This window comes from Streptomyces sp. CB01373 (genome assembly GCF_002803075.1).
Taxonomy (GTDB): domain Bacteria; phylum Actinomycetota; class Actinomycetes; order Streptomycetales; family Streptomycetaceae; genus Streptomyces.
Genome location: NZ_NNBK01000006.1, coordinates 115,344 through 230,686, shown reverse-complemented (window position 1 = coordinate 230,686; position 115,343 = coordinate 115,344). Strand labels below are relative to the sequence as shown.

Here is a 115,343-nt window from a genome sequence, read left to right as displayed (position 1 = left end):
TGCTGGTGATGTGCCGGACGGGCCGACAGCGCCGTCAAGATCGCACGGACCGGAGAAGGAATTAGTAGGACAAGCCGATAAAAAGCCCACTTCACTCGACGAGGTGATTTGCTGCCCCGTTTGAGCAGACAGTCTAGGCATGGGCTTTACGCGGCATTACGATTGCTTTACCAATCTTTGAATCCGCCGTTCCCGCTGAATCCCTTTGATTCAGCCGCCAGTTCCGCGCCCGCGCCATCCCGAGGAGACGGTGAACATGCCGGCCTGCGCCCCCGACGACACCGCGAAGTCCGCCCGCACCGAGCGTGCCCACCCGCCCCACAGCCCGCCCCGGCGCCGACGTCGCCTCCGCCTCGCGGGCGCCGACGTGTCGGCCTCCGTCGCGGTTTTCCTGATCGCTCTGCCCCTCTCCCTCGGTATCGCCCTGGCCACCGGCGCTCCGCTGCGGGCCGGCCTCGTGGCCGCCGCCGTGGGCGGACTCGTCGCCGGACGGCTCGGCGGCTCACCGCTCCAGGTCAGCGGCCCCGCCGCCGGACTCACCGTCGTGACCGCCGATCTGATTCACCGTTATGGATGGCGTACGACCTGCGCGGTCACCGTTCTCGCCGGTCTCACTCAACTCGCCCTCGGCTGCCTGCGCGTGGCCCGCGGCGCGCTCGCCGTCAGCCCCGCCGTCGTGCACGGCATGCTCGCCGGGATCGGGGTGACCATCGCCGTCGCCCAGGTACACATCGCCCTCGGCGGCAGCCCGCAGAGCTCCGTGATCGACAACCTCCGCGCCATACCCGCCCAGTTGACCGCTCTCGACCCGGCGGCCCTCGCGGTGAGCGCGCTCACCCTGGCGGTGCTGCTGTCCTGGCCACGCCTGCCCGGCCGACCGGGCCGCCTGCTGGGCAGGGTGCCGGCCGCGCTCGTCGCCGTCGCCGCGGCCACCGCCGTCGCCTCCATCACCGGGCTGGTGCTGCCCAGGGTCGATCTGCCGTCCTGGCACAGTCACGCCCTGGCCGGACTGCCCCAGGGGCCGGTGCTCGGGCTCGTCGCCGCGGTGCTCGGCACCACGCTGGTATGCAGCGTGCAGTCGCTGCTCGGCGCAGTCGCCGTGGACAAGCTGGTCGCGGGCCGCGCGGGACCGGCCCCCCGGGCCGGCCGCTCGGACCTGGACCGGGAACTGCTCGGCCAGGGCGCCGCCAACGTCGTCTCCGGCGCGCTCGGTGGCCTGCCGGTCGCCGGGGTGGCCGTGCGGAGTACGGCGAATGTGCGCGCGGGTGCCGTGAGCCGGAACTCCACGATGCTGCACGGCCTTCTCGTGGTGATCGCCGCGCTGCTGATGGTCCCGGTGCTGGAGTTCGTCCCGCTCGCCTCGCTCGCCGCCCTGGTGATGGCTGTCGGCCTCCAGATGGTGTCCCCGCACCACATCCGCACGGTGACCCGCCACCGGGAGGCCCCGGTGTACGCCGCCACCGCTCTCGGCGTGGTGGTCCTCGGCATTCTGCAGGGCGTGGCTCTCGGCATCGCCGTAGCCGTCGCCATCGCCCTGCGCCGCCTCGCCCGCACCCGCATCACGCACGAAGAGCGGAAAGGAGTCCATCACCTGGAGGTACGAGGGCAGTTGACGTTCCTCGCGGTGCCCCAGCTCAGCCGGGCCCTGCATCTCGTGCCCCCGGGAACCACCGTGGTCGTCCGGCTGGACGGCTCGTTCATGGATCACGCGGCGTACGAGTCACTGCGGGACTGGCAGCGGACGCACACCGCTCAAGGCGGCTCGGTCGAGCTCAGCGGCTGTCGTCACCCGGAATCCTTCACCCGGACCGACGTGACACAGACGCCGCAGGCTGGGGTACCTTCCCTTGCGGTCGGTGACAATCAGAGCGCGCTGAGCAAGAAAGGAGTCCAGGAGTGAACCTCCGGGGACCGTCGCGCGTGACCCGTGAATGAGCGGGTGTCAGGATAAGAGGGGTTGACCGACACCCTGGGGCCCTCGGAGAATCGGGCGCATTAATTGGTCTAAACCACTGGGACGGTGTGCGACGATGGCAGACAACGAGCGTTCTTCACTCTCCAACCTCCTGAAGGAGGAGCGACGTTTCGCGCCGCCCGCCGACCTGGCCGCGAACGCCAACGTCACGTCGGACGCGTACGAGCAGGCCGAGGCCGGCCGGCTCGGCTTCTGGGCGGAGCAGGCCCGCCGGCTGACCTGGGCCGTGGAGCCGACCGAGACGCTCGACTGGTCGAACCCTCCGTTCGCCAAGTGGTTCAAGGACGGCACGCTCAACGTGGCGTACAACTGCGTCGACCGGCATGTCGAGGCCGGACACGGCGACCGGGTCGCGATCCACTTCGAGGGTGAGCCCGGCGACCACCGCGCCATCACCTACGCCGAGCTCAAGGACGAGGTCTCCAAGGCCGCGAACGCCCTGCTCGAACTGGGCGTCCGAAAGGGCGACCGGGTCGCGATCTACATGCCGATGATCCCGGAGACCGCGGTCGCGATGCTGGCCTGCGCCAGGATCGGTGCCACGCACTCGGTGGTCTTCGGCGGCTTCTCCGCGGACGCGCTCGCCACCCGCATCAAGGACGCCGACGCCCGGGTCGTGATCACCGCCGACGGCGGTTACCGCCGCGGCAAGCCGTCCGCGCTCAAGCCGGCCGTCGACGAGGCGGTCGGGCGCGTGGACAACGTCGACCACGTGCTCGTGGTCCGCCGCACCGGCCAGGAGGTCGCCTGGACCGAGGGCCGGGACCTGTGGTGGCACGAGATCGTCGACCGCCAGCCGGCCGAGCACACCCCGGAGGCGTTCGATGCGGAGCACCCGCTGTTCATCCTGTACACCTCGGGCACCACGGGGAAGCCGAAGGGCATCCTGCACACCTCCGGCGGCTACCTCACGCAGGTCGCGTACACGCACTGGGCGGTCTTCGACCTCAAGCCGGAGACCGACGTGTTCTGGTGCACCGCCGACGTCGGCTGGGTCACCGGCCACTCGTACATCGTGTACGGACCGCTGGCCAACGGCGCGACGCAGGTCATGTACGAGGGCACGCCGGACACCCCGCACCAGGGCCGCTTCTGGGAGGTCGTGCAGAAGTACGGCGTGACGATCCTCTACACGGCACCGACCGCGATCCGTACGTTCATGAAGTGGGGCGACGACATCCCCGCGAAGTTCGACCTGTCCTCCCTGCGCATCCTCGGATCGGTCGGTGAGCCGATCAACCCGGAGGCGTGGATCTGGTACCGCAAGAACATCGGCGGCGACCGCACCCCGGTCGTCGACACCTGGTGGCAGACGGAGACCGGCGGCATCATGATCTCCCCGCTGCCGGGGGTGACCGACGCCAAGCCCGGCTCGGCCCAGCGGCCGCTGCCCGGCATCTCCGCCACCGTGGTGGACGACGAGGCGAACGAGGTGCCCGACGGCGGCGGTGGCTACCTGGTGCTCACCGAGCCGTGGCCGTCGATGCTGCGCACCATCTGGGGCGACGACCAGCGGTTCATCGACACCTACTGGTCGCGGTTCGAGGGCAGGTACTTCGCCGGTGACGGCGCCAAGAAGGACGACGACGGCGACATCTGGCTGCTCGGCCGCGTGGACGACGTGATGCTCGTGTCCGGACACAACATCTCCACCACCGAGGTCGAGTCCGCCCTCGTCTCCCACCCGTCGGTCGCCGAGGCGGCCGTGGTCGGCGCGACGGACGAGACCACCGGACAGGCGATCGTCGCCTTCGTGATCCTGCGCGGCGCGGTCACGGAGACCGAGAACCTGGTCGGCGAGCTGCGCGACCACGTCGGTTCGACCCTCGGCCCGATCGCCAAGCCCAAGCGGATCCTGCCGGTGGCGGAGCTGCCCAAGACCCGCTCCGGGAAGATCATGCGGCGCCTGCTGCGTGACGTGGCGGAGAACCGGCAGCTCGGAGATGTCACGACGCTGACCGACTCCACCGTCATGGACTTCATCCAGGCCAAGCTCCCCACGTCGTCCAGCGAGGACTGAGCGGGGACCGCCCGGAATCCGGGCGAGGACTGAGTACGGCGTCAAGGGGCACTCGGCGCGACAAGCGCCCGGTGCCCCTTCCGCACCGGCGAAAGGAACGCCGGCCCCGCTCGGCCCCGCCTTGGGTATGGTGGGCGGGACAACACAACGGAACAAACCCTCAGGTGCGCCGGGAAGTCTGGTCGGCATGTGATTCGCCATGCCCACCGACCGGAGGCTCCCGTGACCGCGCCCCGCACCGACACCCCCGCACGCAAGTTCCTCGGCCGCCTGTCCCTGCCCGAGCGGAACTTCGTGGCGGACGCGCTGCGCACCGAGACCGTCGGTGGTGTGATCCTCCTGCTCGCCGCGGTCGCCGCCCTGCTCTGGGCGAACATCCCCGCCCTGCGCGGCAGCTACGAGAGCGTCGGGCACTTCCACCTGGGCCCCGCCTCCCTCGGCCTGAACCTCTCCGTGGAGCACTGGGCCGCCGACGGACTGCTCGCCGTGTTCTTCTTCGTCGCCGGGATCGAGCTCAAGCGCGAACTGGTGGCCGGGGACCTGAAAGACGCCAAGGCCGCGATCCTGCCGGTGATCGCCGCGCTGTGCGGCATGGCGGTACCGGCCGTCGTCTACGTCCTGACCAACCTCGGCTCGGGCGGCTCGCTCGGCGGCTGGGCGGTGCCGACCGCGACGGACATCGCGTTCGCGCTCGCCGTGCTCGCGGTCATCGGCACCTCGCTGCCCAGCGCCCTGCGCGCCTTCCTGCTGACGCTCGCGGTCGTCGACGACCTGTTCGCGATCCTGGTCATCGCCGTCTTCTTCACCGGCCACCTGAACTTCGCCGCGCTGGGCGGGGCGGCGGCCGGACTCGTCGTCTTCTGGCTGCTGCTGCGCAAGGGCGTGCGCGGCTGGTACGTGTACGTGCCGCTCGGCCTGGTCATCTGGGCGCTGATGTACAACAGCGGCGTGCACGCCACCATTGCGGGCGTCGCGATGGGCCTGATGCTGCGCTGTGCCCCCCACGAGAACGAGAAGGCCTCCCCCGGCGAGCGCATCGAACACCTCGTGCGGCCCCTCTCGGCGGGCCTGGCGGTGCCGCTGTTCGCCCTGTTCAGCGCGGGCGTCTCCCTCTCGGGCGGGGCGCTGGCCAACGTGTTCACCCGGCCCGAGACACTCGGCGTCGTCCTCGGACTGATCGTCGGCAAGACCGTCGGCATCTTCGGCGGGACCTGGCTCACCGCCCGTTTCACCAGGGCGTCGCTCAGCGAGGACCTCGCCTGGGCCGACCTGTTCGCCGTGGCCACGCTCGCCGGGATCGGCTTCACCGTCTCCCTACTCATCGGCGAACTCGCCTTCACCGGCGACGCGGCGCTCACCGACGAGGTCAAGGCCTCCGTCCTCACCGGCTCCCTCATCGCGGCGATCCTGGCCACCGTTCTGCTGAAGATGCGCAACGCCCGGTACCGGAAGCTGTGCGAGTCCGAGGAGCGGGACGAGGACCTCGACGGCATCCCGGACGTCTACGAGCAGGACGACCCCGCCTACCACCTGCGCATGGCCGAGATGCACGAGCGGAAGGCCGCCGAGCACCGCCGGCTCGCCGAGGCGAAAACGGCCGAAGGGAGCGGGGGGCTTGCCGAAGTGCCGGGCGGGGCAGGCGAGGAGGACGGCGGTCCGGCATGATCTGACGGGACGGTACAAATGACAGGAGCGTTCCCAGTCGGGCAGAAGTCAGGCAGCGGCAGCAGCCGGACGAAGACCGAGGGAACAGAGTCCGCAGTCAGGCAGGAGAGGAAGACCGCGATGAGCGCACCCGACGGCAGCCCGGTCGGCGCCGAACGCAGCATCGGCCAGCTGTTCGCCTCGGCGACCACCGAGATGTCGGCGCTGGTGCACGACGAGATCGCACTGGCCAAGGCCCAGCTTCGGCAGGACTTCAAGCGCGGCGCGACCAGCGGCGGGGCGTTCAGCGTGGCCGGTGCGCTGCTGCTGTTCTCCCTGCCGATGCTCAACTTCGCGCTGGCGTACGGCGTTCGCACCTGGACCAACTGGAACCTCGCCCTCTGCTTCCTGGTGTCCTTCGGGGCCAATTGCCTGATCGCCCTCGTACTGGTGCTGATCGGCGTGCTCATGGCGAAGAAGGCGAAGAAGAGCCAGGGTCCGCAGAAGGTCGCCGCGTCCATGAAGGCGACGGCCGGAGTGCTCCAGAACGCCAAGCCGCACCCGCGTCCGGAGCCGGCCGCCCTGGAGGACCGCTCCCCCGCGGCCATCGAGGCTGTGGCACGCTCGACCTCATGACGGAGCCCGCCACCCCTTCGGCGCAATCGACGCCGGTCGTCCGGATCGGCCTGCCCGGCGGCAGGAAGGTGACGCACCGGGACGTCGCGGCCAACGGCGCCCGCTTCCACATCGCCGAGCTGGGCGACGGACCGCTGGTCCTGCTGCTGCACGGCTTCCCGCAGTTCTGGTGGACCTGGCGGCATCAGCTGGTCGCGCTCGCCGACGCCGGTTTCCGGGCCGTCGCGATGGACCTGCGCGGCGTGGGCGGCAGCGACCGTACGCCCCGCGGTTACGACCCGGCCAACCTCGCCCTGGACATCACCGGCGTGGTCCGCTCGCTCGGCGAACCGGACGCCGCGCTGGTCGGCCACGACCTCGGCGGCTATCTGGCGTGGACGGCGGCCGCGATGCGCCCCAAGCTGGTGCGGCGGCTCGCGGTGGCCTCGATGCCGCACCCCAGGCGCTGGCGTTCGGCGATGCTCGGGGACATGCGGCAGACCGCGGCGAGTTCCTACATCTGGGGGTTCCAGCGGCCCTGGATCCCCGAGCGGCAGCTCACCGCGGACAACGGCGCCCTGGTGGCCCGGCTCGTACGGGACTGGTCGGGGCCGCGGCTGCCGGACGACGAGGCGGTGGAGACGTACCGCCGCGCCATGTGCATCCCCTCGACGGCACATTGCTCCGTCGAGCCGTACCGCTGGCTGGTGCGCTCCCTGGCACGGCCCGACGGCATCCAGTTCTACCGCCGGATGAGGCGGCCGGTGCGCGTTCCGACACTGCATCTGCACGGCTCCCTCGACCCCGTCCAGCGCACGCGCAGCGCGGCCGGCTCGGGCGAGTACGTCGAAGCCCCCTACCGCTGGCGCCTCTTCGACGGCCTCGGCCACTTCCCGCACGAAGAGGACCCGGTGGCGTTCTCGACGGAGCTGGTCAACTGGCTGAAAGACCCCGAACCGGATCGGTGACCCGGCCGATGCGCCCGGTATCCGAACGTGAACAACTGTCCTGCGAACTGCCAATTGCCCGGCGCATAGGCCAATTGGGGAGTCCGCGGGCGGTTATCGACCATGGGGCGGGGGCAGACGTCCCGGTATGGGCTGGACGCACGACTACAACGACGTAGCACGCACCCGCCGTTCGGTGAACGGTCCCAACTCCCACCAGCGCGGCACTCCGCAGCTGACGGACACGGATCCAAGGGTGGGCATTCCGCGCATCCTGCGCCGCCGAGCGCGCTGGGTCTCCGTGCGCCTGCGTCACAGCCGCAGCTGACCCGGCACCGGCCGGGCGGGTCTACAGCGCGCAGTCGTCGCTGCCCACCTGCTGGTCCGCGGTACGACCCCGCGCGATGTCCTGCTGGATCTCGTCGATCGTGAGCGCGTAGCCGGTGTCGGCGTCGTCGAGGGACTTGGCGAACACCACCCCGTACACCTTGCCGTCGGTCGTGAGCAGCGGGCCGCCGGAGTTGCCCTGGCGCACGGTCGTGTACAGCGAGTAGACGTCCCGGCGCACAGTGCCGCGGTGGTAGATGTCCGGGCCGCTGGCCGTGATGCGGCCGCGCACCCGCGCGGCCCGGACGTCGTACGACCCGTTCTCCGGGAAGCCGGCGACGATCGCGCCGTCGCCGCTGTGCGCGTCCGTGCCGGTGAACTTCAGGGCCGGCGCCTTCAGGTCCGGCACGTCGAGCACGGCGATGTCGCGGTGCCAGTCGTACAGGACGACGGTGGCGTCGTACTTCCGCCCCTCGCCGCCTATCTGCACGGTGGGTTCGTCGACCCCGCCCACGACGTGCGCGTTGGTCATGACGCGGCGGTTGCCGAAGACGAAGCCGCTGCCCTCCAGCACCTTGCCGCAACTGCGCGCGGTGCCCATGACCTTGACGACGGACTGCTTGGCGCGCAGGGCGACGACGCTGTTCGCCAGCGCCGGATCCGGGGGCTGCACGTCGGTGATGGGCTCGTTGGCGAACGGGCTGAAGACCTGCGGGAAGCCGTTCTGCGCGAGGACGGAGGTGAAGTCCGCGAACCAGGTGTCGGCCTGCGCGGGCAGCACCTCGGAGACTCCGAGCAGCACCCGGGAGTTGCGCACCTCCTTGCCCAGCGTCGGTATCGTCGTGCCGCCGAGGGCCGAGCCGATCAGCCAGGCGACCAGCAGCATGGCGACGACGTTGACCAGGGCGCCGCCGGTCGCGTCCAGGGCACGGGCCGGTGACCAGGTGATGTACACGCGCAGCTTGCTGCCGAGGTGGGTGGTCAGGGCCTGGCCGATCGAGGCGCAGACGATCACGACGATGACCGCGACGACGGCCGCGGTGGTGCTGACCGGCGTGTTGTCCGTCATCGCGTCCCAGATCACCGGGAGCGTGTAGACGGCGAGGAGACCGCCGCCCAGGAAGCCGATCACCGACAGGATGCCGACGACGAATCCCTGGCGATAGCCCACGACCGCGAACCACGCGGCGGCGATCAGCAGCAGGATGTCCAGCACGTTCACCGCGTCGAGCCTCGCCTCATCATGTTCCCATCACCCCAGGCCGGCCGGTGTCTTCCTGGAGTTCCGCCCCCGGGAGCACCGCAGCGGTGCCCACCCTGTCACGACCCCCAGTCGAGCGGGACCTGCTTGTCGCGGTCCCAGGGCAGCTCCCAGCCCGCGTAGTGGAGCACGCGGTCGATGATCCCGGCGGTGAAGCCCCACACAAGGGCCGATTCGACCAGGAATGCCGGACCTCGGTGGCCGCTGGGATGGACGGTCGTGGCCCGGTTGTCGGGGTTCGTGAGATCCGCCACGGGCACGGTGAACACGCGTGCGGTCTCCGCAGGGTCGACGACGCCCACCGGGCTGGGCTCGCGCCACCAGCCGAGCACGGGCGTGACCACGAAGCCGCTGACCGGGATGTACAGCCGGGGCAGCGCGCCGAACAGCTGGACCCCGCCCGGTTCGAGCCCGGTCTCCTCCTCGGCCTCGCGCAGTGCGGCCCGCAGCGGGCCCTCGCCCTGCGGGTCGCCGTCCTCGGGGTCGAGCGCCCCGCCGGGGAACGACGGCTGGCCGGCGTGCGAGCGCAGCGAGCTCGCCCGCTCCATGAGCAGCAGTTCGGGTCCGCGCTCGGCCTCGCCGAAGAGGATCAGGACGGCGGACTGGCGCCCGGCGCCGTCCTTCGGCGGCAGGAAGCGGCTCAGCTGGACCGGCCGGACCGTCTCGGCCACACGTGCGACCGGCTCGAGCCAGCCGGGCAGCCCTTCCGTGCTGAGCGCCACCGAGCCGCCCTGCGTCCCGCTCGCCTCACTGGCCCGCGTCATCGCCACCCCCGTTCCCCTCGCCGCCCTGCCCGCCGTCCAGCAGTACCCCTCGGGGTGCTGCCGTGTCGCGCGCCCGAGCTCCTCGGCATCCCGCCGTGTCCAACGCCCGACGGCACCGAGATCGTTCCGCCGCTGTCATCCGGCCCCCAGCGGCGGTGCCGGCCGGCCGCCCGCGTCCAGGTAGGACTGCGGCGGCTTGAGGCGCTGGCCGGGGAAGCCGCCCTTCTCGTACTTCAGCAGCTTCTTCGCCTTCTCCGGGTCCGTCTCGCCCTCGCCGTAGGCCGGGCAGAGCGGGGCGATCGGGCAGGCGCCGCACGCGGGCTTGCGGGCGTGGCAGATGCGGCGGCCGTGGAAGATCACGTGGTGCGAGAGCATCGTCCAGTCGCTCTTGGGGAAGAGCGCGGCGACGGCGGCCTCGATCTTGTCGGGCTCGGTCTCCTCGGTCCACTGCCAGCGCCGCACCAGCCGCTGGAAGTGCGTGTCCACGGTCAGGCCGGGCCGGCCGAAGGCGTTGCCGAGGACCACGAAGGCGGTCTTGCGGCCGACGCCGGGAAGCTTGACGAGGTCCTCGAGCCGCCCCGGGACCTCGCCGCCGAACTCCTCCGCCAGCGCCTTGGACAGGCCTATCACCGACTTGGTCTTGGCCCGGAAGAAGCCGGTGGGCCGGAGGATCTCCTCGACCTCCTCGGGGTTCGCGGCGGCGAGGTCCTCGGGGGTGGGGTACCTGGCGAACAGCCCGGGCGTGGTCTGGTTGACCCGCAGGTCCGTGGTCTGGGCCGACAGGACCGTGGCGACCAGCAGCTGGAAGGGGTTCTCGAAGTCCAGCTCCGGGTGGGCGTAGGGGTACACCTCGGCGAGCTCGCGGTTGATACGGCGGGCCCGGCGGACCAGGGCCGTACGCGACTCGTTCTTCGGCGGCTTCGAGGCGAGCGTCTTCGCCGGCGCGGCCTTCTGGACGGCGGCGGTGGCCTTCTTCGGCGCGACCGTCACCTTCTTCGGTGCCACGGCCTTCCTGACGGGGGCCGCGCTCCTGGCGGAGGGCGCCTTCTTCCCAGCCGCGCCCTTCTTCACCGGTGCCCTTTTCGCCGCTTTTGCCATGTTCGTTCCATCGTCGGACTCTTGTTCGCCCACAGCGGAATCCTCACGTACAACCACCCGCCCAGCCCCCTCGGCCTGCGCTCTCACCGGCGATTTGGACACCCGGCCAGCCTAAAGCCCAGCACCGACATCCGCTCCGGACCCCCGAGATCGGCCCCCGATTGGCCCCCTGCCGCGTAAGCGTGCACACCTGTGCGGCATCCTTGTGACAGATCACACTGTTTGGACCGTCCGGCAAAATGGGGAACACGGACCCCTGGCACACGGGGGAGCAAGATCCTCTGAGCAGGTCGACAAGGAGAGAACTCGTGGACGACGTTCTGCGGCGCAATCCGCTCTTCGCGGCGCTCGACGACGAGCAGGCCGCGGAGCTTCGCGCCTCCATGACGGAGGTGACACTCGCACGAGGCGACTCGTTGTTCCACGAGGGCGACCCGGGTGACCGGCTCTACGTGGTCACCGAGGGCAAGGTCAAGCTGCACCGCACGTCCCCGGACGGCCGCGAGAACATGCTGGCCGTCGTCGGTCCCGGCGAGCTCATCGGCGAGCTGTCGCTGTTCGACCCGGGCCCGCGCACCGCGACGGCGACCGCGCTGACCGAGGTCAAGATGCTCGCCCTCGGCCACGGCGACCTCCAGCCCTGGCTGAACGTGCGGCCCGAGGTGGCGGGCGCCCTGCTGCGCGCCGTCGCCCGGCGCCTGCGCAAGACCAACGACCAGATGTCGGACCTGGTCTTCTCCGATGTTCCGGGCCGTGTCGCCCGCGCCCTGCTGGACCTCTCCCGCCGCTTCGGCGTGCAGTCCGAGGAGGGCATCCACGTGGTGCACGACCTCACCCAGGAGGAGCTGGCCCAGCTGGTCGGCGCCTCCCGTGAGACCGTGAACAAGGCCCTGGCCGACTTCGCCCAGCGCGGCTGGCTCCGCCTGGAGGCCCGCGCGGTGATCCTGCTCGACGTGGAGCGCCTCGCGAAGCGCTCGCGCTGACCCGTTCCCGCGGTCCTCGAGGGCCCCGTCCCGGCCGGGACGGGGCCTTTGCCGTCGGCAGCGGTACGGGGCTCGTCGCCGGCCGTCAGATGAGACCGTGCCCCCGCAGGTACTCCAGCTGGGCGCGCACCGACAGCTCGGCAGCCGGCCACAGGGAGCGGTCCACGTCGGCGTACACGTGGGAGACGACCTGGGACGGGGTCCGGTGACCGGCCTCGACGGCCGTCTCGACCTGGGCGAGCCGGTGGGCCCGGTGGGCGAGGTAGAACTCGACGGCGCCCTGGGCGTCCTCCAGGACGGGCCCGTGGCCGGGCAGGACCGTGTGGACGCCGTCGTCGACCGTGAGTGACCTGAGCCGCCGCAGCGAGTCCAGGTAGTCACCGAGACGGCCGTCGGGGTGCGCGACGACGGTCGTGCCGCGGCCCAGGATCGTGTCGCCGGTGAGCACGGCGCGGTCGGCCGGCAGGTGGAAGCAGAGGGAGTCGGCGGTGTGGCCCGGGGTCGGTACGACCCGCAGCTCCAGCCCGCCCACCTTGATCACGTCCCCCGCGCCCAGCCCCTCGTCGCCCAGCCGCAGGGCCGGGTCGAGCGCACGCACGCGCGTACGGGTCAGCTCGGCGAAGCGGGCGGCGCCCTCGGCGTGGTCGGGATGGCCATGCGTCAGCAGGGTCAGCGCGATCCGCTTGCCCGCTTCCTCGGCGGTGGCGGCCACCTGGGCCAGATGGCCCTCGTCCAGCGGCCCCGGGTCGATCACGACGGCCAGGTCGGAGTCCGGCTCCGAGACGATCCAGGTGTTGGTGCCGTCCAGGGTCATGGGGGACGCGTTCGGCGCGAGGACGTTGACGGCCCGCGCGGTGGCGGGCCCGGCCAGTGCACCGCCCCGGGGCTGTCCGGGCAGCGCTGCTGCGTCCGTCATGCGAGGAGGCCTTCCTGGACGTCGGTCCGACGGGAGCGGCGGCTCACGCGCGCGCCGTGCCGCTCGGGACGTGCTGGGTGAACTCGTCGTGCCCCGGCCAGGTCAGGACCACCTCGCCGTCCACCAGGCGGGCCTGCGCGAGCACGGGGGTCAGATCGCGGGACCGTGCGGCGGCGAGCGCCTCGGCGGGGCTGCCGCAGGGCATCAGCTGGCGCAGGGTGGCGATGGTGGGCGGCATCATCAGCAGCTCGCCCCGGTCGTACGCGGCCGCCGCCTCCACGGGCCTGATCCACACCGTGCGGTCGGCCTCCGTGGAGGCGTTCCGGGTGCGCTGGCCCTCGGGGAGCGCGGCCACGAAGAACCAGGTGTCGTAGCGACGGGGCTCGAACTCGGGGGTGATCCAGCGGGTCCAGGCGCCCAGCAGGTCCGAGCGCAGGACCAGGCCCCGGCGGTCCAGGAACTCCGCGAACGACAGCTCACGGGCGACCAGGGCGGCGCGGTCGGCCTCCCAGTCGGCCCCCGTGGTGTCGCCGACGACACTGTCCGCGCCGGGCCCGGCGAGCAGGACGCCGGCCTCCTCGTACGTTTCGCGGACGGCCGCGCAGACGATCGCCTGGGCCTCCTTCTCGTCGACGCCGAGGCGATCGGCCCACCACGCGCGCGAGGGCCCCGCCCAGCGGACGTGGTGGTCGTCGTCACGGGGGTCGACGCCACCGCCCGGGTACGCGTACGCGCCTCCGGCGAAGGCCATGGAGGCGCGTCTGCGCAGCATGTGCACCGCGGGGCCGGGCCCGGTCTCCTTCAGGAGCATGACGGTGGCCGCGCGCTTCGGCGTCACCGGTGTGAGGGTGCCGTCCGCGAGCGCGCGGATACGGTCCGGCCAGTCCGGGGGAAACCACTGCCCATTCGCCATGGGCGGAGGCTATCCCCTGGTGAGCGAATGTTCGAGAGGTGGCCGAGGTCAGAGCCGGTTCCGGGCTCCGCCTACGGCTCCAGCTCGACCTGGATCTCCACCTCCACGGGCGCGTCCAGCGGCAGCACCGCGACGCCGACCGCGCTGCGCGCGTGCACGCCCTTCTCCCCGAGGACCTCGGCCAGCAGCTCGCTGGCGCCGTTGACGACCCCGGGCTGGCCGGTGAAGTCCGCCGCCGAGGCGACGAAGCCCACGACCTTCACCACGCGTGCGACACGGTCCAGGTCGCCCGCGACGGACTTGACGGCCGCAAGGGCGTTGAGCGCGCAGGTGCGCGCCAGGTCCTTGGCCTCCTCCGGGGTGACCTCCAGGCCCACCTTGCCGGTGACCGGGAGCTTGCCCTCCACCATCGGCAGCTGTCCCGCGGTGTAGACGTACACGCCGGACCGCACGGCCGGCTGGTACGCGGCCAGCGGCGGCACGACCTCCGGCAGCCTCAGGCCCAGCTCCGCCAGCCTCGCCTCGACCGCGCTCATGCCTGCTTCTCCCGCTTCAGGTAGGCCACCAGCTGCTCGGGGTTCGGTCCGGGCACGACCTGGACGAGCTCCCAGCCGTCCTCGCCCCAGGTGTCCAGAATCTGCTTCGTGGCATGGACGAGCAGCGGCACGGTTGCGTATTCCCACTTGGTCATGGGGCCGACTGTATCCGCTGCCTCCGGCGGCCCACGCGGCCGACCACGGCGCGGTTGTCCACAGCCTCCCGCGTGACCCGAGCGCGAACTGGTTAGTCTCGAATACGTGAGCAGGCTCCAGGTCGTCAGCGGCAAGGGCGGGACCGGAAAGACGACGGTCGCCGCCGCCCTCGCGCTGGCCCTGGCCACGGAGGGGAAGCGGACGCTCCTCGTCGAGGTCGAGGGCCGGCAGGGCATCGCACAGCTCTTCGAAACGGAGGCGCTGCCCTACGAGGAACGGAAGATCGCAGTCGCTCCCGGGGGCGGGGAGGTGTACGCGCTGGCCATTGACCCCGAACTGGCCCTGCTGGACTACCTCCAGATGTTCTACAAGCTGGGCGGTGCCGGCCGGGCCCTGAAGAAGCTGGGCGCCATCGACTTCGCCACCACCGTCGCGCCCGGACTCAGAGACGTCCTGCTGACCGGCAAGGCGTGCGAGGCGGTACGGCGCAAGGACCGCGACGGCCGGTTCGTCTACGACTACGTGATCATGGACGCGCCGCCCACCGGGCGCATCACCCGCTTCCTCAACGTCAACGACGAGGTGGCGGGCCTGGCGAAGATCGGCCCGATACACAATCAGGCCCAGGCGGTGATGCGGGTGCTGAAGTCGCCCGAGACGGCCGTGCACCTGGTGGCGCTGCTGGAGGAGATGCCGGTCCAGGAGACCGTCGACGGCATCGCCGAACTGCGGGCCGCCCGGCTGCCGGTGGGACGCATCATCGTGAACATGGTGCGCCCGCAGATGCTGGACGCGGACGACCTGGAACTCGTACGGACCGCCTCACGCACCGCGCTCGCCCGGTCGCTGTCCTCCGCCGGGCTCGGCGGGGCGCGGCGCGGCCAGAACGCCGAGCGGCTGGTGGGCCCGCTGCTGGAGCAGGCCGAGGAGTACGCCGAGCGTTACACGCTGGAGGAGGAGCAGCGGTCCGTGCTGAGCGAGCTGGGTCTGCCCCTGCACGAACTGCCGCTGCTCGCCGAGGGCATGGACCTGGCGGGCCTGTACGAACTGGCGACCGAGCTGCGGAAGCAGGGGATGTCATGAGCCCGGACCCGGCACCCGAGCGGGAGGCCGCGCGCACCTCCGCCCACGCGTACGACGGCGCCCGCCGTCTGGCACCCACGCGTGTGCTGGAAATCGACCCGCTGCTCGACGACCCGGGGACGCGCATCGTGGTGTGCTGCGGCTCGGGCGGGGTCGGCAAGACCACCACCGCGGCGGCCCTCGGCCTGCGCGCCGCCGAACGCGGCCGCAAGGTGGTCGTCCTGACCATCGACCCGGCCCGCCGGCTCGCCCAGTCCATGGGCATCGACTCCCTGGACAACGTCCCGCGCCGGGTGAAGGGCACCGAGGGCGAGGGCGAGCTGCACGCCATGATGCTCGACATGAAGCGCACCTTCGACGAGGTCGTCGAGGCGCACGCGGATTCCGAGCGGGCGGCCGCGATCCTGGCCAACCCCTTCTACCAGTCGCTCTCCGCGGGCTTCGCCGGCACGCAGGAGTACATGGCGATGGAGAAGCTGGGCCAGCTGCGGGCCCGGGACGAGTGGGACCTCATCGTCGTCGACACCCCGCCCTCCCGCTCCGCCCTGGACTTCCTGGACGCGCCCAAGCGGCTCGGCTCCTTCCTCGACGGCCGGCTGATCCGGCTGCTGACCGCCCCGGCGAAGCTGGGCGGGCGCGCGGGGATGAAGTTCCTGAACGTCGGGATGTCGATGATGACCGGCACGCTCGGCAAGCTGCTGGGCGGTCAGCTGCTCAAGGACGTCCAGACGTTCGTGGCCGCGATGGACACGACCTTCGGCGGCTTCCGGACCCGCGCGGACGCCACGTACAAGCTGCTCCAGGCACCGGGAACCGCGTTCCTGGTGGTCGCGGCCCCGGAGCGGGACGCGCTGCGCGAGGCCGCGTACTTCGTGGAGCGGCTGGCCGCGGAGAAGATGCCGCTGGCCGGTCTGGTGCTCAACCGGGTGCACGGCAGCGGGGCCGGTGAGCTGTCGGCCGAGCGGGCGCTCGCCGCCGCGGAAAATCTTGAGGACTCCCGCATTGTGGATCAGCGGGACGGGAAAGCTGGACTTCGTAACTCTCCCGCAACGTACGGCAGTTCAGACTCTCCCGCTGCTCATCCCGATTCCGGCGCACCTCCCGCGGACCACGAGGCGCCCGCCGACGACGACTTCGCGCCGGAGCCGTCCGTCGACCAGGTCACCGCGGGCCTGCTGAGGCTGCATGCCGAGCGCATGCAGCTGCTCTCCCGTGAGCAGCGCACGCGTGACCGCTTCGCCGCCCGGCATCCCGAGGTGGCGGTGGCCGAAGTGGCCGCGCTGCCCGGTGACGTGCACGACCTCACGGGGCTGCGGGACATCGGAAACCGGCTCGCGGAACACCGCCACGAGCTGCCCGATCCGGGCGCCTGACAGGCGCCCGCCGGGTCATCCGCTGTCCCTCCCCGCGGCGGGACAGCCCGGGACAGCCACCGGACACATGGACAACCGAAGACCGCCCAGGAGGGACGACTCAGGTACCCACGAACGCGCTCCGGCCGCCCGGAGGGACGACGCCCCAGTCCGACGCTCAGCCCACCGCCGCGAAGTCCTCGTACACCTGGTCGTCGGCGAGGGACACCAGTCCCGCGCCCCGCTCGTACTCCATGCGCGCGGTCTCCAGCAGCCGGCGCCAGGAGGTCACGGTCGGCCGCCGGCGCAGCAATGCGCGACGCTCACGCTCTGTCATGCCTCCCCAGACGCCGAACTCGACACGGTTGTCGAGCGCGTCAGCGAGGCATTCGGTGCGAACCGGGCATCCGGTGCACACCGCCTTGGCCCTGTTCTGCGCTGCTCCCTGAACGAACAGTTCATCTGGATCAGTAGTGCGGCAGGCCGCCTGCGCACTCCAGTCGGTAACCCAGCCCATACCGGCGCCGTCCTCTCCCGAATCGAGGCTCCCCCACGGCGGCAGCGGCATATTCACCGCCGCCAGTTGAGGACGTTACGGAAGGTGGGCACGGCGCAACACCCCCAGCGGGCCCAATCTTGAATGGTCCGAACGGACTATGGGGAAGCGGCAGATCACCCGGGGGAGTGAGCTGACGACATGCACGACATTCCCGGCACAGCGGGGCAGTTGCCGCGTGCCGTAACGGTCACCGGATGACACACAGGGGGAATTCGGGCTCCCGTTCCACACTCTCCGGTCGCGCACCCCGACACCACCCGGACCACCCGGCCAAGGAAAGCCGAAGGGAGCCGGAACGTTTCGGGGCTGCCGGACGTATGGATACGTGGCCGTACCGCTGTGACAGTCGAGAGCAGCTTAGGCCAAGGCATATACGCGTGTCCGGCGAATGAGAACACAGGCCGGTCCGCCGCCTCGGCCACCGTTCGCGGCACCGGCGCGCCCCGCCCGGCCGCCCCCGGATGTCACGATCCTGCATTCGAACATTCCGAGACGCCCTGCTCCGTCGGAACGCTCATCACTACGGATTAGGCTGCCCTCATGCCAAAGAAGCGCTCGGGCGGTGGTCTGTCGCCAACGCAGCAGGCCGCGAAGTTCCTCGGTGTCAGTGTGCTCGCGGGAGCCGTGATGGCGGGCATCGCACTGCCCGCGGCCGGCGCGCTGGGCCTGGCCGCCAAGGGATCGGCCACGGGGTTCGACGACATCCCGGCCAACCTCAAGCGTCCGCCGCTCAGTCAGCGGACCACGATCCTGGACCGCCAGGGCAACCAGATCGCCCAGGTCTACTCCCGCGACCGTACGGTGGTCGAACTGAAGGACATCTCGCCGTACATGCAGAAGGCGATCGTCGCGATCGAGGACTCCCGCTTCTACGAGCACGGCGCGATCGACCTGAAGGGCGTGCTCCGCGCGCTCAACAAGAACGCGCAGAACGGCGGGGTCTCCGAGGGCGCCTCCACCCTCACCCAGCAGTACGTCAAGAACGTCTTCGTCGAGGAGGCCGGCGACGACCCGACGAAGGTCGCGGAGGCCACCCAGCAGACCATCGGCCGCAAGGTCAAGGAACTGAAGTTCGCGATCCAGGTGGAACAGGACCTGGGCAAGCACAAGATCCTCGCGAACTACCTCAACATCACGTACTTCGGGCAGCAGGCCTACGGCGTCGAGGCCGCCTCCCAGCGCTACTTCTCCAAGCACGCCAAGGACCTGACCCTGCCCGAGGCGGCGCTCCTCGCCGGCATCGTCCAGTCCCCGAGCCGCTACGACCCCGTCAACGACGAGGCCGAGGCCACCAAGCGGCGCAACGTCGTGCTCCAGCGGATGGCCAGCGTCGGCAACATCTCGCAGGCGGAGGCCGACAAGGCCGTCAAGGAGCCGCTGGGTCTGAAGGTCACCCAGCCGCGCAACGGCTGCATCACCGCGGTCAAGGGCGCCGGCTTCTTCTGCAAGTACGTCGAGCGGATCTTCCTCAACGACCCGGTCTTCGGCAAGACCCGCCAGCAGCGCGCCAAGATCTGGAACCAGGGCGGACTGACCATCCGCACGACGCTGGACCCGCAGGCCCAGCAGTCCGTGCAGGACTCGCTGAAGAAGCACGTCTACCAGTCCGACTCGGTCGCGGGCGCGGCGGTGCTGGTCGAGCCCGGCACCGGCAAGGTCCTCGCGATGGGCCAGTCCAAGCCGTACGGCTACGGCAAGAACGAGACCGAGATCAACTACTCGGTCGGCAGCGACCTCGGCGGCTCGAACTTCGGGTTCCCGACCGGTTCGACGTTCAAGCCGTTCGTGGCGGCGGCCGCGCTGGAGCAGGGCAGGCCGCCGACGCAGGAGTACTCGTCGCCGTACGAGATGCCGTACCCGGAACCCGTACAGACGTGCAGCGGCAAGCCCTGGACCAACCAGAGTCACGAGAAGGTGCCCAACGAGAGCAAGTCGGAGTTCGGCCCGTACCAGCTGAAGGAGGCGATGGCCAAGTCGGTCAACACCTACTTCGTGCAGATGGTCGCCGACATCGGCCTCTGCCCGGTGATGCAGATCGTCGACAAGCTGCACGTGGTGCAGGGCAGCGGCGACAAGCTGCCCGAGGTGCCCGCGATCTCGCTCGGCTCCAGGGGCATCTCCCCGCTGACGATGGCGAGCGCCTACGCGGCCTTCGCCTCCCGCGGCACGTACTGCACGCCGGTCGCCATCGAGTCGATCACGCAGAAGATCGGCGGCCAGAAGAAGTCGCTCGCGGTGCCGAAGTCGTCCTGTACGCGGGCCATGTCCGAGACGACCGCGGACACCGTCAACACGCTGCTCCAGGGCGTGATCGACTCCGGTACGGGTTCGCAGGCCGGCCTGGCCGACCGCGCCAACGCGGGCAAGACGGGTACGACGGACGAGCGCAAGAACGCGTGGTTCGTCGGCTACACGCCGAACCTGTCGGGCGCGGTGTGGGTGGGCAGCGCGTCGCAGAGCGTCAAGATGATCAACATCAACATCGGCGGCGTCTTCAACCCCCTCGTCTACGGCGGTCAGGTGCCCGGCCCGATCTGGCGTGACGCGATGACCGGCGCCCTCGTCGGCAAGGAGGCCCCGGCCTTCAACCTCGTCAACATCCCGGACGCGCCCAAGGAAGAGGACAAGCACAAGGGCAGGGACCGGGGCGACGGTCACGGGAACGGCGGCGACAACGGCGGCCCCGGCGACAACAACGGCGGCTTCCCGAACCCGTCCGTCTCCTTCCCGAACGGCTTCTTCCAGGGCCCGAACGGCGGACCGCGAGGCAACGGCAACGGAGGCCGGGGACACGGCTGACGGACAGGCGGCGGGGGCTCGTTCCTCCGCCGCCGCCACAACGAAGGGGCGCCGGCGGATGGCCGGCGCCCCTTCGTCGTACGTGCCCGAGAACCGGCCGGGTCAGCCGGCCAGAAGCCTTTTCACCACGGCGGCGACGCGGCCGCCCTCGGCCTGGCCCGCGACCTTCGGGTTCACGATCTTCATGACCGCGCCCATGGCCCGCGGCCCCTCCACACCGGCGGCCTTTGCCTCCTGAACAGCCTGGGCGACGATCCGCTCCAGCTCCTCGTCGGACATCTGCTTGGGCAGGTACGTGGCGAGCAGCTCGCCCTCCGCCTTCTCCCGCTCGGCCGACTCCGTACGACCACCCTGCGCGAAGGCCTCGGCCGCCTCGCGGCGCTTCTTGGCCTCCTTGGTGATCACCTTGAGGACCTCGTCGTCGGAGAGCTCGCGCTTCTCCTTGCCCGAGACCTCCTCCTTGGTGATCGCGGTGAGCGTCAGCCGGAGCGTCGAGGAGCGGAGCTCGTCACGCTCCTTGATGGCGGCGTTGAGGTCATCGTGCAGCTTCGACTTGAGCGTGGTCATGGGTTTGATTGTCGCAGGTACGGCAAGGCACCCGCGCGTCGATTTACGGCGCCCCGGGGAAACGCCGATCTCCGGGCGGGGCGCGCCTGTTGGCCCCGCGGCCGGGACCACCGGCGATTTCCACCGGACGGCACGGGCCTGAGACGATGGACCCATGCGCGCGCGATACGGAGTACCCCTGGGCATCACGGCGGTCGCGGCCGCCGGTCTCCTCTACTCGGCGGGGTTCGAAGCCCGCTCCTTCCGCCTGAGGCGGGTGACGGTCCCGGTCCTGCCCTCCGGCATGCGCCCCCTGCGGATCCTTCAGGTCTCCGACATCCACATGGTCGGCGGCCAGCGCAAGAAGCAGCGCTGGCTGCGCTCGCTCGCCGGACTGCGCCCCGACTTCGTGATCAACACCGGCGACAACCTGTCCGACCCGGAGGGCGTTCCGGAGGTCCTCGACGCCCTCGGCCCGCTGATGGACTTCCCGGGCGCGTACGTCTTCGGGTCCAACGACTACTACGGTCCCAAGCTGCGCAACCCGGCCCGCTACCTGCTGGAGAAGACCAGCGGCCGGCACGGCCTGAACGGCAACGCGCCCGCCGTCGGGGTGATCCACAACCCGTGGGAGGACCTGCGCGACGGCTTCGACGCGGCCGGCTGGCTCAACCTCACGAACACCCGCGGCACCCTCAAGCTCGAGGGCCTCTCGGTGGAGCTGACGGGCCTGGACGACCCGCACATCAAGCGGGACCGCTACGCGCGGGTGGCGGGCGGCCCGTCCACCGACGCGGACTTCTCGATGGGCGTGGTGCACGCCCCGTACCTGCGGGTCCTGGACGCCTTCACGGCCGACGACTACCCCCTGGTCCTGGCCGGCCACACCCACGGCGGCCAGCTCTGCATCCCCTTCTACGGCGCCCTGGTCACCAACTGCGACCTGGACACCGACCGGGTGAAGGGCCTGTCCACCCACAACGCCGAGGGCCGGACGTCCTACCTGCACGTCTCGGCCGGCTGCGGCACCAACCGCTACACCCCGGTCCGCTTCGCCTGCCCCCCGGAGGCGACGCTGCTGACGCTGGTGGAACGGCCGTGACGGGATAGCGCCGCAGGCGGGGGCGGGAGGGTTTCCGCCGCACGGCCATGCCTGGCACCGTGCGGCAATCCGTCACCCGTACGGGCTACCCGAATCGCCCCCTATGTCCGCCCTCCCTACCGTGAGGGCATGGCCGCCGAGACCCCCGAACTGCCCGAGGTGCCGGAGATACCTCCGACGCCTTTCATACCTCGGGACATACCGGAGCTCCCCGTGATCCCGGGCATCGTCAAGCTGATGCCCTCCTCCTTCGTCCCCCCGGCCGCCGTCATGGGGCCCACCCGCCATCTCGGGGCGGCGGTCTGCCGCCTCCTCACCGCCGCGGCGATCGTGGCCGCGGTGGCCGTGGAACTGCACCTCGGCTCCCCGGCCCGCGTCCTGAGCGCGTTCGCGATCCAGAGCAGCATCCTTCTCGCCCTGGTCCTCTGCCTCTCGGCCCGCAGGGCCTGGACGGCCCGCCGGCCGCTGCCGGCCTGGCTGACCGGAGCGACCGTGCTCTACTCCGTGATCACGGCCGTCGTGCACCACGCGCTGCTGACCCGGACCTCGCCGGCGTTCTCGATCACGGGCGAGCCCGGCATCCATCCGCTCTGGCAGAGGACGGCCACCGTGATCCTGCTGACGGCGGCCCCGATCGCCGCCCTCCTGGACTGGCTCCTGCTCACCGAGCCCGACCGCCTCCACCTGAACCAGGCCGCGCCGTGGCTGCTCTTCCCCCTGGCCTACCTGGCCTTCTCCCTCACCCGCGGCGAACTGCTCCCCGCCGACGCCCCCGACCGCTATCTGCACCCCTTCCTGGACGTATCCCAGCACGGCTACAAGCACGTCCTGGCCACCGCGCTCCTCCTGGGCCTCGCCTTCTACGCCCTGGCTCTCCTCCTCGTGGCCGTCGACCACACCCGCCCGAACCCCATCCGCCGCCGCGCCAAAACCGGATTTCGCCTCTGGCCACCGGTGGGCTAAAGTAAACGACGTCGCCGCGACAGCAGCGACATCGGGGTGTGGCGCAGCTTGGCAGCGCGCTTCGTTCGGGACGAAGAGGTCGTGGGTTCAAATCCCGCCACCCCGACAGAGAGACACCAGGTCAGGTCCGGTGCTGAGAGATCAGCACCGGACCTGACCTGTTCCTCAGAGGCTCTCCGGAGAGGATGGCGCCTACCGGGTCCCCTGAGACCGGCAGAAGCGCGCTGGCCTGGACTCAGATCGGATTCTCCACCCTCTGTGTTGCGGCTGGCGCGGTGATCGGCCTCACCGCGAACGTACCGCTCGGGACGGCGATCGTCGCCGCTGCCGCTGGATGGCAGATCACGGTGCACATCCGTAGGTAACCGGCTCGGCGCACTACACGTCCGGGCCCGTCGTACGTGGGCAGCCTGGGAGAACCTGCTCCAGAGGCGGACCCGGCGGGCCCGAACCATCCGCCTCCACGGCCCCGGAAGCCCGCCCCTGGGGGCCAAACAGGGGGCCAACGGAGCAGCCGAACCACGACCGTCCCGGACTGAAGCGGACGGTCCGGGACGGCGCACGCGCAGGTCAGTGCTCCGTATCAAGGTCATGCACGCTCTGATCGCGTTCGGGACGAAGAGGTCGCAGCTTCTTTGGACCCTCCGCCCGCCGCACCCGCGACCTCATCCGCCAACTCAACGCCCTCGGCCACCAGGTCACCCTCACCCCCGCAGGAGCCTGACGACCGATCCCGATCAGCACCACCGATAGCCCCTCAGCACCGACCCCGAGGGGCTATCTCGCCGTACCCAGCGAACCGTGGAGTTTTCCGGTCGGATGGCGTTTCCCTCGGACCTGGCCCTTCGTGCTGAGTACGGCCGTGCTCGCCGTGGCACGAGCTGGTTGGTACTCAACGCCGTTCACTTTGCCCGTGGTCTGACGCTTCTTCAGGTCGACCGCCGCGATCCTGCGCGGCATTGCTGCTGCTATCGGCTCAGCACGTCCAGAAAGTTGGACGCGTTGTTGACGAAGTAGACCTTGTCCCTGTGCAGGTTCACTGCCAAGCCGAACAATGCCCCTGCACCAGGCGGGGCACCATTGGCGTTCAGCCGGCGGACGGCCACCTGACGACCGCCGGGGGTCGTCTCCACAATGTTGCCGTCACCACCATTGACCGTCAGGATGTTGCCGCCTGGCGCGATCGCCAGCCCGAGCGGGCCGTTCAGCTGCCGGTCCGTGCTGACAATGCGGCCGATGCCGGCGCTTTGGAGCCGGCGGAGCGCGTTGGGGATCGCGGTGATCCGGTTGCCGACGGTGTCGGCAACGTAAAGCGTCTCACCACGCAGACCGACGCCGGTCGGCCCGATCACGAGCGCCGCCTGGTCGGTCGTCTCGCCGAATCCTGATCCGATCACGGTCGTGCCGACCCGGCGGGGCGGCTCGTCACCGTGACGGCGCAGCGCGATTCGCAGCACCGTGCCACGGTTCACGATGTTGCCGCCGGCTGCGACCGTACCGTTGAGCACGTTGGTCACAAACAGGTCGGTCCGGTCACCGGAACTGACCGCGGTCATGTCCCATGGGCCGTTGATGCCATCGCCGCTGAACGTCTCGCGGACGCGCCCCTGACTGTCCAGGACCAGCAGGCATCCAGCCTGCGCCGTGGCGGAGGTGCCATCCGCTGTCGGCAGGCTACCCACCACCACCCACCCGCCCGGCAGGATGGTCAGTGCGGTGGTCAGTCCGACCCCGCCCGGGCACGCCCCTGGCAGGTTCCCTGCGTCGATCTGGGCAAACTGGCTCACCTGACCGTGTGGGCTCACCTCAACCAGCGTGGAACCTGTTCCTTGCTCATTCGCACTGTTGTTGAAATTGCTGACCAGGATGTTGCCACGGTGCAGGTTGCCGATGCTGCGCTCGACAACGGCAGTGCCGTAGGGGTTCTGGTCACCGTTGCCGGGAACTGTCGATGCCACGGCGGACACTCGCTGCAGGGGACCGAGAAACGGTCTCGAGGCGGCTGGTCCAACCGGCGCGGCCGCCGCCGACATGCCGACCGAGAGGATCGTCGTGACAGCGACGGCCGCCGTTGCTGCGAGCCGCGCACGGATACGAAACCTCATGTGGGTGATGCCTCCTCAACGCCGGGTCAGCACTGCAGTCCCGAATGACGAATGTGACAGAGAGTTGGCGTCCATCACATCAATGCACCCGTTGAGGCACACCGCGGCGCGCGGCAATCTCCTCCGGATGCAGGACACCGAACGTGCTGCCCCGTGCAAAGTCGCGCAGGACGCGCTCAGGGAAGCCGAGTCCGGCGCGGCGGGCATCGCCGCCGTCCGCGCCGGCGACCACGCCCCACCACGCCCTGAGCCACGCGTCGGCGGCGCCCACTCACCGCCACGCGGCATTCCTGAGCGGCTTACGCGCGCGGTGCGTTGCCGCCTGCTCATCCGTCAGTTGTTGCTGTGGCCTCGTCGCTAGCGCTCTGTTGCAGGTGCCTTCGTGGTGACCTAACGCGACTGAGCCACAGGCCAGTCTTCTGGAGAAATCCTGGAGACGATCTTGAATGCGGCGCCGTGGGACACCTATGCAAACCAACACAGAGCAACGCCCTGAGCTGCACCTTTGGCAGGGATCGCAGGTTAGCGATCTTCCAGGGCCTCATTCGGGACGAAGAGGTCGCGGGTTCAAATCCCGCCACCCCGACAGGTGAAATACCAGATCAGGCCCGGTCTCCTTCTCAGGAGACCGGGCCTGATGCGTTCTCAGGAAGCCTCCGGGAGTGAGCGGAGAGTGGATCATGAACTCACTGCCGGGGAGTGAGCGGGTGCGTGTGGCGAGAGCCGACGCCGGGTCCGCTCGACGAGCAAGGCGCCGAAGCCCCACACGCGAGGGGCCGCAGGCATCAGGGCCGGGTAGCTCTCCAGCGGCAGCGAGTCAAAGGTCTCCGCCGACCCGGCATCGCACTGCGTCAGATCTTGATGATGTGGACGCCGGGGCCGCACAGCATGTGGAGGTCCTCGGGATCTGACGTCAGGACGGTCACTGGGGAGGGGGAGGCCAGTGCGGTGGCAGCCACGAGGGCGTCGAGGGCGTATTTGTGGCCGTGCAGGCCGGCTGCCGCGAGCAGCTTGCTCGCGTGGCGGGCGATGGCTTCGGCGGGCGGGACGATGTTGACGCGCGAGACGGCGTAGTCGAAGCGGGCCTGATTGATCTTGGGGTCACGGGCTTCAACGAGGGTGACGGAGCTGGTAATGACGCGGACGTCCTCTGCCTCGGCCGCAGCCAGCCACTCGGTGAGCTCGGGTGAGCGGCGTACGAGTTTGGACAGGCCCTCGCAGTCCAGGACGAGGGTGCCGCTCACGCGGCGTCCGCCGAGCCCGCGGTGTCACCACGCAGGACGGCTCGCTTGGCCTCGACCGCTGCCTGGTCGACGGGGCCGTGTTCGGTTTCTGCGTCTTCGATGAGTTCGCGCAGGCGGTCGCGCTCCAGTTGGCGCTGAATGAGGGCTTCGACGTAGGCGGACATGCCGCGCTTGCCGGTACGTGCCTTGAGGGCGGCGATGGTGCCTTCGTGGAGGGAGACGGAGACCGGGCGGACAGGGCCTTCGCCGGGAGCGGGTTCGGGGGTGGTGGCCATGGAGCCAGGTTAACAAAACTTTTGTTATTGGGTACCGCCCCTGGACGGTGGCGGACTGCCCCAGAGGTAGTCCCCCGGTTCAGCACCCTGCCGGGCGGGACCGCGACACGCCCCCATCGCGTTCGTTGCCGACAAGAGGTCGTGGGTTCAAATCCCGGGTCGGGGCTGCGGAAGCGCGTGGACGCGGCGTGCGGCGAGTGTGATGATCATCGGGGCGTTCGGCGTGGGTCCGGCGCGCAGGGAGGGGCCGTGATCGCCATACCTTCTGCTCTGGTGGCGGTGTTCTTCGCTGCCTCGGGCGCGGCGGCGATCACCCGTGGCTGGGTGCTCCCCTGGAACCGGCGTTTGGTCCGCCGCGTTCCCCTCTATGGCTGGGGTCAGTTGGTGGTTGCCTTCGCCTTTTGCCTGCAGGTGATCGTCGGGCTGGTGAGCAGCGATCCCGACATCCGGCTCCTGTCCTTCGGCCCGCTTGCGCTGACCGGCCTCATCGTGATGATGGTGAGCCACACGGGTCGTCATCGGCAGGGCAGCGGCATGCCCTGACGAGCTCGTGCCATGGGCCTCTTCCTCGTCAGCTGGGCGCTGCGCTGGGTGAACGCGTACGTCTGACGCCGCTGTTGCCGGGTGCGGGTCGGCATGGACGGTGGCAGACAATGAGGCACCTACTGGGTTCAGTAGGTGCCTCACCTGGTTTCAGCGACGAGCCCGCGCGGCGTGTGTCGGGGCTCAGCTCAGTGCCCGAGCAGCGGTACGTCGATCTCGCCCCTGTGGTAGGCGCGGACGGCCTGGACCAGTTCGTCGGCGGAGAGCTGGTCGTCGCCGTTGGTCTGCATCTGGCGGAACGCGTCGGCCGGGTCGATGTTCTCGACCCCCATGGCGTCGAGCCAGGTCTTGAACTCGGTGGGGCTGATCCGGTCGTCATCGTCCACGTCCGCCAGCCCGATCATGGCCTGGACGGTCGGCTTGACGGCCTTCCCGAAGTCCGTGCCGCCGTTCTCCAGGACGTGTTCCTTGACGATGTCGTGGAACTGCTCGGGGGTCAGCCGGCCGTTCTCCTTGTCGATCCCGGCCTTGCCGGCGAAGAAGTTCCACATGCCCAGGTAGGCGTCGCTCAGCACGCGGCTTCTCGGGGAGCCGGGAGCTTCGCCGAAGGCCCGGAGGATGCGCTTGGACTCGGCGTCGAAGTCGGCCCTGTCGATGCGGCCGTCGCCGTTCACGTCCCAGCTGTCGAAGCGCGTCTTGATGCGGTCGAGCTGCACGGAGGTGGTCATCTCGGAGATCTCCAGGTGGTTCGGACACGGACCGTCACACTATCGACACTTTCGGCGATGACGGCTCGTGCGCGTATTGCCAACCGAGTGATACCGGGCGGGCATGGGCGGCCGCGCCCGGTACCGCCGGTGCCTCGATGCCCGGTCGCCGCGCGTCGTCGTCGGAGCCCGGGGCGTCGTCGACGGGAACCAGACCGAAAACGGAGAAGCTGATGGCCCAGTAGGCGATGTAGGCCACCAGCAGCACCGCGCCGTGCCACCGCCTGAGGTGCCCGGTGAGAAGTGCGTAGGCGGCGAACCCGTTGATCGCCACGAGGGCCGGCAGGTGCCAGCTGAAGATTTCCGGGGTGATCACGAGCGCGCCGCCGGCCAGGGCGATGATGCCCACCTTCGCGGTCACCGAGAACACGACGCTGCCGATGACGTTGCCGACACCGATCGCGGGCGCGCCCCGCCGGGCCGGCTCCGCGGTCAGGAAGATGTCCTCCAGGGACAGCACCAGCGTCGCGATCGTCGCCCCGAAGACAGTGCCGCTGATCGCGAAGTTCTCCAGGATGCCCTCGGTTCCCTTCGTCATGATCCAGGCGCCGACGACGATCCCGGTCAGCGAAAGGAGCGCCAGTACGAGCAGCATCCATCCCGGCCGGTTGGCCGACTTCCCCGCGCCGACCTGGCCGGTCTCGTAGAGGCCACCGGAGCCTTGGTCCCGGTCCCCGGCACCACCACCCGCACCCCCGGCCGCCCCGGCGGCGACGCCGACGAGTTCGGGACTGTCCACCGCTTCGAGTACTTCCGTGCTTCTGAACGTCGGCACCGCCCGACGGGACTCGCGGTAGGCGATGTAGGCGACGAACAGCACGAACAGCAGGACGAGAACGATCGCGAAGACGGTCCCCAACTCGCCGAGCAGTGCCGGCACGATCAGGATCAATGGAGAGACCGCGAACAACGCGATGTAGTCCTTGGGGATCTCCACCCGGCAGGGCGCGACGAGGGCGGCGATCGCGAGCACCAGGCCCGACAGCGAGATGACGGTTCCGAAGACGACGCCGAGCGCGACGTCCTCCAGGCCCTCGACGTTGAGCACCACACCGAACGCGAGGTCGTCGAACTCGATCCCGGTGAACACGATGGCCAGCAGGAACAGCGAGATCGCCAGGCCGCGCGCGGCGCCGACCAGGTAGGTGATCAGCTTCTCGGCACTGTAGATCAGCAGCGCCACTCCGGCGGCGAAGATGAGAATGGACGTCATCCGATTGCTCCCCCTTGAGCAGAACGGACTGGCCAGGCCCCGTGGGGACCTGGCCAGCGCCAATCAATCGGAAGCTAGCAGGGATGAGGGCGAGTGACAGCCGGGCGCACTGGTGCACACCGCCCCCAGGGCGTGCGCCCGCCTCACCTCGTGGGAGTGAGCGGCAGGGCGTCGGTGTACGCGTTCACCGGCTTGTCGGTCTTCTCCACGGAACGGGCGTCGAGCGCGGCGGGCGCGGAGCTCGTGCCCAGCGTTCCACCGGGGTGCCAGGTTCCCGTGACGGCCACCCAGCTGTCGGCCGGCGGGGCCGGGGTGCCATGGATCCGTACCTTCACGGACTGGGCGTCCGCCGCGCAGCAGGAGATGACGATCCGGGTCAGGGTCCAGCCGTCGCCCTTTTTGCCGGAGGTGGCGAAACCAGTCAACCGGACCGTACGCCCCTCGATGGCCCGCGTGCGGTCCTGCTGCACACGGCGGGTGAAGTCCGAAAGCGTCATCGGAAGCGGCGAGGTCGCGGGCAGCGGGTCGAAGTCGTCCTCGTGCGTGATGGCCTTGGGCGGCTGACGGGAGGCGGTGTACGCGCCGAGCGCGGGGGGAGCGTAGAACAGCAGGCTCAGCGCCGGGAGGAACAACAGCCACGCGGCACGGGGTGCGCCGGAGTGGTGGTGCCCGTGACCGTCGTGGTCGTCGCGGTCCGTGTCTTCGTCGTCCTCGCGCCGTCGCGCGTACGACACCGCTTCCGCCACACCGAGCAGCACCAGCAGGGCGCCGGAGGCGATGAGCAGCGCGCGCATCCCCTCGTTGACGTACCGCAGGTACAGGTCGGTGAACAGGGACACGCGCAGCAGGCCGATGCCGCTGAGGACGAGCAAGGTCATCTGGAGCGGGCGTCTCACAGCAGTGCTCCTCCGATCAGCGCGCTGAACACAACCGCCACAACCACCGTGGCGGCGGAGAACCGGACCGCGAAGGCCCGGCCGAAGGTCCCCGCCTGCAGGGCGATCAGCTTCATGTCGACCATCGGGCCGACGACCATGAACGCCAGCCGCGCGACCGGCGAGAACCCGGTCAGTGAGGCCGCCACGAACGCGTCCGCCTCCGAACACACCGCCAGCACGATCGCCAGCCCGGCCAGGAACAGCACCGACAGCCAGGGCGAACCGGAGAACGCGTCCAGCACGGAGCGGGGCACCGCGACATTGAACGTGGCCGCCGCCATCGCGCCCACCACCAGGAAACCGCCCGCATGCAGGAAGTCGTGCTGGAAGCCGGTCCGGAACTCCCGCCACCGGCTGCCACCGTCTGGTGCCCGCTGTGCCGCACGACCGGCCGCAGCCACTCGGCCCGCCCCAGCCAGAGCCACAGCCAGCCCATGGCCAGCGCCGTGCCCAGCGAGGCCAGCAGCCGGGCGGCGACCATGGCCGGCTGCCCGGGGAAGGCCACCGCGGTGGCCGTCAGCACCACGGGGTTGATCGCGGGCGCCGACAGCAGGAACGCGAACGCGGCCGCCGGTGTGACACCCCGTCCGATCAGGCGGTTCGCCACCGGCACCGACGCGCACTCACAGCCCGGCAGGACGACTCCCGCGACGCCGGCCACCGGCACGGCGAGCACCGGCCGACTCGGCAGCGCACGGCTGAACACCGCCGCCGGCACGAACGCGTTGATGGCACCGGAAAGGGCCGTACCCAGCAGAAGGAAGGGCAGCGCCTGAACCGTCACGGCAAGACAGACGGTCCGCCACGCCTGCATCGCCGGCGTCTCCATCCACTGGCCCCCGAGGTACAGCACCGTGCCGGGAACGACGGCCGCCCCCAGCAACAGCAGCGGCCAGTGACGGGGCCAGCCGGCAGCGGCGTCGTCCCCCGCCGCTCCGTCCGCGTCGGCGGACTCGGCCTCCCCGACCCGCTCTTCTGATCTCTGCATGCCGTGCCCCACCTGTCGGATGTTCCCGTCAACATAGCGGGCCCCGAACTGACGAACGGTGCTCAGCCGGCCTTGCCGGAAGGGCCGCCGACCTCGGCCCAGACCGTCTTGCCCACGGGGTGACGAGGTGTCCAGCCCCAGCGCAGGGCCAGGGCGTCCACCAGGAACAGGCCGCGGCCCGACTCGCCGTCGGGGTGGGATGAAGGGGCGGTCGCCGGAGGGTGTTTGGGCGAGGCGTCCGCCACCTCGACGCGCATGACGCCTGTCGCCGCGTCGAGGGCGAGCCCGAGAGCGAACTCATGGCCCGCCGCCCGGCCGTGCCGTACGGCGTTCGCCACGAGTTCGCCGACCACGAGCGCGATCGTGCACGACGTGTCCGAGTCCGGCGGGTACCCCCACTCCTCGATGTGCCGCACGGCCAGGCGCCGGGCCAGCCTCGCGCCTCGCGGAGTCGCGGCGAACTGCGCCGCGAAGTGACGGGAGTCGGGCGCTACGCCCTCTTCCGGTGTGGTCGTTCCTGCCAGCACGGCCTGTCTTCCTTCCCGCAAAGTGCACGAGTCGTCACGTTCCGTACTCAAGAGTCGTCCACCGGCCCTACGCTCGGAAGACGGCGCAGCCTTACCTTTCAGCTCGTAAGAAACGGAAGTAACGCCTTGGCCAAGGGAATCGACCCCAGTACGTCCATGGCGGCGCTGTTCGGTGCACGGGTGCGCAGACTCCGTACGGCGGCCGGACTCACCCAGGCCGAACTCGGTGCCAGGACACACGTGGTGAGCACCCGGATCACCCAGATCGAGCGCGCCTCCGGCGCCAAGCCCACCCTGGAACTGGCCCGCGCGCTCGACGCGGCCCTCGGCGCGGACAACCTGCTCGTCGAGCTGTGGCCCTACGTGTACCGGGAGGCGTTCCCGGACTGGTCGAGGGCGTTCATGGCCTACTCCGAGCGCGCCTTGTCCATCAGGCAGTACGCGGCGCACGTCGTGCCGGGTCTGCTCCAGACGGAACAGTACGCGCGAGCCGTTCTGAGTCTGGACGCGCTACTCGCCGACGAGGACCAGCTGGAGGAACGCGTCGTGGCCCGGCTGGGGCGACAGGAACGGCTCCGGTCGCCCGACCGACCGGAGCTGTGGGTGATTCTCGACGAGGCCGTGCTGAGGCGTCCGATCGGCAGCCTGGCCGTGATGCGAGAGCAATTGGGGGAGTTGCTCAATGCGGCAGCGAACCGTCGCACCACCGTGCAGGTGCTGCCCTTCGACCAGGGCGGACACGAGGCGATGGGTGGATCACTGACACTTCTCACGCTTCCCGACGGTTCAGAGGCCGCCTACACGGAGGGCTCGGACTATGGACGACTCATTGAGGAACCGACCAACGTCCTTCGCTACACGGTGATTTACGATCGGCTACGGGCAGCCGCCCTGCCCCCTCTCATGTCGCTCGACATGATCCGAAGCGTGATGGAGGGCAACCACCGTGGAGCGAACGTCCCGTCCCGGTCCGAACGGCGCCGCTTGGCGCAAGAGCAGCTACAGCAATCAGGCTGGGGGCGACTGCGTGGAGGTCGCGGCCGGGCTCAAGGACATCGTCCCCGTTCGTGACAGCAAGGTCCCGGACGGTCCCTCGCTGGCCTTCGGCGCCGGCTCCTGGGCCTCGTTCATAGGCGAGTTGAAGTCCGGCACCACCGCATCGAACTGACGTAAGGCGCTGGTCCGTTAATTCGGCGACCGGGAAAGATCCCGGTCGCCGAATTCATTTACGACCTGCAATTCTCACGCTCCCCCCACAACCCTGTCGAACATTCGCACTCTCTCCACAAACAGCCGACGCACGTCCGCAGCGCGCGGGATCATGTGACCTGATCGCGATCAAAGCCCCGGTTGTCGGCCGGAAAATATCCGGACATCAGAGGTAAGCGAATGGATCTTTCGCGTGGTGTATCTCACTGAGGGAATGTCAAGTGGTTCGACCGGAAAACCCAGTCGGGTTGCCCGGGGCGTCTGGAAAGTGGTTCCATCACGGCTGGCCGCGATGACTGGGAGTCACAATGCGGCTCTGTGTCGAATTCCCGAGCATTTTGTGATCGTCAATCGGGCGCCGCAAGGACAAGAACCAGGAGGGAGCAACGTGGGTTGCTCGCACGCCGTGGGATGCCCCCTTTTCCCCCTGCTCAGGGCGAGCTTGCAGGGATGGCGCGACTACTACTGCGACAGCACGGACCAGTGGCACGACTGTGCCCGCTACCAGTTGTCACGCACCGGCGAGCGCGTGCCGATCAGCCTGCTGCCCAACGGAGCGACGGCGCGGCACCTCGAAGGCGAGACCCGTACGGGCCGGTCCAGCGCGACCAACCCCACGCAGGTTCCCCAGCCGCGGCCGCAGCCACAGGCGCAGCCCCAGCAGCATCCGCAGCCGCATGCTCACCCCCACCCCCAGCCGCAGCCGGGCGCCTGGTCCCAGGCGGTACCGGCCGGCCCGCCTGAGCCGTCCCCACCCGGACCCGGACAACCGGAGGGCTCGGCCTGGTTCGGGGCGGCGCCCCCGGCACCGGCCCCGACGTACCAACCGTCACCACCCCACATACCGGCCCCCCGGCATTCGGACCACTCCGCTCCGCACACGGGGCGGACTCCCGGTCCGAAGCGCGGCTTGCTGGGCCGGCTCGCCGACTGGATGAGAGGTCCGGCATGAACTACTGGCCCTGGTGGGCGGGCGCGGTCGGGCTCGCCCTGGTCACCGTCAACTACACCCTCACCACCGACCGGTCCTTCGGGGTGTCGTCCGCCTGGGACCGCGTGCTGCACTGGCGCAGCGAACGCCGTCTGGAAAAAATGGACGACGAGTTCGCCGACGACCAGGCGCTCGCCGAAGCCCTCGCCGCGGCCACCGCGGAACACTTCGGAACGCTGCCCGGCGCGCCGGCCTCGGCCCAGCCCCCGTACGGGGACCCGCAGCCGCCCGCGCCCGGCCCCGGCGTCGAACCGGTCACCAGTCAGCGCCCCGCCCCTCTCGTCACCCAGGCCGCCCTGCTGGTGTCGATCTTCTTGGGCGGGCTGATCGCCTCGCTCGTGTCCGGACGGTTCAAGATCCGCCACGACATGGGCCCGGCGTTCCGGGACCTGGTCACCTCCGATCCGGTCACCATGGTCGTCGTGCTTTTCCTGGGCGGGGTGCTGGTCGGCTTCGGCACCCGGCTGGCCGGCGGGTGCAGCTCCGGCCACGGGCTGAGCGGCTGCGGCCGGCTGCGCCCGGTCAGCATCGTCGCGACCGCCGTGTTCTTCGGCACCGCCGTCGGTGTGTCGTTCCTCCTGTGGAAGGTGATCTGATGCGTACCCGCGGCGCGATCCTGCTGGCCAACATCATCACCGGGCTGGCCCTGGGCTTCACCGTCTCCAACATCGGCTTCGGCGACTACGCCGAGCTGAACCGCATGTTCACCTTCCAGGACCTGCGGATGTTCCTGTCCTTCGCGGGCGCCGTCGCGATCATCGTGGTCGCGTTCGCCCTGCTGCGGGTGCGTCGGACCCCCGGGCGCATCCACGCCAGTGTGATCCCCGGCGCGGTGCTGTTCGGCACGGGGTGGGCGATCTCGGGCGGCTGCCCGGCGATCCCGATCATCCAGGTCGCCGGCGGTTATCTGCCCGCCCTGGTGACCATCGCCGGTGTCGCCGTCGGCATCTGGCTGTGCCGCTGGGCCAACGCCCGGTTCTTCCACCTGGACCGCGGCTCCTGTGGGCTGTGACCGAGGGCGTCAAACGTCTCCGGGCAGCATTTGCCCCGTTTTGACCTAAGACGCCATCCGATTCCTGATCCGGGACGTATCTCCTACGAGACATGTTCCATCAGGAGGAAAGCCATGGCGATCTTCACTGCACTCTTCCCCGCACTGAACCGTGATCACGGCGGTGGCCACGGCGGTCACGGCGGAGGTCACGGCGGTCGTGGCGGCCGCAGCGGACACGGCGGGCGCGGCGGGCGCGGCGGATACGGCGGATACGGCGGCCGCGGGAACCGCGGGTCGCGAGGCCACGGTCGCGGTTACTGATTTTGGCCACCCCAGCCGACTCGGAGCGGAGCGGACCGGAGCCCCAGGGAGCCGGTCCGCTCCGTCAGTACGTCCTGAGCCGGCTGCTGTCGGTGGGGGCGGACGAGCAGGGCGTGGTCACGGCCGCCCCGCCGCTGTCCCTGCGTGAGGTGTTCCGGCGTTTCTGGCCCTACACCCGAGGACGCCGTGGCTGGCTCGCGCCGCTTCTCCTGCTCACTACGACGGGTCCCCTCGTCGACGCGGCCGAACTGTGGCTGTTCAAGATCATGGTGGACGAGGTGCTCGTCCCGCGGGACCTGCATCCCTTCGTCTGGATCGCGCCCACCTACGTGGGGCTGATCCTCCTCTCCGGCGTCTTCGGGTTCGCCGACGACGTGACCTCCGCGTACGTCAGCGAACGCTTCCTGCTCTCCCTGCGCTCCGACGTCTTCCGGCACGTCCAGGGGCTGTCGCTGGGGTTCTTCGAACGGCGGCGGCTCGGGGACGTGCTGTCGCGGATCACGGGGGACGTGGAATCCGTCGAGACGTTCCTGCTCTCCGGCGTGGCGGACGTCTTCTACGACCTGCTGCAACTGGGCGTCTTCCTCGGCCTGCTCTTCTATCTGAGCTGGGACCTCACGCTCCTCGCGATCGTCATCGTGCCGCTGTTCTGGGGCGCCGCCCGCCACTTCTCCCGGCTGACCAAGCAGGCGTCGCGGGAGCGCACGCGCCGCAGCGGCTCGCTCAGCGCGGTGGCCGAGGAGTCGCTGGGCAACGTGACCCTGGTACAGGCGTACAACCGGCAGGACTGGGAGCAGCGCCGCTTCGAGCGCGAGAACGTGGGCCGCTTCCGCGCGGCGATGGCCTCGACGCGCATCCGGGCCGTCTACCGGCCGCTGGTGGAGCTGATCGAGGTGTGCGGCGGCCTCGCCGTCATGGGGCTCGGCACCTGGAAGCTCACCCAGGGCCAGCTCACCCTGGGCGGGCTGCTGGTCTTCCTGGCGCTGATCGGCAAGCTCTACAGCCCGGTCCGCGACCTGTCCCGCCTCGGCCCCGCCTTCTACGCCGCCTCCGCCTCCGCCGAACGCATCGTGGAGCTGCTCGACCAGCGGCCCCAGGTCCGCGAGGCCCCGGACGCGCGGCGGATCGGCCGGGCCCGCGGCGAGGTCGAGTTCGACGGGGTGTCCTTCCGCTATCCCGAGACGTCCCGCTGGGCCCTGTCTGACGTGTCGTTCCGCGTCCGCCCCGGCGAGACCCTGGCCCTGGTGGGAGCGAGCGGGGCCGGGAAGTCCACGGTGGCCAAGCTGCAGCTGCGCTTCTACGACCCCGACCGGGGCGCCGTCCGCCTCGACGGCACCGATCTGCGCGAGCTGGCCCTGACCGATGTGCGCGAGAGCGTCGCGGTGGTGCTCCAGGAGACGCTCGTCCTGCACGGCACGGTGCGGGAGAACATCGCCTACGGCCGGCCCGGCGCCACCGAAGCGGAGATCGTCGAGGCCGCCCGCGCCGCGGACGCCGACGAGTTCGTCCGGCTGCTGCCGGACGGCTACGACACCGTGGTCGGACAGCGCGGCCGGATGCTGTCCGGCGGGCAGCGCCAGCGGCTCGCCATCGCCCGCGCGATGATCAGGGACGCGCCCGTGCTGCTGCTCGACGAGCCCACCACCGGCCTGGACGCCCTGTCGGGCCGCCGCATCATGGACCCGCTGCGCCGGCTCATGGCAGGCCGGAGCACCGTCGTCATCTCCCACAATCTGCTCACGGTCCGCGACGCCACCCGGATCGTGGTGCTCGAACAGGGCCGGGTCACCGAGTCCGGGACCCACGACGAACTGTTCGCGCGCGGCGGCACGTACGCGCGGCTGCACCGGCTGCACAGCGCGGCCGCGCCCACGGGGCCGCCGCCGCAGGGCACGGTGCTGTCATGACCGCCGCCACGCGGACGGCCGTGGAGCCGCCGCTGCCCGCGGGCACCCGCCCCGTCCCCGGCTACGAGATCCTCGGACACCTGGACCGCACGGGCTGGCTGGACCTGTACGACTCCTGGAGCGAGGAACGGACCTGCCGCTGCGTCATCAAGGTGCTGCGCCCCGATCTGCGTGGCGATCCGGGGCTGGGCGCCAGGCTGCTGCGGGAGGGCGGGTGGCTGCGCGACTTCACCCACCCGCACCTGGCCCGCGCGTACGAGACGTTCGCGGAGCCCGAGCCGCTCGTCGTCATGGAGACGCTGACCGGGGAGACGCTCGCGCATCTCCTCGGCCGGCTGCGGCGCCGGCCGGGCGCCACCGACGTGGCGCTTCTCGGGGTGCAGCTGTGCTCCGCGGTGCACTATCTGCACGGACGGGGGCTGCTCCACCTGGACCTCAAGCCGGCCAACATCGTCGTGGACCGGGGACACGTCAAGGTGCTCGACCTCAGCGTGGCCCGGCCTCCCGGGTACGCGCCGCGCGGGACGGGCACGTTGTACTACCGCTCGCCGGAGCAGGCGCGCGGAGGGCCGCTGTCGGCCGCGGCCGATGTGTGGGGCATCGGCGTCACGCTGTACGAGACGGCCTGCGGTGACGTGCCCTTCCCCGAGGGCGAGGAGGCCGAGAGCGAGGACAGCGCGAGCGGCGTCCGGTGCCCGCTCCTCGAGGAGGCCGCCCCGCCGGTCGCGTCGCGCCGCCGCCTGCCGCGCACGCTCGCCGGAGCCGTCGACGCCTGTCTGAGCCTGGACCCGGAGAATCGCCCCGCGCTCCCCGGACTGGCCGAGGCCCTGGGCACCGTGCTCCCGAGTTCGTGAGCGGTCCTCCCCGGGAGCCTTCGGGACGGGCAGCCCTCAGGACGTGTCCTCGCCCGTGGCGAAGTGGGTTCTGGCCAGGACGGTGCCGTCGGGGGCGATCACCCGTGCGCCGGCCAGCTTCGCGGGGTCGATGGTGGCCGGGCCGCCCCAGGAGCCGCGGCCGCTGTGCAGCGTGAGGTCACCGACGCGGACCGTGGTGCCGTCCTTGCGCACCAGCCGGCAGGTGACCTTGCCCTCGTGGGGTCCGCCGGCCCTGGTGAGGTCGACGGTCATGTAGATCCAGCCCGGGGAGCCGGGGTGGGCGTAGACCTCGCCGGCCGGCCTTCCGACCGCGTCGGCCGAGGTGAGACCGCCCCACAGCATGCCCGTCCCGGTGGCGGTCGCGGCGGGCCGGGACATCGTGGACTCGATCGCCGTGCCGACCGCCCAGCCGCCGAAGCCGACGGCGATGATGACCGCGCCTGCGGCGGCGGCGACCCGCGGCCGCAGCCGGCCGAGCACGCCCGGACGCGGGATGCCCGGCGCCCGGGTGTGCGGACGCCTCTCGTGCGCCGCCCTCTGCGTCAGCGCCTGCGCCACCCGGCTCTCGAACCCGACCGGCGGCTCGCTCCCCGGCAGGAGCCCGATCAGCCGGTCACCCAGCAGAGTGAGCTGTGCGATGTACTCGCGGCAGTCCGCGCACCTCTCCAGATGCGCGACTGCGCCGGCACGCTCGCGGCCGGGCAGCACGCCCAGCGCGAGCTCGGCGCCGATCTCGCGGAGCTTCTCGCAGCTGGTCTCACTGGCCATGGTCGCCTCGCTGGAAGGAGGCGAGGGTGGTGCGCAGCTTCCCCATCGCCGCCCTGACCCGTGTCTTGGCGGTGCCCAGCGGAATGTGCTCCCAGTCGGCGATCTGCTGGGCGGTCATGCCGTAGATGCCGGCCATCACCAGGGCACGGCCCTGTTCGCGCGGCAGCTCGGCCACGGCGGCCCGCAGCCGGGACGACGCCTCGTCGGCCAGTGCGTGCCGCTCGGGCGTGTCGCTGACGACGTCCAGGATCGCGTCGAGGTCCTCCGGCGCCACCGGCTCCTGACGCCGCGACCGTACGGCGTCGATGGCGAGGTTGTGGGCGATGGTGGTCAGCCAGGTCGTGACCGACCCACGGCGCGAGTCGTAGATCTGCGCGTGCCGCCATGCCCGCTCGAATGTCTGTTGTGCGATGTCCTCCGCCAGTTGCGGATCCCCGGTGACCGCGACGGCGACACCGAAGACCCTGTGCTGGAACCTCCTTACGAAACTGACCGCGAGTTCCGGATCACCGGCGGCGAGCCCGGACAGCAGAGCCTCGTCCGGGAGCCGGCCCACGGGGAACCAGAATCTCGACACATCCGTGTATACGGGCCATCCCCGTCCAGGGATTGCCCGGCCGAACCGGAGTCCCATAGTCCGATTCTCGCGCGGGACCGCCCTGCCCGCGCCCTGTCGCGGGACGGTCCCGGGCAGAGGGCCGCGCGGGGGGCGGGGCGAAGGGTGGAACCACCCGTCCCGGTAGGGCAGTCTCTTCCCTCGTGGGGAGCGTTCCGTATCAGGGTGGGGTGCCGGACGGCACGCGCGCGCACATGGTGGTGTGCGGGGACGACGGGCTCGCGCACCGGCTGGCCGCCGAGTTGCGGGGGGTGTACGGCGAGCACGTGACACTGGTCGTGCCGCCCTCCGAGCGCACGGTACGGCCGCCGGTGGTGGGCCGGACCCGTACGGCGTCGGCGCTGCTCGACCGGGTGGACCGGGTGGTGAGCGCGGCCGTGAGCCGGGCCGGGGTGGGCGCCGGCGGCGCGGCCAACGGCACCGGCACCGGCAACGGCACGGGCGGTCAACCGGCAGGCCCGGACCGGCTGCTGGAGGCCGCCGAACTGACCGAGGCCGTGCTCGCGGACGCGGGCGTGGAGCGGGCGGCGGCACTGGCCCTGGTGTACGACGACGACGAGACCAACATCCGCGCCGCCCTGACCGCCCGCCGTCTCAACCCGCGGCTGCGGCTCGTGGTGCGCCTGTACAACCGGCGGCTGGGCCAGCACATCGAGGAACTCCTCGACCAGGCCGCTGCGCTGGCGGTCGGCGGCGGCGACGCGGCGGCGGGCACCTACGCGTCCACGACCGTGCTGTCCGACGCGGACACCGCCGCGCCCGCGCTGGCCGCCAGTGCCGTCGTGGGCACCAGCAAGGTCGTCCAGACCGACGGACTGCTGCTGCGCGCGGTGGAGCGGCCGCCGCCCGCGCCGGGACAGGTCGCCGACCCCGGGCTGTGCACCCTGGCCCTGCTGTCCGCGACGAGCAGCGACCCGGCCGGAGCGGACGGTTCCGAGGACAGCGGCGACCAGCGGCCGCAGCTGCTCCCGGACGAGGCGGCGGTGGAGGCGGCCACCGGGCGCGGGACCGTGGTGCTGGAGCAGGTCTCGTATGGCGCCGGCCAGCCGCTGTCCGCCCGGCGCGTGGTGGCGGCGGCCGTGCCTCCGCTGACGTCGCTGTTCTCACGGCGGCTGCGGTGGACGGTGGCGGGCCTGCTGGCGTGCGTGTTCGCGCTCGCGGTGGCGCTGTGGGTGGTGGCCGGGGTCCATCCGCTGGGCGCGGTGTACCTCACACTGCTCGACCTGTTCGCCATCGACGACCCGGCGCTCGGCGAACCGGTCGGACGCCAGCTCCTGCAACTGCTGACCGGGCTGGTGGGCGTGCTGCTGCTGCCGGTGGTGCTGGCGGCGGTGCTCGAGGCGCTGGGCACGTTCCGGTCGGCGTCCGCGCTGCGCAGGCCGCCGCGGGGGCTCGGCGGGCACGTCGTCCTGCTGGGACTCGGCAAGATCGGCACGCGGGTGCTGACGCGGCTGCGGGAACTGCGGATTCCCGTGGTGTGCGTGGAGTCGGACCCGGAGGCGCGCGGTGTGGCCACGGCACGGCGGCTGCGGGTGCCGGTGGTGCTCGGGGACGTCACGCAGGAGGGCGTGCTGGAGGCCGCGAAGATCCACCGCGCGCACGCGCTGCTCGCCGTGACCAGCGCGGACACGACGAACCTGGAGGCCGTGCTGTACGCGCGGTCCGTGCGCCCCGACCTGCGGGTGGTGCTGCGCCTGTACGACGACGACTTCGCCACCGCGGTGTACCGCACCCTGCGGGCCGCGCACCCGCACGCCCTGACCCGCAGCCGGAGCGTGACGCACCTGGCGGCGCCCGCGTTCGCCGGCGCGATGTTCGGCCGGCAGATCCTGGGGGCCATCCCGGTGGAGCGGCGGGTGCTGCTGTTCGCGTCCGTGGACGTGGGCGGGCATCCGCAGCTCGAGGGCAGGACGCTGGCGGAGGCCTTCCGTCCCGGGTACTGGCGGGTGCTGGCGCTGGACGTGGGGATGACCGCGGACGCACGGCGGGAGCCGACGGCGGAGGCGGCGGCCGAGCACCCGGACCGGGCCTCGGGCCTGGTGTGGAACCTGCCCGGCACCTACGTCCTGCGCGGGCAGGACCGGGTGGTGCTCGCGGCGACCCGGCGCGGGCTGGCGGAGCTGCTGGGCCGCGGGCCGCGGGGGCGGACGGGAACACAGGGGACGTAGGAGGCGCGCGGGGCGGGCACAGGTGGCCCAAGGGCGCTCTGCCCTCGAACCACCCGCGTCCCGCGCCGCGGCCGCCCTACTTCTGCTTCTCCTTCAGCTGCTTCTCCTTCGGCAGATACCGCTCCGCGAAGTCCAGTTCCAGGCGGATCTGCTTGATGCGTTCGTCGACGACCAGGGAGCCGTGGCCGGCGTCGTAGCGGTACACCTCGTGGACTGCCTCGCGCGCCTCCAGGCGCTTGACGTAGTTCTCGATCTGGCGGATCGGGCAGCGCGGGTCGTTGACCCCGGCGGAGATGTAGACCGGCGCCGCGACCCGGTCGACGTACGTCAGCGGCGAGGAGGCCTCGAAGCGCTCCGGCACCTCCTCCGGGGTGCCACCGAGCAGCGTGCGGTCCATGGCCTTCAGGGCTTCCATCTCGTCGTGGTACGCCGTGACGTAGTCGGCGACCGGGACCACAGCGATGCCCAGCGCCCACAGCTCGGGCTGGGTGCCGAGACCGAGCAGGGTGAGATAGCCGCCCCAGGACCCGCCGGTGAGGATCAGGCGGGCCGGGTCGGCCAGTCCCGAGCCGACGGCCCACTCGCGGACCGCCGCGATGTCCTCCAGCTCGATCAGGCCCACCCGGTGCTTGAGCGCGTCGGTCCACGCCCGGCCGTAGCCCGTCGAGCCGCGGTAGTTGACCCGGACCACCGCGTACCCGTGGTCGACCCAGGCGGCCGGGCCCGCGGCGAAGGAGTCGCTGTCGTGCCACGTGGGGCCGCCGTGGATGTCGAAGACCGTGGGGAGCGGTCCGGTCGCGCCCGCGGGCCTCTGGACCAGGGCGTGGATACGGCCGCCGGGGCCCTCCACCCACACGTCCTCCACCGGCACCGACCCCGGGGACTTCATGCCGGGCGGGTCGAGGACCACCCCGCCGTGCGTCGAGCGGACCGCGGAGGGCTCGGCCGACGAGGACCACAGGTACTCCACGCTGCCGTCGGGGCGGGCGGTCGCGCCGGAGACCGTGCCGGGCGGGGTGGGTACCGGCGTCAGCTCGCGGGTGGCCAGGTCGTAGCGGAACAGCTCGCTGCGGGCCTCGAAGCCGTGCACCACGAGCAGGCCGCCGCCGTCAGGGCACCACTCGGCGCTCACGTCGCCGGGCAGGTCGAGGGCCAGGTCGTGCTCCTCGCCCGTCGCCACGTCCCACACCAGCGGCTCCCAGCGGCCGCGTCTTTGGTGGCCGACCAGCAGCCGCGTGTCCCCGTCGACCGGGGCGAAGCCCAGCACGTCCAGGCCCAGCTCGACCGTCCCGCCCTTGGTGTCGTCCAGCTCGGCGACCGTCGTGCCGTCCGGGCGCAGCACGCGCAGCGCCGAGTGCATCGCGTCGCCGTGCTCGGTGTGCTCCAGGGCGATCAGCGAGCCGTCGTGGGAGAGGTCGCCGACACCCGCCGACTCGCGGTGCCGGTAGATCTCCGTCACCTGCCCGTCGCGGGCCAGGTGCAGGGTCGTGCCGTCCTCGTCCGTGGAGCGCCCCACGACCGCCGTGCGCCCGTCCCGGCCGAGCGCGAGCCCCGCCGGATACGACGCGCCGAGGCCGGGCACGGCGGCCTCGTCGGCCCCGCCCTCGAAGGGCTGGCGCCGCCAGACGCCGAACTCGTCGCCGTCCTTGTCGTCGAACCACCAGATCCAGCGCCCGTCCGGCGAGAGCACACCGTCCGTCGTGCCGTTCGGCCGATCGGTGACCTGCCGCTGGTCACCCGTCGTCCGGTCCCAGGCGTACAGCTCGTACGTCCCCGTCGCGTTCGACACGAACAGGGAGCGCTCCGGCGCGTCCTCCGCCCAGTCGGGCAGGGACACCCGGGGCGCTCGGAAGCGCTTCTCCCAGTCCGGCATCTCCTCGATGAGTGGCCGCCGGTCGAGCTGCTGCGGCGAGTCGGACCCGTTGCTCTCAGTCATGACCCCATACTGCACGGTTCCGAGGACAACGCGCTGTCCGGTCTCCCCAGCCTGTGGAAAACTCCGCCCGGACTCTTCGCATCCTCTTGCCATTTCCACACCGTTCCCGCCCGCCCGGTGCCCTGCGTCCCGTCCCCCCGGCGCGCTGCCGGGCCGACCCCGCGACCGGGGCGCGGCGTCCGGCACCGTACCGTTGAGGGCGTGTACCGGTTTCTGCTGACACCTCGCTGGTGGGGCATCAACGTCTTCGTGCTGCTCGCCATCCCCTTCTGCGTGTTCATGGGGTCCTGGCAGCTGAGCCGGTTCGAGGCGCGAGTGCAGGACCACCGGACCGCGACCGAGCAGGCCGCCTCCTACCGCAAGGAGGCGCCGCGCCCGCTGGACCGGCTGCTGCCCGTCGACAAGCGCACGTCCGGCATGCAGACCACCGCGGCCGGCCGGTACGCCGATCAGCTGCTGGTCCCGGACCGCGATCTGGACGGCAGGGCCGGGTACTACGTGCTGACGCTGCTGCGCACCGACTCCGGCAAGGCGCTGCCGGTCGTCCGCGGCTGGCTGCCCGGGAAGCCGGACGCGGCCGGGGTCCCGGCGCCGCCCGCGGGCGAGGTCACGGTCACCGGAGCGCTCCAGGCGTCGGAGACGCCGGGTGACAACGGGGTCAGCGCCCGGGGCGGGCTGCCGTCCGGGCAGACCGCGGCGATCAGCGCGGCCTCGCTGGTGAACCTCGTGCCGTACCCCGTGTACGACGCGTGGGTCACCCTCAACCACGCCGATGCCGGGATGACGGCGGTACCGGCGAAGGCCCCGGACAACACCGGGCTCGACCTGAAGGCGTTCCAGAACCTCGGCTACACCGGCGAGTGGTTCGTCTTCGCCGGCTTCGTGGTCTTCATGTGGTTCCGGCTGCTGCGCCGCGAGGTGGAGGCCGTACGGGACGCGGAGCTGGGGCTCGCGCCCGAGCAGGCGCCGGCGCCCGCGTCGAGCGGCGCGTCCGGCGCCTGACCGTCCCCCTCGGGGCCTGTTCCGGTGAGCGCGCCTGCCGGGCGACGGGGCGCAGACGGGCGAACTCGGCACAGGCCCTACGACGCCGGGAGCACTCCGGTCCGGTAGATCGTCCCCGCACACGCGTTCGTGACCGTCACCGACGCCGAGGGCGAGCCGGCCTCCGGGGTGTGGGAGACCACGACGCCGCCGTCGGCCGTGCCGTCCGTCAGGAGCATCTGGGTGGAGGCGCCGGAGTCGCCGCCGGTGGTCGTGGCGCCCGTGGTGCTGACGCCCTGGGTGGGGGACGGGTCGGACGAGGGTCCGCCGGTCTCGCTGCCGCCGGTGCCGCTGCCGCCGCCGGTGGTCGGACAGGTCTGGGAGGGCACCCAGGCGAACTTCACCTCGTACGCCGAGCCGGACGGCAGGACCAGCCCGGTCACCTCGGTGGAGGGGTCGGGCAGTCCGGCCGCCGCGTCGCCGGAGGTGTGGGCGACCACGGTGATCCTGGTGGCGTCGGCCGCGCCCTGGGCGAGGGTGCCCACCGAGCCTGAGCCGCCGACCCGGCAACTGCCGCCGGAGACGTTGGTGACGTGGAAGGTGCCGTAGACGACACCGGCCGAGTCGGGGGCGTCGACGGTGGCGGTGGCGGAGCCGAGCTGGGAGGCCTCGCACACCGGGGTGTCGCCGCCCGGGTCGGCCGCGGGGCTGTCCGGACCACCGGTGGGTCCGCTGTCGGCGGCGCTGCTCGGACCGCCCTTGCTGTCGTCCTTCCGGTCCTTCGTACCCTCGCCGGCGGCCTTGCCCGAGGAGCCGCCGATGGCGCTCTCGCCGCCGTCCGGGCCCTTGCCCCGGCCCGCGTCGCCCTGGGCCTGTGAGGCCTGGCCCGCGATGGCCGGGTTGGCGTCGGAGGCGGCGGTGTTGGAGACGTGCACGAGGGCGGGGATGGCGGTGCCGACGAACAGGGCGGCGGCCGCCATGCCGACGACGGCCTGCCGCTTGCGGGCCCGCCGCGCCGGGACCGCGCGCCGCAGGTGGTCCAGTGTGCCGTCCCGTGGCTCGACGTCCTGGACCGCGTCGTGCAGCATCCTGCGCAGTGCCAGCTCGTCCGAGTCGAGCCCGTCCGGGCCGAGTTCGTCGGGGCTGTGGTTCACGGTTCCGTTCCCAGCGTGCGATGACGTGTGCTCTTGATGATGCGGCTCGGGCGACGCGTCGGGTTCATGTTCCTCGTACGTGTCGCGGTCCTCGTCGTGCTCCCTCATGCCGACGCCCCCATCGCGACCCGCAGCGCCGCGATGCCGCGCGAGCCGTAGGCCTTGACCGAGCCCAGCGAGACGCCGAGGGTCTCGGCGACCTGCGCCTCGGTCATGTCCGCGAAGTAGCGCAGCACCAGGACCTCGCGCTGACGGCGCTGGAGGCCCTTCATCGCCTTGATCAAGGAGTCGCGCTCCAGCTGGTCGTAGGCGCCCTCCTCGGCGCTGGCCATGTCCGGCATCGGCTTGGACAGCAGCTTCAGGCCGAGGATGCGGCGGCGCAGCGCGGAGCGGGAGAGGTTGACGACCGTCTGCCGCAGATAGGCGAGGGTCTTCTCCGGGTCCCGGACGCGTTTGCGGGCGGAGTGGACCCGGATGAAGGCCTCCTGGACCACGTCCTCGCAGGAGGCGGTGTCGTCGAGGAGGAGCGCGGCCAGGCCCAGCAGGGACCGGTAGTGCGCGCGATAGGTCTCGGTGAGGTGGTCGACGGTGGTGCCGGCCGCCGCGGTCTCCTCGGCGGCCTCACGCTGGCTGGGTATGCGGGCTGGCCGCGCGGCGGGCATGGGCGCGATCACCGGCATGCCGCCGGGCACGCGCGGACGGAGCGCCGCGCGGGGCGGTCGGAGGGCGGCGCCGCGGGTCGCCGCCGGGGATACCGCCCGCTCGAAGAGCTTGGGGGTGAACTCGAGAACCTCTGCCACGCCAGTTGGACACGTCTCCCCCCACTGAGGTTGTACGTGCCGGGCAAGTCGATTGCGCCAGGTGACACGTCCGGCGCCGTTCTCGTGGCAGGCGGCACAAAATGCACGTCGTATGCCCTCATGCGTCCCGTTCATCCCCTATGCCTGAATCGCCGGAACGTCCCCACGCCCCGCAGCGTCCCCACGCCCGCGAAGGGCGACCGCAAAGACGCTCCCCGCCCTTCGCGCGGTTGCAAAGGACGGGGAGGCAAATCATCGGCCGCCGAACAGCGAACAGCATGGATCAAGTGGCCCAGCCCACCAGCCGACTTGATTCTCACATGGATCCTACAAACGGAAAGGCCCCTGGCCACGGTATTTCCGGCGGCGACGGTCCCGTGCGACAGGAGTCACGGTGCCTCGGCGGCCACCAGCTCCGCGATTTGCGCGATGTTCAGCGCCGCGCCCTTGCGCAGGTTGTCACCGCACACGAAGAACTCCAGCGCCGTGGGATCGTCCAGCGCCCGGCGCACCCGCCCGACCCAGGTCGGATCGGTGCCCACCACGTCGGCGGGCGTGGGGAACTCGCCCGCGGCCGGGTTGTCGTAGAGCACCACGCCGGGCGCTGTGGCGAGGATCTCCCGTGCCCTGCCGACCGTGACCTCGTCCTCGAAGCGGGCGTGGACGGTCAGGGAGTGCGTGGTGACCACCGGGACGCGCACGCAGGTCACGGCGACCGGCAGCCGCGGCAGCCCGAGCACCTTGCGGGACTCGTCCCGGAGCTTCATCTCCTCCGAGGACCAGCCCTCCTCGCACAGCGACCCGGCCCACGGCACGACGTTCAGCGCCACCGGCTCCGGGAACGGACCGGTGTCGTCCCCGACGGCCCGCCGCACGTCACCGGGGCTGGTCCCCAGCTCCGTGCCCGCCACCAGGGACAGCTGCCGGCGCAGGGTCTCCACGCCCTCGTCCCCGGCCCCGCTCACCGCCTGGTACGAGGAGAGGACCAGCTCGCGCAGGCCGAACTCGGCGTGCAGCGCGCCCAGCGCCACGATCATGGACAGGGTGGTGCAGTGGGGGCTGGAGACGATCCCGCGCGGGCGCCGCCGCACCGCGTGCGGGTTGACCTCGGGCACCACGAGCGGCACCTCCGGATCCGCGCGGAAGGCGCCCGAGTTGTCGACCACCACCGCGCCCCGGGCGGCGGCGAGCGGCGCCCAGTGCGCGGCGGCCTCGTCGGGGAGGTCGAACAGGGCGATGTCCACCCCGTCGAAGGCGTCCTCGGCGAGCGCGGCCACCTCGACCTCCTCGCCGCGCACGGTCAGCCTGCGGCCGACCGCGCGCTCGGGCTCCCCTCCCGCCGTACGCGAGTGAGAGCCCGGGGAGCCCGCAGGCAGGGCGAGCAGGCGGATGTCGCCCCAGATGTCCGCGCGCTGGGACAGGATCCGGAGCAGGACCGTGCCGACGGCTCCGGTCGCTCCCACGACCGCGAGCGTCGGTCGGTCGCTCATCGCCCGGTGCCTCCGTAGACGACGGCCTCGTCGCTGTCGGAGTCGAGCCCGAAGGCACTGTGCACGGCGCGCACGGCCCCCGGCACGTCGTCCTGGCGGGTGACGACCGAGATACGGATCTCGGAGGTCGAGATCAGCTCGATGTTCACGCCCGCGTCGGACAGCGCGGTGAAGAAGTCGGCGGTGACGCCCGGGTTGGTCTTCATACCCGCGCCGACCAGGGAGATCTTGCCGATCTGGTCGTCGTAGCGCAGGGAGTCGAAGCCGATGCCGGCCCGGTTCTTCTCCAGCGCGTCGATGGCCTTGCGGCCCTCGGCCTTGGGCAGCGTGAAGGAGATGTCCGTCAGGCCGGTGGCGGCGGCGGACACGTTCTGCACGACCATGTCGATGTTGATCTCGGCATCGGCGATCGTACGGAAGATGGACGCGGCCTCGCCGGGCTTGTCGGGCACGCCGACGACCGTGATCTTGGCCTCGGAGGTGTCGTGTGCGACACCGGAGATGATGGCCTGCTCCACCTTCTTGACCCCTTGCTGAATCGGCTCGCTGCTGACCCACGTGCCCTGCAACCCGCTGAAGGAGGAGCGGACGTGGATCGGGATGTTGTACCGGCGCGCGTACTCCACACAGCGGTGGAGCAGCACCTTGGAGCCGGACGCGGCCAGCTCCAGCATGTCCTCGAAGGAGATCCAGTCGATCTTCCGGGCCTTCGCCACCACCCGCGGGTCGGCGGTGAACACGCCGTCGACGTCGGTGTAGATCTCGCACACCTCGGCGTCGAGGGCGGCGGCGAGCGCCACGGCGGTGGTGTCGGACCCGCCACGCCCCAGCGTGGTGATGTCCTTGCCCGCCTGGCTGACGCCCTGGAAACCGGCGACGATGGCGATGTTGCCCTCGTCCAGCGCGGTCCGGATGCGGCCCGGCGTGACGTCGATGATCCGGGCTTTGTTGTGCACCGAGTCGGTGATGACACCTGCCTGGCTGCCGGTGAACGACTGGGCCTTGTTGCCCAGGTTTTTGATCGCCATGGCCAGCAGGGCCATGGAGATCCGCTCTCCGGCGGTCAGCAGCATGTCGAGCTCGCGCCCGGCAGGCATCGGGGAAACCTGCTCGGCGAGATCGATCAGCTCGTCCGTCGTGTCGCCCATCGCGGAAACCACGACAACCACGTCGTTGCCGTTCTTCTTGGCTTCCACGATCCGCTTGGCGACGCGCTTGATGCCCTCGGCATCGGCTACGGAGGAGCCTCCGTACTTCTGCACGACAAGGCCCACGTGCGCTCCTCGCTCAGTCCGTGTCCATCGCACTCGCGCATACGCGGTGCGGTCGGCTCAGTCTATCGAGCGTCCGAATTTCCCATTCGCGATATCGCATGGTGAGATGCCCGGCGCCCGCTGGTCAGACGGCTCATGCCCAGGGACCGGAACGCCACTCGGAAAGTGCGCCGCGTCACACCGGGCGCTCAGCGCGCGCGGCGCAGGCCCAGTGGGTCCGCGATCTCCTGTGCCATGACCTTGCCGGCCTCGAACTCCAGGGTCTCGTCGCCCATGCCCTGGTCGGTGTCCAGGCCGTCCAGCTCCTCCAGGGGCTGGTTGAGGCGGACGTGGGCGACCAGGGACTGCAGGGCGCGCAGGGTGGCGGAGGCCGTGGAACCCCAGTTGGAGAAGTAGGAGAACTGCCACCACCACAGGGCCTCGGTGGTGCGGCCCGCGCGGTAGTGGGCCATGCCGTGCCGCAGGTCGGCCATGACGTCCGCCAGGTCGTCGGAGATACGGGCCGGCACGGGCGCCCGGCGCGGCTCGTAGGGGTCGAAGACCTCGGAGTAGACGTCGATCGGCTCCAGCAGGCGCGCGAGGTTCTCGCGGAGCTGGTCCACGTCCGGCTCCGGACCGGGGTCGGGTTCGTAGCGCTCGTCGGGGACGATGTCCTCGTGCGCGCCGAGCCGGCCGCCGGCCAGCATCAGCTGGGAGACCTCCAGCAGCAGGAAGGGCACCGCCGAGTCCGGCTCGTCGCCCTTGGCGACCTCGGTGACCGCGACCAGGAAGCTCTCCACCTGGTCGGCGATCTGGACCGCGAAGTCGTCCGGGTTCTGGCTGGTGGCGTGCAGCGTGGCGTCAGACATCTAGGAGTCGTCTCCCCTCGAAGGCGCGGCCGAGAGTGACCTCGTCCGCGTATTCCAGGTCACCGCCCACCGGGAGGCCGCTGGCCAGGCGGGTGACCTTCAGGCCCATGGGCTTGATCATGCGGGCGAGGTACGTCGCCGTCGCCTCGCCTTCGAGATTCGGGTCCGTGGCCAGGATCAGCTCGGTGACCGTGCCGTCCGCCAGACGGGCCAGGAGTTCCCGGATGCGCAGGTCGTCCGGGCCGACGCCCTCGATGGGGCTGATCGCCCCGCCGAGGACGTGGTAACGGCCGCGGAACTCACGGGTGCGCTCGATGGCGACGACGTCCTTCGGCTCCTCGACCACGCAGATGACCGAGAGGTCGCGGCGGCTGTCGCGGCAGATCCCGCACAGCTCCTCCTGCGCGACGTTGCCGCAGGTCGCGCAGAAGCGGACCTTCGCCTTCACCTCGAGCAGGGCCTGGGCGAGCCGCCGTACGTCCGCCGGTTCCGCCTGGAGGATGTGGAAGGCGATCCGCTGCGCGCTCTTGGGACCGACGCCGGGCAGCCGCCCGAGCTCGTCGATGAGGTCCTGGACCACGCCTTCGTACAACGGACTGCCGCCCTTCCTGGATCGCTTCGGTACGTACGGTAGTTGCCCGGCGGCCGTCTCAGAAAGGCAGCCCGGGGATTCCGGTGCCGCCGCCCAGGCCCTGGGCCAGCGGACCGAGCTTCTGCTGCTGGAGGGTCTGGGCGTTCTCGTTGGCCGCCTGGACGGCGGCGATGATCAGGTCGGCGAGGGTCTCGGTGTCCTCCGGGTCCACCGCCTTGGGGTCGATCTTCAGCGCGCGCAGCTCGCCGGCGCCGGTGACGGTGGCCTTCACCAGACCGCCGCCCGCCTGCCCGTCGACCTCGGTCCGCGCCAGCTCCTCCTGGGCCCTCTGAAGGTCCTGCTGCATCTTCTGGGCCTGCTGGAGCAGCTGCTGCATGTTGGGCTGGCCACCACCGGGAATCACGATCAGCTCCTGCTCTCGTACGGCTGTCCGGGCGGGGGCCGATGGACCGGTTCCCCGCTGGCACGAGCCTACGTGGTCCGGGCAGGCAGCGCCCCGCCACTCTTTCGAGTGAGTCCTGGATGAGCCCTGTACCTGATCAAGGCCCTCTTACGAGCGGAAAAGCCGTGCTCCCCGGCGCCTCGCCACCCGTTGGGGGGTAGGAAGGGTCCGGCGTGTGAGCCAGCGTCACGGACCGTGATCAGTAGGGAGTGCCGGGTGGGTCAGCCGGAGATGCAGCCCGAGCGTCCGCCGCAGGACGGGCGGGGCGATGGGGCGGCCGGGCTGCGGCCGGGCGATCTGACCGGGCGGCCGTTCCCGCTCGGCGACTGGGGCGAGCCCGCGCAGCGGCTGGACGAGCTGTACCGCTGGGTGGAGCGGGGGGCGCTGCAGACCGTGGCCTGGTATCTCGGGGAGCGGATGTGGAAGCGGCGCGGGGCCCGTGCGCTGCGGGTCGGGGCCGCGGCGGGGGCGGTGACCGGGGCGGCGCTGCCGCTGCTCGATCTGACCGGGGCGGCCGGGGGCGCGGCGCCGTGGGGGTATGTGGCGCTGCTGCTGTGCGTGGCGTGTGTGGGGATCGACCGGTACTTCGGGGTGACGGCGGGGTGGATGCGGGACGTGGCGACCGCGCAGGCCGTGCAGCGCCGGTTGCAGGCACTGCAGTTCGACTGGGCGTCCGAGAACGTACGGGAGGTCCTGGGCCCCGCGGAGGGGACGGCCGGTGAGGCCGCCGAGCGGTGCCTGGGGGTGCTGCGGCGGTTCTCGGAGGACGTCACGGAGCTGGTGCGCACGGAGACGGCGGACTGGATGGTGGAGTTCCGTATCGGCTCGGCACCGATGGGGCTCCAGGCGGCGGGGCCCGGGGCCGCCGGGCGGTCCGAGCCGGGTGGCGGGCACGGGCGCCTGCCGCTGCCGCCGGGCGCCGCACGGCCGAACATGCCCCGGCAGCGACCGCCGGAACCACGCTGACTCCGGTCACTGCCTGGTGTACGTCAGCTTCTCCCCGGTGCCGGTGTTCACGCGCTGGAGCGTGCCGTCCGGCAGCAGGACGACCTGCGTGGCCGCGCCCGGGTTGCACCCCTCCTTCTGCCGCCCGGTCGTCACGACGGAGGGGCCGATCTCCAGCGGGCCGCCGTCGCCCGGCCGCCGGGTGAGCCGGGCCTCGAACACGCAGTGGTAGGTGCCGCCGCTGTCGATGGGGCCGTCGGCGGCGAGGGTGAGCACGGTGTCGCCCACGTCTCCCTGGGTGATGGTGAGCCGGCGGCTGTTCGAGCCGTAGGCGTTGTCGATCGTCGCCGTCCAGCTGCCGAGGTAGCCGGTCGGGACCGCGCCGTCGGACGGGGACGAGGACGGGGGCTGCTGCGAGGCCGCCGGGGACGGGTCGGGGCCGGTGGCGTCGTGCGTGGACGCGCTGACGGTCGGCGTCGGGCCGGGCGCGCCGCCCTTGTGGTCGCTGTCACCGCCGTCGCGCATCAGCACGTACACGGAACCGCCCGCGCCGAGCGCCACCACCAGTGCCACCGCGACGAGGGCCGCGGTGGAGCGACCGCTGCGGCGCGGCTCCCGCTCCGGGAACCGACTCGGCCCGTACGACGGCGTCGAGCCGATTGGAGGCGGCCCGTACGGCGGGGTCTGGCCCGGAGTCCGGCCCAGAGCGCCGTACGGGTGATGCCCGGCCTGCGGGCGCTGCTGGGGATACCCGTGGGCGGCGGGGTGCGGATGCTGGTGGGGGTAGCCGTACGGGCCGGGAGCCGGCGGTGGCGGAGCGCCGGACGCACCGGGCGGGACGAACGGCCCGTGAGGGCCGGGCGCACCCGGAGGGGCAGCCCCGACGGCTCCGAACCCGGCTGGAGCGGCGGCTGCTCCCGAGGTACTGGGGGTACCGGACGACGCCGACGTCCCATGAGAGCCGGGCGCGGCCGAAGCGGCGCCGACAGCCCCGGGCGTGCCGGACGACGCAGGCGGGCCATAAGGGCCCGGCGTACCCGGAACCCCACCGGCTCCCGGCGTGCCGGGCACACCGGACGACGCCGACGGCCCATGAGAGCCGGGCACGCCCGAAGCAGCGGTCCCGGCGGCAGGCGCCCCCGGTGCGAACCCAGGGGCCACGGGAACTCCGGGCGCGCCGGACGGTCCGTGAGCGTCGGGCGCGGCGGGAGCGGGCGTGCCCGGCTCCGGGGCCGCAGGCGCCTGGGGCTCCCCCGCCGCCCCAGCGGCGCCCGGGGCCTGGACCCCGGGGCCCGGCGGCTGCTTGGTGAGGGCGACGGGTTCCCCCGGCACAGCCCCGGGGACACCCGGCGCGCCGGACGACGGGGTGATGCCCGGCGTGTCCGGCGGCGGGGGCGTGTCCGGCGTCTCCTCCGGGTTACCCGGGTCCTCTGGGTTCTCCGGGTTCTCCGGGTTCTCCGGGTTCTCCTCGTTCAGGAGTTGGACCGCGTGGCGGCCGAGTTGGGCGACCAGGGCGCCCGGCAGCCAGGGGTCGCGCAGGCGGCCGTCGGCGATCGTGTCCTCGGCGCCGGTGCGCTGGATGATCCGGTCCACGGTGGGACGGGCCGCCGGGTCCTTCCTCAGGCAGGCGCGGACGAGGTCGGCGATGCCCTCGGGCAGCGCCTGAAGGTCGGGTTCCTTCTCGGCGATGCGGTACATCAGCGCGTGCACTCCGCTGTCGACGCCGCCGAACGGAAGCACGCCTGTCGCCGCGTACGCGAGGATCGAGCCCAGGCAGAACACGTCGCAGGCGGTCGTGATCCGGTCGCCGCGCACCTGCTCGGGCGCCATGAACCCGGGCGAGCCGACCAGCGCGCCGGTCCGCGTGAGCCCGCCGTCCGTGACGGTCTCCAGGGCCCGGGCGATGCCGAAGTCGATGACGCGCGGCCCGTCGATCGTCACCAGCACGTTGGAGGGCTTGAGGTCGCGGTGGATGAGACCCGCGGCGTGGATGTCCTTCAGCGCGCCCGCCAGCCCGGCCGCGAGGATCCGCACCGACCGCTCGGGCAGCGGGCCGTGGTCGCGTCCGACGACCCGCTGCAGGCTCGGCCCGGCGACGTACCCGGTGGCGAGCCACGGCACGGCGGCCTCGGTGTCCGCGTCCAGCACGGGCGCGGTCCAGTGCCCGCCGACCTGCCGCGCGGCCCGCACCTCCTGCCGGAACCGCGCCCGGAACTCCTCCTGCTGCGCCAGTTCCCGCCGCACCAGCTTCACGGCGACGGTCCGCCCCCGGTCCGACCGGGCCAGGAACACCTGCCCCATGCCGCCGGCCCCGAGCCGCGCCAGCAGCCGGTACGCGCCAATTCTCTGCGGATCGCCCGGCCCCAGCCTCTGCATCGCCGAACCGCCTCCCCCGATATCCCCCGATACGGCTCCTGTGCGTCAGACCGAGAATAGTGCGGCGGCCCGGACGGCCGGGCGACCCGGCGTCTACGGTTCCGTAACAGGTCCGACCCGCGCGGCCCCCCTCCCGACAACCTGTCGCTAAAACCCCGCGTCCACAGACAGGGCGCCGATGTCGCGCCCCCGCCCATGCCGTTTACCCTCGGCCGCATGACCCCTCAGCCGAATCCCGAAGCCGGCGCAGTCGTCAAGGCCGCGGACCGGGCGCACGTGTTCCACTCCTGGTCCGCCCAGGACCTCATCGACCCGCCGGCCGTGGCCGGTGCCGAAGGGTCCTACTTCTGGGACTACGACGGCAAGCGTTTCCTGGACTTCACCAGCGGACTCGTCTTCACCAACATCGGCTACCAGCACCCCAAGGTCGTCGCCGCGATACAGGAGCAGGCCGCCACCCTGGCCACGTTCGCGCCGGCGTTCGCCATCGAGGCGAGGTCCGAGGCGGCGCGGCTGATCGCCGAGCGGACACCGGGCGACCTGGACAAGATCTTCTTCACCAACGGCGGCGCGGACGCCGTCGAGCACGCGGTGCGCATGGCACGGCTGCACACCGGGCGCCCCAAGGTGCTCTCGGCGTACCGCTCGTACCACGGCGGCACGCAGCAGGCCATCAACATCACCGGCGACCCGCGGCGCTGGGCGTCGGACGCCGGCTCGGCGGGTGTGGTGCACTTCTGGGCACCGTTCCTTTACCGCTCCCGGTTCTACGCCGAGACCGAGGAGCAGGAGTGCGCGCGGGCCCTCGAGCACCTGGAGGCGACGATCGCCTTCGAGGGCCCGGCGACCATCGCCGCGATCATCCTGGAGACCATCCCCGGCACCGCCGGGATCATGGTGCCTCCGCCCGGCTACCTGGCCGGGGTGCGCGAGCTGTGCGACAAGTACGGGATCGTCTTCGTCCTGGACGAGGTCATGGCCGGCTTCGGGCGTACCGGTGAGTGGTTCGCGGCGGACCTCTTCGACGTCGTGCCGGACCTGATGACCTTCGCCAAGGGCGTGAACTCGGGATACGTGCCGCTGGGCGGCGTCGCCATCTCCGGGAAGATCGCGGAGACCTTCGGCAAGCGGGCCTACCCCGGCGGCCTGACGTACTCCGGGCACCCGCTGGCGTGCGCGGCGGCCGTCGCGACGATCAACGTGATGGCCGAGGAGGGCGTCGTCGAGAACGCCAAGCGGCTCGGCGCCGAGGTCGTGGAGCCGGGCCTGCGCGAGCTGGCCGAACGGCACCCGAGCGTCGGCGAGGTGCGCGGCACCGGCATGTTCTGGGCCCTTGAACTGGTGAGGAACCGCGAGACCCGCGAGCCGCTGGTGCCGTACAACGCGGCCGGTGAGGCGAACGCCCCCATGGCGGCCTTCGGCGCCGCCGCGAAGGCGAACGGCCTGTGGCCCTTCATCAACATGAACCGCACGCACGTCGTCCCGCCGTGCAACGCGACCGAGGCCGAGCTGAAGGAGGGCCTGGCGGCGCTGGACACCGCGCTGGCCGTGGCCGACGAGCACACCGTGCAGTAGCACGGGCCGCGACGAGCCGGATTCGGAGGCATCGCGAACGCGTAAGGTGGCGTGCTCGTAGACATGGACGTACGAGTACGCCACCCGCACGCGCAAGGAGACGCCCCGACCATGCCCGGCATCAGCGGCAACGGCGCCGTGACGCGCAGCACCCTGCGGCAGCAGATCGCGGACGCGCTCCGGGACGAGGTGCTGGCCGGGCGGCTCCAGCCGGGGCAGGAGTTCACGGTCAAGGAGATAGCCGAGCAGTACGGGGTGTCCGCGACCCCGGTGCGCGAGGCGCTCGTCGACCTGTCCGCGCAGGGCCTGCTGGAGGCCGACCAGCACCGCGGCTTCCATGTGCGCGAGTACTCGCTGCACGACCTCTACGACATGATCAAGGCCCGTGCGCTGATCACCGACGGCATGTTCCAGGCCGCCGTCTCGGCGCCCCAGGAGTTCCGCCGGTCCGACGACCCCTACGTCAAGGCCACGCTCACCGGGGTGCGGCGGCGCGGCGAGGAGGCCCAGCGCGCGGCCACCGCCGGCGACCTGACCGTCCTGATCGGCTACGACCTGCGGTTCTGGCGGGAGCTCGGCGCCCTGTTCGGCAACCCGTACCTCTCCGACTTCCTCAACCGGCTGCGCGTGCAGTTCTGGGTGTGCGCGGTGCAGCACCTGCGCCGCCGCGGCGATCTGCGCGGCCTGCTGTGGTCCTCCCACACCGAACTCGTCGACGCCATGGCGAGGGGCGACGCCCCGGCCGCCCGGGCGATCGTCGCCGCGTACAACGCGCACGACCTGGCTCTCGTCGAGCGGCTGGCCACCGCATGAGCGGGACCGTCACCGGGACCGTCGACCTGTCCGTCGTCATCCCGGCCTACAACGAGGAACGGCGCCTCGGCCCCACCCTCGACGCGGTCACCGCGTATCTGGCCGAGCACGAGGACCGCTTCGGCTCGTGGGAGGTCGTCGTCGCCGACGACGGTTCCACCGACGGCACCGGCGGCCTCGTCACGGACCGCCGGGACCCGCGTGTCCGGCTGGTCGCCGGCGACCGCAACCGCGGCAAGGGCCACGCCCTGCGCCTCGGGGTGGCCGCCACCCACGGCCGCCGGGTGCTGGTCACCGACGCGGACCTGGCCGCCCCCATCGAGGAACTGGAACAGCTCGACAAGGCGCTCGGCGAGGGCGGCGCGGCCGCGATCGGGTCCCGCTCGGTGCCGGGCGCGACGATAGCCAGACGCCAGCACCGGGTGCGCGAACTGCTGGGCCGCGCGGGGAACTTCCTGATACGGCGGGTCGCGGTGCCCGGCATCCGCGACACCCAGTGCGGCTTCAAACTCTTCGAGGGCGACCAAGCCCGCGAGGCCTTCGCCGCCTCCAGGCTGAGCGGCTGGGGCATAGACGTGGAGGTCCTCCAGCACTTCCGCCGCCGTGACTGGCCGGTGGCCGAGGTGCCGGTCCGCTGGGCCCACCAGTCCGGTTCGAAGGTCGCCCCGCTGGACTACCTCCGGGTCCTCGCCGAACTGGGCCGGCTCAAGGCCCGCTCCGTCCGCCCGGCCGACCTGTTCGCCGGCGCGCTGTTCCTGCTGATGGCGGTCACCCTCTACTCGGGCCGCCTCTTCGACCCCGGCCACCGCTACCTCCCCGACTCCCTCCAGGACCAGAACCAGTGGGAGTGGTTCTTCGCGGTCACCGCCGACAGCGTCGCCCATCTGCGCACCCCCCTGTTCACCGACCTCCAGAACTTCCCGGACGGCGTGAACCTCATGGCCAACACGGTCATGCTCGGGATGTCCGTCCCCTTCGCCCCGCTCACGCTGGCCTTCGGTCCGGCGCTCTCGCTGAGCGTCTGCATGACCCTGGGGCTCGCGGCCACCGCGGCCGCCTGGTACTGGCTGATCGTCAAACGGGTCGTACGGCACCGGGGCGCGGCCTTCACCGGCGCCTGCCTGGCCGCCTTCGCCCCGCCGATGGTCAGCCACGCCAACGCGCACCCGAACTTCGTGATCCTGTTCATGATCCCGCTGATCGTCGACCGGGCGCTGCGCCTGGCCGAGGGCGCCCGGGTGCGGCGGGACGGGATCGTGCTCGGGCTGATGACGGCGTACCAGATCTTCCTCGGCGAGGAGCCGCTGCTGCTCGCCGCGATCGGCATGGCCCTGTTCGCCGCCGCGTACGGGCTCGTCCGCCGAGAGGTCGCGCGGGCGGCCTGGCGGCCCCTGCTGAAGGGACTGCTGATCGCCGCGGCGGTGTGCCTGCCGATCGTCGCCTACCCGCTGTACTGGCAGTTCGCGGGCCCGCAGAGCTACAAGAGCGTGCTGCACGGCGACAACGCCGGCAACAGCCCGCTCGCCCTGATCTCGTTCGCCGAGCGCTCCCTGTTCGCGGGCGACGCCCAGAAGGCGAACGCGCTCTCCCTGAACCCCACGGAGCAGAACGCCTTCTACGGCTGGCCGCTGCTCCTGCTCGCCTTCGGCATCGCCGTACGGCTGTGGGAGCACGCGCTGGTGAAGGCGCTGGCGGTCACGACGGCCGCCGCGGCCCTGCTGTCCCTGGGCCCGAAGTTCCGCGTCCCGCTGACCGATACGGTCTACCCCGGCCCGTGGGCGCCGCTCGCGCATCTGCCGCTGTTCGAATCGGTCATCGAGGGGCGCGTGGCGATGATCTGCGCCCCGGCGCTGGGCATGCTGCTGGCGATCGCAGTCGCCAGGATCACCGCCACCGGCCGCGTCGGCACGCTCTACGGCGGCCTGCTGGCCGTCTGTCTCGCGCTGCTGCCGCTGGTCCCGGCGCCGCTGAAGGCCGAGGACCGCGCCCCGGTGCCGGAGTTCATCACGGCCGGCCAGTGGAAGTCCTACGTCCGCGACGGCGAGTCCCTGGTGCCGATCCCGCTGCCCGACCCGGGCAACGCGGAGGCCCTGCACTGGCAGACCGCGGCCCACCTCGGCTTCAAGCTGCCCGGCGGCTACTTCAACGGCCCCTACGGCCCCGACCGCGTCGGCATCTACGGCGCCGTTCCCCGCTACACCTCCAACCTGCTGCGGGACGTGAGCTACACCGGGTCCGTACCGGCCATCGGCAAGGACTGGCAGGCCCAGGCGCGGCGGGACTTCGCCGACTGGCACGCCGGTGTCCTGGTGCTGGCACCCCAGCCGCACGAGGAACCGCTGCGGGACGCGGTGACGAAGCTGGTGGGCCGTCCGGGCACGTGGACCGGCGGGGTATGGGTATGGGACCTGCACGAGGTGAGCTGAGCGGCTCCGTACCGACTAGGCTTCTACACTCTTCGACCACCGAACACGCTGAACGTCCTGCCCTCCCCGAGGAGCCCTCTTTGGCCTGTGACCTGTGGCTGGTACCGCTCGTCGACGTCTTGTGCCACACCCCGGACAACCCGTTCGCCGAGGAACTCGCGCAGTACAACAAGGTGCTCGCCGAAAACGGGCTTCCACCGGTGCCGGTGTACCAGTACATGCCCGGCCTGTCCGGGGAGGTGGCGCCGGTGGCCGGCTTCGACTACGACGCGCTGCACTTCCTGCGCCGCGCCCACCTCCTCCAGGTCTGCGGCCTGCCGCTGACCCCGGTCGACGAACTGGGCGGCGACTACGAGCAGTTGCTGGAGATGTTCGAGTCGACGGCCCAGCAGTCCCACCTGGTGTGGCACTACGACCACGCCGGCGCCTACGTCCCCCTGGACTTCCCGCACCCGCTGTCCAACGAGGAACTCCTGGCCGGTGGCGGCCCGTTGGGCTCCTCGCAGGCCCTCCTGCGCGAACTGGAGCACGTCGCACCGTCGTTGGGCATCGACCCGGCCAACCCGCCCGCGGCCCCGCAACCGCCGTCCGCGCCCACGGAGCTGGAACAGCCCGCCGCACCCGCGCCCTACGATCCCAGCCCGTTCGCGCGCGAACGCCACGTGTGGCTGGGCCTGCACGCGGCGGCCACGCGGAGCCTGGCCCAGGGCTCGATGATCGTCTTCAGCTGAGGCCGAGGCGGAGGCGGACGCGGGACGGCCGGGCGGATTCACCGCGCCGTCCGTCCCGTCGCGTCTCCCGGAAGGGGGACGCGTCAGATGAACGAGTTGATCTCGATCGTCTCGTCGCGGCCCGGTCCCACGCCGATCGCGGAGATCGGGGCGCCGGACATGTCCTCCAGGGCCTTGACGTAGGCCTGGGCGTTCTTCGGGAGGTCGCCGAAGGTCTTGGCCTTCGTGATGTCCTCCTGCCAGCCGGGGAGGTACTCGTAGACGGGCTTCGCGTGGTGGAAGTCGGTCTGGGAGTAGGGAAGCTCCTCGACGCGCTCGCCGTCGATCTCGTAGGCGACGCAGACCGGGATCTGCTCCCAGCCGGTGAGGACGTCGAGCTTGGTGAGGAAGAAGTCGGTCAGGCCGTTGACCCGGGTCGCGTAGCGGGCGATCACCGCGTCGAACCAGCCGCAGCGGCGGTCGCGGCCCGTCGTCACACCCCGCTCGCCGCCGATCCGGCGCAGCGCCTCGCCGTCCTCGTCGAACAGCTCGGTCGGGAAGGGGCCGGAGCCGACGCGGGTGGTGTAGGCCTTGAGGATGCCGATGACGCGGCTGATCTTCGTCGGGCCGACGCCGGCGCCCGTGCAGGCACCGCCCGCGGTCGGGTTGGAGGAGGTGACGAAGGGGTACGTGCCGTGGTCGATGTCCAGCAGCGTGCCCTGGCCGCCCTCGAAGAGGACCACCTTGTCCTCGTCCAGCGCCTGGTTGAGGATCAGGACCGTGTCGGCGACGTACGGCTTGATCTGGTCGGCGTAGCCCAGCAGCTCCTCGACCACCTGGTCCACGGCGATCGCGCGGCGGTTGTACAGCTTGGTGAGGATCTGGTTCTTGGCGTCGAGGGCCGCCTCGACCTTCTGGGTGAGGATCGACTCGTCGTACAGGTCCTGCACCCGGATACCGACGCGGTTGATCTTGTCCGCGTAGGTCGGGCCGATGCCCCGGCCCGTGGTGCCGATCTTCCGCTTGCCGAGGAAGCGCTCCGTCACCTTGTCGACGGTGACGTTGTACGGCGTGATGACGTGGGCGTTGCCGCTGATCAGCAACTTGGACGTGTCGACGCCCCGCTCGTTCAGACCGCTCAGCTCGGAGAGCAGGACCGACGGGTCGACGACCACACCGTTGCCGATGACCGGCGTACAACCGGGCGAGAGGATTCCGGAAGGGAGGAGGTGCAGTGCATACTTCTGATCACCGACGACGACGGTGTGACCGGCGTTGTTTCCGCCTTGGTATCGCACTACATAGTCCACCGAACCACCGAGCAGGTCGGTGGCCTTCCCCTTGCCCTCGTCACCCCACTGAGCACCGAGCAGCACAAGTGCGGGCACGCGCGTACACCCCTTCCGGGCGGGGCATGTCCAGGGTCAGGGGCGTACGCGGAGGGTTCACCGCCGCGTGCACCACGACCGTCGTCGGCCGCTCAACCGTCGGACCGGATGCCCCGGAATAGACGAAGCCCCTGGCGCAATAGCGCAAAGGGGCTCTTGCACCAAGATGCTACCCGAGGAAGCGAGGCAGGACCGAGGTGGCGACTTATCCGACGTCCGATCAGCTGCTGGTGGTCATCGACCCGGTCGCCCGGAGGACGGACGGTGAGTCCGTACGGATCGCGAAAGACGTGCTCAGCGCGGGTGCTGCCGCCAAGGTGTGCCTGCCGGACGGTCCGGAGGAGTTCACCCGCGCGCTGGCGCGGCGTGGCTCGCGGCGGCCGGTGGTGGTCGGCGACGACCGGGCGCTGCTGCGGGCGGTGTCGGCGCTGCACCGGCAGCGGGAGCTGGCCGGATGCGCCCTGTCGGTGGTTCCGGTCGGGGGCGCCCTGTCGCTGACCCGTTCGCTGGGGGTGCCGACGGGGCCGGTGGCGGCGGCACGGGCGGTACTCGAGGGCGCCGAGCGGCGGCTGGACCTGCTCGTGGACGACAGTGACGGGGTGGTGCTGGGCACCCTGCGCATCCCGCCGGTCTCCTCGCGGCAGGCGGATCCGGCGGGGTCGGCGGCGGTCCCGCCGGGGGCGGGGCATCCCTGGCTGCGGACCTGCCAGTCCCTCGTGCGGACGCTGGTGACCCGCCCACCGAGGGCCACGGTGATCGCCGGGCCCGGCCCCTCCCGGCTGCGGGTGGAGGTCGACGGGGAGACGGTCGTGGACCTGGAGCAGCCGGTGGAGGCGGTCTCGGTCACGCCGGGCGGCGGCACGGGGAAGGCCGAGGTGGAGGTGCGGCGGCTGTCGGTGGGCGCGGAGGCCTCGCCGCTGCTGGCCCACGGTCGCACCGTGACCGTCTCGGGAGCCGGCTTCCGCTACCGGGCGGACACGGTGGTGTCGGGACCGGTACGGACGCGGACGTGGCGGGTCGTGGAGGGGGCATGGGGCCTGACGCTGCCGGTGCCGGGGTGACGCCGCCGGCGGGCGGGCCGGCACCCGGCCGGGTCATCCGCGGGAGTTCTCCTCCTGGTAGCGGCGCCAGCGCTCCATCATTCCGGCGACGTCCTGCTCGATGAACTCGAAGAAGGCCAGCGTCTCGGCCAGCCGTTGTCCCGCCGGGGTCTCGGCCCCCAGACTGGCCACGCCGTCCCGCAGGGCTTCCTCCCAGCGCTTGATGAGCGCGTCACGGCTGGTGAGCGCCTCGTACCACTGGTCGCTGCGGACCCGGTAGCGCTCCCGCCGCGAGCCGGGCTCCCGCTCGCGGGAGACCAGGTGCACCTGGGCGAGGTAGCGCACCGCGCCGGAGACGGCCGCGGGGCTGATCTTCAACTGGCCCCCGAGCTCGGCGGAGGTCAGGGCGCCGGCGTCGGAGGCGAGCAGCGCGCCGAAGACCCGGGCCGGCATGCGCGGCACGCCCGCCTCGACGAGCTGGGCCGCGAAGTGCTCGACGAACTGCGACACCACCTCGGGGTCCCGCTCCATCGCCGCGTCCCGTTCCGTCATCCCGGACCTCTCCCCTGCTCTCCTGTTCGGACACCACCTTCGAGTCTAACCTTGCCTTTATACGCTTCCTTAACTTCACAAATTTGTGAAGTTCACGTACGTTCCAAAGCATGACCAAGGCAAACTGCGCCATCGAGGTGTCCGGCCTGTGCAAGTCGTTCGGCGGCACGCGGGCACTGGACGGCCTCGACCTGAACGTCGCCGCCGGCGAGGTGCACGGCTTCCTCGGCCCCAACGGCGCCGGCAAGTCCACCACCATCCGGGTCCTGCTCGGCCTGCTGCGCGCCGACTCGGGCGCCACGCGGGTGCTGGACCGCGACCCCTGGGCGGACGCGGTCGAGGTGCACCGCCGGATCGCCTACGTGCCCGGCGACGTGACCCTGTGGCGCAACCTCTCCGGAGGTGAGGTCATCGACCTGTACGGCAGGCTGCGCGGAGGCCTCGACCGGCGGCGCCGGGACGAGCTGGTCGAACGGTTCGAGCTGGACCCGGCCAAGAAGGGGCGGACGTACTCCAAGGGCAACCGGCAGAAGGTCGCCCTGGTCGCCGCCTTCGCCTCCGACGTCGACCTGCTGATCCTGGACGAGCCGACCTCGGGCCTCGACCCGCTGATGGAGGAGGTCTTCCAGCGCTGCGTGGCCGAGGAGCGCGACCGGGGCCGCACCGTCCTGCTCTCCTCCCACATCCTCAGCGAGGTCGAGGAGCTGTGCGACCGGGTCAGCATCATCCGCAACGGCCGCACGGTGGAGAGCGGCTCCCTCGCCGACCTGCGCCACCTCACCCGCACCAGCGTCACCGCCGAACTGGCCGGACCGCCGAGCGGGCTCTCCCTGCTGCCCGGCGTGCACGACCTCGACGTACAGGGCCGCCGGGTCCGCCTCCAGGTGGACACCGACAAGCTGAACGAGGTGCTGCGCTCGCTGAGCGAGTCGGGCGTGCGGTCGCTGACCTCCACCCCGCCGACGCTGGAGGAGCTGTTCCTGCGGCACTACCAGGACGAGACCGGGGCCGAGACCGAGGCCGAGGCGGGCTCCGGGACCGGCGCGGAAGCCGCAGAGGTGGCGCGATGACCGCCGTCTCCACGCCCGCCGCAGTGCCCGCCGGACGCTCCCGCAACCTGGCCGGCACCGGCACCCTGCTGCGGTTCGCCCTGCGCCGCGACCGCGTGATGATCCCGGTGTGGGTCGCGGTGAACGCGCTGATGGTCCTGTCCATGCCGGGCACGCTCAAGGGCCTCTACGCCACCCCGGCCGAACGCGCCGAGCTGGTGCGCCAGATGGCGACGAACGCCTCCCTGCGCGCCATGGTCGGCCCGGTGTTCGGCGACTCGCTGGGCGCGCTGACGGCCTGGCGGGTGGGGGTGTACGCCGGTGCCCTCGCCGCCGTCATGAGCCTGCTCGTCGTCGTCCGGCACACCCGGGACGAGGAGGAGAGCGGACGGCAGGAACTGGTGTCGTCCGGGATGGTGGGCCGCCGGGCGCCGCTGACGGCGGCCCTGCTGGCCGCGGCGGTCGCGAACGCGGCCCTGGCCCTGCTGATCACGGCCGGTCTCGCCGGGCGGGGCGCCGCCGGCGCCCTGGCCCTCGGGCTCGGGGTGGCGGGCGTGGGCATGGTCTTCGCCACGATGGCGGCGATCGTCGCCCAGCTCACGGAGAGCGCCCGGCTGGCCCGGGGCCTGACGTCCGCCGTCCTGGGCGCCGCCTTCGTGCTGCGGGCCGCCGGAGACTCGGGGACAAACGACGGTTCGTCCCTGCTGACCTGGCTGTCCCCGCTCGGCTGGCTGGAGGACCTGCGCGCCTTCGCCGCCGAACGCTGGTGGGTGCTGCTGCTGTTCGCCGCGGCCACCGCCCTCCAGGCGGGCATCGCCTACGGGCTCGCCGGCCGCCGGGACATCGGCATGAGCTTCCTGCCCACCAGGCCGGGACCGGCCCGGGGCCGCCTCGCCACGGCGGGCGCGCTGGCCTGGCGGCTGCAACGCGGCAGCGTGCTCGGCTGGAGCGCCGGCTTCTTCGTCGCCGGAGTCGTCTACGGCGGGATGGCGGACGGCGCGGCCCAGCTCGTCGGCGACAACGCCAAGGCGCGGGAGATCTTCCAGCGGATGGGCGGGCAGTCCGGCATGACGGACGCGTTCCTCGCCGCGATGGCCGGGATGCTGGGCCTGGTCGCCGCGCTCTACGTCGTGGCGTCCGTGCTGCGCCTGAACGGCGAGGAGACCTCCGGCCGCGCCGAGCCGGTACTGGCGGGCGCGGTGGGCCGGCTGCGCTGGGCCGCGGGGCATCTGCTGATCGCCTTCGGCGGCTCCGCCCTGCTCATGCTCCTGGCCGGAGCGGGCATCGCGGTCGGCCACGGCAAGCAGGCCGGTCCGGTGCTCGGCGCGTGCCTCGTGCAGGTGGCCGGGGTGTGGGTGATCGGCGGCATCGCCGTCCTGCTCTACGGCGTCCTGCCGCGGGGCGCCGTGGCCGCGTGGGGCGTGGCCGGAGCGGTCCTGCTGATCGGCTGGATCGGTCCCGCCCTGAACGTCCCCCAGCTCGTGCTGGATCTCTCCCCCTTCGGCCACCTCCCCAAGCTGCCGGGCGGCCGGATGGAGTGGGGGCCGGTCGGCGTCCTGCTCGCGCTCACGGTGCTCCTGGTCACCGGAGGGCTGGCGGGTCTGCGCAGGCGGGACATCGCCGGCTGAGCCTCCGGCTCAGTCGACGTACCCCTTGAGGTCCTCGGTGTCGAGTTCGAATCCGAGGGGTTCGGGGAGGGTCGTCCTTTCGCCGAGTTCTACGACGCGGACGTTGTGGTAGCCGATCCGCGGGTCCGGGTCGCTGTGGACGACGATCTTCAGTCGGTCGCGGTCGATCAGAAGGTAGACCGGGATGCCGGCCTCGCCGTATGCCTGGGGCTTCTCGACTCGGTCGCGACGATGGGTGTCCGAGTCGTACGACGTGATCTCGACAACCATCAGGACACCGTCGGGGGCGGCCCATTCGCCCTGTCCGTTGAAGTGGCCCACCGGGGCGAGCACGGCGTCGGGCCGTGCTCGCCCGTTCCGGTACGCCTCGACCTTCAGCCCCTGACCAGTGGTGTTGAGCGTGAGATCGGGCCGAGCATGCTTGCACTGGAAGACCAACCACATGGCGATCTCACCGTGACTGCCGTTCGTCATGCCCTTGATCCCGACCCGTCCGTCGACGAATTCCAACCTGACGGCGTCGAACCTCTCGGCCACGTGTGCGGCGAGTTCCTCGAACTCCTCCACGGACATCTGGGACGGCATGTGCTGCGCCATAACCGTCATGGTGCCTCCTCCCGCAGGCCGGCACCAGCTTGCCGGGCTTGCTGTCACGACCGGGCGTATCCGTACGGAGATCAGCCGAACGGGTGAGCTGGGCCGGGGGTGTCAGCCCAGCGTCACGTTCAGTCCCTCCAGGCCGCGGATGACGAAGTTCGGCTTCTGGCGGGGCTCCGCTGTCGGGGTGAGGGTGGGGGCCCGGTCCAGGAGGGCGGCCATGGAGGCGGCCAGTTCGATGCGGGCCAGGGGGGCGCCGATGCAGTAGTGGATGCCGGCGCTGAAGGAGATGTGGGGGTTGTCCCGGCGGGTGAGGTCCAGGTGCCCGGGGTCGGTGAAGACCGCCGGGTCGTGGTTGGCCGACCCGAAGAGCATGGCGATCTCCGCTCCCCTCGGGATCGTGGTGCCCGCTATCTCGATGTCGTCCAGCACCCAGCGCTCGAAGAGCTGGAGCGGGGTGTCGTAGCGCATCAGCTCCTCGATCGCGGTCGGGATCAGGGAGTGATCCGCACGCAGGGCCGCCAGCTGCTCCGGGTTGCGGAACAGCGCCCACCAGCCGTTGACCGTGGCGTTCACGGTCGCCTCGTGACCGGCGTTGAGGAGCAGCACGGCCGTGGAGATCATCTCCTGCTCGGTCAGCCGGTCACCCTCGTCGTGCGCGGCGATCAGCCCCGAGACGAGGTCCTCGCCCGGCTCCTTGCGGCGCTCGGCGATCAGCTCCCGCAGGTAGTCGGAGAACTCGACCGACGCCCGTACCGCCTTCGCCGCCGTGTCCTCGGACGGGTTCAGCTCGTACATCCCGCAGATGTCCGCCGACCACGGCCGCAGCTGCGCCCGGTCGGACTCGGGGATGCCCAGCATCTCGGCGATCACGGCCACCGGCAGCGGTTCGGCCACGTCCCTCAGCAGGTCGCCGCCGCCCGCCGCCACCAGTGCGGCCACCAGCTCGCCCGCCAGGTCGTGCACATACGGCTTGAGCCGCTCCACCGTGCGCGGCGTGAACGCCTTCGACACCAGGCGCCGGATCCGGGTGTGATCCGGCGGCTCCAGGTCGAGCATCCCGTGGTCGTTGAGGACGTGGAACGGCTCGTGCTCCGGCGGGGGCGGCGTACGGCCGAAGTCCTCGTGCGTGAAGCGGTGCTGGTACGTCCGGCCCAGCCGCCGGTCCCGCAGCAGCGCCGAGACGTCCGCGTGGTGCGGAACCAGCCACTGGTCGGTCGGCTCGTAGTGAAGCACGCGGCCCCGCGCGCGCAGCTCGGCGTAGGCCGGGTAGGGGTCGGCGAGGAACGCCGGGTCCCACGGGTCGAAGGCGGGGCCGGAAGGAGCGGACATGCCCGGACGTTAGCCCGGCCACCCCCGATCCGACCAGGGGTGCCGGTCGCAGGCCCCGCGCGGCGCGCCCCCGGCCCGGAGGCTGCCCGGGAACGGCTCACCCGGGCGTGACCAGTCTCGCCTCGTAGGCGAACACCGCCGCCTGGGTGCGGTCCCGCAGGCCCAGCTTGACCAGGACGCGGCTCACATGGGTCTTGACCGTCGACTCGGCGACCACCAGCCGCTCCGCTATCTCCGCGTTGGACAGGCCCTGTGCGATCTGCACCAGCACCTCCGTCTCCCGCTCGGTGAGCTCCCCGTACGCCGCCCGCGCGGTGGCCGCCAGCCGCGGGGGCTCGGTCAGCTTCGAGAACTCCGTGATCAGCCGCCTGGTGACCGAGGGGGCGAGCAGCGCCTCGCCGGCCGCGACCACCCGCACCCCGTCGGCGAGCTGCCGCGCCGAGGCGTCCTTGAGCAGGAACCCGGAAGCCCCGGCCCGCAGTGCCTGGTACACGTACTCGTCCAGGTCGAACGTGGTCAGCACCAGCACTTTCGCCGTACCGTCCGCGGCGACGATCTCCCGGGTCGCCTCGATGCCGTTCAGCTCCGGCATGCGGATGTCCATCAGGACGACGTCCGGGGCCAGTTCGCGTACCCGCTCCACCGCGTCGCGGCCGTTGACGGCCTCGCCGACGACCTCGATGTCCGGCATCGCGTTCAGCAGGACCGAGAAGCCCTCGCGCACCATCATCTGGTCGTCCGCGACCAGCACCCGGATCGTGCCCGTGCTCATGCGCCGGCCTCGTCGTCGTCCGCGGGCCCGGCCACCGTGGCGACCGGCAGGAACACCGCCACCTCGTATCCGCCGTCGTCGGCCGGGCCCGCCGTCATCTCGCCGCCGAGCATCGACACCCGCTCCCGCATGCCCGTGATGCCGTGCCCGGATCCCGGCGACGGCTTGAGCAGGGACGGCTTGGGCGGCGGGCCGTTGACTATGCGCAGGGCCAGCCCGCCGAGGACGTAGCCGATCTCGACGCGGGCGCTCGCGCCGGGCGCGTGCCGCAGGGTGTTGCTCAGTGCCTCCTGGACGATCCGGTACGCCGACAGCTCGACTCCCTGAGGGAGTTCGCGCACCGCGCCCATCGTGGTCCTGTCCACCGCCAGGCCGGCCTCCCGCACGTTCGCCAGCAGGGTGCCGAGGTCGGCGAGGGTGGGCTGCGGGGCCTCGGGGGCCTCGTAGTCCTCCGCGCGGACGACACCGAGGACGCGGCGCAGCTCGGTGAGGGCCGCCACCGCGTTCTCCCGGATCGTGGCGAAGGCCTTCTCCAGCTCCGGCGGCGGGTTCTCCACCCGGTAGGGGGCGGCCTCGGCCTGGATGGCGACGACGGACATGTGGTGGGCCACGACGTCGTGCAGCTCGCGGGCGATCGTGGTGCGCTCCTCCAGCAGGGTGCGGCGGGAGCGCTCGTGCGCGGTCACCGTCTGCTGGGCGGTCACCTCCTGCTCGGCGTCCTTGCGTATGTGCCAGACGGTGACCGCGAGGAGGATGAGCGCGGAGAGGACCAGCAGCGGCGCCGAGTTGTTGCCGTAGGCGTAGCCGAACAGCGCGTCTGAGACCACGGCGTAGGAAGCGGTGGCCGCCCACATCCATGCCGCCGTGCGCGGCCGGGTGCGTATCGCCACCACCGTGAGCACTGTCAGGTGCGCGATGAAACTGCCGGGCTGCCACGGCCAGTTCGCCTGGATACCGGCGAACCACGACGAGACCGTGGCCGCCATCAGGGAGACCCAGAACGCTCCGACCGGGCGGGTCAGAGTGAGCAGCACCGGGGCGAGGGCCAGCAGACCCGCTACCGGGGCCGCCCTGTCCGCCCAGCCGACGAACAGCGCCAGCAGGCCGGCCGCCACCACCACGGCGTGCCGCCTCCAGGCCGCGTAGGGACGCAGGCGGTCCGGCAGCCGCCGGATCAGCGGGCCGTCGACACCCGCGGGCCGCAGCGGACGGTAGGCGAAGGCGTCGTGGAACAGGCCCTGCCGCAGCCCGCGCAGAGCGTTCTCGGCGAACTTGTACTCCGGGCTGCGCGGCTTGTACGGGCTGAAGGCGCCGTCCGGCGGCGTCGCTTGCGTCTGCGTCGTCTCGGTCACGCTGAAAACGGTAGGCGCAGGCGGTGGTCGCGGTCGTCCCCTGTGAGAGGGGTCCTTCACGGTCCGCCTCAAGTACTACGGGTATCGCCCCACCGCCCGCGTACTACGGGTGTCGCCCCGCTGCCCGCGATCAGTACCCGGAGGGGCGAACCAGTCCCGACTCGTAGGCGAACACCGCCGCCTGAGTGCGGTCCCTGAGGCCCAGCTTCACCAGGATGCGGCCCACGTGGGTCTTCACTGTCTGCTCGGCGACGACGAGATGCCGGGCGATCTCCGCGTTGGACAGGCCCTGAGCGATCAGGGCGAGCACTTCCGTCTCGCGTTCGGTCAGCACACCGACGCGGGACTTCAGCGGGGCGCGCGGCGCGTCCTTCAGCCGGGAGAACTCCGCGATCAGCCGGCGGGTGATCCCCGGTGCCAGCAGCGCGTCTCCGGCCGCGATCACCCGGACCGCCTCGGCGAGCTGGTCCGCGGAGGCGTCCTTGAGCAGGAAGCCGGACGCGCCGGCGCGCAGCGCCTCGTACACGTACTCGTCCAGGTCGAAGGTGGTGAGCACCAGGACCTTCATGTCCGGGGTGGCGGTCGTGATGCGGCGGGTGGCCTCGATGCCGCCGAGTTCGGGCATGCGGATGTCCATGAGGACGACGTCCGGGGAGACCTCGGCGGCCCTGGCGACGGCGTCGAGGCCGTCCACCGCCTGGCCCACCACCTCGATGTCCGGCTGGGCGTTGAGCAGCACGGTGAACCCCTGACGCACCATCTGCTGGTCGTCGGCGATGAGGACGCGGATGCTGCCGCTCGTCATGGAGTGTCCTCTCCTGTCGGGGACGGTGAGCCGGGCGGTTCGACGTGGACGACGGGGATGTCGGGCGGGTCGGAGTAGATGACGGGCAGGCGGGGCGAGCCGATCCCGGTCACGGGCACGATGCCGTCGTGGGGGAGGAAGGCGGTGACCGCGAAGCCGCCGTGCAGTGTCCTGGCGGCCGTGACGTGCCCGCCCAGCATGGTCGCCCGCTCGCGCATGCCGAGCAGGCCGTGCCCGGCGCCCGGGGAGTGCTGGACGGGCCGCCGGGGCCGGGAGTTGACCACGCTCAGGAACAGGCCGTCGGGCACGTGGCCGACCTCCACGCGGACCGTCGACCCGGGGGCGTGCCGCAGGGCGTTGCTCAGGCCCTCCTGGACGATGCGGTACGCCGACAGCTCCACGGCCGGCGGATACGGCCGTTGCTCACGCCGCGAGTCCTCGATGTCCATGGTGACCGCCAGACCGGCGGCGCGGGTGTTCTCGACGAGGGCGCCGAGGCGGTCGAGGGTGGGCTGCGGGGCGTCCGGGGCGGCCCGGGTGCCGGAGTCGCCGAGGCCGTAGGGGTCCTCGGGGTTCTCCGAACGCAGCACGCCGAGCACCCGGCGCAGTTCGCCGAGCGCCTCCAGCGCGTTCTGCCGGATGCCGTCGAGGTTCTCCTTCAGCTCCGGCGAGGGGTCCTGTGTGAGGTGCGGTGCCACCTGCGCCTGGATGGAGATCACCGACATGTGGTGGGCGACCACGTCGTGCAGCTCACGGGCGATGCGGCTGCGCTCCTCCAGAAGCGTGCGGCGGGCCCGCTCCTCCGCGGTGAGCGTGGTCTGCTGCACCAGTTGCGCACGGGCCTCGCGGCGGCCGTGCAGGGCGGTGCCCAGCACCACCACGACCGCGAACAGCACCAGCGCGAGAACACCGGTGGGCTCGTAGCGCGGGGCGCCCCACACGCCCTGGAGGACGTAGGTGACCAGGGCGGTCAGGGCCAGCGCCTCCACGGCGACGCGGGTGCGCACCCGCAGGGCGAGCAGCAGCAGGACGAACAGGTGGGCGATGATCCCGGACGTGGTCCAGGGCCAGGTGAAGCCCTGCAGATCGCCGGCGACCAGCGGGCCGTGCAGGGCCACCGCCCCCAGCAGCGTGGCCGCCATGGACAGCCACCACGCCGGGATGGGCCGCCACAGGGCCAGCACCATCGCACCGGCCTGTCCGAGCGCGACAAGGAAGGCGTACCCGAAGGCCAGCCGCGCGCCGCTCCAAAGGTGGCCCGAGGCGCCCAGCAGCACCGCGAACGCGGCCAGCCACACGATGCCGTGCGGCAGCCAGCGCAGCCAGACGGACGGGGGCAGCGGGTCCTGCCGCGCGGTCCACAGGTCGTCGCGCAGCACCCGCAGTCCGTGCCTGACGCGGCCTTGCCATCGCATCACGCGCCCACTCTAGGGTCTGGTGCGGGGGCCGTCCCGGGGCGATGAGTCCGTACCACCCGGGAACGGCGCCGGTCACCGCCCTGCTCACAGGTGCGGAAGGCGGCCCAGCAGACGGCCAGGGCGACGGCGAAGACCGGGAGCCATGCCAGCCGGGCCGCCACCCAGCCGGGGCCGTCGGGGAGCGTGTGCAGGCCCGGGAGGCGGCCGGCAAGGAGGCCCATGGCGGTGGTCGCCATCAGGGCCGTCTGGTGCCAGAGGAAGATCGTCATCGCGGAGAGGTTGACCAGCGCCACCGCTGCCCAGGCGCGCGGGCGGGACATCGCGCGGCGCAGCCGCTCGCGCAGCAGCAGGGCCAGGCCGCACTGGGCCAGGCCGAAGGTGACGGCCGCCAGTGTCGGCGGGTCGAGGTTGGAGACCGCGGCCCCCGGTATGCCGACCATCGACGCCGGGTAGCCCGCCCAGGCGACGAGTGCCGCGGTCGCCGTCGCGCCGCAGGTCAGCAGGGTCCAGCCCGCGCGGCGGCCGTCCAGCTCGCCGCGGGTCCAGGCCGCGCCCAGGGTGTACGGCACGAGCCAGCCGGCCGGCAGGTTCAGCCAGCCGAGCCAGGAGGGGGCGCCGAGGCCGAACCGGAGGAGGTCCACGTGCAGGACGACGGCCAGGGGCCACAGGGGACTGATCCGGGTGAGCAGCGGGGTCGCCGCCGTCAGTACGGCGAAGACCAGGAGGAACCACAGGGGGGACAGGGCCAGCTTCACGAGGGTGCGGACCGTGTCGAGGTCCGCACCGGTCAGGAGGAGGGCGACGGCGGTGACCGTCCACAGGGCCAGTACGGCCGCGACCGGCCCGAACAGCCGGGACAGGCGAGCGCGGAGCCACTGCCGGTAGCCGGTGCCGCGGGCGCGGGCCGAAAGGTGGCTGCGGGTGGCGACGTGCCCGCCGACGAGGAAGAACACGGCGAGGGTCTGGAACGCCCAGGAGACCGGGACCAGGGCGGGCATGTAGTGGAGGGGGCTCGCGGTGTGCAGGGTGGGGCGGGGCTGGGTGCGGGTGTCCGCGACCAGGGCCGTGACCAGCCAGTGCCCCAGGACCACGCCGAGGATGGCGAGGGCCCGCAGGGCGTCCACGGCACGGTCCCGCTCCGGCGGGGTCCGGACGTGGAGGCGGTGCGCGAAGGCTCGTATGCGGGTGAGGGCTGCGGAGAGGCGGTCAGTCACCTTGCACCTCGTTCGTGGCGCCCAGGACGATCCGGGCCAGGTTCGTGAGGGACGGGGAGCCGGGGGTGAAGTAGGCGCTGTGGCCGCCGCTTCCGGCCGTGAACCTGCGGGCGCCGAAGGCGGGGTCCATGGGGTCGGCGCCCAGGCCGACGGTCGTGCCGAGGAGTTCGGCGCGGACGTGCGGCACGTTCGCCACCCAGTCGCCGTCGCCGCGGGCCGCCCAGACGCGGGCCCGGGTGTGCAGCGCGGGCACGGAGTCCGCGCCGGTGCCGGGGCTGCCGATGAGGGCGATGTCGTCCACGGCCAGGCCGGACGCGGCGCGCCCGCACACCACCGAGCCGTAGGAGTGGCACACCAGGGTGATGTGCGGCGCCCGCCCCGCCACGGCACGCAGGTCGCGTATCAGCTCCCTGAGGCCCGGGGCCGCCTGTTCGGCGCGGCCTGTGGTGAGCACCGTGGTGCTGACCGTGCCCGGTGTCTCGTAGCCGAGCCAGGCGACGACCGCCGGGCGTGCACCGGCCGCGGCCTCGCGGCCGAGCTCCTGGTACAGGGCGAGCGCGCCCTTCCGGAAGCGGTCGTAGGCGTCCAGGGAGGTGTCGGAACCCGGGACGAGGACCGCTGTGCGGTCGGCGTGCGCCAGGTCGCCGAACACCTCCGCCACGCGGCCGGAGCCGCGGCCGTCGAAGGCGAGCAGATGACGGGAGGGCGCCGCCAGCGCCCGGTCCACGGCCGCCCGGTGCGTGTCGCCGTGCGCCGCGGCCATGTCGGCGGCGCGGGCGGCGTCGGCGCGGTTCGCCCCGTAGGAGGCGTCGAGGGTGGTCCTGGTCAGGGGTGCGAGAGTCGCCGGGGCGGGCGCGGGAATTCGAGGCCGGGCGGCGGCCGACAGAGGCACCACGAGGGCGCCGGTGACGAGAAGGGCGAGCAGAGCCCGACGCCATCTGCCGGCCCCGACGCCGGGCGTCACTCCCGGACGGGGACTCGGGCCCGCTCCCAGGCCCGCTCCCAGGCCGGGACCCAGGCCGGGACCCAGGCCGGGACCCAGGCCGGGACCCGGACCGGGACCCGGACCGGGACCCGGACCGGCGTTCAGACCCGCCCCCGGGCCGGCACTCACGCCCACTCCCGGGCCGGTATCCGCCCCGGTCGCCGAACCCCTGCCCAGTCCCGCGATCCGGTCCACGCTCGCGACCCCGTCCAGGCTCGCGGCCACGCCCAGGCGCGCGATTCCGCCCCGGCTCGCCGCCGTGTCCCGTCTCTCCCGCTCGCGCCCCACGGCTCATCCCCTCCGGCCTTGTCCGGCCGGTGGGCCGGGCTGGAAGGGAAGTTACGGAGCCGGAGTCGTAGCCCGCGTCATGCCAGGGAGGTGTTCGCGGCCATAGCTCTCAGGTACTACGGGTACCACCGGCGCCGGGTGGCCCGGTCCGCGTCACCACGCGAGCTGGGCGATCTCCTCCGCCACCACCGCGCACGCGTCGGCCGCCGGGTCGATCAGGGGGAAGTGGCCGACCTCCTCCAGGAGGGTCAGGCCCACCACCTCGCCCGCCTTCGCCGCGGCCTCGGTGTAGGACTCCGCGACCACCTGCGGTACGACCACGTCCTCGCGGCCCTGGACGACGGTCGTGGCGATGCCGGTCGGCAGCAGCAGGGCCGGGTCGGCGTAGGGCTGCCGCTCGACGAACCCCTCTTCTCCGCCCAGCAGTTGACGGGCCGCCCCACCGCACACGTCCAGCTTCTCGGCGACCGCGAAGTCGGCGATGGGGGCGAGCGCGACCACGCCCCGCAGCGGCGCGGGGCGGTCCGTGCGCCAGGGCGCGTCCGCGGGCAGGACGTGCCGGGCAGCCGCCCACAGGGCCAGGTGACCGCCGGCCGAGTGGCCGGTGACCACCGTGCGGCGTATGTCGGCCTGCGGGAGCGCCTCCCGGGCCAGCGCGGGCAGCGCGTCGAGCGCCGCGGCCACGTCGTCGAAGGTGTCCGGCCAGCGGCCCGCGACCGGGTCCTCGCCCGGTCCCGCCGGGGTGGCACTGCCGCGCCGGTACTCGACGCAGGCCACGGCGAAGCCCCGGCGGGCGAGGAAGTCCGCGAACGGGGTGATGTGGCGGCGGTCGTACGGGGCCCGCCAGGCGCCGCCGTGCAGCACCGCCACGAGCGGTGAGGGCCCCGGGGAGTCCGCCGCGCCGCGCGGGCGGTAGAAGTCGACGACCTGGTCGGGGTGGTCGCCGTAGGCGGCCGTACTGTCGGGTGCGACGGGCGCGTGCGAGAAGACCGACTCCTCCTCCGCTGCGGCGCGCGCGGCCGCGTCACGGCCGCCGGTGCTCCCCGGTTCCGCGGCGGTGGGGTTCCCGCCCGTTCGCTCGGACTCGAGCGCTCGGGGGAGGGGGGCGTCGGCTTCCGGCATGCTCCAACCTCTCAGCGGTGAAACGGTTTTGGGGTCCGGGAAAGAAATCAACCGGCCGTTGGCCGGGACGGTATCAGGCGGGTGACGTGCGCCGACATGGGGATGTCACGCTGGGTGAGGCCAAACGGTTCTGCCGCACGGTCCGGGACCGTGCGGCAGGAACCTTCATTCCGGTGCGGCCGTACCGGGATGCGTCAGCCCGCCAGTTCCTCCGCCAGCGCCCGCGCCGCCCGCTCCACGTCCGCGAACCCGATGTAGAGCGGGGTGAAGCCGAAGCGCAGGACGTCGGGGTGCCGGAAGTCGCCGACCACCCCGCGTCCGATCAGCCGCCGCATCACGTCCCCGGCGTCCTGGCAACGCAGGGCCACCTGGCTGCCGCGCTCCTCGTGGGCCACCGGGGTCAGCACCTCCACGCGTCCGGCGGGGACGTACGCGGCGACGCACTCCAGGAAGAAGTCCGTCAGCGCGAGGGACTTGGCGCGCACGGCCTCGACCGTCACCCCGTCCCAGACCTCCAGCGCCGCCTCCAGGGCGAGCAGGGAGAGGATGTCGGGGGTGCCGACCCGGCCCCGCAGCGCGCCCTCCGCCGGTTCGTAGCCGGGCCGCATGCCGAAGGGCTCGGCGTGCGAGTTCCAGCCGGGCAGCGGGGTGTCGAAGCGGTCCTGCACATCGCCGCGGACGTACAGGAAGGCCGGTGAACCCGGGCCGCCGTTCAGGTACTTGTAGGTGCACCCGACCGCCAGGCGCACCCCGTGCTCGTCCAGCCCCACCGGCAGGGCGCCCGCGGTGTGGCACAGGTCCCAGACGACGTACGCGCCCGCCGCGTGCACCGCGGCCGTCAGGGACGGCAGGTCGTACAGCCGGCCGGTGCGGTAGTCGACGTGGTTCAGCAGGACCGCGGCGGTGCGCCCGCTCAGCGCACCGGGCACCTCGGCGGGCGTCACCGGGCGCAGCGCGCAGCCCGTCATCCGGGCCACCGACTGCGCGATGTACCCGTCCGTGGGGAACGTCGTCGCGTCGACCAGGATCTCGTCCCGCTCGCCGCCACCGGCCTCCCGGGCCATCCGGACCGCCGCCACCAGTGCCTTGAACACATTCACGCTGGTCGAGTCGCCCACCACGATCTGGCCCGGCGCGGCCCCGACCAGCGGGGCGATCCGGTCGCCGACCCGCTCGGGCGCGGTCCACCAGCCGCCCTCCGTCCAGGAACGGATGCGCAGCTCGCCCCACTGGCGGCGTACGACGTCGCCTATGCGGTCCGGGACGTTCGCCGGGAGCGCGCCCAGCGAGTTGCCGTCCAGGTAGACGCCCTCGTCGAGGACGAACCGGTCGCGCAGCCCGGCGAGTTCGTCGGCGGCGTCCAGCTTCTCCGCCCTGATCGTCAGCTCAGACATGGGACCTCGCCGTCCACAGCTCGGGGAAGACGTTCTTCCGGGCCCGCTTCTCCAGCCAGGCCACCCCGGCGGAGCCGCCCGTGCCGGACTTGGCGCCCATCGCACGGCGGGTGGCCACGAGATGGTCGTTGCGCCAGCGCCACACCAGTTCGGCGACGTCGGTCAACGCCTCGCCGAGCCGGGCGAGTTCGTCGTCCTGGTCACCGGAGTAGAGGGCCGTCCAGACGGCCTCGACCTCCTCGCTGGGCTCGTAGCGCAGCGTCACGTCCCGGCCGAGCACGGCGTCCGGGACCGCGTGCCCGCGGCGGGCGAGCAGCCGCAGCACCTCGTCGTACAGGCTCGGCTCGTGCAGCGCCTTCTCCAGTTCCGCGTGGACGCGGGGGGCGCCGCGGTGCGGGACGAGCATCGAGGCGGACTTGTCGCCGAGCAGGAACTCCATGCGGCGGTACATCGCGGACTGGAATCCGGAACCCTCGCCGAGGGCGCCGCGGTAGCTGTTGAACTGGGCCGGAGTGAGCCCGGCGAGCGGCTTCCAGGAGGCGTTCAGCGCCTGCAGCTCCCGTACGGACCTCTTCAGCGCGGCGACCGCCGTCGGCACGTCGTCCGAGCGCAGGGCGCGGGCCGCGGTCTCCCACTCGTGGACGATGACGGTGAACCACAGCTCCATCACCTGGGTGGTGACCAGGAAGACCATCTCTCCGGGGTCGTCGGAGAGGGTGTGCTGGAGGTGGGTGAGCACGTCCGCCCTGACGTAGTCCTCGTACGGCGTCGTGCCGGCGAAGTCGAGATGCGGGGTCTCGGGCTCAGAGGCCTCAGCGGGCTGAGGGGTCGGGTGAGCCGGTTGGGACATCGCTGTCTCCTGTAGTACTCCGGGTAGCGGTCCGCCCCTGCCGATTCCGGCACGGGGGCCCCGGTCCCCAACCGCATCCTGCGCATCACGTGCGCAGATCGCAAGGCCCGCCCGGTCGCAGGGGCGGGCCTCACATCCGTACGGGTCAGCCCAGCGTCTGCGCGGCCGTCTCCGAGGAGTCCTTCAGGAACTGCGTGCAGCGCTCGTACTCCTCCTGCTCGCCGATCGCCCGGGCGGCGCGCGCGAGGGCGTGCAGGGCGCGCAGGAAGCCGCGGTTGGGCTCGTGCTCCCAGGGGACCGGACCGTGGCCCTTCCAGCCGCTGCGACGCAGGGCGTCCAGTCCGCGGTGGTAGCCCGTACGGGCGTACGCGTACGACTCCACGGCCGCCCCCCGCTCGAAGGCGTCGTCGGCGAGCTGCGCCCAGGCCAGCGACGACGCCGGGTAACGCGCCGCCACCTCGGCCGGCGAGGTCCCCTTGGCGAGGAGCTCACGGGGTTCCGGGTCGTCGGGGAGGTGCGTGGGCGGGGGCCCGCCCAGGAGGTTCTCGTGAATGGTCATGGGGTCCAGTCTGATGCATGGTCCGTCGTCGGTGACGGCCGATCCCGGCAGCCGCGGAACAGCCCCTTCCACGGCTCACGAAGCCGGACCGGTACCGGAGGCCGCACCCCCGCGGCCCGTCTCCAGCGGCGGTGTCGTCACACTGCCGTGGGTGCGGCACTCGGGCCGGCGGCAGCCCTTGACCGGGCGGCGGACGGCGACGAAGGCGAGGACCGCCCCCACCACCAGGACCGCCGCGCAGATCGGCATGGCCCGGCGGAACGCGGCGTCGAAGGCGTCCGCCGAGCGGTACGCCTCGGGGCCCATCCCGGCCAGCAGCGGCAGCGCGGCCACCGCGATCAGGCCGGCCGCGCGGGCGGCGGCGTTGTTGATGCCGCTGGCCAGCCCGGCGCGGGAGGTGTCCACCGAGGCGAGCACGGTGGCGGTGAGCGGGGCGACCAGGGTGACCATGCCCGCGCCCATGACGAGCAGGGCCGGGAGCACGTCCGTGAGGTAGTGCGCGCCCTTGCCGACCCGCAGCATCAGCAGCATGGCCACCGCGCACAGCAACGGCCCGACGGTGAGCGGCAGGCGCGGCCCGATGCGGTCGGCGAGGGCGCCCGAACGGGCCGAGAACAGCAGCATGAGGACGGTGGTCGGGAGCAGGGCGGTGCCCGCCTTCAGCGGTGAGTAACCGGCCACCACCTGGAGTTGCAGGGCGGTGAGGAAGAAGAAGCCGCCGAAGGCCGCGTACACGCACAGGGTGACCAGGTTGACGGCGGTGAACTGGCGGGAGGCGAAGATGTCCGGCGGCACCATCGGATCGGCGCGGTGCTTCTCCACGTACACGAAGGCGACGGCGGCGAGCACGCCCGCGGCGGCGGTGAGGGCGACGGCCAGGGTGCCGTGGCGGGCCTCGATCAGGGCGTACGTCACCAGGGCCAGGGACAGGGCGCCGAGGGCCGCGCCCAGCACGTCGAAGCGGCCGTGGGCGGCGCCTTTCCCGGGCTCCCGCCCGCGCTGGGACGGGGAGGTGCCGCCAGTGGCCGCGCTGGACTCGGGGACGTGGCGCAGGGCGACGGGGGCGCAGACCAGCGCCACCGGGATGTTGAGCAGGAAGACCCAGCGCCAGCCGGGCCCGGCGACCAGCCAGCCGCCGAGGAACGGGCCGACGGCCGCGCCGATGCCGCCGAAGCCGGACCACAGGCCGACGGCCCTGCCCCGGTCGTCCGGGTGGAAGGAGGCCTGGATGAGGGCGAGCGAGCCGGGGGTGAGGAGGGCCCCGCCGATCCCTTGCAGGGCGCGGGCGGCGATCAGGACGGTCACGTTCGGGGCGAGGCCGCACAGCAGGGAGGCGGAGGCGAACCAGACGACACCGAGCACGAAGATCCTGCGGCGGCCGTAGCGGTCGCCGAGTGAGCCGCCGAGGAGGATCAGGCCGGCCAGGGTGACCATGTAGGCGTTGACCGTCCACTGCAGCGCGGCGAGGTTCGCGTCCAGGTCGCGGCCGATGCGGGGCAGGGCGACGTTGACGACGGTCGAGTCCAGCAGGGCCATGCTGGAGCCGAGCACGGTGGTGAGCAGGATCCAGCGGCCGGTGGGGCTGGAGATCCTGACGGCGGGGGCGTGCTGTGCGGTGACAGCCATGAGGGGATCATCCCGCGCCGGCCGGCTCCGGGCCAGACGGGCGGGCGGGCGGATCGGCGGGCTGCCGGAACGGACGAAGGGTCCGGTGCCGTGGCACCGGACCCTTCGCGGGAGAGCGGGAGTTACTTGATCTTCGTGCCGGTGGAGCGGAGGTTGCCGCAGGCCTCCACCACGCGCTGGGCCATCGACGTCTCGGCCAGCTTGCCCCAGGTGCGCGGGTCGTACGTCTTCTTGGAGCCGACCTCGCCGTCGACCTTGAGGACGCCGTCGTAGTTCTTGAACATGTGGTCGGCGACGGGACGCGTGAAGGCGTACTGGGTGTCGGTGTCGATGTTCATCTTCACCACGCCGTTCTCCAGCGCCGTGCGGATCTCCTCCTCCGTGGAGCCGGAGCCGCCGTGGAAGACGAAGTCGAACGGCTGGCTGCCGGCCGGGCGGCCGTACTTCGCCGCGACGCCCTCGTTCAGGTCCTTCAGCAGGTCGGGGCGGAGCACGACGTTGCCCGGCTTGTACACGCCGTGCACGTTGCCGAAGGAGGCGGCCAGCAGGTAGCGGCCCTTGTCGCCCAGGCCCAGGGCCTCGGCGGTGCGGATCACGTCGTCGACCGTGGTGTACAGCTTGTCGTTGATCTCGTGGGTGACGCCGTCCTCCTCGCCACCGGTCGGGGTGATCTCCACCTCGAGGATGATCCTGGCGGCGGCGGTGCGGACGAGCAGTTCCTGGGCGATGGCCAGGTTGTCGGCGAGGGTCTCCGCGGAGCCGTCCCACATGTGCGACTGGAACAGCGGGTTGCGGCCGCCCTTGACGCGCTCCTCGGAGATCGCGAGCAGTGGACGCACGTACCCGTCGAGCTTGTCCTTCGGGCAGTGGTCGGTGTGCAGCGCGATGTTGACCGGGTACTTCTCGGCGATGATGTGCGCGTACTCGGCCAGGGCGACGGCGCCGGTGACCATGTCCTTGCTGTACTGGCCGCCCAGGAACTCCGCACCACCCGTGGAGATCTGGACGATGCCGTCGCTCTCCGCCTCCGCGAAGCCGCGCAGGGCCGCGTTCAGGGTCTGGGAGGAGGTGACGTTGATGGCCGGGTAGGCGAACTTGCCTGCCTTCGCCCGGTCGAGCATCTCGTTGTAGACCTCGGGGGTTGCGATGGGCATCTGTCCGCTCCTTGTATGTGCGGGGTGCGTTCTGCGTACTTACGGCCCTGACCTAGGGAGTGACGTCATCGTCGGCCCCATCTTCGCAGACGTTGCCTGCTGTGTAGGACACCCTGCCCGACCGGTGGACGGCCGGGTCGCGCGGTGCGGACCCGGTGCCGTCCCGGTCCTGTCCTGTTCAGTCCGAACCGGTCCGGCTCAGTCCGGTCCGGCTCAGTCCAGTCCGAGGTCGTCCTTCGAGTACGCGAAGACGTACGGCACTCCGGCGCCCTCGGTGATCTTCTCGGCGGCGCCCGTGGCCCGGTCGACGATCGTCGCCACGGCGACCACCTCGGCGCCCGCCTCGCGGACCGCCTCCACGGCGGTGAGCGGGGAGCCGCCCGTGGTGGAGGTGTCCTCCACCACCAGGACGCGGCGGCCCCTGATCTCCGGGCCCTCCACGCGCCGTTGCATACCGTGCGCCTTGGCGGCCTTGCGGACCACGAAGGCGTCCAGTCTGCGACCGCGCGCGGCGGCCGCGTGCAGCATCGAGGCCGCGACGGGGTCGGCGCCCATCGTCAGGCCGCCCACCGCGTCGAAGTCGAAGTCGGCGGTCAGGTCCAGGAGCACCTGACCGACCAGCGGGGCCGCCTCGCCGTCGAGGGTGACGCGGCGCAGGTCGATGTAGTAGTCGGCCTCGAGACCGGACGACAGCGTCACCCTGCCGTGGACCACGGCCTTGTCCTTGATCTGCTGCAGCAGCTCGCCGCGAACGTCGCTCATGACAGTCAGCTTAAGCGCGGTGCCAGGTCCAGGTCGTCGAGGCCTCCAGCGGCTCCAGCGGGGTGACCAGGCGCGGAAGGGTGTTCAGGCCGTTGGGCGGGCCGGTCTGCGGTTCCACGCACACGGCGGCCTGCTGCTCGTCGTAGACGACGACCCATTCCTCACGGCTGGTCACCCTCAGCTCCAGCTGTCCGGGCCAGGTGAGCGTGACGTCGACTCCGTCGGGCATGCCGAAGCAGTCGTCCCAGGGGCCGGGCTTGGGCTCGACGCGGTGGCCGGTGGGCAGGTGGTCGTCGCCGCGTTCCTCCTGCCAGGCGGGCCGGAAGTCGACGCGGGCATCCTGGGCGCCGGGGCCCCCGAGGGTGCGGTTGAACCACGGGTGCCAGCCGATCTGTGCCGGGAAGGAGGACTCGTACGTCTCCACGGACATCGTCAGCGTCAGGGCGTCCTCGGTCAGGGTGACGGCCTGGGTGACGCGGCCGCGGTGGGGCCAGGGGTCGACGAGGTCGTACGTGATCACCGCCTCGGTGGCGGAGGTGCGGGCGGTGCGCCAGGCGCCGTCGCGGGCGGTGCCGTGGATGGCGTGCGGTGGGGAGTTGAGCGGCATCTGGTGGACGGCGGCGCCGTCCCGGAAGCGGCCGTCGCGGATCCTGCCGCACCAGGGGACCATCGGGAAGCAGCCGAAACGCTCTCCCTGGCGGAGCAGTTCGAGCCCGCCGACGCGCAGACTCCCGATGCGCCCGCCGTTGCCCGGCTGCACGACCGCTTCCGCGTCACCCGCGGTCAGCGTGATGTCTTCGTTACTCACCCCACGAGGCTACTGGCCGGATCAAGAAGGCGTTTCGCGCCGCGGGTGGCTGGATGGACAGCGGCCGGCACGGCGAGCCGAGGCACCACTCGGCGACGGCGCCTCGGGGCCCGCCCCACGACGCCCAGCGGCCAGGGCCCGGCGGAAACGGCGGGCGGCGAGCGGCGGGCGGCGGGCGCCGCCCAACGACTGCGGCTCAGGGCTCGGTCACCCGATCACCGACGCCCACGGGCGCCGTCCAACGGATCTTCGGACCGGCGGGCGAGCACGCCAGCGCCGCGAAGCCACGCGGACGCCACCCAGCGGCCCGGCCGAAGACGCGGCGCCGACGCCACGCTCAACGACGGCGCCTCAGGCCGCCCACCACGACCACCGACGCCACGACCAACCCCGCCGCAGGCCCAGCCCAACCGAACTCCGACCCGACGCACGAGCACGCCAGCGCCGCGAAGCCACGCGGACGCCACCCAGCGGCCCGGCCGAAGGCGCGACACCGAGGCCACGCTCAACGACGGCGCCTCAGGCCGCCCACCACGACCACCGACGCCACGACCAACCCCGCCGCAGGCCCAGCCCAACCGAACTCCGACCCGACGCACGAGCACGCCAGCGCCGCGAAGCCACGCGGACGCCGCCCAGCGGCCCGGCCGAAGACGCGACACCGAGGCCACGCTCAACGACGGCGCCTCAAAGCCCGGCCCACGACGATCACCGATGCCACGATCAGCGCCGCGGCGGGCGCGGCCCAGCGGAGGGTCGGGCCGGCGGACACGGTGAGCGGCGCGGGGACGGGGGCGTAGCGGCCGCGGGGCGGGGCGTGGTCCACCTCCTCGGCGCTGCGGCCGATCATCGTCCGCCGGGCGTGTGCCGCCTCGGCGGGCGGCTCGGCGGTCTCGGCGAAGTCCTCGGAGACGGGGGGCTCGTCATCCTCGTCCTCCTCGTCGGCCAACGGGTCGAGGGAGGAAGGCGGAACATCGGCGTCGAAGCGGGAACCGCGCCCGGACGGTGCTGCCGGGTGGGCCTCGCCCTCGTCCCCGAGCGGCGGCGCCGGGGCGTCGTCCGCGTCCGGTGCGGCCTCGAAGTCCCCGCTCGCCGACGGAGCGAAGTCCTCGGTCGCCTCCTCGGCCAGCCCCACGCCCCCGTCGCCCTCGGACGGCTCGGAGCCTTCCGCCTCGGACTCCTCCGGCTCCCCACCGCGATCCGAGTCGGCGGCAGCCGTTACGGGACGGTCGCCGTCGGCCGCCCGCGGGGCTTCCGGCTCTCCGACGCCCGGCCCGGCGCCGCCCGGCCCGGCGCCGCCCGAGCCGGCGTCACCCGGCCCGGCGGTGGCCGGTTCCGGCTTCTCCGGGCCCGCGCACAGGTGTTCCGTGAAGCGGGTCAGGAGGCGGGTCGTGGCGGCGTGTACGGAGTCCGGGGGCAGCTCGGTGACGCGCCCCTCGGCCGTGGCCGTGCCGTCGAAGGTGACGGTGGAGCCGCCGTCGGTGTCGCGGAGGCGGAGCGTGAGCGTGAATTTCACGGATCCGCTGCCGCGGGACTCCGTCGCGTCGCCCTCGACGGCGTAGGAACCCTCGTCGAGGGCGCGGACACGCAGCGTGCCGCGGTACGTGATGGAGTGGCCGCCGATCCGCATCTTGAGCCGGCCGGTGACGGGCTCGCCGCCCGCGTCCTGCTGGAGCCCGGGAACCGCCCGGGCAACCCGCGCCGGATCGGCGAGCGCCCTCCGCAGCAGCCGAGCCGGAACCGGAACGAACACCTCGTGCTCCATGTCAGCCGAGGGTACCCAGTGCCGCTCCCGATTACCCTCCCCTCGCCCAGAACCCGTCCCCCGCGCACCGCACACGCCGGCGGCGGGCCGGATCAGTCCGTGTACCGGGGATGGACCAGCGTCGAGGGCGCAAGGCCCGGGACGCGGGTGCGGGCCGCCGCTCGGGCGGCCGCCGTGAGCGACTCCGGCGTGAGCGTGCGGGGAGCGGGAGCCCGCGGGTCCAGACGGAGGGCGGGCGGCATACGGGACGCCAGGACGAAACCCCAGTCACGCGGGGCGCGCGAGGCCGTCCGGTCGGCACCGGTGGCGGCGCCGGCGTCACGGCCGTCCACGCGGTACGGCACCGTACGCAGCCCGGCGGCCCGGACCGTGGCCTCCACCGTCCAGAACACCCGGGTCCGGGAGGAGACCGGTCCGGCATGCACCACCAGCCGCCCGCCGGGTGCCAGGGCCCGCCGGGCCAGGCCGTAGAACTCCTGCGCGTAGAGCTTCGTACTCGCCGTGATGGCCGGATCGGGCAGGTCCTCGATCACCACGTCGTACGCCGCCGCCGGCGCCCCGCGCAGCCAGTCGAAGGCGTCCGCGATGCTCACGTGCACCCGCCGGTCGTCGAAGACGTGCTCGTCCAGCCGGGCCAGTGCAGGGTCACCGCGCGCCAGCCGTACGAGGGCCGGGTCGCGCTCGACGACGTCCACCCGCTCGACGCCGGGGTGCCGCAGCACCTCGCGCGCGGCGAGGCCGTCGCCGCCGCCGAGGATCAGCACCCGCGCGTGCGGCCCGGTCATCGCGGGGTGGACCAGCGCCTCGTGGTACCGGAGTTCGTCGCGGCCGACGACCCGCAGCCGCCCGTCGAGGTACAGGCGCAGCGGACGGCCCCGGGTGCCGCCGGTGAGGACCACCTCCTGCTCGCCGGTCCGCAGCGCCACCCGGACGTCCCCGCCGTACATCGCCTGCCGCGCGGCTCGTTCGAAGTCGCCGACCAGTGCGGTCAGCGAGGCGAGCAGGCCGAGCACGGCGAGGTTGGCGACGATCAGCAGCCAGCGGCCGCGCGGGGTCAGGTCCCGCGCGAACAGGCCGAGGACGAGCACGCCGCCCGCGACGGCGTTGACGGCGCCGGTCACCAGCGCCCCGGTCAGCTGCCCGAGCAGCGGCAGCAGGAGGAACGGGAAGGCGAGTCCTCCGACGAGCGCGCCCACGTAGTCCGCCGCGAACAGGTCGGCGACCGCGCCGCCCGCGTCCTGGCGCCGGATCCGCTGGATCAGCTCCATCAGCAGCGGCACCTCGGCCCCGATCAGCAGGCCGATGGCCAGGGAGAAGGCGACCAGCAGACAGCGCGGACCGTTGGCCCACACACCGCCCCAGCCGCCGGTCCAGGCGAACACCGCGTACAACGCCATGGCGCTGCACCCGCCGACCAGGGCGAGCGTCGCCTCGATCGCGCCGAAGGCGACGGCGGCGTGCCGGCGCAGCCGCTTCGCGGCGAGCGAGCCGATGCCCATCGCGAACACCATGACGGACAGCACGATGGACGCCTGGGTGACCGAGTCGCCGATCAGGTACGAGGCCAGCGCCACGAGTTCGAGCTCGTACACAAGACCGCAGGCCGCGCAGACGAACACCCCCGCGAGAACGAGGAACCGGCCGGTTCCCGGCCGGACGGGCAGTCGCGCGGGGCCGCCGAGGGGCGGCGCCGCGCCGGGCGGGGCCGGGGCGTGCGGTTCGATCACCCCTGTGACGTTACGTCACGGGAGCAGCACGCCTCGTCACCCACACGTGTGGAAAAGGAAGTTGACGCGCCTCGCAGGTTTACCCCCGCTCAACTCGCTCCGGCCAACGCGGAACGGCGCACCCCCACCCTCGTCCTGGTCGCCACCAACTGGCCGTCCTGCGGGTAGGCGTGCCAGGTCCGCCAATGCACCTGGCCGTCGTGCCACTGCGCCAGCATCGCGGTGAACGCGTTCGGACTGCCCGGGAAGACGCCCGCCAGACCGTGCGGATGCTCGGAGACGAGAGCCAGCAGCTCCTGGGCGCGGCCGGTGAACGAGCCCGGCGAGAGGAACTCGACGCGGGCGGCGAACTCGTACTCCCAGTCGTCTGACCGCTTGGCGACGCCGAGCGGCAGCGGGGTGCTGGAGCCCGGGATGCACGCCACGGTCTCCGAACAGCTTCCCCGCTCCTCCTCCAGGAGCACCTGGTGGGACGCGCCGAGGAGTCTCAACTGGAGTTTGGCCCCGGCCGGTTCGAGGTCGAGGGTGGCCAGTGCGGGCAACGGCTCGCGTCCCAGGGCCCAGGCGAGGTCGGCCGCACGCGTGTCGGTGTAGGAGGTGTTCAGGGTCGTGAGCATGGATCGGCTCCGCTAGCACGCAAAGAAAAAGAAGGGGAGGAACGGGCCGGCACGCCCCGGTGGACACGGGGACGACGGCCCGGTCAGCCCAGCTCGGGAGGGGGGTGTGCGGGACGTCCGAGGGGCTGCGTCGGTAGAGGCAATCACGAACTGCGGTTCCACCACAGGGTTTTTACCCAACTTCGTGCGGTTTCCATCCCTCAGAGGGCCCCACAGCTCAACTGTTCAACGCCGGCAGGTGACAGGAGTCGCGCAACGGGGCCGGTGCGCCCCCCGGAGACTGCCTCCCGACAGGCGCCGGCCCGGATGCGGTTTCCCCCGTGGAGCTCGGCTGCCCCGTGTCAGCTGCCTCCTCCGCATCCGCCGCCTCCGCACGACGACCCGCCCCCGCACGACGAGCCACCTCCGCAGGAGTGACCCCCACACGAGTGATGCCCCCCTCCCGAGTGACCCCCACCCGAGTGATGGCCGCCGCCGGACGAACAGCCACCGCCGCCGTCCGACCCGGCCCACCAGCCGGCAGCCCCGCCGCTCGCGCTCCCCCCGCCGCCCGACCCGGTGCGCCGGCCGCGGTACGACTTGACGAACCGGTCGCGGCGGGCCCTGCGGCGCCCCGCCGCCACGGCGGTCACGCACAGCACCGCGATCACCGCCAGGACGATGCCCCAGACCATGGCGTCCCCCTCCCTCCGTCCCCGGAACCCGCCGACCGCGCCCTGGACCGTTCCCCGGGACGCCCGCCGGACCTTCCCGGGGCGTTGTTGCCGAAGCGGCCCCCCGTGGGCGCCTCGCAGCGTGCCCGGGAGATGCCCGGCCGCCGGACCGGCCAAAGCACACTTGAGGAAGTCCAGAGCTTGGACGGAGGATGGCCGGCATGACCTCCAGCGCACGCCCGCTCCTCAACCGCCGGCTCGCCGAGTTCGGGACGACGATCTTCGCCGAGATGTCCGCGCTCGCCGTGCGGACCGGGTCGATCAACCTGGGGCAGGGCTTCCCCGACACCGACGGCCCCGAGGAGATCCGGGAGGCGGCCGTGCGCGCCCTGCGCGACGGGCGGGGCAACCAGTACCCGCCGGGCCCGGGCGTCCCCGAGCTGCGCACGGCGATCGCGGAGCACCAGCGGCGGCGGTACGGGCTCTCCTACGACCCGGACACCGAGGTGCTGGTCACCGCGGGCGCCACCGAGGCGATCGCGGCGGCGCTGCTCGCGCTCCTGGAGCCCGGCGACGAGGTGATCGCCCTGGAGCCGTACTACGACTCGTACGCCGCCTGCATCGCGATGGCGGGCGCGAAGCGGGTGCCGGTGACCCTCCGGCCGCACCACGGCGGGGACGCCGGATTCCGGCTCGACCTGGACGAACTGCGCGACGCGGTGACCCCGCGGACCCGGCTGCTGCTCCTGAACACCCCGCACAACCCGACCGGCACCGTCCTCACCCGCGCCGAACTGGCCGAGATCGCACGGCTCGCCGTCGAACGCGACCTGCTCGTGGTGACGGACGAGGTGTACGAGCACCTGGTGTACGACGACGCCGAGCACATCCCGCTCGCCACGTTCCCCGGCATGCGCGAGCGCACGGTCGGCATCTCGTCGAGCGGCAAGACGTTTTCGTTCACCGGCTGGAAGGTCGGCTGGGTCACCGCCGCCGCTCCCCTGGTCACGGCGGTCCGTTCGGCCAAGCAGTTCCTCACCTATGTGAGCGCCGGGCCGTTCCAGTACGCGATCGCCGAGGCCCTCGCTCTCCCCGACAGCCACTTCACCGGCTTCCGCGACGACCTGCGCGCCAAGCGCGACCTGCTCGCCTCCGGCCTGGCCGACGCGGGCTTCGAGGTCTTCCGCCCCCGGGGCACGTACTTCATCACCACCGACATCGCCCGGCTCGGCGAGAAGGACGGCATCGCCTTCTGCCGCGCCCTGCCCGAGCGCTGCGGCGTGGTCGCCATCCCCAACGCGGTCTTCTACGACGACCGGGAGGCGGGCCGCACCCAGGTCCGCTTCGCCTTCTGCAAACGGACGAACGTCCTGGACGAGGCCGTGTCCCGCCTCGGGAGCCTGTGAGCCGGGGTACTTCCGCCGCTACGGCGAAGAGCCCGGTCCCGGGTACGCGGCCAGTGCAGGCTCGCGTCCCGGGCCGGGCTCTCGCTCGGCTACGGCACGTGTCCGCGCGCGCTCACGCGGACACCGCTGTGTGTGACGGCCGTGGGACTACTTCTCGTCGTCCTCGGGCTTGTCCGCCTCGTCGGCGTTCTGGTCGGCGGGCTGGTCCGCCGCGTTGACGTCCTCCTCGAGGCCGAGCTGCTCGACGAGCCACCGGTCGAACTCGATGGCGGCCCGCACCCAGCTGACCGTCGAGGAGACGAAGTGCTCCAGGCTCACGCCCATGCCGATCAGCATCTGCGCCTCGCCGATGAGGCGGACGGTGCCGTCGTCGTGGGTGTGGGTGTACACCTTGGGCCACAGGGTCCGACGGTTCCAGTCGTCGATGGACTCCAGCAGCTGCGGCTTCTCGTCGATCTTGTGGGGCCGGTCGTAGAACGTCCGCACCGAGAAGACCTGCTGGTCCGCCTCGCCGCGGAACATGAAGTACGTACGGAACTGCTCCCACGGCGCCGCGAGGTCGCCCTCGTCGTCGACGACGTACTTGAGCTCCATCTGGTCCAGGAGCTGCTTCACGAGGTCCTGATCCGGGACGACGGGGCCCGCCGGTCCCTGGGGCTGCGGCTCGGGCTGGCCCCCGAAGTTCGGAATCGAGGACGGGTCGATGCTCACCGTGTTTTTCCCTTCGTACGGATCTCGCCATCCTCCCTCATCCGGGGAGGGGGGTGGCAAGCCCTCCGGGAGGCTGTCAGCCCTGGGCTGACATGATCCGGCCGTCAGGTGGACGTCCGGCGAACGGAGGGGGAGGCCATGACGGCCCTGTCGGCCTCCGAGTACCCACTGAGCGGAGGACCCACGGAACTTCCCGCGCCGGCCCGGACACGGTTCCGGGCCTTCACGGTGTGACGCGGTCCGCCACCCGCCGTGGCGGCGGACCGCGCCGGGGCTACAGCGTCTTGCCGGTCGTCGGTCCCACCAGCAGGCCCTCGCCGAAACGGTCCACGCGGACCGTGTCGCCGTCCTTGATCTCGCCGGAGAGGATCTCCTTGGCGAGGCGGTCGCCGATGGCGGTCTGCACCAGGCGGCGCAGCGGGCGGGCACCGTAGGCCGGGTCCATGCCCTCCTCGGCGAGCCAGGCCAGGGCGTCGGGGGTGACGTCCAGGGTCAGGCGGCGCTCCAACAGGCGGCGGGCGAGCCGGTCGATCTGGAGTCCGGCGATCCGGCTCAGTTCCTCCTTCGACAGCGCCGAGAAGACCACCAGGTCGTCCAGGCGGTTGAGGAACTCCGGCTTGAAGGAGATGCGGACCGTCTCCAGGACCTGCTCCTTCTTCTCCTCCTCGCTCGTCAGCGGGTCGACCAGGTACTGGCTGCCCAGGTTCGAGGTCAGCACCAGGATGGTGTTGCGGAAGTCGACCGTGCGGCCCTGGCCGTCCGTGAGGCGGCCGTCGTCCAGCACCTGCAGCAGGATGTCGAAGACCTCCGGGTGGGCCTTCTCCACCTCGTCGAGCAGCACCACGCTGTACGGGCGGCGGCGCACCGCCTCGGTGAGCTGGCCGCCCTCCTCGTAGCCGACGTAGCCGGGCGGGGCGCCGACCAGCCGGGCCACGCTGTGCTTCTCGCCGTACTCCGACATGTCGATGCGGACCATGGCCCGCTCGTCGTCGAAGAGGAAGTCGGCGAGCGCCTTGGCCAGTTCGGTCTTGCCGACGCCGGTCGGGCCGAGGAAGAGGAACGAGCCCGTCGGCCGGTCCGGGTCCGCGATGCCGGCCCGGCTGCGGCGTACGGCGTCGGAGACGGCGCGCACGGCCTCGGACTGGCCGATGAGCCGCCGGCCGATCTCCTCCTCCATGCGCAGCAGCTTCTGCGTCTCGCCCTCCAGCAGGCGGCCGGCCGGGATCCCGGTCCAGGAGGCGACCACGTCGGCGATGTCGTCGGGGCCGACCTCCTCCTTGACCATGGTGTCCTTGGAGGCCTCCTCCTCGGCCTGCGAGGCGGCCTCCAACTCCTTCTCCAGGTCCGGGATCTCGCCGTACAGCAGCTTGGAGGCGGTGTCGAAGTCGCCGTCGCGCTGGGCGCGTTCGGCCTGGCCGCGCAGGTCGTCCAGCCGTTCCTTCAGCTCACCGACCCGGTTGAGGGCCTGCTTCTCCTTCTCCCAGCGGGCCGTCAGGCCGCGCAGCTCCTCCTCCTTGTCGGCGAGGTCGCGGCGCAGCTTCTCCAGCCGCTCGCGCGAGGCCGCGTCGGTCTCCTTGTCGAGCGCCAGCTCCTCCATGCGCAACCGGTCGACACCGCGCTGGAGTTCGTCGATCTCCACCGGGGAGGAGTCGATCTCCATGCGCAGCCGGGAGGCGGCCTCGTCGACGAGGTCGATCGCCTTGTCGGGCAGGAACCGGGAGGTGATGTACCGGTCGGACAGGGTCGCGGCGGCCACCAGCGCGGAGTCGTTGATCTGCACCTTGTGGTGGGCCTCGTAGCGGCCCTTGAGCCCGCGCAGGATGGCGATGGAGTCCTCCACGCTGGGCTCGGCGACCAGCACCTGCTGGAAGCGCCGCTCCAGCGCCGGGTCCTTCTCGATCCGCTCCCGGTACTCGTCGAGCGTCGTGGCGCCGACCATGCGCAGCTCGCCGCGGGCCAGCATGGGCTTGAGCATGTTGCCGGCGTCCATCGCGGAGTCGCCGCCGGCGCCCGTGCCGACGACGGTGTGCAGCTCGTCGATGAAGGTGATGATCCGGCCGTCGGAGTTCTTGATCTCCGCCAGGACGGTCTTGAGCCGCTCCTCGAACTCGCCGCGGTACTTCGCGCCCGCGACCATCGCCCCGAGGTCCAGCGCCACCAGCCGCTTGTCCTTCAGGGACTCAGGCACGTCGCCCTTGACGATCCGCTGGGCGAGCCCCTCGACGACGGCGGTCTTGCCGACGCCGGGCTCACCGATGAGGACCGGGTTGTTCTTGGTGCGGCGCGACAGCACCTGCACGACGCGGCGGATCTCCTGGTCCCGGCCGATCACCGGGTCGAGGCGGCCCTCGCGCGCCGCGGCGGTGAAGTCCGTGCCGAACTTCTCCAGGGCCTTGTACTGGCCCTCGGGGTCGGGTGTGGTCACCCGGCGTCCTCCCCTCGCCTTCGAGAAGGCGTCTTGCAGTTTCCTGGCGCTCGCGCCCTGTCCGGAGAGCACCTCGCCGGCCGCGCCGCCCTTCGCGGCGGTGCCGATCAGCAGGTGCTCGGTGGACAGGTACTCGTCCCCGAGGTCGGCCGCCCTGCTCTGCGCGTCCGCGATCACGGCGAGCAGCTCGCGGTTGGGCTGCGGCGGCGCGACCGTGGAGCCGGTCACGCTGGGCAGGGACGCGAGCACGCGCTCCGCGCCGGAGCGGATGGAGGCCTGGTCGGCCTCGACGGCCGACAGCAGGTCGATGATGTTCTCGTTCTCCTGCCCCTCGAGCAGCGCGAGGAGCAGGTGGGCGGGGGTCAGGTCGGGGTGCCCCTCCCGTACGGCCCGGTTGCCGGCCGCGTTGATCGCGTCACGGCTCCTGTTGGTCAGCTCGGCGTCCACGGTCGCTTCTCTCCTCCTTGACGAGCGCTCTCTGCCACATCTCCCAGTGCTGACTCAATCAGCGTACACAAACTTGAGTCTATTCCACTCAAGGTGACGCCGGGAGCTTTCCCGGGACAGGAAGAGGGAGGAAGAGGCGCCCGCAGGGCAGGCGGAGGCGGAGACGGAGCGGCGATCCGTGGAGCGATGGCTATTTTCGGCCAGCGATCGAATCCGCTGATACCCGGAGGTTTCCGGGAAAACAACAGCGGCGTCACCGTGTTCAGGTCACGGTGACGCCGCTGCGGGGGGAAGCACCTGAGCGATCTGTTACGACGGGGGAATCGCGTCAGGCACTGCGGGGGGTGGCGGAGATGGCTCTGAGGACCGAGGGCGGTGCCGGCACCTGACGGTGGTCCCTCTGGTCCAGGTTGACGAAGATCATTCCGTAACGGACGGCACACCGTACGGGCTGCGGCGCCCCCCGAGGCCGCCGCAGACACCGGTACGCCCGTACGTCACCGTCGTCGTCCCTCGTCACGACGACCGGTTCACCGAAGACGGTCACCATCAGCGAGTCACCGCTGTGGGGGATGGCGGTGACCAGGTCGATGAAGTGCCAACCGGAGCGGTAGGCCGTGGCCATCTCGCGGCGGAAGGACCGGTCGTCGGGTGGAGTGGTCACATCAGCTCTCCAGAATCAACTGCCGCCGGAGAGCCCGGCCAGTGCGAGTCGGCAGGACCCGCGATCACGACTGCCGGCCAGTGGCTGTCCGCCCGATCGTCGCTCTTCGCACCGGAGTGACCACCCATCGCCCCGAAGACCGCAACGGCGGAGAAGGCGGCCACAAGCACCGAGCGAAGCATTCTCTTACGCATAGTCGGCTTCGTCCTCACTTGAAAGTCTCCTTTTCCCCCGTCGGATAAGACGATGGCTCATTCCAGCACGTCATGGCCACAGGATCGATGCATCATGTTCCTGCATGTTCAGGACCCTGGGGGGTGGAGATTTCGTGGCAAATCAGACTAAGGCGACGCATCCCCATGCGGTGACCGAACTTTGTGAGGAAGGTGGCCGACTTTACGCGAACGCCCTCCGCCTGGGGAGGATCCGCCGGGCGGATGCCGAAAGCGCCCCCTGCCTCGTGGAGTTCGACCTTCTCCACCCGGATCCGGACGACACGGACTGGCTGTGCCCGGTACACCCGTCGGTCGCGCTGGCCGAGCGGCTCCATCCGATCGAGCGGGAGATCACGGACCGCCGACGGCTGTCCATCCAACTAGCGGAGCTCTTTGAGCCGTTCCTCGCGCTCAGCGCGCAGTCGGCGACGACCGACCACTCCATCACGGTGCTGGAGGGAGGCGCGCGGATCAACGCCGCGCTCAACGCGGCCACGGCCCAGTGCCACACCGAGATGCTCACCATCCAGCCGAGCGACGACCGCTTCTCCGAGCGCAGCCTCACCCAGGGCCTCGAGCGGGACCGGCCTCTGATCGAGCGCGGCGTGCGCATCCGGACCCTCTATCAGCACACCGCGCGCTACAGCCCCGAGAAGCTGGCCTACGTGGACCAGTTGTCGACGGGGAAGGCCGAGTACCGCACCATCGACGAGGTGGTGGAACGGCTCATCGTGTGCGACGAGACCGTCGCCTTCATCCCCGCCCGCGACGATCAGCAAGTCGCTCTGGAACTCCGCCACCCGGGCCTCGTCCGTTACCTCATCAGAGTCTTCGAGTTCATGTGGGGCCGCTCGGTCCCCCTGAGCGCGGGCGCCCCCTACGAGACCGCGCCCGGCGGCATCAACGACATCCAGCACTCCATAGCCAAGCTCCTCATCGAGGGCCACGTCGACGAGGCCATAGCCCGCCGCCTCGGAATGAACGTCCGTACCTGCCGGGCCCACATCGCCAAGCTCGCCGCCATCCTCGGCAGCGGCAGCCGCGCACAACTCGGTTATCTCATTGCCCAGTCGGGGATTCTGCAGCAGAAACACTGAAGCCACAGGGAGGACCGGGTGGGCCCGACACGTCATCCGGAGCACGGCCCGGAGGACCTGTGCCCAGCGGGCACGGAGTTGTACGAACGCGCCCTGCGGAGCGGATGGGTACGTGCGGGGGAGGCGGACGGAGCCCCCTGTCTCATCGACTTCGGTCTGCTGCACCCGGCGGTCGAGGATCTCGACCGGCTGGAGCCCGTGGCGCCCGCCACCGCCCTCCACCGACTACTGCGCGCCGCCGAGGAGCGCATCGCGGAGGAGCGACGGCGTGAGGATCGGCTGGCCCGGACCTTCGAGCCGCTGATGCGCATCGACGGCCGGCGCACCGGGAAGCCGGACACCTCGGCGCTCGTGATCCTCAGCGGTACACCGCGGATCAACCAGGCCATCACCGAGGCCATGGCCGAAGCGAGCGAGGAAGTCCTGTGCGTACAGCCGCACTCCGGCCTCCTCGGCCCAAGGGGCGAGGAGGCACATGGAGTGGCGCTGGACCGCGATCAAGCGCTGCTGGACCGCGGCGGGCGTATTCGCACCCTCTACCAGCACACTCTGCGCCATGTCCCCGCGATACCCGCCTACCACGAGAAACTCACCGGTGATGTCGAAGCCCGCTCCCTCGACGAAGTCACCGACCGGCTCATCGTCGTCGACCGCAGCGTCGCCTTCGTCCCCGCCAACGCGGACGGCACTCTCGCTCTCGCGGTCCGCCACCCTGCCCTGGTCGGCTACTTCGCCACCGCCTTCGACCGTTTCTGGCGCCTGGCCACGCCCATGTACCCGCTGATCGTCCATCAACCGTCCGCCGGAGGCGTCACCCGCCGCCAGCGCGCCATCGCCGCCCTCCTCGTCGAGGGGCACACCGACGCCGTCATCGCCGACCGCCTCGGCATGAACGTACGCACCGCCCGTGAGCACATCGCCAAGCTCGCCGCCACCCTCGGCAGCGGCAGCCGCGCCCAGTTGGGCTACCTCATCGGACGGTCGGGACTTCTGGACCCGGAACCGTGAACGGGCCCACGCCCGCGGCGCGCGGCGGCCCGTCGAGCCCCGCCTGGGCGATCCGCACGCCCAACTGCGTACGGCTGGCCGCGCCCAGCGTCTCGGACAGCCGGGCGATGTGGGCCCGGCAGGTGCGGACGCTGATGCCCAGCCGCTCGGCGATCACCGCGTCCTGGTGGCCCTCGGCCAGCAGCGCCGCGATGGACTGCTCGCGGTGGGAGATGCCCTCGATGCCCGTGTCGGGCAGCGGCGCGGTCAGCGGGATCGCCAGCCGCCAGAGCCGCTCGAAGACCGTCCCCAGGTACTCCACCAGCGCGGGATGGCGCAGTTCCAGCGCCATCGTGCAGTCGGCGTTGGCGGGCACGAAGGCGACCGTGCGGTCGAAGAGGATCAGCCGGTCGATCACCTCGTCCAGCGTGCGCGCCTCGACCGCGTCCCCCAGCAGTTCCAGGTAGTTGAGCAGCCCCTGGCCGTGCCGGGCCACATGGGTGTACAGGTCCCGCATGCGCACCCCGCGCCCGCGCAGCGCCAGCGCCCGGTGCAGCCCCTCGGACAGTTCGTGCTCGCGGCGGATGCCGCCCGGCTGGACGGTGAGCACCTCGGTGGTGCACGCCTCGGTCGCCTCGTCCATGGCCGCCTGGATGCGGGACAGGCCGTCCAGGACCCGGATCGCCGTGCCCTCCATGGCCGCGGAGGGCACCCGTGCCTGGCGGCCGAGCCCGCCGTACCGCTCGACGGCGGCCACCACCGAGCTCACCCGCCGGTGGCTCTCACTGACCTCGTCGTACATCCCACGCAGCAGCCGGGTCATGACCTCCTGCGGCGCGGTCGGCACCAGGAAGCCCATGTCGTCGGGGTCAGGGTGCAGCAGGGCGAGTTCGAGCAGGCAGGGCACCGGCTCTGCGATCCGGCGCGGCACCCGACCCCGTCGTACGGCCCGGGCGTACACGTGCTCTCCGGCCTCGCACAGTCGGTCGGCACCGTGTGGATGCTCCGCCGTCCCGTGCCCGGTCATGCCCCATCACACCCCCGGTCTCCGCGTCTTCCGCAGCGCAACTATGCGCGGAGCGGACCGGCTGTGCAACACGGCTCCTGTCGGCGCGATCCTCGAAAACCAGCGGTTTCGACCGGTGTGTACGGGCCGGTGTCCGGCGGATCGCGGCGTGATCGCGCCTGCTGTCGGACCCGAACGCGCCGCTTCCGACGGGCAGTTACTGCAGCACGAGACCGAGCGCCGTGCAGGACGCCTGGTACTTCGGGGTGCAGATGTCCTCCACCTTGTAGATCTTGTCCTCGACGACCGTGCTCTTGATGTTCTTCTGGGTCAGGGCCACCACGGAGACCAACTGGGCCGGGATGTCGTGGTGGGTGGGGCTGCTGACCCGGTCCCTGGTGAGGGAGTCGAACTGGATGTCCTTGCCCTGGACCCTGGCGACCGCCATCTGGGCGGCGGTCTCGGCCTCCGTCGGATAGGGCTTGTACACGCTCATGTACTGCTCGCCGGCCACGATCCGCTGCACGGCGTCGAGTTCGGCGTCCTGACCGGTGATGACCGGCAGATCGGTGACGCCCGCGTCCTTGAAGGCCTTGATGACGCCGGCCGCCATGCCGTCGTTGGCGGAGTAGACGGCGGCGATGTTGTCCTTGCCGAGCGAGGCGAGCGCCTGGGCCATGTTCGCCTGGGCGTTCTCCGGCTTCCAGTCCTTGGTGTCGTAGGACTTGGCGATCGTGACCTTCCCGCCGAGCTGGGAGAGCGCACCCTCCTTGAACTGCTTGGCGTTCGGGTCGGTGGGCGAGCCGTTGATCATGACGATCTTGTCGGAGGTGCCGGCCTTGGGGCCCAGCGCCTCGATCAGGGAGCGGCCCTGCACCTCCCCCACCAGTTCGTTGTCGAAGGAGATGTACGCGTCGATCGGGCCCTCGGCGAGCCGGTCGTAGGCGATGACCGGGATGCCCGCGTCCTTGGCTTTCTGCACCATGTCGGCGATGGCGTGCGAGTCGACGGCGTCGAGCAGGATGACGTCGACCTTGTTGTCGATCATTCGCTGCATCTGGCCGGCCTGCCGGCTCGCGTCCGCGTCCGCGTTGGCGTACTCGACCTTGCCCTGCTTCCCGGTCAGGGCGGCGACCTTCTCCTTGATGATGGGGTAGTCGAACTTCTCGTAACGGGTGTTGGCCGTCTCCGGCAGCAGCAGACCCACCGTCAGGTCGTTGCCCCTGGTCGGGCTCGCGTCGCTGCCGCTCTCCGACCCGCTGAGCGACCCGCAGGCGGCGAGCGAGAAGGTCAGCGTGGGCGCGGCCACGGCTATGGCGATACGACGCATCAAGGTGCTCACTTCTGGTGCCTTCCGGACGAGGGCGCAGCATTGCGACCCAGGTGACTGAAAAGCCAACGCGGAGGCGACCGTCGGCGTCAAGCGGAACCACTTAACGAGATAGCAACGTAACGCTCCGCTGCAGCTGTGAAGGCTTTGCGGAGCCTTGCGGAATCACCTCCAAACCCCCTTTACGGGCAGCGCACGCGCAAGACACGACGAGGGGCCGGGAGGCTTTACGGCCTCCCGGCCCCTCGTCGTCGTCGAGCGGGTGCGTGTCAGTCCGGCTGTTGGCGCTTGGGCCGCCACACCACCAACGCGCTGGTCTGCTGGACCTCCTGATAGGGAACCAGGTCCCGGCGGTAGGAGGCGTGGACGGCGGCCTCGCGCTGCCGCATCGCCGCCGCCGCGCCGTCCAGCGCCGCCTGGAGCTCCGCGACCCGGGACTGGAGCGCCGCGACTTGGTTCTCCAGTTCGATGATGCGCTTGATTCCGGCCAGGTTGATGCCCTCGTCCTGCGACAACTGCTGCACCTGGCGGAGCAGTTCGATGTCGCGGGCCGAGTAGCGGCGCCCACGGCCGGCGGTGCGGTCGGGGGACACCAGTCCCAGCCGGTCGTACTGACGGAGTGTCTGCGGGTGCAGTCCGGACAGCTGCGCGGCCACGGAGATGACGTACACCGGTGTGTCTTCCGTCAGTTCGTACGGGTTGCGGCGGCGGCCGTCCATCTCACTCATGCTCCCTTCGCGGCCTCGAACAGCTCGGCCCTCGGGTCCTCGCCCGCAGTGGCCTCGCGATACGCCTGAAGCGCGTCACGAGCCTTCCCCGACAGGTCCTTCGGAACACTCACCTCCACGGTGACCAGAAGGTCGCCGTGGGTGCCGTCCTTGCGGACCGCGCCCTTGCCACGGGCCCGCATCGTACGCCCGTTCGGGGTGCCCGGGGGCAGCTTCAGGGTCACCGGCTGACCGCCAAGGGTGGGCACGCGGACCTCGCCGCCGAGGGCCGCCTCGGCGAACGTGACCGGCACGGTGACGGTGAGGTTGTCGCCCCGCCGGCCGAAGACCGGGTGCTCCCCGACGTGCACCACCACGTACAGGTCGCCCGCGGGTCCACCGCGCTCGCCCGGGGCGCCCTTGCCGCGCAGGCGGATGCGCTGGCCGTCGCTGACCCCGGCCGGGATGCGGACCTGCATCGTCCGGGACGACTTGGCCCGCCCGGAGCCCATGCAGACCTCGCAGGGGTTCTCCGCGGTGAGCCCGCGGCCCTTGCAGTCCGGGCACGGGTCCGTCAGGGAGAACCCGCCGCCCGAGCCGCGCGCCACCTGTCCGGTGCCGACGCAGGTCGGGCACACCCGCGGGGTGCCGTTCTTGTCGCCGGTGCCCGAACAGGCCTTGCACGGCTGCTGGCTGGACATGCGCAGCGGCACCGTCGCGCCCTCGATGGCCTCGGTGAAGCTCAGCGTGACCTCGGACTCGATGTCCTGGCCGCGCCGGGGCTGGGTGCGCGTGGTGCCCGCCCCGCCCCGGTTGAACAGGCCCCCGAAGACGTCACCGATTCCGCCGCCGAAGCCGCCGCTCCCGCCGCCGCCGCCCTGGGCGCCTCCGAAGAGGTCGCCCAGGTCGAAGTTGAAGGAGCCGCCGCCGGCACCCGGTCCGGGGCGGAAGCCGCCGTTGCCGAACAGGGTGCGGGCCTCGTCGTACTCCTTGCGCTTCTTGGCGTCGCCGAGCACGTCGTTCGCCTCGGAGATCTCCTTGAAGCGCTCCTCGGCCTTGGCGTTGCCCTTGTTGGCGTCCGGGTGGAACTCGCGGGCGAGCTTCCGGTACGCCTTCTTGATCTCGGCCTCGGTGGCGTCCTTGGGGACGCCGAGGACCTTGTAGTAGTCCTTCTCGATGAAGTCCTTGGTGCTCATCCCCGACGTCCCTCCTCTCGTGCGTCGTCCGCTATTGCGTCAGCCCTCCTCCGGGCCACCGTTCTCCTTGTCCTCGCCCTGCTCGGCGGCCGGGGCCTCGCCGGACTCCTCGGCCGGCTTGACCGTCTGCGCGCCGGGCTGGGGCTCGGCCACCGCCACCCGCGCGGGGCGGATGGTGCGCTCGCCGATCCGATACCCCGGCTGCAGAACCGCCACGCACGTCGTCTCGGTGACGTCCGGTGCGTAGGAGTGCATCAGGGCTTCGTGGATCGTCGGGTCGAAGGACTCGCCCTCCTTGCCGAACTGCTGCAGGCCGAGCTTGGCCACCACGGTCTCCAGCGACTCGGCGACGGACTTGAAACCGCCCACCAGTTCGCCGTGGTCCCGCGCGCGGCCGATGTCGTCGAGCACGGGCAGGAGCTCGGACAGGATGTTCGCGACAGCGACCTCCCGTACCGCGATCCGGTCCCGGTCGACCCGGCGCCGGTAGTTCTGGTACTCGGCCTGGAGCCGCTGCAGATCCGCCGTGCGCTCGCCGAGCGCCGTGCGCACCTGGTCGAGCTGCGCCGTCAGCGCGGCCGACTGGTCCGCTTCACCGGCCGGGGCCGCGCCCTTGTCCTGGGCGGCGGCCTGCGCGGCGTCGTCGGGGGTGCCGGAGGCGGCGTCGGACTGCGGTGGAGGCTGCGGCTGATGCTCCTCGAAGCCGGGGGTCTCCTCCGTCACGCCGCACCGTCCTTGCGTTCGTCGTCGACGATCTCGGCGTCCACGACGTCGTCGTCGGCCCTGGCCTGGCCCGCACCGGCGTCACCGGCACCGCCCGCGGCCTGCGCGGCCTGCGCGTCGGCGTACATGGCCTGGCCGAGCTTCTGGGAGACGGCGGCGACCTTCTCCGTGGCGGTACGGATCTCGGCCGTGTTGTCGCCTCCGGCGGCCTCGCCCTTGAGCTGTTCCTTCAGCTCGGCGACGGCGGCCTCGACCTCGGTCTTGATCTCGCCGGGGACCTTGTCCTCGTTGTCCTTGAGGAACTTCTCGGTCTGGTAGACGAGCTGCTCGCCCTGGTTGCGGACCTCGGCGGCCTCGCGGCGCTTGTGGTCCTCCTCCGCGTAGCGCTCGGCCTCCTCGCGCATGCGGTCGACCTCGTCCTTCGGCAGCGAGGAGCCGCCGGTGACGGTCATCTTCTGCTCCTTGCCGGTGCCGAGGTCCTTCGCCGTGACGTGCATGATGCCGTTGGCGTCGATGTCGAAGGACACCTCGATCTGCGGGACACCGCGCGGCGCCGGCGGCAGACCGGTCAGCTCGAACATTCCGAGCTTCTTGTTGTACGCGGCGATCTCGCGCTCGCCCTGGTAGACCTGGATCTGCACCGACGGCTGGTTGTCCTCGGCCGTGGTGAAGATCTCGGAGCGCTTGGTCGGGATCGTGGTGTTGCGCTCGATCAGCTTGGTCATGATGCCGCCCTTGGTCTCGATGCCGAGGGACAGCGGGGTGACGTCGAGCAGCAGGACGTCCTTGACCTCGCCCTTGAGGACACCGGCCTGGAGCGAGGCGCCGATGGCGACGACCTCGTCCGGGTTCACGCCCTTGTTGGCCTCCTTGCCGCCGGTCAGCTCCTTGACGAGCTCGGCGACCGCGGGCATACGGGTGGAACCACCGACGAGCACGACGTGGTCGATGTCGCTGACGGAGACGCCGGCGTCCTTGATCACGTTGTGGAACGGCGTCTTGCAGCGCTCCAGCAGATCGGCCGTCAGCTGCTGGAACTGGGCGCGGGTGAGCTTCTCGTCCAGGTGCAGCGGGCCCTCGGCGGACGCCGTGATGTAGGGCAGGTTGATCGAGGTCTCGGTGGACGAGGACAGCTCGATCTTGGCCTTCTCCGCCGCCTCACGCAGACGCTGGAGGGCCATCTTGTCCTTGGACAGGTCCACGCCGTGGCCGGACTGGAACTGCTTGACCAGGTAGTCGACGACCCGCTGGTCCCAGTCGTCACCACCGAGGTGGTTGTCACCGTTGGTGGCCTTCACCTCGACGACGCCGTCGCCGATCTCCAGCAGCGAGACGTCGAACGTACCGCCGCCGAGGTCGAAGACGAGGATCATCTGCTCGTCCTTGTCGAGGCCGTACGCCAGGGCGGCGGCCGTCGGCTCGTTGACGATGCGCAGCACGTTCAGACCGGCGATCTCGCCGGCCTCCTTGGTGGCCTGGCGCTCGGCGTCGTTGAAGTACGCCGGGACGGTGATGACCGCGTCGGTCACCTTCTCGCCCAGGTACGCCTCCGCGTCCCGCTTCAGCTTCTGCAGCACGAAGGCGCTCATCTGCTGCGGGTTGAAGTCCTTGCCGTCGAGGTTGATCTTCCAGTCGGTGCCCATGTGGCGCTTGACCGACCGGATGGTCCTGTCGACGTTGGTCACCGCCTGGCGCTTGGCCACCTCACCGACCAGCACCTCGCCGTTCTTGGCGAAGGCGACGACGGACGGCGTGGTCCTGGCGCCCTCGGCGTTGGTGATGACGGTGGGCTCGCCGCCCTCCAGAACGCTGACGACCGAGTTGGTTGTGCCCAGGTCGATGCCGACCGCACGTGCCATGGTGATTTCCTCCAGCTGACTTGAGTGGAACGGACTCAAGTGTGCCCGAGGCTCACCGCCGGGTCAACAGACCTGAGCCGCATCGACTCAAGACTTATCCATCCCTTATACGCAAGGGCGCCCTGACCTGCGGCGATGTGGATTGCCTGGGCGGAGGAGGCGGGTATTCAAGTTGACGACGAGGCGTCTGCACCCCGGATACGCCGAGTCCGCCGGCCTCCGCGTCGTACGGAATCCGGCCGCGCGGGGCTCCCGCGGCGGACTGCCCCTGGGCGCGGAGGATGCCCCAGAAGGGCTCGCCGCGGGGGCGGGCGCCGGAAGCGCCGGCACGCGCGCGTGGCGGTGCCCCGCCACCGGACGCCTCCGCACGCGCGCGCGGGGCACCCCCGGCGGGAAGGCCCCGGGCCGTGCGCTCCTCGGGGCGCCCGCGGGTGCCGGGCACCCGGGTCTGCCCCCGGGTCCCGGGAGGCCGGGACTGCTCCCGCGTGCCGGGCAGCCGGGACTGGGTGCGCGTACCCGGGAGCGGGGACTGCGCACGGGCGTTGCCGGGTTCGGTCGGGCGCCGCGGCGCGTACGCGGGCACCCGCAGCAGCCCGAGGACGGCCACCATGGCCGCCCCGGCCACCCACGCCACCGCCTTCGGCCCGACCCAGCCCGTATGGACCAGCACCCCGACCAGGACCGCGGCGAAGGTGCCGAGACCGAGCAGGACGGTCGCGCCCGGCGGGGTCGGCCCGAGCCGGCGCAGCCGGTGCGCGAGGTGGTCCGGGCCTCGGCGCAGCAGCGGACGCCCCGCCAGCTTCCGTGACACCAGGACCAGGACGGCGTCGGCGCTCGCCGTGGCGGTGAGCGCGAACAGCACCGCCACGGTGGAGACCGTGTCGTACCCGGTCCGGGTGAGCAGGGCGGTGGAGGCGAGCACGAAGCCGGTGAACAGCGAGCCGCCGGATCCGAAGGCGACCCGCGCCGGATGCCAGTTGTGCATCAGGAACCCGGTGAGGGCGGCGGCCAGCACGCTCAGCAGCACCGCGAGGTCGTCCATCACCTCGGCCGCCGCGCACGCACCCACCCCGAACGCGGTGAGCACCCCCACCGTGCCCGCGAGGCCGTCCGCGTGATCGAGCCCCCGGAAGGCGGCGGCCACACAGGCGATCCAGACGACGGCTGCGATCCCGGCCACGGGCCCGGTCTCGTCGTACGGCACCACGCAGGCCGCCGCGAGGGCCGTGCCGACGAACAGGAACGGTGTCTTCAGCCGCCACACGTCCGCGGCGGTCCCGAGCAGGGCGACCGCGGCGCCCGCGGCGAGCAGCCTGCCCACCCCGTCGCCCAGCGGGGCGGTACCCGTCCAGCTGCCGGCCGCGGCGACCAGGCAGGTGCTGAGCACCACGGCCAGGCCGCCGAGCAGCGGCAAGGGGCGTGCCCGCCTCCTGCGGTCGACGAGGCCAAGCCGAAGCGCGAGCACTCGGAGCAGCGCCGAGAGCAGGGCGGCGAGGAGGAGAGCGGTGATGGCGGTGGCGATCCCGTATAGCACGGTTCTTAAATTAGGGGTATATGGGGCGATCGGGTGCGAATAACACGAACGGCGCGCTACCGGATCCCCGGGCGGGCCTCCCGTACCCCCGGACGGCCCCCACGAGGGCTTCCAGCGACCCAGATCACCCCGCGCCCGGCTGCATCGCGTCAGAAGATGGGGGTAGTCTCAAACGGACTACATAAGTTACCGATCAGTAATTTCGAGGCCGCATCAGGAGCCCCCATGCAACTCGCCGCGATCATCGTGTCGCTGGTCCTGACCGTGGTCGGCGTCGCGCTGCTCGCCCGTGCCATCGGCCAGTTCGTCCGGTACTTCAAGCTCGGCCAGCCCGTACCCGCCGGCACCCGCAGCGACAACCCCTACCAGCGCAGCGTGACCCTGGTGCGGGAGTTCCTCGGCCACACCCGGATGAACCGCTGGGGCATCGTGGGCGTCGCCCACTGGTTCGTGGCCATCGGCTTCCTGACGCTGCCGCCCACCCTCGCGCAGGCGTTCGGCCAGTTGTTCCGGGCCGACTGGACGCTGCCGGTCATCGGCGACTTCCTGCCGTTCGAGATGTACATCGAGTTCATCGGCGTGATGACCGTCCTCGGCATCGCCGTGCTCATGGCGATCCGGCTGCTGAGCCTGCCGTCCCGGCCCGGCCGCAAGTCCCGCTTCGCCGGTTCCAAGGCCGGCCAGGCGTACTTCGTCGAGTACGTCATCCTCACCATCGGCCTCGCGATCTACGTCCTGCGCGGTCTTGAGGGCGCGCTCCACCACGTGGGGCACTACGAGGCCGGGTACTTCGCCTCGTACCCGCTGGTGCTCGCCTTCAAGGGCCTGTCGGCCGGCACCCTGCAGAACCTGGTCTACCTGACCGCGATGATCAAGATCGGCACGTCCTTCGTGTGGATGATCGTGGTCTCCCTGAACACCAACATGGGCGTGGCCTGGCACCGCTTCCTGGCCTTCCCGAACATCTGGTTCAAGCGCGAGGCCACCGGCGGTACGGCCCTCGGCGCCCTTCAGCCGATGACCTCCGGCGGCAAGCCGATCGACTTCACCGACCCCGGCGAGGACGACGTCTTCGGCGTCTCCCAGGTCGAGCAGTTCTCCTGGAAGGGCCTGCTGGACTTCTCCACCTGCACCGAGTGCGGCCGCTGCCAGTCGCAGTGCCCGGCCTGGAACACCGGCAAGCCGCTCTCCCCCAAGCTGCTGATCATGTCGCTGCGCGACCACGCGCACGCGAAGGCGCCGTATCTGCTGGCCGGCGGCGGCAAGACGATGGAGGGCGAGGAGAAGGCGTCCGAGGAGCAGCTGAAGGACGTCCCGGCGTCCGCGCTCGCGGAGGCCGAGCGCCCGCTGATCGGAACACTGGAGGCCGGCGCCGACAGCGCCTTCGCGGGCGGCGTCATCGACCCGGACGTGCTGTGGTCCTGCACCACCTGCGGCGCCTGCGTCGAGCAGTGCCCGGTCGACATCGAGCACGTCGACCACATCGTCGACATGCGCCGCTACCAGGTCATGATCGAGTCCGCGTTCCCGTCCGAGGCGGGCACGATGCTCAAGAACCTGGAGAAGAAGGGCAACCCCTGGGGCCTGGCCAAGAAGCAGCGCCTGGAGTGGACCAAGGAGGTCGACTTCGAGGTCCCGGTCGTCGGCAAGGACATCGAGGACCTCTCCGAGGTCGAGTACCTGTACTGGGTCGGCTGCGCCGGCGCCCTGGAGGACCGCGCCAAGAAGACCACCAAGGCCTTCGCGGAGCTGCTGCACATCGCGGGCGTGAAGTTCGCGATCATGGGCGGCGACGAGAAGTGCACCGGTGACTCCGCACGCCGCCTGGGCAACGAGCCCCTGTTCCAGGAACTCGGCGTGGAGAACGTCGCCACGCTGAACATGGCCTTCGGCGAGGAGACGGACGACGAGGGCAACGTCACGCCCGAGTCCAGGAAGCCGAAGTCGGCGAAGAAGATCGTCGCCACCTGCCCGCACTGCCTCAACACGCTCGGCAACGAGTACCCCCAGCTCGGCGGCGACTACGAGGTCATCCACCACACCCAGCTCCTCCAGCACCTGGTGGACGAGGGCAGGCTGGTCCCGGTCACCCCGGTCGAGGGCATCATCACCTACCACGACCCCTGCTACCTGGGCCGCCACAACAAGATCTACACGCCTCCGCGCGAGATCATCGGCAAGGTCCCGGGCCTCAGGAACGAGGAGATGCACCGCCACAAGGAGCGCGGCTTCTGCTGCGGCGCCGGCGGTGCCCGGATGTGGATGGAGGAGCGGATCGGCAAGCGCATCAACGACGAGCGCGTCGACGAGGCTCTTTCGCTGAACCCGGACATCGTCTCGACGGCCTGCCCGTTCTGCCTGGTCATGCTCACGGACTCGGTCAACGGCAAGAAAAACGACGGCAAGGCCAAGGAGTCCGTCCAGGTCGTGGACGTCGCCCAGCTTCTGCTGGACTCCGTCAGGACGCCGGTCGACCCGGCGGGCGACGCGGCCGACGAGACCGAGCCGGAGCCCGAGCCGGTGAAGTAGGCGGCAGCCGGCGCACGACCGGGCGGCATGGTCGTCCAGCGTCCGACGCCCCCGTGTCCGTATGGGCACGGGGGCGTCGCCGTGTTTCCAGGAGCGGTCTCCCGCGAGCGGTCTCCGGGAGCGCTACGCGTTCTTGGGCGCGGCCTGCTGCACGACCTCGAAGGACCACAGGGTGGAACCGCTGGCCGCGGGCTTCGGCCGCTCCTCTCCGTCACCCGCGCCGGTGCCGGTGCCGGTGCCCTGGTGCGCGGACTTCATCGGCCCCTCCATCCAGGCCTGGAACGACTCCTCGTCACGCCAGCGCGTGTAGACGAGATAGGTGTCGGTGCCCTCGACAGGGCGCAGGAGCTCGAACCATTCGAACCCGTCGGAGTTCTCGACCGCGTGCGCCCGGGAGGCGAACCGCTTCTCCAGCGTCTCGCGCTGCTCGGCTGGCACGGTCAGTACGTTGATCTTGACTACGCTCATGGTCCCATCCTGCCCGGTGGCCCCCGGGCCGCCACTCAGCGCCTCCGTGATCCGGGAGGCGTACAGGGAGGCGAACCGGAAGCTCCGCCCGGCGCCTCGGACCGCCCGTGAGCCGTCTCCGAGCATCCCGTGGACACCCCTGAGAAACGCCCGGAACGCCCCTTAGGGGATGTCACAGCTCGGACCCAAAGCCCTGCCGGAACACCCGCTCCCGCACGGGATTCGGCGGGCTCGGGTACGTTCGATGACGTGGCTGGATTCAGGAGCGGACGCGGCGGCCGGAACGACCGGGCCCCGCAGGCGCGGACCCAACGACCTCCGTACGGGCAGCAGGCACCCCAGGCCCCCTCGTACGGCTATCCCCCGGCGCAGCGGCCGTACCCGCAGCAGCGGCCGCCGTACGGAGGCGGGGGCGCCCAGTGGCCCCGGGCCGACGGCGGTGGCTACGGCGAGCCGGAGTACTTCGGCGGCGGCCACCCGCAGGGCGGCCCCGATCCGTACGCGGCCGACAACCCCGGCCACACCCAGGCCTTCGCGGTCGGCGAGGACCCGTACAACGAGAGCGGGACCTACCGCGCGGGCTCGGCGCCGGCCGGTCCGATCGGTCCCCGGCTGCACTGGACCGACCTGCTGCGGGGCATAGTCCTGTCCCCCAACCAGACCTTCCTCCAGATGCGCGACTACGCGATGTGGGGCCCCGCCCTCATCGTGACGTTCCTCTACGGGCTGCTCGCGGTCTTCGGCTTCGACGGCGCCCGCGAGGAGGCCATCAACGCCACCCTCACCAACGCGATCCCGATCGTCCTGATCACCGCCGTGGCGCTGGTGCTCAGCGCCTTCGTCCTCGGTGTGGTCACCCACACCCTGGCCCGCCAGCTCGGCGGCGACGGGGCCTGGCAGCCCACGGTCGGCCTGTCCATGCTGATCATGTCGGTGACGGACGCTCCGCGTCTGCTCGTCGCGATGTTCCTCGGCGGCGACGCGGGCTTCGTCCAGCTGCTCGGCTGGGCCACCTGGATCGCGTGCGGCGCGCTGCTGACCCTCATGGTCAGCCGCTCCCACGACCTGCCCTGGCCCAAGGCCCTGGGCGCCTCGGCGATCCAGCTGATCGCACTGCTGTCGATCGTGAAGCTCGGCACGTTCTGACGCTCCGGCGTTCCAGCGGCCCACCAGCACACAAGGGGCCCGGCGATGCGCCGGGCCCCTTGCTCGTCTCAGGTCGTCCTCGCGAGTCTTCTCCGGTCTTCGCGAGTCCTCGCCGGCTTTCGCCGGTCTTCGCTCGTCAGAGCTTGCCGCCGATCTCGCAGGCCCGGCACGGCGGCTGCCCGCAGGTGCACTGCATGACGGCTTCGACGACGCCGCGGTCGTGGTAGAGGCACTCGTCCTTGCAGGTGTGGCGCGGTATGAACCCCGCCGGGATCTCGCCGGGCCACGGCTCGTGACCGTCCCGGCAGCGGGCGAACCGCTCGGGGTCGGTGGAGTGCAGCTCGTGCATGCCCGAGCGTGCGTGGTCCTCCAGCTCTCGCACTCGCTCCACCAGGCTCTTCAGCTCGGCGGCGAGGCCGGCGTACTGGTCGGTGCCGGTCCTCACGTGTGCGGCCCGCAGGGCCATCGCCGCGTTGCCCAGAAACCTGCCGGCGTCCTGCAGGTCGGTCACGTGATGCAACTGAATGCCGTTCACGCCTCGTACCCATACGGCGTCCATGTTGCTCACCGATCCGCCCTCCTTGGCTTTCTGCGAGACAGTATGCGCGGCGCCTGTGCCTCCGCATAAGGGAAATCAATCTATTTACCGAAACTAAAGGTGTCGGTCGCGGCCGTCCAGCAAAATCCGGAGTGAGTCGCCTCACTCCGCCCCTCGCGGTGATCTTCCACTGGTTCCCCGCGGCACCTGAATGATCAACACGGCCGCACGATCATTGCGCTGTTGCGCACCTCACGGGCGGCCGGAGCATGGGGGAGGGCGGACGACCCCTCCCCGACTTGACACGCCCATTGACGAGACGTCTCCTTGAAGAGAGGAAACAGTTGCGGCACACGCTTTTCCAGCGCGCCGCACGCTCGGGTTCGTGAGCGTCGAGCCAATTTCCGGAGCGATAATGGCCACTTACGAATATCTGTGCGACCATTGCGGCCCCTTCGATGTGAAATTGACGATCGGAACGGCACCCAATACGTATGGCTGCCCTTCTTGTGCGGACGCTGCGAGGCGCTTGTACTCGGCGCCCGGCCTGAAGACGACCTCGAGTGCGTCCGCCGCCCTCCGCGAACGGGAGGAGCAGGCCCGCGAGGCCCCGGCAGTGGTTTCTGAAGTGCCGCTGCGCGCAAGGCCGGAGCGGCGACCGCACCCCGCGCTCTCGCGGCTGCCGCGGCCCTGACTGTCTCCACCCCCAAGCGGAGTCGGGAGGTGCGTCGCGGTGGGAAATACTGGACTCCTCTTTGTCGGCGCAGTGCTCTTCATGAACGGGCTGCTGCTCCTCGGCAAGGTCGAAGCCCGGGCAGGTGCAATACTCAACCTGTTCGTAGGCACACTGCAGGTACTGACGCCGACCTACCTCATTTTCACCGCCGGCGACGACCCCAAGAAGATTCTGGCGGCATCCGGTCTCTACTTGTTCGGATTCACCTACCTGTATGTGGGTATCGGCCTGCTCGCCAATCTCGACACCACCGGGGTCGGCTATTACTCATTGTTTGTGGCAATTGCCGCACTGGGATACTCGTACGCCAATTTCCACCTCTTGAACGACGCCCCCTTCGGGGTCATCTGGCTCTACTGGGCCTTGCTCTGGTTCCTGTTCTTCCTGCTGCTCGGCCTCAAGATGGAGCATCTCAGGGCGTATACGGGCTGGATCACCGCGATCGAGGGCTGGATCACCGGTGCCATTCCCGCGGCGCTGCTGCTCTCCGGCTACTGGAAGCACCCGACCGAGACCGCCATCGCCCTGGGAGTGTTCGGCGTGCTGATGTTCGTGGGGCTGTGGCCACTCACCCGTGGAACGCCCCAGCCGACCCGAGCCGCTCCACCGGCCAGCAGCGCGGGTGCTCCAACGTCACCGGATCAGAAGTGAGGAGTTGTCATGCCCGAAAATCTCTTCAATGTGGACCAGAGCAAGTCGATGCGTGAGCAGGCCGTTCCTGGACACAACAGGTGGCACCCCGACATCCCCAACGCCGCCATGGTGAAGCCGGGAGCGGAGTTCCGGATGGAGTGCCGCGACTGGACCGACTGCCAGATCGGTGACAACGACTCCGCCAACGACGTGCGCGACATCGACCTGACCGTCCCTCACATGCTCAGCGGGCCGATAGGCGTGGAGGGCGCCGAACCCGGCGATCTGCTCGTCGTCGACATCCTCGACCTCGGTCCCGTGCCGCAGCAGCGCGGCGACGCGGCGGGCCAGGGCTGGGGCTACACCGGCATCTTCGCCAAGACCAACGGCGGAGGCTTCCTGACCGACTACTTCCCGGACTCGTACAAGGCCATCTGGAACTTCCACGGCCAGCAGGCGGTCTCCCGCCACCTGCCCGGCATCCGCTACACCGGAATCACCCACCCCGGTCTGTTCGGAACAGCTCCGTCCCCCGAGATGCTCGCCCGCTGGAACAGGCGCGAGAAGGCGCTGATCGACACCGACCCGAACCGGGTCCCGCCCCTCGCCGTACCTCCGGACGCCACCCACGCGCTCGCCGGCACGGCCACGGGGGACGTCGCCACCCGCATCGCCCAGGAAGGGGCACGTACGGTGCCGGCCCGTGAGAACGGCGGCAACCAGGACATCAAGAACATGACCCGCGGCTCGCGGGCCTTCTTCCCCGTGTACGTCAAGGACGCCAAGCTCTCCGCGGGCGACCTGCACTTCAGCCAGGGCGACGGAGAGATCAGCTTCTGCGGCGCCATCGAGATGGGCGGCTACATCGACTTCCATGTCGAACTGATCAAGGGCGGCATGGAGAAGTACGGCATCACCACCAACCCGGTGTTCATGCCCGGCAACGTCGAGCCGCGCTACACGGAGTTCATCAGTTTCATCGGTGTCTCCGTCGACCACGACACGGACACCAACTTCTACATGGACGCCACGCTGGCCTACCGGCGGGCATGCCTCAACGCCGTCGAGTACTTCAAGAGGTTCGGCTACAGCGGAGAGCAGGCCTACCTGCTGCTCGGCTCCGCGCCCATAGAGGGACGCATCAGCGGCATCGTGGACATCCCCAACGCCTGCTGCTCGCTGTACGTCCCCACCGCCATGTTCGACTTCGACGTCCGGCCGTCCGCCGCCGGCCCGGTCAAGGCCGACCGCGGCCAGGCCGCGCTGACCAGCGCCTGACCCGACCACGCACAGGTACGGCCCCGCAGCGCCTGCCGCGGGGCCGTACGACGCTCGATGCGGGGTCTCGCTACAGGGCGTCCTTCGAGGACGTGATCGGCGTACCGGCCTTGCGGCACGGAGGAAGCACGGACCAAGGGAAGTTGATCCAGTCGTCGGTGCGCTTCCAGACGTACTCGCACTTCACGAGCGACTGGGACTTCTCGTAGATGACGGCGCTGCGCACCTCGGCGACGGTGTCCAGGCAGAAGTCGCGGACCAGCTTGAGCGTCTTGCCGGTGTCGGCGACGTCGTCCGTGATCAGGACCTTCTTGTCGGAGAAGTCGATCACGTTGGGCACGGGCGCGAGCATGACGGGCATCTCGAGCGTGGTCCCGACACCGGTGTAGAACTCGACGTTGACCAGGTGGATGTTCTTGCAGTCGAGGGCGTAGGCGAGCCCGCCGGCGACGAAGACTCCGCCGCGCGCGATGCTGAGCACGATGTCCGGCTCGTACCCGTCGTCGGCGATGGTCTGCGCGAGCTCGCGCACGGCGGTGCCGAAGTCCTCGTAGCTCAGGTTCTCTCGTATCTCGGTCATGTCGTGGGCGCCCCTCACACCTGCGTGCGGTGGAAGTTGAGGTAGGAGCGGGAGGCGGTGGGACCGCGCTGCCCCTGGTACCGGGAGCCGTAGCGTTCACTGCCGTACGGGGCCTCGGAGGGCGAGCTGAGCCGGAACAGGCACAGCTGCCCGATCTTCATCCCGGGCCAGAGCTTGATCGGCAGGGTCGCGAGGTTCGACAGCTCCAGGGTCACGTGCCCGGAGAAGCCGGGGTCGATGAACCCGGCGGTGGAGTGGGTGACAAGACCGAGCCGCCCGAGCGAGCTCTTGCCCTCGAGCCGGGAGGCGAGATCGTCGGGAAGCGAGATGACCTCGTACGTCGACGCGAGGACGAACTCCCCCGGATGCAGGATGAACGGTTCGTCGCCCTCCGGCTCGACGAGCCGGGTGAGGTCCGGCTGCTCGACGGAGGGGTCGATGTGGGGGTAGCGGTGGTTCTCGAACACCCGGAAGTAGCGGTCGAGCCGCACATCGATGCTCGACGGCTGCACCATGGATTCGTCGAAGGGATCGATCCGCACCCGCCCGGCGTCGATCTCGGCCCGGATGTCCTTGTCTGAGAGAAGCACGTAGCGAGGATACGCAAGACGCGCGGAGCCCCCACAATCAGGACGACTCCACGCGCCGGTACCGCGTTGCTGCCGCTACCGCTTCTGCAGTCCCACAGGCACCACGCTGCGGAGCCTGGCACACCGTGGACACCTCATGAGCCGGCCGGGGCCGAGCCGCTCGGCCTGCTGCATCGGGAACGAAGCGGTGCTGAACACGTGCCCCTCGGCACAACGGACGACGGTGCGCTCCATCAAGTCCCTTAAGTCCCTTCCCCAGAACCGCGTCTGGCCTCTCGCCGCCTGACGACAAAAGCCACAGTACGGGATCAAAGAGACGTGCCACCAGACGGCACTCCGGCCCCACAGGACCCCAGCCGCGCACCCCCACCGTACGCCCCAACTCCGTTCCCCCGCAGCGCCGCTCCCCCTTTTGAAACGCGCACCGGCCCCACGGTTCGAGCACCGGGAGCCGGGGATGGGGTACAGTGAGCGCCGGGCCCGAACTTTGGTCGGCGTCTTACGCGGGTGTAGTTTAATGGTAGAACATCAGCTTCCCAAGCTGAGAGCGCGAGTTCGATTCTCGTCACCCGCTCCATGATTCAGGCCCAGGTCAGCGACCTGGGCCTTCTTGTTGTGTGCGGTGATCGGTCGCTGCGTGCCAGATTCGCTTGCTGACGCTCCTCGTCGGAGCGTTGGTAGATCAGCGCTGGTGGCCAGGCCCCCAGCCCGTAATGTTGGGCACATGACGCGGTTGATCGTCGCAGCAGGAGGAGGTGGCGACGCAGTCGCCGCCGCAATGCTTCACGCCGCCCTGTACGGCGACGAGGACCAGGCGGTGATCCTCACGTACGCCTGGGACCGCCTGCTGGTCGACCCGGTCCCGGGCCCGCGAGGAGCGGACAACTTCACGGGTCTCGAACCGGTCACCCGCTGCGTCTGGTCGGTGCCGGCCACGGCCGAGCCGATCGCCCCGGCGGGCTCCACTCTCCCCCGACTCGCGGCAGAGCTCCCCCACACCTTCGCCCTGCTCGACCCACACCGCGGCGCCGAGGGCGTCACACGCCAGCTCGAAGAGCTGATCGACCGCTTGGCCCCCGTGTCGATCGATCTGCTGGACGTGGGCGGCGACATCCTCGCCGAGGGCGACGAGCCCACGCTCAAGAGCCCGCTCGCCGACGCCCTCACCCTCGCCGCGTGCTGTCAGGTCAACGCCCCGATCCGCTTGCTGGTCGCAGGCCCGGGACTGGACGGTGAGGTCTCGCCCGACGACTTGCGCCCCCTCTTCGGCCCCCTCGTCCACAGCTTCACGGCGCAGGACGTGGAGTCGGTCGGCAGCGTCCTGGAGTGGCACCCCTCAGAGGCCACAGCGATGCTCGCGGCGACAGCCCGAGGAGCCCGCGGCCTCTGCGAAATCCGGGACGCCGGCTTCGCCGTACCCCTCACCGAGGAGGGGCCCACGGTCCACGAAGTCGACTTGGATGAAGCCATCAGCCGCAACACCCTGGCCCGCGCCATCATGACGACGGCCACCCTGGACGAAGCCGAGGCATACAGCCGCGAGATCTGCGGCTTCTCGGAGATCGACTACGAACGCAACAAGGCGACATGGCTCACCGAGCAGCCACCGACGAGGCTCGACCCCGACGACGTACTGCCCCGGCTCGACCAGTTCCAGCGTGAGGCCCGAGCCCGCGGAGTCACCCACACGACCTTCCGCCACATCGCCGAGGCCCTGAACCTCAGCGGCTCTCACCGCGGCGAGCTGCGCCAACTCCTCATCAGCAGCCGCCCAGAACAGTACGCGGCGCCCTTGTGGCGCATCCCTGCCGACGACTGAGTTACAACCTTCTTTACGGTTTCAAGCCCCGGCTGCGCTCCGCTCCGCCGGGCGCGCTCCGCTCCGCCGGGCGCGCTCCGCGCGCGCTGCGCCGAGGCGCGCCCACGTGTGGCCGGTAATACCCGCAGCCGGGCCGTCCCCGGGCCGTCCGAGGCCGGCCAACGTTGACAGGCGCTGGCAGAGGCTGACGCGAAGTCCGCGATCAGCTCGTCGAGGTTGTCCCGCTCGATCTGCCGCTGGGCCGCCTTCTCCAGGTACGCCGAGACGAAGGGACCCGGTGCCGAAGGTTCGTGGGACAGCCGGGAGTTGAGCCCCGGGCGCGGCTCCGTTCCCGGAGGGGCAGGCCCTAGTCTGATCTCCGTGAGGCAGGCAGGCGCTGGGAAGGATGATCGGCGATGACGCCCCTGAGCAGCGGGGACCCGGATTCCATAGGCGGGTACACCCTTCTCCGCCGGCTCGGGGCGGGCGGCATGGGAGTCGTCTATCTCGGAGTCTCCGCCTCGGGACGGCAGGTCGCGGTCAAGCTCGTGCACGGGCCGTATGCCCAGGAGGAGGAGTTCCGGACGCGCTTCCGGCAGGAGATCGCGGCAGCGCGCAGAGTGAGCGGTGCCTTCACCGCGCCTGTCGTGGATGCCGACCCGGACGCCGACCGGCCGTGGATGGCGACGCTCTACGTGCCGGGACTCAGCCTCGCCGAAGTCGTGGAGAAGGGCGGCCCGCTGAGCCGGCGGGAGCTGCGCGCGCTGGGGCTGGGACTCACCGAGGCACTGCGCGACATCCACCGGGTGGGCCTGGTGCACCGGGACCTCAAACCGGGCAACGTCCTGATGACCGAGGACGGGCCGCGCGTCATCGACTTCGGCATATCGCGCGCTTCCGACAACCAGAACCTCACCGCGACCGGGCGGATGATCGGCACTCCGCCCTTCATGTCGCCGGAACAAGTGGCCTCCGCCCGAGACGTCACCCCGGCCTCGGACGTGTTCTCGCTGGGATCACTGCTGGTGTTCGCGGCCGTCGGCACGGGACCGTTCGACGCCGACAGCCCGTACATAACCGGCTATCAGGTGGTGTACGGGACGCCGGACCTCGGCGGGGTGCCCGAAGCGCTCCTGGACATTGTCGAGCGCTGCCTGGACAAGGACCCGGCCGCGCGGCCGGAACTGACGGACATACACCGCATGCTCCAGGCGCTGCCGGAGTCCGACGCCACCGGGTCCCCTGAGACCGGGCAGTCCACAAAACCCCGGCGTCGCCCCACTTCTCGGCAGGCCGCCACCAGCTCCGCGGGTGCCGCGACCGGCACCGGCAGCGGCAAGCGCCGACGAGCGCGGATGCTGCTCACCGGCCTCGGCGCGGCGCTGGCCGTCACGGGGCTGTGTATCGGGATGGGTGTCTTCGTGTCCGCTCCGGACACCACCACCACCGCCTCCGACGCCACCACCACCGCCCGTGCCGCGTCACTGCCCGACGGCTGGCGGCCGTGGCGGACGAAGCTGCGGTACGACGTGACGGGTGTCCCTCTCGACTACGGCAGCCCCGGATGTGTGGCGGAGGGAAGCGACCTGTTCTGCGGCGGTACGGGATTCACGGCCGCCAGAATCGACGCGGCCTCCGGCCGCACCCTGTGGCGGACCGGCACCCGCCCTCAGGGGGCCCAGCCGATCGGCGTTCGCGACGGGCTCGTCTACATGTACGAGGAACCGGACGACGAGACCAGGCGGTTGGTGGCCCTCGACGCCGGTACCGGGCACCGTCGGTGGCAACGCGACATCAACCGGGCCGAAAAGGCGGTCCTGTACGACGGCGGACTGCTGACCCTGTCTCCCGACTCCTCGTGGTTCGTGGCCTACGGACCTTCCGGCAAGGAACTGTGGCGGGCGCCTTCGCTG

At 71.3% G+C, this 115,343-nt stretch carries 100 protein-coding genes, 2 tRNA genes and 2 pseudogenes (1 of these 104 only partly in view); 41 read left to right on the top strand and 63 right to left on the bottom strand.

Translation table 11 applies throughout. From position 1 onward, the window contains the following. Window positions 1-256 precede the first annotated feature (256 nt). The 6 genes and pseudogenes from CG719_RS11580 to CG719_RS36325 form a co-directional block, all read left to right on the top strand. Window positions 257-1,786 (top strand): annotated as a pseudogene (locus tag CG719_RS11580) (SulP family inorganic anion transporter); the annotation flags it as partial. Between the two features lie 244 nt (window positions 1,787-2,030). Continuing rightward, a complete protein-coding gene (gene acs / locus CG719_RS11575) occupies window positions 2,031-3,995 on the top strand; it encodes an acetate--CoA ligase (RefSeq protein ID WP_100568479.1) in 1,965 nt (654 codons plus the stop codon). 222 nt (window positions 3,996-4,217) lie between these two features. Continuing rightward, entirely contained in the window at window positions 4,218-5,660 is a 1,443-nt protein-coding gene (gene nhaA, locus CG719_RS11570; RefSeq protein ID WP_100568478.1) for a Na+/H+ antiporter NhaA, read from the top strand. Between the two features lie 120 nt (window positions 5,661-5,780). Beyond that, on the top strand, window positions 5,781-6,275 hold the full coding sequence (locus CG719_RS11565) for a phage holin family protein (RefSeq protein WP_100568477.1): 495 nt from the start codon (window positions 5,781-5,783) through the stop codon (window positions 6,273-6,275). Beyond that, window positions 6,272-7,222 carry an alpha/beta fold hydrolase gene (locus CG719_RS11560; RefSeq protein ID WP_100568476.1) on the top strand — a complete coding sequence of 317 codons (951 nt, stop codon included), beginning with the start codon at window positions 6,272-6,274 and terminating at the stop codon, window positions 7,220-7,222. Before CG719_RS11565 ends, CG719_RS11560 begins: the two co-directional genes overlap by 4 nt. Window positions 7,223-7,349: 127 nt before the next feature. Continuing rightward, entirely contained in the window at window positions 7,350-7,529 is a 180-nt protein-coding gene (locus CG719_RS36325) for a hypothetical protein (protein ID WP_100568475.1), read from the top strand. A 21-nt stretch (window positions 7,530-7,550) separates the two neighbouring features. On the opposite strand, the gene CG719_RS11550 is transcribed toward CG719_RS36325, so the two are convergent. The 3 genes from CG719_RS11550 to nth all read right to left on the bottom strand — a co-directional run bounded on the left by CG719_RS11550 (window position 7,551) and on the right by nth (window position 10,651). Further along, window positions 7,551-8,750, bottom strand: coding sequence for a MarP family serine protease (locus CG719_RS11550; RefSeq protein ID WP_100568474.1), 1,200 nt, complete (start codon window positions 8,748-8,750; stop codon window positions 7,551-7,553). A gap of 98 nt (window positions 8,751-8,848) precedes the next feature. After that, a complete protein-coding gene (locus CG719_RS11545) occupies window positions 8,849-9,553 on the bottom strand; it encodes an NUDIX hydrolase (RefSeq protein ID WP_100568473.1) in 705 nt (234 codons plus the stop codon). Between the two features lie 135 nt (window positions 9,554-9,688). Beyond that, a complete protein-coding gene (nth, locus tag CG719_RS11540) occupies window positions 9,689-10,651 on the bottom strand; it encodes an endonuclease III (protein WP_100568472.1) in 963 nt (320 codons plus the stop codon). Window positions 10,652-10,959: 308 nt separating this feature from the next. Here nth and CG719_RS11535 point away from each other — a divergent pair, with 308 nt between their 5' ends. Next, complete coding sequence (locus CG719_RS11535) at window positions 10,960-11,634, top strand: Crp/Fnr family transcriptional regulator (protein WP_100568471.1); 675 nt, start codon at window positions 10,960-10,962, stop codon at window positions 11,632-11,634. Window positions 11,635-11,719: 85 nt separating this feature from the next. Here the strand turns inward: CG719_RS11535 and CG719_RS11530 are convergent, their stop codons facing one another. The 4 genes from CG719_RS11530 to CG719_RS11515 form a co-directional block, all read right to left on the bottom strand. Then, window positions 11,720-12,550 carry an MBL fold metallo-hydrolase gene (locus CG719_RS11530; RefSeq protein WP_100568470.1) on the bottom strand — a complete coding sequence of 277 codons (831 nt, stop codon included), beginning with the start codon at window positions 12,548-12,550 and terminating at the stop codon, window positions 11,720-11,722. 43 nt (window positions 12,551-12,593) lie between these two features. Continuing rightward, a complete protein-coding gene (locus CG719_RS11525) occupies window positions 12,594-13,463 on the bottom strand; it encodes an NUDIX hydrolase (protein ID WP_100568469.1) in 870 nt (289 codons plus the stop codon). A 71-nt stretch (window positions 13,464-13,534) separates the two neighbouring features. Next, on the bottom strand, window positions 13,535-13,999 hold the full coding sequence (locus CG719_RS11520; protein ID WP_100568468.1) for a RidA family protein: 465 nt from the start codon (window positions 13,997-13,999) through the stop codon (window positions 13,535-13,537). Further along, window positions 13,996-14,154, bottom strand: a complete 159-nt coding sequence (locus CG719_RS11515; protein ID WP_009189813.1) for a DUF4177 domain-containing protein — start codon at window positions 14,152-14,154, stop codon at window positions 13,996-13,998. The genes CG719_RS11520 and CG719_RS11515 overlap by 4 nt, the downstream gene beginning before the upstream one ends. Window positions 14,155-14,260: 106 nt before the next feature. Here CG719_RS11515 and CG719_RS11510 point away from each other — a divergent pair, with 106 nt between their 5' ends. Next, the gene (locus tag CG719_RS11510) at window positions 14,261-15,238 is read left to right on the top strand and encodes an ArsA family ATPase (protein WP_100568467.1); all 978 of its coding nucleotides are present in this window, start codon (window positions 14,261-14,263) and stop codon (window positions 15,236-15,238) included. Further along, window positions 15,235-16,611, top strand: a complete 1,377-nt coding sequence (locus CG719_RS11505; protein WP_100568466.1) for an ArsA family ATPase — start codon at window positions 15,235-15,237, stop codon at window positions 16,609-16,611. Before CG719_RS11510 ends, CG719_RS11505 begins: the two co-directional genes overlap by 4 nt. Window positions 16,612-16,768: 157 nt before the next feature. Here the strand turns inward: CG719_RS11505 and CG719_RS11500 are convergent, their stop codons facing one another. Next, the gene (locus tag CG719_RS11500; protein WP_199836610.1) at window positions 16,769-17,107 is read right to left on the bottom strand and encodes a WhiB family transcriptional regulator; all 339 of its coding nucleotides are present in this window, start codon (window positions 17,105-17,107) and stop codon (window positions 16,769-16,771) included. Window positions 17,108-17,689: 582 nt separating this feature from the next. On the opposite strand from CG719_RS11500, the gene CG719_RS11490 reads away from it, so the two are divergent. Further along, complete coding sequence (locus tag CG719_RS11490) at window positions 17,690-19,948, top strand: transglycosylase domain-containing protein (RefSeq protein WP_100568464.1); 2,259 nt, start codon at window positions 17,690-17,692, stop codon at window positions 19,946-19,948. A gap of 102 nt (window positions 19,949-20,050) precedes the next feature. On the opposite strand, the gene CG719_RS11485 is transcribed toward CG719_RS11490, so the two are convergent. After that, window positions 20,051-20,515 carry a GatB/YqeY domain-containing protein gene (locus tag CG719_RS11485; RefSeq protein WP_100568463.1) on the bottom strand — a complete coding sequence of 155 codons (465 nt, stop codon included), beginning with the start codon at window positions 20,513-20,515 and terminating at the stop codon, window positions 20,051-20,053. A gap of 154 nt (window positions 20,516-20,669) precedes the next feature. On the opposite strand from CG719_RS11485, the gene CG719_RS11480 reads away from it, so the two are divergent. From CG719_RS11480 to CG719_RS11470, 3 genes are all read left to right on the top strand, one after another. Further along, window positions 20,670-21,596, top strand: a complete 927-nt coding sequence (locus CG719_RS11480) for a metallophosphoesterase (RefSeq protein ID WP_100568462.1) — start codon at window positions 20,670-20,672, stop codon at window positions 21,594-21,596. 129 nt (window positions 21,597-21,725) lie between these two features. Continuing rightward, window positions 21,726-22,559 (top strand): Pr6Pr family membrane protein, encoded by an 834-nt coding sequence (locus tag CG719_RS11475; RefSeq protein ID WP_100568461.1) that lies wholly within the window; start codon window positions 21,726-21,728, stop codon window positions 22,557-22,559. A 32-nt stretch (window positions 22,560-22,591) separates the two neighbouring features. After that, window positions 22,592-22,665, top strand: a tRNA-Pro gene (locus tag CG719_RS11470). Window positions 22,666-23,527: 862 nt separating this feature from the next. On the opposite strand, the gene CG719_RS11460 is transcribed toward CG719_RS11470, so the two are convergent. The 3 genes from CG719_RS11460 to CG719_RS11445 all read right to left on the bottom strand — a co-directional run bounded on the left by CG719_RS11460 (window position 23,528) and on the right by CG719_RS11445 (window position 26,183). Further along, window positions 23,528-24,664: a hypothetical protein gene (locus tag CG719_RS11460; protein ID WP_234375518.1), complete on the bottom strand. Its 1,137-nt coding sequence runs from the start codon at window positions 24,662-24,664 to the stop codon at window positions 23,528-23,530. 851 nt (window positions 24,665-25,515) lie between these two features. Continuing rightward, window positions 25,516-25,908, bottom strand: coding sequence for a type II toxin-antitoxin system VapC family toxin (locus CG719_RS11450; RefSeq protein WP_100568458.1), 393 nt, complete (start codon window positions 25,906-25,908; stop codon window positions 25,516-25,518). Further along, complete coding sequence (locus tag CG719_RS11445) at window positions 25,905-26,183, bottom strand: hypothetical protein (protein ID WP_100568457.1); 279 nt, start codon at window positions 26,181-26,183, stop codon at window positions 25,905-25,907. Before CG719_RS11445 ends, CG719_RS11450 begins: the two co-directional genes overlap by 4 nt. 249 nt (window positions 26,184-26,432) lie before the next feature. Here CG719_RS11445 and CG719_RS11440 point away from each other — a divergent pair, with 249 nt between their 5' ends. Further along, on the top strand, window positions 26,433-26,726 hold the full coding sequence (locus tag CG719_RS11440) for a hypothetical protein (RefSeq protein WP_100568456.1): 294 nt from the start codon (window positions 26,433-26,435) through the stop codon (window positions 26,724-26,726). A gap of 188 nt (window positions 26,727-26,914) precedes the next feature. Here CG719_RS11440 and CG719_RS11435 read toward each other — a convergent pair whose 3' ends face one another. From CG719_RS11435 to CG719_RS11415, 5 genes and pseudogenes are all read right to left on the bottom strand, one after another. Then, a complete protein-coding gene (locus CG719_RS11435; RefSeq protein ID WP_100568455.1) occupies window positions 26,915-27,454 on the bottom strand; it encodes an EF-hand domain-containing protein in 540 nt (179 codons plus the stop codon). Between the two features lie 34 nt (window positions 27,455-27,488). Next, window positions 27,489-28,706 (bottom strand): sodium:calcium antiporter, encoded by a 1,218-nt coding sequence (locus CG719_RS11430; RefSeq protein WP_100568454.1) that lies wholly within the window; start codon window positions 28,704-28,706, stop codon window positions 27,489-27,491. A 143-nt stretch (window positions 28,707-28,849) separates the two neighbouring features. Further along, window positions 28,850-29,602 (bottom strand): TIGR03943 family putative permease subunit, encoded by a 753-nt coding sequence (locus tag CG719_RS11425; RefSeq protein WP_100568453.1) that lies wholly within the window; start codon window positions 29,600-29,602, stop codon window positions 28,850-28,852. Next, window positions 29,599-30,632, bottom strand: a pseudogene (locus CG719_RS11420) (permease). Before CG719_RS11420 ends, CG719_RS11425 begins: the two are co-directional and overlap by 4 nt. Before the next feature lie 62 nt (window positions 30,633-30,694). Next, window positions 30,695-31,159 (bottom strand): ATP-binding protein, encoded by a 465-nt coding sequence (locus CG719_RS11415; RefSeq protein WP_199836601.1) that lies wholly within the window; start codon window positions 31,157-31,159, stop codon window positions 30,695-30,697. Between the two features lie 156 nt (window positions 31,160-31,315). On the opposite strand from CG719_RS11415, the gene CG719_RS11410 reads away from it, so the two are divergent. The 6 genes from CG719_RS11410 (at window position 31,316) to CG719_RS11375 (ending at window position 37,435) form a co-directional block, all read left to right on the top strand. Beyond that, window positions 31,316-32,230, top strand: coding sequence for a helix-turn-helix domain-containing protein (locus CG719_RS11410; RefSeq protein WP_100568451.1), 915 nt, complete (start codon window positions 31,316-31,318; stop codon window positions 32,228-32,230). Continuing rightward, on the top strand, window positions 32,187-32,327 hold the full coding sequence (locus tag CG719_RS36320; RefSeq protein WP_100568450.1) for a DUF397 domain-containing protein: 141 nt from the start codon (window positions 32,187-32,189) through the stop codon (window positions 32,325-32,327). Before CG719_RS11410 ends, CG719_RS36320 begins: the two co-directional genes overlap by 44 nt. Before the next feature lie 989 nt (window positions 32,328-33,316). Then, window positions 33,317-33,955, top strand: coding sequence for a YeeE/YedE family protein (locus CG719_RS11395; RefSeq protein WP_100568448.1), 639 nt, complete (start codon window positions 33,317-33,319; stop codon window positions 33,953-33,955). Further along, window positions 33,955-34,371, top strand: a complete 417-nt coding sequence (locus CG719_RS11390) for a YeeE/YedE thiosulfate transporter family protein (protein WP_100568447.1) — start codon at window positions 33,955-33,957, stop codon at window positions 34,369-34,371. Before CG719_RS11395 ends, CG719_RS11390 begins: the two co-directional genes overlap by 1 nt. A 305-nt stretch (window positions 34,372-34,676) precedes the next feature. Beyond that, the gene (locus CG719_RS11380) at window positions 34,677-36,581 is read left to right on the top strand and encodes an ABC transporter ATP-binding protein (RefSeq protein ID WP_100568446.1); all 1,905 of its coding nucleotides are present in this window, start codon (window positions 34,677-34,679) and stop codon (window positions 36,579-36,581) included. Further along, entirely contained in the window at window positions 36,578-37,435 is an 858-nt protein-coding gene (locus tag CG719_RS11375) for a serine/threonine-protein kinase (protein WP_100568445.1), read from the top strand. Before CG719_RS11380 ends, CG719_RS11375 begins: the two co-directional genes overlap by 4 nt. Before the next feature lie 36 nt (window positions 37,436-37,471). Here CG719_RS11375 and CG719_RS11370 read toward each other — a convergent pair whose 3' ends face one another. After that, on the bottom strand, window positions 37,472-38,224 hold the full coding sequence (locus CG719_RS11370; RefSeq protein ID WP_100568444.1) for a hypothetical protein: 753 nt from the start codon (window positions 38,222-38,224) through the stop codon (window positions 37,472-37,474). Next, a complete protein-coding gene (locus CG719_RS11365) occupies window positions 38,214-38,801 on the bottom strand; it encodes an RNA polymerase sigma factor (protein ID WP_100568443.1) in 588 nt (195 codons plus the stop codon). Before CG719_RS11365 ends, CG719_RS11370 begins: the two co-directional genes overlap by 11 nt. A gap of 233 nt (window positions 38,802-39,034) precedes the next feature. Here CG719_RS11365 and CG719_RS11360 point away from each other — a divergent pair, with 233 nt between their 5' ends. Further along, window positions 39,035-41,008 (top strand): NAD-binding protein, encoded by a 1,974-nt coding sequence (locus CG719_RS11360; protein WP_100568587.1) that lies wholly within the window; start codon window positions 39,035-39,037, stop codon window positions 41,006-41,008. Between the two features lie 76 nt (window positions 41,009-41,084). Here the strand turns inward: CG719_RS11360 and CG719_RS11355 are convergent, their stop codons facing one another. Then, window positions 41,085-42,944: a S9 family peptidase gene (locus tag CG719_RS11355; protein ID WP_100568442.1), complete on the bottom strand. Its 1,860-nt coding sequence runs from the start codon at window positions 42,942-42,944 to the stop codon at window positions 41,085-41,087. 201 nt (window positions 42,945-43,145) lie between these two features. Here CG719_RS11355 and CG719_RS11350 point away from each other — a divergent pair, with 201 nt between their 5' ends. Further along, the gene (locus CG719_RS11350; protein ID WP_100568441.1) at window positions 43,146-43,946 is read left to right on the top strand and encodes an SURF1 family protein; all 801 of its coding nucleotides are present in this window, start codon (window positions 43,146-43,148) and stop codon (window positions 43,944-43,946) included. Between the two features lie 77 nt (window positions 43,947-44,023). On the opposite strand, the gene CG719_RS11345 is transcribed toward CG719_RS11350, so the two are convergent. The 7 genes from CG719_RS11345 to CG719_RS11315 all read right to left on the bottom strand — a co-directional run bounded on the left by CG719_RS11345 (window position 44,024) and on the right by CG719_RS11315 (window position 50,486). Continuing rightward, complete coding sequence (locus CG719_RS11345; RefSeq protein ID WP_199836599.1) at window positions 44,024-45,079, bottom strand: hypothetical protein; 1,056 nt, start codon at window positions 45,077-45,079, stop codon at window positions 44,024-44,026. 104 nt (window positions 45,080-45,183) lie between these two features. After that, on the bottom strand, window positions 45,184-45,879 hold the full coding sequence (locus CG719_RS11340) for a SigE family RNA polymerase sigma factor (protein ID WP_376493187.1): 696 nt from the start codon (window positions 45,877-45,879) through the stop codon (window positions 45,184-45,186). Between the two features lie 389 nt (window positions 45,880-46,268). Further along, the gene (locus CG719_RS11335; protein ID WP_100568439.1) at window positions 46,269-47,369 is read right to left on the bottom strand and encodes an aspartate-semialdehyde dehydrogenase; all 1,101 of its coding nucleotides are present in this window, start codon (window positions 47,367-47,369) and stop codon (window positions 46,269-46,271) included. After that, entirely contained in the window at window positions 47,366-48,643 is a 1,278-nt protein-coding gene (locus tag CG719_RS11330; protein ID WP_100568438.1) for an aspartate kinase, read from the bottom strand. The genes CG719_RS11335 and CG719_RS11330 overlap by 4 nt, the downstream gene beginning before the upstream one ends. A gap of 188 nt (window positions 48,644-48,831) precedes the next feature. After that, complete coding sequence (locus CG719_RS11325; protein WP_100568437.1) at window positions 48,832-49,491, bottom strand: DUF5063 domain-containing protein; 660 nt, start codon at window positions 49,489-49,491, stop codon at window positions 48,832-48,834. After that, window positions 49,484-50,083, bottom strand: a complete 600-nt coding sequence (gene recR, locus CG719_RS11320; RefSeq protein WP_100568436.1) for a recombination mediator RecR — start codon at window positions 50,081-50,083, stop codon at window positions 49,484-49,486. Before recR ends, CG719_RS11325 begins: the two co-directional genes overlap by 8 nt. A 58-nt stretch (window positions 50,084-50,141) precedes the next feature. After that, complete coding sequence (locus tag CG719_RS11315) at window positions 50,142-50,486, bottom strand: YbaB/EbfC family nucleoid-associated protein (RefSeq protein WP_100568435.1); 345 nt, start codon at window positions 50,484-50,486, stop codon at window positions 50,142-50,144. A 255-nt stretch (window positions 50,487-50,741) separates the two neighbouring features. On the opposite strand from CG719_RS11315, the gene CG719_RS11310 reads away from it, so the two are divergent. Then, complete coding sequence (locus CG719_RS11310; protein WP_100568585.1) at window positions 50,742-51,491, top strand: SLATT domain-containing protein; 750 nt, start codon at window positions 50,742-50,744, stop codon at window positions 51,489-51,491. A gap of 6 nt (window positions 51,492-51,497) precedes the next feature. Here CG719_RS11310 and CG719_RS11305 read toward each other — a convergent pair whose 3' ends face one another. Continuing rightward, window positions 51,498-53,846 (bottom strand): serine/threonine-protein kinase, encoded by a 2,349-nt coding sequence (locus CG719_RS11305; RefSeq protein WP_100568434.1) that lies wholly within the window; start codon window positions 53,844-53,846, stop codon window positions 51,498-51,500. Window positions 53,847-54,062: 216 nt separating this feature from the next. On the opposite strand from CG719_RS11305, the gene CG719_RS11300 reads away from it, so the two are divergent. From CG719_RS11300 to CG719_RS11285, 4 genes are all read left to right on the top strand, one after another. After that, window positions 54,063-55,421, top strand: a complete 1,359-nt coding sequence (locus CG719_RS11300; protein WP_100568433.1) for an aspartate aminotransferase family protein — start codon at window positions 54,063-54,065, stop codon at window positions 55,419-55,421. Between the two features lie 111 nt (window positions 55,422-55,532). Continuing rightward, the gene (locus CG719_RS11295; protein ID WP_100568432.1) at window positions 55,533-56,234 is read left to right on the top strand and encodes a GntR family transcriptional regulator; all 702 of its coding nucleotides are present in this window, start codon (window positions 55,533-55,535) and stop codon (window positions 56,232-56,234) included. After that, window positions 56,231-58,660: a dolichyl-phosphate beta-glucosyltransferase gene (locus tag CG719_RS11290; protein ID WP_100568431.1), complete on the top strand. Its 2,430-nt coding sequence runs from the start codon at window positions 56,231-56,233 to the stop codon at window positions 58,658-58,660. Before CG719_RS11295 ends, CG719_RS11290 begins: the two co-directional genes overlap by 4 nt. Before the next feature lie 80 nt (window positions 58,661-58,740). Continuing rightward, on the top strand, window positions 58,741-59,391 hold the full coding sequence (locus CG719_RS11285) for a hypothetical protein (protein WP_100568430.1): 651 nt from the start codon (window positions 58,741-58,743) through the stop codon (window positions 59,389-59,391). 83 nt (window positions 59,392-59,474) lie between these two features. On the opposite strand, the gene CG719_RS11280 is transcribed toward CG719_RS11285, so the two are convergent. Continuing rightward, window positions 59,475-60,758: an adenylosuccinate synthase gene (locus tag CG719_RS11280; RefSeq protein ID WP_100568429.1), complete on the bottom strand. Its 1,284-nt coding sequence runs from the start codon at window positions 60,756-60,758 to the stop codon at window positions 59,475-59,477. 197 nt (window positions 60,759-60,955) lie between these two features. Between CG719_RS11280 and CG719_RS11275 the strand changes: the two genes are divergently transcribed. Further along, on the top strand, window positions 60,956-61,819 hold the full coding sequence (locus CG719_RS11275) for a diacylglycerol kinase family protein (RefSeq protein WP_100568428.1): 864 nt from the start codon (window positions 60,956-60,958) through the stop codon (window positions 61,817-61,819). A 33-nt stretch (window positions 61,820-61,852) separates the two neighbouring features. On the opposite strand, the gene CG719_RS11270 is transcribed toward CG719_RS11275, so the two are convergent. Continuing rightward, complete coding sequence (locus tag CG719_RS11270) at window positions 61,853-62,350, bottom strand: GbsR/MarR family transcriptional regulator (protein WP_100568427.1); 498 nt, start codon at window positions 62,348-62,350, stop codon at window positions 61,853-61,855. Window positions 62,351-62,460: 110 nt separating this feature from the next. Between CG719_RS11270 and CG719_RS11265 the strand changes: the two genes are divergently transcribed. Next, window positions 62,461-63,420: an ABC transporter ATP-binding protein gene (locus tag CG719_RS11265; protein ID WP_100568426.1), complete on the top strand. Its 960-nt coding sequence runs from the start codon at window positions 62,461-62,463 to the stop codon at window positions 63,418-63,420. Then, window positions 63,417-65,027 carry an ABC transporter permease gene (locus tag CG719_RS11260; RefSeq protein WP_100568425.1) on the top strand — a complete coding sequence of 537 codons (1,611 nt, stop codon included), beginning with the start codon at window positions 63,417-63,419 and terminating at the stop codon, window positions 65,025-65,027. Before CG719_RS11265 ends, CG719_RS11260 begins: the two co-directional genes overlap by 4 nt. A gap of 9 nt (window positions 65,028-65,036) precedes the next feature. Here CG719_RS11260 and CG719_RS11255 read toward each other — a convergent pair whose 3' ends face one another. The 19 genes from CG719_RS11255 to CG719_RS11160 form a co-directional block, all read right to left on the bottom strand. Beyond that, window positions 65,037-65,633 (bottom strand): Uma2 family endonuclease, encoded by a 597-nt coding sequence (locus CG719_RS11255; RefSeq protein WP_100568424.1) that lies wholly within the window; start codon window positions 65,631-65,633, stop codon window positions 65,037-65,039. Window positions 65,634-65,735: 102 nt separating this feature from the next. Beyond that, a complete protein-coding gene (locus CG719_RS11250) occupies window positions 65,736-66,956 on the bottom strand; it encodes a cytochrome P450 (RefSeq protein ID WP_100568423.1) in 1,221 nt (406 codons plus the stop codon). Window positions 66,957-67,053: 97 nt separating this feature from the next. After that, window positions 67,054-67,728, bottom strand: coding sequence for a response regulator (locus CG719_RS11245; RefSeq protein WP_100568422.1), 675 nt, complete (start codon window positions 67,726-67,728; stop codon window positions 67,054-67,056). Beyond that, a complete protein-coding gene (locus CG719_RS11240) occupies window positions 67,725-69,080 on the bottom strand; it encodes a sensor histidine kinase (RefSeq protein WP_100568421.1) in 1,356 nt (451 codons plus the stop codon). Before CG719_RS11240 ends, CG719_RS11245 begins: the two co-directional genes overlap by 4 nt. Before the next feature lie 130 nt (window positions 69,081-69,210). Beyond that, window positions 69,211-69,885 (bottom strand): response regulator, encoded by a 675-nt coding sequence (locus CG719_RS11235; protein WP_100568420.1) that lies wholly within the window; start codon window positions 69,883-69,885, stop codon window positions 69,211-69,213. After that, window positions 69,882-71,300, bottom strand: a complete 1,419-nt coding sequence (locus CG719_RS11230) for a sensor histidine kinase (RefSeq protein WP_100568419.1) — start codon at window positions 71,298-71,300, stop codon at window positions 69,882-69,884. The genes CG719_RS11235 and CG719_RS11230 overlap by 4 nt, the downstream gene beginning before the upstream one ends. Beyond that, complete coding sequence (locus CG719_RS11225; RefSeq protein WP_234375527.1) at window positions 71,300-72,484, bottom strand: acyltransferase family protein; 1,185 nt, start codon at window positions 72,482-72,484, stop codon at window positions 71,300-71,302. The genes CG719_RS11230 and CG719_RS11225 overlap by 1 nt, the downstream gene beginning before the upstream one ends. Window positions 72,485-72,509: 25 nt before the next feature. Continuing rightward, window positions 72,510-73,409 carry an alpha/beta hydrolase gene (locus CG719_RS11220; RefSeq protein ID WP_100568584.1) on the bottom strand — a complete coding sequence of 300 codons (900 nt, stop codon included), beginning with the start codon at window positions 73,407-73,409 and terminating at the stop codon, window positions 72,510-72,512. A gap of 534 nt (window positions 73,410-73,943) precedes the next feature. Beyond that, complete coding sequence (locus CG719_RS11210; protein ID WP_100568416.1) at window positions 73,944-74,912, bottom strand: alpha/beta hydrolase family protein; 969 nt, start codon at window positions 74,910-74,912, stop codon at window positions 73,944-73,946. A gap of 194 nt (window positions 74,913-75,106) precedes the next feature. Next, window positions 75,107-76,306 (bottom strand): kynureninase, encoded by a 1,200-nt coding sequence (gene kynU, locus CG719_RS11205; RefSeq protein ID WP_100568415.1) that lies wholly within the window; start codon window positions 76,304-76,306, stop codon window positions 75,107-75,109. Then, the gene (locus CG719_RS11200; protein ID WP_100568414.1) at window positions 76,299-77,156 is read right to left on the bottom strand and encodes a tryptophan 2,3-dioxygenase family protein; all 858 of its coding nucleotides are present in this window, start codon (window positions 77,154-77,156) and stop codon (window positions 76,299-76,301) included. The genes kynU and CG719_RS11200 overlap by 8 nt, the downstream gene beginning before the upstream one ends. Before the next feature lie 145 nt (window positions 77,157-77,301). Beyond that, complete coding sequence (locus CG719_RS11195) at window positions 77,302-77,715, bottom strand: DUF3151 domain-containing protein (RefSeq protein WP_100568413.1); 414 nt, start codon at window positions 77,713-77,715, stop codon at window positions 77,302-77,304. Between the two features lie 75 nt (window positions 77,716-77,790). Beyond that, window positions 77,791-79,341 (bottom strand): MFS transporter, encoded by a 1,551-nt coding sequence (locus CG719_RS11190; RefSeq protein WP_100568412.1) that lies wholly within the window; start codon window positions 79,339-79,341, stop codon window positions 77,791-77,793. Between the two features lie 122 nt (window positions 79,342-79,463). Then, window positions 79,464-80,495, bottom strand: coding sequence for a class II fructose-bisphosphate aldolase (gene fbaA, locus CG719_RS11185; protein WP_100568411.1), 1,032 nt, complete (start codon window positions 80,493-80,495; stop codon window positions 79,464-79,466). Window positions 80,496-80,708: 213 nt separating this feature from the next. Next, window positions 80,709-81,257 (bottom strand): orotate phosphoribosyltransferase, encoded by a 549-nt coding sequence (gene pyrE / locus CG719_RS11180; protein ID WP_100568410.1) that lies wholly within the window; start codon window positions 81,255-81,257, stop codon window positions 80,709-80,711. A gap of 10 nt (window positions 81,258-81,267) precedes the next feature. Further along, complete coding sequence (locus CG719_RS11175) at window positions 81,268-82,065, bottom strand: aldose epimerase family protein (protein ID WP_100568409.1); 798 nt, start codon at window positions 82,063-82,065, stop codon at window positions 81,268-81,270. Window positions 82,066-82,738: 673 nt separating this feature from the next. Then, on the bottom strand, window positions 82,739-83,830 hold the full coding sequence (locus tag CG719_RS11170; protein WP_100568408.1) for an SRPBCC family protein: 1,092 nt from the start codon (window positions 83,828-83,830) through the stop codon (window positions 82,739-82,741). 92 nt (window positions 83,831-83,922) lie between these two features. Next, window positions 83,923-85,557, bottom strand: coding sequence for a polyamine aminopropyltransferase (locus CG719_RS11165; protein ID WP_100568407.1), 1,635 nt, complete (start codon window positions 85,555-85,557; stop codon window positions 83,923-83,925). Between the two features lie 89 nt (window positions 85,558-85,646). Beyond that, window positions 85,647-86,174, bottom strand: coding sequence for a DUF2617 family protein (locus CG719_RS11160; protein WP_100568406.1), 528 nt, complete (start codon window positions 86,172-86,174; stop codon window positions 85,647-85,649). An 865-nt stretch (window positions 86,175-87,039) separates the two neighbouring features. Here CG719_RS11160 and CG719_RS11150 point away from each other — a divergent pair. Then, window positions 87,040-88,233, top strand: a complete 1,194-nt coding sequence (locus CG719_RS11150; RefSeq protein WP_100568404.1) for a pyridoxal phosphate-dependent aminotransferase — start codon at window positions 87,040-87,042, stop codon at window positions 88,231-88,233. Window positions 88,234-88,380: 147 nt separating this feature from the next. On the opposite strand, the gene CG719_RS11145 is transcribed toward CG719_RS11150, so the two are convergent. From CG719_RS11145 to CG719_RS11135, 3 genes are all read right to left on the bottom strand, one after another. Continuing rightward, complete coding sequence (locus CG719_RS11145) at window positions 88,381-88,944, bottom strand: YbjN domain-containing protein (protein WP_100568403.1); 564 nt, start codon at window positions 88,942-88,944, stop codon at window positions 88,381-88,383. A 274-nt stretch (window positions 88,945-89,218) separates the two neighbouring features. After that, window positions 89,219-91,816, bottom strand: coding sequence for an ATP-dependent chaperone ClpB (gene clpB / locus CG719_RS11140; protein WP_100568402.1), 2,598 nt, complete (start codon window positions 91,814-91,816; stop codon window positions 89,219-89,221). A 328-nt stretch (window positions 91,817-92,144) separates the two neighbouring features. Beyond that, entirely contained in the window at window positions 92,145-92,480 is a 336-nt protein-coding gene (locus CG719_RS11135) for a hypothetical protein (protein ID WP_100568401.1), read from the bottom strand. Window positions 92,481-92,778: 298 nt separating this feature from the next. On the opposite strand from CG719_RS11135, the gene CG719_RS11125 reads away from it, so the two are divergent. After that, window positions 92,779-93,792, top strand: coding sequence for a helix-turn-helix transcriptional regulator (locus tag CG719_RS11125; RefSeq protein ID WP_100568399.1), 1,014 nt, complete (start codon window positions 92,779-92,781; stop codon window positions 93,790-93,792). An 18-nt stretch (window positions 93,793-93,810) separates the two neighbouring features. Beyond that, entirely contained in the window at window positions 93,811-94,800 is a 990-nt protein-coding gene (locus CG719_RS11120; RefSeq protein ID WP_100568398.1) for a LuxR family transcriptional regulator, read from the top strand. Here the strand turns inward: CG719_RS11120 and CG719_RS11115 are convergent. From CG719_RS11115 to CG719_RS11085, 7 genes are all read right to left on the bottom strand, one after another. After that, entirely contained in the window at window positions 94,763-95,806 is a 1,044-nt protein-coding gene (locus CG719_RS11115; RefSeq protein ID WP_100568397.1) for a helix-turn-helix transcriptional regulator, read from the bottom strand. The two genes, CG719_RS11120 and CG719_RS11115, sit on opposite strands and share 38 nt — an antisense overlap. 196 nt (window positions 95,807-96,002) lie before the next feature. Then, entirely contained in the window at window positions 96,003-97,115 is a 1,113-nt protein-coding gene (locus CG719_RS11110; protein WP_100568396.1) for a sugar ABC transporter substrate-binding protein, read from the bottom strand. Window positions 97,116-97,384: 269 nt separating this feature from the next. Then, window positions 97,385-97,834: a heat shock protein transcriptional repressor HspR gene (locus CG719_RS11105; RefSeq protein WP_100568395.1), complete on the bottom strand. Its 450-nt coding sequence runs from the start codon at window positions 97,832-97,834 to the stop codon at window positions 97,385-97,387. 5 nt (window positions 97,835-97,839) lie between these two features. Then, window positions 97,840-99,018 carry a molecular chaperone DnaJ gene (gene dnaJ / locus CG719_RS11100; RefSeq protein WP_100568394.1) on the bottom strand — a complete coding sequence of 393 codons (1,179 nt, stop codon included), beginning with the start codon at window positions 99,016-99,018 and terminating at the stop codon, window positions 97,840-97,842. A 39-nt stretch (window positions 99,019-99,057) separates the two neighbouring features. Further along, the gene (gene grpE, locus CG719_RS11095) at window positions 99,058-99,741 is read right to left on the bottom strand and encodes a nucleotide exchange factor GrpE (RefSeq protein ID WP_100568393.1); all 684 of its coding nucleotides are present in this window, start codon (window positions 99,739-99,741) and stop codon (window positions 99,058-99,060) included. Then, window positions 99,738-101,600 (bottom strand): molecular chaperone DnaK, encoded by a 1,863-nt coding sequence (dnaK, locus tag CG719_RS11090; protein WP_100568392.1) that lies wholly within the window; start codon window positions 101,598-101,600, stop codon window positions 99,738-99,740. The genes grpE and dnaK overlap by 4 nt, the downstream gene beginning before the upstream one ends. Before the next feature lie 94 nt (window positions 101,601-101,694). Continuing rightward, window positions 101,695-103,134: an MraY family glycosyltransferase gene (locus CG719_RS11085; protein WP_100568391.1), complete on the bottom strand. Its 1,440-nt coding sequence runs from the start codon at window positions 103,132-103,134 to the stop codon at window positions 101,695-101,697. Between the two features lie 225 nt (window positions 103,135-103,359). Here CG719_RS11085 and CG719_RS11080 point away from each other — a divergent pair, with 225 nt between their 5' ends. Next, window positions 103,360-105,663, top strand: coding sequence for a (Fe-S)-binding protein (locus tag CG719_RS11080; protein ID WP_100568390.1), 2,304 nt, complete (start codon window positions 103,360-103,362; stop codon window positions 105,661-105,663). A gap of 123 nt (window positions 105,664-105,786) precedes the next feature. Here CG719_RS11080 and CG719_RS11075 read toward each other — a convergent pair whose 3' ends face one another. Then, complete coding sequence (locus CG719_RS11075) at window positions 105,787-106,131, bottom strand: antibiotic biosynthesis monooxygenase family protein (protein WP_100568583.1); 345 nt, start codon at window positions 106,129-106,131, stop codon at window positions 105,787-105,789. A gap of 249 nt (window positions 106,132-106,380) precedes the next feature. Here CG719_RS11075 and CG719_RS11070 point away from each other — a divergent pair, with 249 nt between their 5' ends. After that, window positions 106,381-107,277, top strand: a complete 897-nt coding sequence (locus CG719_RS11070) for a YIP1 family protein (protein WP_100568389.1) — start codon at window positions 106,381-106,383, stop codon at window positions 107,275-107,277. A gap of 136 nt (window positions 107,278-107,413) precedes the next feature. Here CG719_RS11070 and CG719_RS11065 read toward each other — a convergent pair whose 3' ends face one another. Next, the gene (locus CG719_RS11065; protein WP_100568582.1) at window positions 107,414-107,836 is read right to left on the bottom strand and encodes a hypothetical protein; all 423 of its coding nucleotides are present in this window, start codon (window positions 107,834-107,836) and stop codon (window positions 107,414-107,416) included. A 394-nt stretch (window positions 107,837-108,230) separates the two neighbouring features. Here CG719_RS11065 and CG719_RS37515 point away from each other — a divergent pair, with 394 nt between their 5' ends. The 3 genes from CG719_RS37515 to fmdA are packed head-to-tail and all read left to right on the top strand — an operon-like array spanning window position 108,231 to window position 110,462. Then, a complete protein-coding gene (locus tag CG719_RS37515) occupies window positions 108,231-108,509 on the top strand; it encodes an FmdB family zinc ribbon protein (RefSeq protein WP_100568388.1) in 279 nt (92 codons plus the stop codon). A 39-nt stretch (window positions 108,510-108,548) separates the two neighbouring features. Further along, window positions 108,549-109,202 carry an AmiS/UreI family transporter gene (locus CG719_RS11055; protein WP_100568387.1) on the top strand — a complete coding sequence of 218 codons (654 nt, stop codon included), beginning with the start codon at window positions 108,549-108,551 and terminating at the stop codon, window positions 109,200-109,202. Window positions 109,203-109,211: 9 nt separating this feature from the next. Beyond that, on the top strand, window positions 109,212-110,462 hold the full coding sequence (gene fmdA / locus CG719_RS11050) for a formamidase (protein ID WP_100568386.1): 1,251 nt from the start codon (window positions 109,212-109,214) through the stop codon (window positions 110,460-110,462). Window positions 110,463-110,532: 70 nt separating this feature from the next. On the opposite strand, the gene CG719_RS11045 is transcribed toward fmdA, so the two are convergent. Continuing rightward, window positions 110,533-111,042, bottom strand: a complete 510-nt coding sequence (locus tag CG719_RS11045) for a phosphoribosyltransferase (RefSeq protein WP_100568385.1) — start codon at window positions 111,040-111,042, stop codon at window positions 110,533-110,535. Window positions 111,043-111,056: 14 nt separating this feature from the next. Next, window positions 111,057-111,632, bottom strand: a complete 576-nt coding sequence (dcd, locus tag CG719_RS11040) for a dCTP deaminase (RefSeq protein ID WP_100568384.1) — start codon at window positions 111,630-111,632, stop codon at window positions 111,057-111,059. Between the two features lie 503 nt (window positions 111,633-112,135). Here dcd and CG719_RS11035 point away from each other — a divergent pair. The 3 genes from CG719_RS11035 to CG719_RS11025 all read left to right on the top strand — a co-directional run. After that, window positions 112,136-112,209: transfer RNA gene (locus tag CG719_RS11035), tRNA-Gly, on the top strand. A 147-nt stretch (window positions 112,210-112,356) separates the two neighbouring features. After that, window positions 112,357-113,451, top strand: a complete 1,095-nt coding sequence (locus CG719_RS11030; protein WP_100568383.1) for a DUF1152 domain-containing protein — start codon at window positions 112,357-112,359, stop codon at window positions 113,449-113,451. A 395-nt stretch (window positions 113,452-113,846) separates the two neighbouring features. Beyond that, window positions 113,847-115,343, top strand: the 5' portion of a protein-coding gene (locus CG719_RS11025; protein WP_100568382.1) for a protein kinase domain-containing protein. The gene runs 654 nt beyond the window's last position; 1,497 of the gene's 2,151 nt are visible here — the first part of the coding sequence; the start codon lies at window positions 113,847-113,849; its stop codon lies beyond the right edge, outside the window.

Coding starts and splice junctions, on each gene's coding strand:
- acs (WP_100568479.1), top strand. CDS start 2,031: ATGGCAGACAACGAGCGTTCTTCACTCTCCAACCTCCTGAAGGAGGAG.
- CG719_RS11565 (WP_100568477.1), top strand. CDS start 5,781: ATGAGCGCACCCGACGGCAGCCCGGTCGGCGCCGAACGCAGCATCGGC.
- CG719_RS11560 (WP_100568476.1), top strand. CDS start 6,272: ATGACGGAGCCCGCCACCCCTTCGGCGCAATCGACGCCGGTCGTCCGG.
- CG719_RS36325 (WP_100568475.1), top strand. CDS start 7,350: ATGGGCTGGACGCACGACTACAACGACGTAGCACGCACCCGCCGTTCG.
- CG719_RS11545 (WP_100568473.1), bottom strand. CDS start 9,553: ATGACGCGGGCCAGTGAGGCGAGCGGGACGCAGGGCGGCTCGGTGGCG.
- nth (WP_100568472.1), bottom strand. CDS start 10,651: ATGGCAAAAGCGGCGAAAAGGGCACCGGTGAAGAAGGGCGCGGCTGGG.
- CG719_RS11530 (WP_100568470.1), bottom strand. CDS start 12,550: ATGACGGACGCAGCAGCGCTGCCCGGACAGCCCCGGGGCGGTGCACTG.
- CG719_RS11525 (WP_100568469.1), bottom strand. CDS start 13,463: ATGGCGAATGGGCAGTGGTTTCCCCCGGACTGGCCGGACCGTATCCGC.
- CG719_RS11520 (WP_100568468.1), bottom strand. CDS start 13,999: ATGAGCGCGGTCGAGGCGAGGCTGGCGGAGCTGGGCCTGAGGCTGCCG.
- CG719_RS11515 (WP_009189813.1), bottom strand. CDS start 14,154: ATGACCAAGTGGGAATACGCAACCGTGCCGCTGCTCGTCCATGCCACG.
- CG719_RS11505 (WP_100568466.1), top strand. CDS start 15,235: ATGAGCCCGGACCCGGCACCCGAGCGGGAGGCCGCGCGCACCTCCGCC.
- CG719_RS11500 (WP_199836610.1), bottom strand. CDS start 17,107: ATGGGCTGGGTTACCGACTGGAGTGCGCAGGCGGCCTGCCGCACTACT.
- CG719_RS11490 (WP_100568464.1), top strand. CDS start 17,690: ATGCCAAAGAAGCGCTCGGGCGGTGGTCTGTCGCCAACGCAGCAGGCC.
- CG719_RS11485 (WP_100568463.1), bottom strand. CDS start 20,515: ATGACCACGCTCAAGTCGAAGCTGCACGATGACCTCAACGCCGCCATC.
- CG719_RS11480 (WP_100568462.1), top strand. CDS start 20,670: ATGCGCGCGCGATACGGAGTACCCCTGGGCATCACGGCGGTCGCGGCC.
- CG719_RS11475 (WP_100568461.1), top strand. CDS start 21,726: ATGGCCGCCGAGACCCCCGAACTGCCCGAGGTGCCGGAGATACCTCCG.
- CG719_RS11460 (WP_234375518.1), bottom strand. CDS start 24,664: ATGAGGTTTCGTATCCGTGCGCGGCTCGCAGCAACGGCGGCCGTCGCT.
- CG719_RS11445 (WP_100568457.1), bottom strand. CDS start 26,183: ATGGCCACCACCCCCGAACCCGCTCCCGGCGAAGGCCCTGTCCGCCCG.
- CG719_RS11435 (WP_100568455.1), bottom strand. CDS start 27,454: ATGACCACCTCCGTGCAGCTCGACCGCATCAAGACGCGCTTCGACAGC.
- CG719_RS11430 (WP_100568454.1), bottom strand. CDS start 28,706: ATGACGTCCATTCTCATCTTCGCCGCCGGAGTGGCGCTGCTGATCTAC.
- CG719_RS11410 (WP_100568451.1), top strand. CDS start 31,316: ATGGCGGCGCTGTTCGGTGCACGGGTGCGCAGACTCCGTACGGCGGCC.
- CG719_RS11395 (WP_100568448.1), top strand. CDS start 33,317: ATGAACTACTGGCCCTGGTGGGCGGGCGCGGTCGGGCTCGCCCTGGTC.
- CG719_RS11390 (WP_100568447.1), top strand. CDS start 33,955: ATGCGTACCCGCGGCGCGATCCTGCTGGCCAACATCATCACCGGGCTG.
- CG719_RS11375 (WP_100568445.1), top strand. CDS start 36,578: ATGACCGCCGCCACGCGGACGGCCGTGGAGCCGCCGCTGCCCGCGGGC.
- CG719_RS11370 (WP_100568444.1), bottom strand. CDS start 38,224: ATGGCCAGTGAGACCAGCTGCGAGAAGCTCCGCGAGATCGGCGCCGAG.
- CG719_RS11360 (WP_100568587.1), top strand. CDS start 39,035: ATGGTGGTGTGCGGGGACGACGGGCTCGCGCACCGGCTGGCCGCCGAG.
- CG719_RS11355 (WP_100568442.1), bottom strand. CDS start 42,944: ATGACTGAGAGCAACGGGTCCGACTCGCCGCAGCAGCTCGACCGGCGG.
- CG719_RS11335 (WP_100568439.1), bottom strand. CDS start 47,369: ATGAGCGACCGACCGACGCTCGCGGTCGTGGGAGCGACCGGAGCCGTC.
- CG719_RS11325 (WP_100568437.1), bottom strand. CDS start 49,491: ATGTCTGACGCCACGCTGCACGCCACCAGCCAGAACCCGGACGACTTC.
- CG719_RS11305 (WP_100568434.1), bottom strand. CDS start 53,846: ATGCAGAGGCTGGGGCCGGGCGATCCGCAGAGAATTGGCGCGTACCGG.
- CG719_RS11300 (WP_100568433.1), top strand. CDS start 54,063: ATGACCCCTCAGCCGAATCCCGAAGCCGGCGCAGTCGTCAAGGCCGCG.
- CG719_RS11295 (WP_100568432.1), top strand. CDS start 55,533: ATGCCCGGCATCAGCGGCAACGGCGCCGTGACGCGCAGCACCCTGCGG.
- CG719_RS11290 (WP_100568431.1), top strand. CDS start 56,231: ATGAGCGGGACCGTCACCGGGACCGTCGACCTGTCCGTCGTCATCCCG.
- CG719_RS11270 (WP_100568427.1), bottom strand. CDS start 62,350: ATGACGGAACGGGACGCGGCGATGGAGCGGGACCCCGAGGTGGTGTCG.
- CG719_RS11265 (WP_100568426.1), top strand. CDS start 62,461: ATGACCAAGGCAAACTGCGCCATCGAGGTGTCCGGCCTGTGCAAGTCG.
- CG719_RS11260 (WP_100568425.1), top strand. CDS start 63,417: ATGACCGCCGTCTCCACGCCCGCCGCAGTGCCCGCCGGACGCTCCCGC.
- CG719_RS11255 (WP_100568424.1), bottom strand. CDS start 65,633: ATGACGGTTATGGCGCAGCACATGCCGTCCCAGATGTCCGTGGAGGAG.
- CG719_RS11250 (WP_100568423.1), bottom strand. CDS start 66,956: ATGTCCGCTCCTTCCGGCCCCGCCTTCGACCCGTGGGACCCGGCGTTC.
- CG719_RS11245 (WP_100568422.1), bottom strand. CDS start 67,728: ATGAGCACGGGCACGATCCGGGTGCTGGTCGCGGACGACCAGATGATG.
- CG719_RS11235 (WP_100568420.1), bottom strand. CDS start 69,885: ATGACGAGCGGCAGCATCCGCGTCCTCATCGCCGACGACCAGCAGATG.
- CG719_RS11230 (WP_100568419.1), bottom strand. CDS start 71,300: ATGCGATGGCAAGGCCGCGTCAGGCACGGACTGCGGGTGCTGCGCGAC.
- CG719_RS11210 (WP_100568416.1), bottom strand. CDS start 74,912: ATGCCGGAAGCCGACGCCCCCCTCCCCCGAGCGCTCGAGTCCGAGCGA.
- kynU (WP_100568415.1), bottom strand. CDS start 76,306: ATGTCTGAGCTGACGATCAGGGCGGAGAAGCTGGACGCCGCCGACGAA.
- CG719_RS11200 (WP_100568414.1), bottom strand. CDS start 77,156: ATGTCCCAACCGGCTCACCCGACCCCTCAGCCCGCTGAGGCCTCTGAG.
- CG719_RS11195 (WP_100568413.1), bottom strand. CDS start 77,715: ATGACCATTCACGAGAACCTCCTGGGCGGGCCCCCGCCCACGCACCTC.
- CG719_RS11190 (WP_100568412.1), bottom strand. CDS start 79,341: ATGGCTGTCACCGCACAGCACGCCCCCGCCGTCAGGATCTCCAGCCCC.
- fbaA (WP_100568411.1), bottom strand. CDS start 80,495: ATGCCCATCGCAACCCCCGAGGTCTACAACGAGATGCTCGACCGGGCG.
- pyrE (WP_100568410.1), bottom strand. CDS start 81,257: ATGAGCGACGTTCGCGGCGAGCTGCTGCAGCAGATCAAGGACAAGGCC.
- CG719_RS11170 (WP_100568408.1), bottom strand. CDS start 83,830: ATGGAGCACGAGGTGTTCGTTCCGGTTCCGGCTCGGCTGCTGCGGAGG.
- CG719_RS11160 (WP_100568406.1), bottom strand. CDS start 86,174: ATGCTCACGACCCTGAACACCTCCTACACCGACACGCGTGCGGCCGAC.
- CG719_RS11150 (WP_100568404.1), top strand. CDS start 87,040: ATGGCCGGCATGACCTCCAGCGCACGCCCGCTCCTCAACCGCCGGCTC.
- CG719_RS11125 (WP_100568399.1), top strand. CDS start 92,779: ATGTTCAGGACCCTGGGGGGTGGAGATTTCGTGGCAAATCAGACTAAG.
- CG719_RS11115 (WP_100568397.1), bottom strand. CDS start 95,806: ATGACCGGGCACGGGACGGCGGAGCATCCACACGGTGCCGACCGACTG.
- CG719_RS11110 (WP_100568396.1), bottom strand. CDS start 97,115: ATGCGTCGTATCGCCATAGCCGTGGCCGCGCCCACGCTGACCTTCTCG.
- CG719_RS11105 (WP_100568395.1), bottom strand. CDS start 97,834: ATGGACGGCCGCCGCCGCAACCCGTACGAACTGACGGAAGACACACCG.
- dnaJ (WP_100568394.1), bottom strand. CDS start 99,018: ATGAGCACCAAGGACTTCATCGAGAAGGACTACTACAAGGTCCTCGGC.
- dnaK (WP_100568392.1), bottom strand. CDS start 101,600: ATGGCACGTGCGGTCGGCATCGACCTGGGCACAACCAACTCGGTCGTC.
- CG719_RS11080 (WP_100568390.1), top strand. CDS start 103,360: ATGCAACTCGCCGCGATCATCGTGTCGCTGGTCCTGACCGTGGTCGGC.
- CG719_RS11075 (WP_100568583.1), bottom strand. CDS start 106,131: ATGAGCGTAGTCAAGATCAACGTACTGACCGTGCCAGCCGAGCAGCGC.
- CG719_RS11065 (WP_100568582.1), bottom strand. CDS start 107,836: ATGGACGCCGTATGGGTACGAGGCGTGAACGGCATTCAGTTGCATCAC.
- CG719_RS37515 (WP_100568388.1), top strand. CDS start 108,231: ATGGCCACTTACGAATATCTGTGCGACCATTGCGGCCCCTTCGATGTG.
- fmdA (WP_100568386.1), top strand. CDS start 109,212: ATGCCCGAAAATCTCTTCAATGTGGACCAGAGCAAGTCGATGCGTGAG.
- CG719_RS11045 (WP_100568385.1), bottom strand. CDS start 111,042: ATGACCGAGATACGAGAGAACCTGAGCTACGAGGACTTCGGCACCGCC.
- CG719_RS11030 (WP_100568383.1), top strand. CDS start 112,357: ATGACGCGGTTGATCGTCGCAGCAGGAGGAGGTGGCGACGCAGTCGCC.